Source organism: Pandoraea sp. SD6-2 (genome assembly GCF_000389825.1).
In the GTDB taxonomy this organism is placed as follows: Bacteria; Pseudomonadota; Gammaproteobacteria; order Burkholderiales; family Burkholderiaceae; genus Pandoraea; species Pandoraea communis.
Map to the genome: position 1 here is coordinate 57,672 of NZ_KB944425.1, position 112,264 is coordinate 169,935.

108 protein-coding genes, 1 tRNA gene and 2 pseudogenes (2 of these 111 only partly in view) are annotated in these 112,264 nt (G+C 63.2%); 59 read left to right on the forward strand and 52 right to left on the reverse strand.

All coding sequences use genetic code 11. From position 1 onward, the window contains the following. Positions 1-726 carry the 3' portion of an NAD(P)-dependent oxidoreductase gene (locus C266_RS03825; RefSeq protein ID WP_036661395.1) on the forward strand. It extends 159 nt beyond the left edge of the window, so the window shows 726 of its 885 coding nt (coding positions 160-885); its start codon lies beyond the left edge, outside the window; it ends in the stop codon at positions 724-726. Between the two features lie 120 nt (positions 727-846). After that, positions 847-931: transfer RNA gene (locus C266_RS03830), tRNA-Leu, on the forward strand. A 77-nt stretch (positions 932-1,008) separates the two neighbouring features. On the opposite strand, the gene C266_RS03835 is transcribed toward C266_RS03830, so the two are convergent. The 3 genes from C266_RS03835 to C266_RS28340 form a co-directional block, all read right to left on the reverse strand. Further along, on the reverse strand, positions 1,009-1,695 hold the full coding sequence (locus tag C266_RS03835) for a tyrosine-type recombinase/integrase (RefSeq protein ID WP_010804382.1): 687 nt from the start codon (positions 1,693-1,695) through the stop codon (positions 1,009-1,011). 141 nt (positions 1,696-1,836) lie between these two features. Further along, positions 1,837-2,133 (reverse strand): hypothetical protein, encoded by a 297-nt coding sequence (locus C266_RS03840; protein ID WP_010804383.1) that lies wholly within the window; start codon positions 2,131-2,133, stop codon positions 1,837-1,839. A gap of 117 nt (positions 2,134-2,250) precedes the next feature. Continuing rightward, complete coding sequence (locus C266_RS28340; protein WP_010804384.1) at positions 2,251-2,877, reverse strand: hypothetical protein; 627 nt, start codon at positions 2,875-2,877, stop codon at positions 2,251-2,253. A gap of 335 nt (positions 2,878-3,212) precedes the next feature. Here C266_RS28340 and C266_RS26570 point away from each other — a divergent pair, with 335 nt between their 5' ends. Next, positions 3,213-3,575, forward strand: a complete 363-nt coding sequence (locus C266_RS26570; RefSeq protein ID WP_010804385.1) for a helix-turn-helix domain-containing protein — start codon at positions 3,213-3,215, stop codon at positions 3,573-3,575. Positions 3,576-3,704: 129 nt separating this feature from the next. Here the strand turns inward: C266_RS26570 and C266_RS03855 are convergent, their stop codons facing one another. Both C266_RS03855 and C266_RS03860 read right to left on the reverse strand, forming a co-directional pair. Further along, positions 3,705-4,412: a phospholipase D family protein gene (locus C266_RS03855; RefSeq protein ID WP_010804386.1), complete on the reverse strand. Its 708-nt coding sequence runs from the start codon at positions 4,410-4,412 to the stop codon at positions 3,705-3,707. Positions 4,413-4,762: 350 nt separating this feature from the next. After that, entirely contained in the window at positions 4,763-5,071 is a 309-nt protein-coding gene (locus C266_RS03860) for a hypothetical protein (protein ID WP_010804387.1), read from the reverse strand. A gap of 295 nt (positions 5,072-5,366) precedes the next feature. On the opposite strand from C266_RS03860, the gene C266_RS03865 reads away from it, so the two are divergent. Both C266_RS03865 and C266_RS03870 read left to right on the forward strand, forming a co-directional pair. Beyond that, positions 5,367-5,564 (forward strand): type II toxin-antitoxin system VapB family antitoxin, encoded by a 198-nt coding sequence (locus C266_RS03865; protein ID WP_010804388.1) that lies wholly within the window; start codon positions 5,367-5,369, stop codon positions 5,562-5,564. Beyond that, positions 5,561-5,932 (forward strand): type II toxin-antitoxin system VapC family toxin, encoded by a 372-nt coding sequence (locus C266_RS03870; protein WP_010804389.1) that lies wholly within the window; start codon positions 5,561-5,563, stop codon positions 5,930-5,932. The genes C266_RS03865 and C266_RS03870 overlap by 4 nt, the downstream gene beginning before the upstream one ends. A 162-nt stretch (positions 5,933-6,094) precedes the next feature. Here the strand turns inward: C266_RS03870 and C266_RS26575 are convergent, their stop codons facing one another. The 4 genes from C266_RS26575 to C266_RS03890 form a co-directional block, all read right to left on the reverse strand. Then, entirely contained in the window at positions 6,095-6,439 is a 345-nt protein-coding gene (locus C266_RS26575) for a transposase domain-containing protein (protein ID WP_081636142.1), read from the reverse strand. A 606-nt stretch (positions 6,440-7,045) separates the two neighbouring features. Continuing rightward, a complete protein-coding gene (locus C266_RS03880; protein WP_081636143.1) occupies positions 7,046-8,275 on the reverse strand; it encodes a pectin acetylesterase-family hydrolase in 1,230 nt (409 codons plus the stop codon). A 415-nt stretch (positions 8,276-8,690) separates the two neighbouring features. After that, a complete protein-coding gene (locus C266_RS03885; RefSeq protein WP_144265699.1) occupies positions 8,691-8,975 on the reverse strand; it encodes a hypothetical protein in 285 nt (94 codons plus the stop codon). Positions 8,976-8,991: 16 nt separating this feature from the next. After that, the gene (locus C266_RS03890; protein ID WP_010804393.1) at positions 8,992-9,282 is read right to left on the reverse strand and encodes a hypothetical protein; all 291 of its coding nucleotides are present in this window, start codon (positions 9,280-9,282) and stop codon (positions 8,992-8,994) included. Between the two features lie 53 nt (positions 9,283-9,335). Between C266_RS03890 and C266_RS27865 the strand changes: the two genes are divergently transcribed. Beyond that, complete coding sequence (locus tag C266_RS27865) at positions 9,336-9,776, forward strand: DUF4224 domain-containing protein (protein ID WP_256380691.1); 441 nt, start codon at positions 9,336-9,338, stop codon at positions 9,774-9,776. A 77-nt stretch (positions 9,777-9,853) separates the two neighbouring features. Here C266_RS27865 and C266_RS03895 read toward each other — a convergent pair whose 3' ends face one another. Together C266_RS03895 and C266_RS03900 are read right to left on the reverse strand one after the other, a co-directional pair. Beyond that, entirely contained in the window at positions 9,854-10,975 is a 1,122-nt protein-coding gene (locus tag C266_RS03895) for an ArsO family NAD(P)H-dependent flavin-containing monooxygenase (RefSeq protein ID WP_010804394.1), read from the reverse strand. Continuing rightward, entirely contained in the window at positions 10,972-11,877 is a 906-nt protein-coding gene (locus C266_RS03900) for a helix-turn-helix domain-containing protein (protein WP_010804395.1), read from the reverse strand. The genes C266_RS03895 and C266_RS03900 overlap by 4 nt, the downstream gene beginning before the upstream one ends. A gap of 117 nt (positions 11,878-11,994) precedes the next feature. On the opposite strand from C266_RS03900, the gene C266_RS03905 reads away from it, so the two are divergent. Both C266_RS03905 and C266_RS03910 read left to right on the forward strand, forming a co-directional pair. Next, on the forward strand, positions 11,995-13,332 hold the full coding sequence (locus tag C266_RS03905; RefSeq protein WP_010804396.1) for an NAD(P)/FAD-dependent oxidoreductase: 1,338 nt from the start codon (positions 11,995-11,997) through the stop codon (positions 13,330-13,332). Positions 13,333-13,389: 57 nt separating this feature from the next. After that, positions 13,390-14,253, forward strand: a complete 864-nt coding sequence (locus tag C266_RS03910; protein ID WP_036661396.1) for an NmrA family NAD(P)-binding protein — start codon at positions 13,390-13,392, stop codon at positions 14,251-14,253. Between the two features lie 57 nt (positions 14,254-14,310). On the opposite strand, the gene C266_RS03915 is transcribed toward C266_RS03910, so the two are convergent. The 4 genes and pseudogenes from C266_RS03915 to C266_RS26020 form a co-directional block, all read right to left on the reverse strand. After that, positions 14,311-15,192: an alpha/beta hydrolase gene (locus tag C266_RS03915; RefSeq protein WP_010804398.1), complete on the reverse strand. Its 882-nt coding sequence runs from the start codon at positions 15,190-15,192 to the stop codon at positions 14,311-14,313. Continuing rightward, positions 15,179-16,357: a glycosyl transferase family 8 gene (locus tag C266_RS28345; RefSeq protein WP_036661460.1), complete on the reverse strand. Its 1,179-nt coding sequence runs from the start codon at positions 16,355-16,357 to the stop codon at positions 15,179-15,181. The genes C266_RS03915 and C266_RS28345 overlap by 14 nt, the downstream gene beginning before the upstream one ends. Positions 16,358-16,618: 261 nt before the next feature. Further along, positions 16,619-17,311: pseudogene (locus tag C266_RS28350) on the reverse strand (tetratricopeptide repeat protein); the annotation flags it as partial. A gap of 112 nt (positions 17,312-17,423) precedes the next feature. Then, positions 17,424-21,914: an autotransporter domain-containing protein gene (locus C266_RS26020; protein ID WP_010804400.1), complete on the reverse strand. Its 4,491-nt coding sequence runs from the start codon at positions 21,912-21,914 to the stop codon at positions 17,424-17,426. A gap of 663 nt (positions 21,915-22,577) precedes the next feature. Here C266_RS26020 and C266_RS03935 point away from each other — a divergent pair. Further along, positions 22,578-23,123 (forward strand): glutathione peroxidase, encoded by a 546-nt coding sequence (locus C266_RS03935; RefSeq protein WP_010804401.1) that lies wholly within the window; start codon positions 22,578-22,580, stop codon positions 23,121-23,123. 64 nt (positions 23,124-23,187) lie between these two features. Here the strand turns inward: C266_RS03935 and C266_RS03940 are convergent, their stop codons facing one another. Then, positions 23,188-23,823 carry a helix-turn-helix transcriptional regulator gene (locus tag C266_RS03940; RefSeq protein ID WP_051126133.1) on the reverse strand — a complete coding sequence of 212 codons (636 nt, stop codon included), beginning with the start codon at positions 23,821-23,823 and terminating at the stop codon, positions 23,188-23,190. Between the two features lie 207 nt (positions 23,824-24,030). On the opposite strand from C266_RS03940, the gene C266_RS03945 reads away from it, so the two are divergent. The 3 genes from C266_RS03945 (at position 24,031) to C266_RS03955 (ending at position 28,201) form a co-directional block, all read left to right on the forward strand. Continuing rightward, positions 24,031-25,257: a cytochrome p450 oxidoreductase gene (locus tag C266_RS03945; RefSeq protein WP_010804403.1), complete on the forward strand. Its 1,227-nt coding sequence runs from the start codon at positions 24,031-24,033 to the stop codon at positions 25,255-25,257. Between the two features lie 213 nt (positions 25,258-25,470). Continuing rightward, positions 25,471-26,859: an MFS transporter gene (locus tag C266_RS03950; protein ID WP_010804404.1), complete on the forward strand. Its 1,389-nt coding sequence runs from the start codon at positions 25,471-25,473 to the stop codon at positions 26,857-26,859. A gap of 88 nt (positions 26,860-26,947) precedes the next feature. Next, positions 26,948-28,201, forward strand: coding sequence for an Hsp70 family protein (locus tag C266_RS03955; RefSeq protein WP_010804405.1), 1,254 nt, complete (start codon positions 26,948-26,950; stop codon positions 28,199-28,201). Positions 28,202-28,310: 109 nt separating this feature from the next. On the opposite strand, the gene C266_RS03960 is transcribed toward C266_RS03955, so the two are convergent. The 7 genes from C266_RS03960 to zwf all read right to left on the reverse strand — a co-directional run bounded on the left by C266_RS03960 (position 28,311) and on the right by zwf (position 36,604). After that, positions 28,311-29,687, reverse strand: coding sequence for a gluconate:H+ symporter (locus tag C266_RS03960; protein WP_010804406.1), 1,377 nt, complete (start codon positions 29,685-29,687; stop codon positions 28,311-28,313). A 179-nt stretch (positions 29,688-29,866) separates the two neighbouring features. Further along, positions 29,867-31,366 carry an AMP nucleosidase gene (locus tag C266_RS03965; RefSeq protein WP_010804407.1) on the reverse strand — a complete coding sequence of 500 codons (1,500 nt, stop codon included), beginning with the start codon at positions 31,364-31,366 and terminating at the stop codon, positions 29,867-29,869. Between the two features lie 163 nt (positions 31,367-31,529). Continuing rightward, positions 31,530-31,739, reverse strand: a complete 210-nt coding sequence (locus C266_RS03970) for a dodecin (RefSeq protein WP_010804408.1) — start codon at positions 31,737-31,739, stop codon at positions 31,530-31,532. A 46-nt stretch (positions 31,740-31,785) separates the two neighbouring features. Then, a complete protein-coding gene (locus C266_RS03975; protein WP_010804409.1) occupies positions 31,786-32,367 on the reverse strand; it encodes a MarR family winged helix-turn-helix transcriptional regulator in 582 nt (193 codons plus the stop codon). A gap of 149 nt (positions 32,368-32,516) precedes the next feature. Further along, positions 32,517-34,397: a bifunctional transcriptional regulator/glucokinase gene (locus C266_RS03980; RefSeq protein WP_036661403.1), complete on the reverse strand. Its 1,881-nt coding sequence runs from the start codon at positions 34,395-34,397 to the stop codon at positions 32,517-32,519. Continuing rightward, on the reverse strand, positions 34,375-35,052 hold the full coding sequence (gene pgl, locus C266_RS03985; protein ID WP_010804411.1) for a 6-phosphogluconolactonase: 678 nt from the start codon (positions 35,050-35,052) through the stop codon (positions 34,375-34,377). The genes C266_RS03980 and pgl overlap by 23 nt, the downstream gene beginning before the upstream one ends. A gap of 76 nt (positions 35,053-35,128) precedes the next feature. Then, positions 35,129-36,604 carry a glucose-6-phosphate dehydrogenase gene (zwf, locus tag C266_RS03990; protein WP_010804412.1) on the reverse strand — a complete coding sequence of 492 codons (1,476 nt, stop codon included), beginning with the start codon at positions 36,602-36,604 and terminating at the stop codon, positions 35,129-35,131. 259 nt (positions 36,605-36,863) lie between these two features. Between zwf and edd the strand changes: the two genes are divergently transcribed. From edd to C266_RS04025, 8 genes and pseudogenes are all read left to right on the forward strand, one after another. After that, a complete protein-coding gene (gene edd, locus C266_RS03995; protein WP_010804413.1) occupies positions 36,864-38,711 on the forward strand; it encodes a phosphogluconate dehydratase in 1,848 nt (615 codons plus the stop codon). Positions 38,712-38,835: 124 nt separating this feature from the next. Then, on the forward strand, positions 38,836-39,300 hold the full coding sequence (locus tag C266_RS27655; protein ID WP_010804414.1) for a hypothetical protein: 465 nt from the start codon (positions 38,836-38,838) through the stop codon (positions 39,298-39,300). 65 nt (positions 39,301-39,365) lie between these two features. Further along, entirely contained in the window at positions 39,366-40,247 is an 882-nt protein-coding gene (gene dapA / locus C266_RS04005; RefSeq protein WP_010804415.1) for a 4-hydroxy-tetrahydrodipicolinate synthase, read from the forward strand. 68 nt (positions 40,248-40,315) lie between these two features. Continuing rightward, positions 40,316-40,843, forward strand: a complete 528-nt coding sequence (locus C266_RS04010) for a hypothetical protein (RefSeq protein WP_010804416.1) — start codon at positions 40,316-40,318, stop codon at positions 40,841-40,843. A gap of 72 nt (positions 40,844-40,915) precedes the next feature. After that, complete coding sequence (locus C266_RS04015; protein ID WP_010804417.1) at positions 40,916-41,419, forward strand: oxidoreductase; 504 nt, start codon at positions 40,916-40,918, stop codon at positions 41,417-41,419. 437 nt (positions 41,420-41,856) lie between these two features. After that, positions 41,857-41,925: pseudogene (locus C266_RS28240) on the forward strand (hypothetical protein); the annotation flags it as partial. A gap of 81 nt (positions 41,926-42,006) precedes the next feature. Continuing rightward, on the forward strand, positions 42,007-42,603 hold the full coding sequence (locus tag C266_RS26590; RefSeq protein ID WP_246831138.1) for a carbamoyltransferase C-terminal domain-containing protein: 597 nt from the start codon (positions 42,007-42,009) through the stop codon (positions 42,601-42,603). Next, a complete protein-coding gene (locus tag C266_RS04025; RefSeq protein ID WP_010804419.1) occupies positions 42,600-43,811 on the forward strand; it encodes an MFS transporter in 1,212 nt (403 codons plus the stop codon). The genes C266_RS26590 and C266_RS04025 overlap by 4 nt, the downstream gene beginning before the upstream one ends. Positions 43,812-43,822: 11 nt before the next feature. Here C266_RS04025 and mgtA read toward each other — a convergent pair whose 3' ends face one another. Together mgtA and C266_RS27245 are read right to left on the reverse strand one after the other, a co-directional pair. After that, on the reverse strand, positions 43,823-46,564 hold the full coding sequence (gene mgtA, locus C266_RS04030) for a magnesium-translocating P-type ATPase (RefSeq protein ID WP_036661472.1): 2,742 nt from the start codon (positions 46,562-46,564) through the stop codon (positions 43,823-43,825). A gap of 68 nt (positions 46,565-46,632) precedes the next feature. Beyond that, positions 46,633-46,818, reverse strand: a complete 186-nt coding sequence (locus C266_RS27245) for a hypothetical protein (protein WP_144265700.1) — start codon at positions 46,816-46,818, stop codon at positions 46,633-46,635. 596 nt (positions 46,819-47,414) lie between these two features. Here C266_RS27245 and C266_RS04035 point away from each other — a divergent pair. After that, positions 47,415-48,017 (forward strand): phosphatase PAP2 family protein, encoded by a 603-nt coding sequence (locus C266_RS04035; RefSeq protein WP_010804421.1) that lies wholly within the window; start codon positions 47,415-47,417, stop codon positions 48,015-48,017. Positions 48,018-48,128: 111 nt separating this feature from the next. On the opposite strand, the gene rnk is transcribed toward C266_RS04035, so the two are convergent. Further along, positions 48,129-48,554: a nucleoside diphosphate kinase regulator gene (gene rnk / locus C266_RS04040; protein WP_010804422.1), complete on the reverse strand. Its 426-nt coding sequence runs from the start codon at positions 48,552-48,554 to the stop codon at positions 48,129-48,131. Between the two features lie 135 nt (positions 48,555-48,689). Here rnk and hemL point away from each other — a divergent pair, with 135 nt between their 5' ends. The 5 genes from hemL (at position 48,690) to ribD (ending at position 53,359) form a co-directional block, all read left to right on the forward strand. Continuing rightward, the gene (gene hemL / locus C266_RS04045) at positions 48,690-49,994 is read left to right on the forward strand and encodes a glutamate-1-semialdehyde 2,1-aminomutase (protein WP_010804423.1); all 1,305 of its coding nucleotides are present in this window, start codon (positions 48,690-48,692) and stop codon (positions 49,992-49,994) included. A gap of 110 nt (positions 49,995-50,104) precedes the next feature. Continuing rightward, a complete protein-coding gene (locus C266_RS04050) occupies positions 50,105-50,719 on the forward strand; it encodes a LemA family protein (RefSeq protein WP_010804424.1) in 615 nt (204 codons plus the stop codon). 10 nt (positions 50,720-50,729) lie between these two features. Next, a complete protein-coding gene (locus C266_RS04055) occupies positions 50,730-51,710 on the forward strand; it encodes a YgcG family protein (RefSeq protein WP_010804425.1) in 981 nt (326 codons plus the stop codon). 5 nt (positions 51,711-51,715) lie between these two features. Further along, on the forward strand, positions 51,716-52,255 hold the full coding sequence (locus tag C266_RS04060; protein ID WP_168162862.1) for a TPM domain-containing protein: 540 nt from the start codon (positions 51,716-51,718) through the stop codon (positions 52,253-52,255). Positions 52,256-52,261: 6 nt separating this feature from the next. Further along, positions 52,262-53,359 (forward strand): bifunctional diaminohydroxyphosphoribosylaminopyrimidine deaminase/5-amino-6-(5-phosphoribosylamino)uracil reductase RibD, encoded by a 1,098-nt coding sequence (ribD, locus tag C266_RS04065; protein ID WP_010804427.1) that lies wholly within the window; start codon positions 52,262-52,264, stop codon positions 53,357-53,359. 111 nt (positions 53,360-53,470) lie between these two features. Here the strand turns inward: ribD and C266_RS04070 are convergent, their stop codons facing one another. From C266_RS04070 to C266_RS04080, 3 genes are read right to left on the reverse strand one after another with little or no spacing between them, the layout of a single operon-like run. Next, positions 53,471-54,232: a 2-keto-4-pentenoate hydratase gene (locus C266_RS04070; RefSeq protein ID WP_010804428.1), complete on the reverse strand. Its 762-nt coding sequence runs from the start codon at positions 54,230-54,232 to the stop codon at positions 53,471-53,473. Beyond that, positions 54,229-55,059, reverse strand: coding sequence for a 2-keto-4-pentenoate hydratase (locus C266_RS04075; RefSeq protein ID WP_010804429.1), 831 nt, complete (start codon positions 55,057-55,059; stop codon positions 54,229-54,231). Before C266_RS04075 ends, C266_RS04070 begins: the two co-directional genes overlap by 4 nt. Further along, positions 55,059-55,268: a tautomerase family protein gene (locus tag C266_RS04080; protein WP_010804430.1), complete on the reverse strand. Its 210-nt coding sequence runs from the start codon at positions 55,266-55,268 to the stop codon at positions 55,059-55,061. Before C266_RS04080 ends, C266_RS04075 begins: the two co-directional genes overlap by 1 nt. Before the next feature lie 150 nt (positions 55,269-55,418). On the opposite strand from C266_RS04080, the gene C266_RS04085 reads away from it, so the two are divergent. From C266_RS04085 to C266_RS04110, 6 genes are all read left to right on the forward strand, one after another. Continuing rightward, on the forward strand, positions 55,419-56,324 hold the full coding sequence (locus tag C266_RS04085) for a LysR substrate-binding domain-containing protein (RefSeq protein ID WP_010804431.1): 906 nt from the start codon (positions 55,419-55,421) through the stop codon (positions 56,322-56,324). 415 nt (positions 56,325-56,739) lie between these two features. Further along, on the forward strand, positions 56,740-57,852 hold the full coding sequence (locus tag C266_RS04090; RefSeq protein WP_010804432.1) for a branched-chain amino acid ABC transporter substrate-binding protein: 1,113 nt from the start codon (positions 56,740-56,742) through the stop codon (positions 57,850-57,852). 101 nt (positions 57,853-57,953) lie between these two features. Further along, positions 57,954-58,877, forward strand: a complete 924-nt coding sequence (livH, locus tag C266_RS04095) for a high-affinity branched-chain amino acid ABC transporter permease LivH (protein WP_010804433.1) — start codon at positions 57,954-57,956, stop codon at positions 58,875-58,877. A gap of 8 nt (positions 58,878-58,885) precedes the next feature. Continuing rightward, positions 58,886-60,160, forward strand: a complete 1,275-nt coding sequence (locus C266_RS04100) for a high-affinity branched-chain amino acid ABC transporter permease LivM (RefSeq protein ID WP_010804434.1) — start codon at positions 58,886-58,888, stop codon at positions 60,158-60,160. Continuing rightward, positions 60,157-60,924 (forward strand): high-affinity branched-chain amino acid ABC transporter ATP-binding protein LivG, encoded by a 768-nt coding sequence (gene livG / locus C266_RS04105; protein WP_010804435.1) that lies wholly within the window; start codon positions 60,157-60,159, stop codon positions 60,922-60,924. Before C266_RS04100 ends, livG begins: the two co-directional genes overlap by 4 nt. Further along, positions 60,924-61,625, forward strand: coding sequence for an ABC transporter ATP-binding protein (locus tag C266_RS04110; protein WP_010804436.1), 702 nt, complete (start codon positions 60,924-60,926; stop codon positions 61,623-61,625). Before livG ends, C266_RS04110 begins: the two co-directional genes overlap by 1 nt. A gap of 123 nt (positions 61,626-61,748) precedes the next feature. Here C266_RS04110 and C266_RS04115 read toward each other — a convergent pair whose 3' ends face one another. Together C266_RS04115 and C266_RS04120 are read right to left on the reverse strand one after the other, a co-directional pair. Further along, positions 61,749-62,246 carry an SRPBCC family protein gene (locus C266_RS04115; RefSeq protein ID WP_036661408.1) on the reverse strand — a complete coding sequence of 166 codons (498 nt, stop codon included), beginning with the start codon at positions 62,244-62,246 and terminating at the stop codon, positions 61,749-61,751. A 2-nt stretch (positions 62,247-62,248) separates the two neighbouring features. After that, on the reverse strand, positions 62,249-62,581 hold the full coding sequence (locus C266_RS04120; RefSeq protein WP_010804438.1) for a helix-turn-helix transcriptional regulator: 333 nt from the start codon (positions 62,579-62,581) through the stop codon (positions 62,249-62,251). 241 nt (positions 62,582-62,822) lie between these two features. On the opposite strand from C266_RS04120, the gene ribBA reads away from it, so the two are divergent. From ribBA to C266_RS04140, 4 genes are all read left to right on the forward strand, one after another. Then, complete coding sequence (ribBA, locus tag C266_RS04125; protein ID WP_010804439.1) at positions 62,823-63,944, forward strand: bifunctional 3,4-dihydroxy-2-butanone-4-phosphate synthase/GTP cyclohydrolase II; 1,122 nt, start codon at positions 62,823-62,825, stop codon at positions 63,942-63,944. Positions 63,945-64,072: 128 nt separating this feature from the next. Then, positions 64,073-64,588: a 6,7-dimethyl-8-ribityllumazine synthase gene (gene ribH / locus C266_RS04130; RefSeq protein WP_010804440.1), complete on the forward strand. Its 516-nt coding sequence runs from the start codon at positions 64,073-64,075 to the stop codon at positions 64,586-64,588. Next, entirely contained in the window at positions 64,588-65,040 is a 453-nt protein-coding gene (gene nusB, locus C266_RS04135) for a transcription antitermination factor NusB (RefSeq protein WP_010804441.1), read from the forward strand. The genes ribH and nusB overlap by 1 nt, the downstream gene beginning before the upstream one ends. A gap of 160 nt (positions 65,041-65,200) precedes the next feature. Beyond that, the gene (locus C266_RS04140) at positions 65,201-66,406 is read left to right on the forward strand and encodes a pyridoxal phosphate-dependent aminotransferase (protein ID WP_010804442.1); all 1,206 of its coding nucleotides are present in this window, start codon (positions 65,201-65,203) and stop codon (positions 66,404-66,406) included. A gap of 210 nt (positions 66,407-66,616) precedes the next feature. On the opposite strand, the gene C266_RS04145 is transcribed toward C266_RS04140, so the two are convergent. After that, positions 66,617-67,669: a lytic transglycosylase domain-containing protein gene (locus C266_RS04145; RefSeq protein WP_010804443.1), complete on the reverse strand. Its 1,053-nt coding sequence runs from the start codon at positions 67,667-67,669 to the stop codon at positions 66,617-66,619. A 569-nt stretch (positions 67,670-68,238) separates the two neighbouring features. Here C266_RS04145 and C266_RS04150 point away from each other — a divergent pair. The 3 genes from C266_RS04150 to C266_RS04160 all read left to right on the forward strand — a co-directional run bounded on the left by C266_RS04150 (position 68,239) and on the right by C266_RS04160 (position 73,572). Beyond that, the gene (locus C266_RS04150; protein ID WP_010804444.1) at positions 68,239-69,789 is read left to right on the forward strand and encodes a UbiD family decarboxylase; all 1,551 of its coding nucleotides are present in this window, start codon (positions 68,239-68,241) and stop codon (positions 69,787-69,789) included. A 242-nt stretch (positions 69,790-70,031) separates the two neighbouring features. Continuing rightward, the gene (locus C266_RS04155) at positions 70,032-71,540 is read left to right on the forward strand and encodes an NAD-dependent succinate-semialdehyde dehydrogenase (RefSeq protein WP_010804445.1); all 1,509 of its coding nucleotides are present in this window, start codon (positions 70,032-70,034) and stop codon (positions 71,538-71,540) included. 415 nt (positions 71,541-71,955) lie between these two features. Beyond that, a complete protein-coding gene (locus C266_RS04160) occupies positions 71,956-73,572 on the forward strand; it encodes an APC family permease (RefSeq protein WP_010804446.1) in 1,617 nt (538 codons plus the stop codon). A gap of 279 nt (positions 73,573-73,851) precedes the next feature. On the opposite strand, the gene C266_RS04165 is transcribed toward C266_RS04160, so the two are convergent. From C266_RS04165 to C266_RS04190, 6 genes are all read right to left on the reverse strand, one after another. Beyond that, positions 73,852-75,744 carry a GGDEF domain-containing protein gene (locus tag C266_RS04165; protein ID WP_036661411.1) on the reverse strand — a complete coding sequence of 631 codons (1,893 nt, stop codon included), beginning with the start codon at positions 75,742-75,744 and terminating at the stop codon, positions 73,852-73,854. A gap of 422 nt (positions 75,745-76,166) precedes the next feature. Continuing rightward, on the reverse strand, positions 76,167-76,979 hold the full coding sequence (locus tag C266_RS04170) for a MetQ/NlpA family ABC transporter substrate-binding protein (RefSeq protein ID WP_010804448.1): 813 nt from the start codon (positions 76,977-76,979) through the stop codon (positions 76,167-76,169). Between the two features lie 61 nt (positions 76,980-77,040). Beyond that, a complete protein-coding gene (locus C266_RS04175) occupies positions 77,041-77,694 on the reverse strand; it encodes a methionine ABC transporter permease (RefSeq protein WP_010804449.1) in 654 nt (217 codons plus the stop codon). Further along, the gene (locus tag C266_RS04180) at positions 77,684-78,718 is read right to left on the reverse strand and encodes a methionine ABC transporter ATP-binding protein (RefSeq protein ID WP_010804450.1); all 1,035 of its coding nucleotides are present in this window, start codon (positions 78,716-78,718) and stop codon (positions 77,684-77,686) included. Before C266_RS04180 ends, C266_RS04175 begins: the two co-directional genes overlap by 11 nt. A gap of 375 nt (positions 78,719-79,093) precedes the next feature. Continuing rightward, positions 79,094-79,516, reverse strand: a complete 423-nt coding sequence (locus C266_RS04185) for a response regulator (protein ID WP_010804451.1) — start codon at positions 79,514-79,516, stop codon at positions 79,094-79,096. Between the two features lie 19 nt (positions 79,517-79,535). After that, complete coding sequence (locus tag C266_RS04190; protein ID WP_010804452.1) at positions 79,536-80,177, reverse strand: response regulator transcription factor; 642 nt, start codon at positions 80,175-80,177, stop codon at positions 79,536-79,538. 64 nt (positions 80,178-80,241) lie between these two features. Here C266_RS04190 and C266_RS27660 point away from each other — a divergent pair, with 64 nt between their 5' ends. Next, positions 80,242-80,415, forward strand: a complete 174-nt coding sequence (locus tag C266_RS27660) for a hypothetical protein (protein WP_168162863.1) — start codon at positions 80,242-80,244, stop codon at positions 80,413-80,415. 6 nt (positions 80,416-80,421) lie between these two features. On the opposite strand, the gene C266_RS26595 is transcribed toward C266_RS27660, so the two are convergent. After that, complete coding sequence (locus C266_RS26595; protein WP_010804453.1) at positions 80,422-80,583, reverse strand: DUF1328 domain-containing protein; 162 nt, start codon at positions 80,581-80,583, stop codon at positions 80,422-80,424. 98 nt (positions 80,584-80,681) lie between these two features. After that, positions 80,682-80,858 carry a DUF1328 family protein gene (locus C266_RS26600; RefSeq protein WP_010804454.1) on the reverse strand — a complete coding sequence of 59 codons (177 nt, stop codon included), beginning with the start codon at positions 80,856-80,858 and terminating at the stop codon, positions 80,682-80,684. Positions 80,859-81,128: 270 nt separating this feature from the next. Here C266_RS26600 and C266_RS04205 point away from each other — a divergent pair, with 270 nt between their 5' ends. The 3 genes from C266_RS04205 to C266_RS04215 all read left to right on the forward strand — a co-directional run bounded on the left by C266_RS04205 (position 81,129) and on the right by C266_RS04215 (position 83,825). After that, a complete protein-coding gene (locus C266_RS04205; RefSeq protein ID WP_010804455.1) occupies positions 81,129-82,676 on the forward strand; it encodes a histidine kinase in 1,548 nt (515 codons plus the stop codon). Between the two features lie 170 nt (positions 82,677-82,846). Further along, positions 82,847-83,053, forward strand: a complete 207-nt coding sequence (locus C266_RS04210; protein ID WP_010804456.1) for a CsbD family protein — start codon at positions 82,847-82,849, stop codon at positions 83,051-83,053. Between the two features lie 457 nt (positions 83,054-83,510). Further along, positions 83,511-83,825 carry a hypothetical protein gene (locus C266_RS04215; RefSeq protein ID WP_010804457.1) on the forward strand — a complete coding sequence of 105 codons (315 nt, stop codon included), beginning with the start codon at positions 83,511-83,513 and terminating at the stop codon, positions 83,823-83,825. A 97-nt stretch (positions 83,826-83,922) separates the two neighbouring features. On the opposite strand, the gene C266_RS04220 is transcribed toward C266_RS04215, so the two are convergent. Both C266_RS04220 and C266_RS04225 read right to left on the reverse strand, forming a co-directional pair. Next, positions 83,923-85,335 (reverse strand): methyl-accepting chemotaxis protein, encoded by a 1,413-nt coding sequence (locus tag C266_RS04220; RefSeq protein ID WP_010804458.1) that lies wholly within the window; start codon positions 85,333-85,335, stop codon positions 83,923-83,925. A gap of 216 nt (positions 85,336-85,551) precedes the next feature. Next, complete coding sequence (locus C266_RS04225; protein ID WP_010804459.1) at positions 85,552-86,481, reverse strand: LysR family transcriptional regulator; 930 nt, start codon at positions 86,479-86,481, stop codon at positions 85,552-85,554. Positions 86,482-86,624: 143 nt separating this feature from the next. Between C266_RS04225 and C266_RS04230 the strand changes: the two genes are divergently transcribed. From C266_RS04230 to C266_RS04240, 3 genes are read left to right on the forward strand one after another with little or no spacing between them, the layout of a single operon-like run. Then, complete coding sequence (locus tag C266_RS04230) at positions 86,625-87,407, forward strand: sulfite exporter TauE/SafE family protein (protein WP_010804460.1); 783 nt, start codon at positions 86,625-86,627, stop codon at positions 87,405-87,407. Positions 87,408-87,455: 48 nt separating this feature from the next. Then, positions 87,456-88,451 carry a carbohydrate kinase gene (locus tag C266_RS04235; RefSeq protein WP_010804461.1) on the forward strand — a complete coding sequence of 332 codons (996 nt, stop codon included), beginning with the start codon at positions 87,456-87,458 and terminating at the stop codon, positions 88,449-88,451. Between the two features lie 45 nt (positions 88,452-88,496). Then, positions 88,497-89,405: a LysR family transcriptional regulator gene (locus C266_RS04240; RefSeq protein ID WP_010804462.1), complete on the forward strand. Its 909-nt coding sequence runs from the start codon at positions 88,497-88,499 to the stop codon at positions 89,403-89,405. An 84-nt stretch (positions 89,406-89,489) separates the two neighbouring features. On the opposite strand, the gene C266_RS04245 is transcribed toward C266_RS04240, so the two are convergent. Together C266_RS04245 and C266_RS04250 are read right to left on the reverse strand one after the other, a co-directional pair. Further along, entirely contained in the window at positions 89,490-90,596 is a 1,107-nt protein-coding gene (locus C266_RS04245; protein WP_010804463.1) for an SDR family oxidoreductase, read from the reverse strand. A 40-nt stretch (positions 90,597-90,636) separates the two neighbouring features. Next, positions 90,637-91,512 (reverse strand): MipA/OmpV family protein, encoded by an 876-nt coding sequence (locus tag C266_RS04250; RefSeq protein ID WP_010804464.1) that lies wholly within the window; start codon positions 91,510-91,512, stop codon positions 90,637-90,639. Positions 91,513-91,764: 252 nt separating this feature from the next. Between C266_RS04250 and C266_RS04255 the strand changes: the two genes are divergently transcribed. The 6 genes from C266_RS04255 (at position 91,765) to C266_RS04280 (ending at position 98,406) form a co-directional block, all read left to right on the forward strand. After that, positions 91,765-92,469 (forward strand): response regulator transcription factor, encoded by a 705-nt coding sequence (locus C266_RS04255; protein WP_010804465.1) that lies wholly within the window; start codon positions 91,765-91,767, stop codon positions 92,467-92,469. A 3-nt stretch (positions 92,470-92,472) separates the two neighbouring features. Beyond that, complete coding sequence (locus tag C266_RS04260) at positions 92,473-93,774, forward strand: ATP-binding protein (RefSeq protein ID WP_010804466.1); 1,302 nt, start codon at positions 92,473-92,475, stop codon at positions 93,772-93,774. Positions 93,775-93,941: 167 nt separating this feature from the next. Continuing rightward, positions 93,942-95,072 carry a porin gene (locus tag C266_RS04265; RefSeq protein WP_010804467.1) on the forward strand — a complete coding sequence of 377 codons (1,131 nt, stop codon included), beginning with the start codon at positions 93,942-93,944 and terminating at the stop codon, positions 95,070-95,072. Then, the gene (locus tag C266_RS04270) at positions 95,072-95,767 is read left to right on the forward strand and encodes an ABC transporter ATP-binding protein (RefSeq protein ID WP_010804468.1); all 696 of its coding nucleotides are present in this window, start codon (positions 95,072-95,074) and stop codon (positions 95,765-95,767) included. The genes C266_RS04265 and C266_RS04270 overlap by 1 nt, the downstream gene beginning before the upstream one ends. Positions 95,768-95,806: 39 nt before the next feature. After that, positions 95,807-96,745, forward strand: coding sequence for an ABC transporter substrate-binding protein (locus C266_RS04275; protein ID WP_246189970.1), 939 nt, complete (start codon positions 95,807-95,809; stop codon positions 96,743-96,745). 2 nt (positions 96,746-96,747) lie between these two features. Further along, the gene (locus C266_RS04280) at positions 96,748-98,406 is read left to right on the forward strand and encodes an iron ABC transporter permease (protein WP_036661414.1); all 1,659 of its coding nucleotides are present in this window, start codon (positions 96,748-96,750) and stop codon (positions 98,404-98,406) included. Between the two features lie 73 nt (positions 98,407-98,479). Here the strand turns inward: C266_RS04280 and C266_RS04285 are convergent, their stop codons facing one another. Next, on the reverse strand, positions 98,480-98,812 hold the full coding sequence (locus C266_RS04285; protein WP_010804471.1) for a flagellar hook-basal body complex protein FliE: 333 nt from the start codon (positions 98,810-98,812) through the stop codon (positions 98,480-98,482). A gap of 214 nt (positions 98,813-99,026) precedes the next feature. Here C266_RS04285 and C266_RS04290 point away from each other — a divergent pair, with 214 nt between their 5' ends. Genes C266_RS04290 through C266_RS04320 form a run of 7 tightly spaced genes read left to right on the forward strand, consistent with a single transcriptional unit; the run spans position 99,027 to position 105,547 of the window. Continuing rightward, positions 99,027-99,884 (forward strand): hypothetical protein, encoded by an 858-nt coding sequence (locus tag C266_RS04290; protein ID WP_144265701.1) that lies wholly within the window; start codon positions 99,027-99,029, stop codon positions 99,882-99,884. A gap of 7 nt (positions 99,885-99,891) precedes the next feature. Then, a complete protein-coding gene (locus C266_RS04295) occupies positions 99,892-100,356 on the forward strand; it encodes a FliM/FliN family flagellar motor switch protein (RefSeq protein WP_010804473.1) in 465 nt (154 codons plus the stop codon). A gap of 29 nt (positions 100,357-100,385) precedes the next feature. Then, positions 100,386-101,174: an EscR/YscR/HrcR family type III secretion system export apparatus protein gene (locus C266_RS04300; protein WP_036661504.1), complete on the forward strand. Its 789-nt coding sequence runs from the start codon at positions 100,386-100,388 to the stop codon at positions 101,172-101,174. Between the two features lie 10 nt (positions 101,175-101,184). Continuing rightward, the gene (locus tag C266_RS04305) at positions 101,185-101,457 is read left to right on the forward strand and encodes a flagellar biosynthetic protein FliQ (RefSeq protein WP_010804475.1); all 273 of its coding nucleotides are present in this window, start codon (positions 101,185-101,187) and stop codon (positions 101,455-101,457) included. 38 nt (positions 101,458-101,495) lie between these two features. Then, complete coding sequence (locus tag C266_RS04310; RefSeq protein ID WP_010804476.1) at positions 101,496-102,311, forward strand: flagellar biosynthetic protein FliR; 816 nt, start codon at positions 101,496-101,498, stop codon at positions 102,309-102,311. A gap of 4 nt (positions 102,312-102,315) precedes the next feature. Further along, complete coding sequence (gene flhB / locus C266_RS04315) at positions 102,316-103,464, forward strand: flagellar type III secretion system protein FlhB (RefSeq protein ID WP_010804477.1); 1,149 nt, start codon at positions 102,316-102,318, stop codon at positions 103,462-103,464. Positions 103,465-103,468: 4 nt separating this feature from the next. Continuing rightward, entirely contained in the window at positions 103,469-105,547 is a 2,079-nt protein-coding gene (locus C266_RS04320) for a flagellar biosynthesis protein FlhA (protein ID WP_010804478.1), read from the forward strand. Between the two features lie 171 nt (positions 105,548-105,718). Here the strand turns inward: C266_RS04320 and C266_RS04325 are convergent, their stop codons facing one another. The 7 genes from C266_RS04325 to flgH all read right to left on the reverse strand — a co-directional run. Continuing rightward, positions 105,719-106,954, reverse strand: a complete 1,236-nt coding sequence (locus C266_RS04325) for a flagellin (RefSeq protein WP_010804479.1) — start codon at positions 106,952-106,954, stop codon at positions 105,719-105,721. Between the two features lie 161 nt (positions 106,955-107,115). Next, entirely contained in the window at positions 107,116-108,261 is a 1,146-nt protein-coding gene (locus C266_RS04330; protein WP_010804480.1) for a hypothetical protein, read from the reverse strand. A gap of 47 nt (positions 108,262-108,308) precedes the next feature. After that, positions 108,309-109,217, reverse strand: a complete 909-nt coding sequence (locus C266_RS04335) for a flagellar hook-associated protein 3 (protein ID WP_010804481.1) — start codon at positions 109,215-109,217, stop codon at positions 108,309-108,311. A gap of 30 nt (positions 109,218-109,247) precedes the next feature. Continuing rightward, on the reverse strand, positions 109,248-110,582 hold the full coding sequence (locus tag C266_RS04340) for a flagellar hook protein FlgK (protein ID WP_010804482.1): 1,335 nt from the start codon (positions 110,580-110,582) through the stop codon (positions 109,248-109,250). A 62-nt stretch (positions 110,583-110,644) separates the two neighbouring features. Then, positions 110,645-110,923, reverse strand: a complete 279-nt coding sequence (locus tag C266_RS04345; RefSeq protein ID WP_010804483.1) for a rod-binding protein — start codon at positions 110,921-110,923, stop codon at positions 110,645-110,647. Positions 110,924-110,982: 59 nt separating this feature from the next. Continuing rightward, positions 110,983-112,143: a flagellar basal body P-ring protein FlgI gene (locus tag C266_RS04350; protein ID WP_010804484.1), complete on the reverse strand. Its 1,161-nt coding sequence runs from the start codon at positions 112,141-112,143 to the stop codon at positions 110,983-110,985. A gap of 13 nt (positions 112,144-112,156) precedes the next feature. After that, positions 112,157-112,264 carry the 3' end of a flagellar basal body L-ring protein FlgH gene (flgH, locus tag C266_RS04355; RefSeq protein ID WP_010804485.1) on the reverse strand. It continues 600 nt past the right edge of the window, so the window shows 108 of its 708 coding nt (coding positions 601-708); its start codon lies off the right edge, out of view; it ends in the stop codon at positions 112,157-112,159.

Consider the following 112,264-nt stretch of genomic DNA (forward strand, 5'->3'; position numbering starts at 1 on the left):
GCGCAGGCGGCAGCACAGGCCGACTTTGTCGTCACCAACGTGACGACAACGCAAGACGTGGAAGAGGTACTGCTCGGCGCGCAGGGCGTGGTGCATGAGGCGCGTCCGGGCACGATCTGCATTGATCACAGCACGATTTCGGCGGAGGCGACGCGGCGCATGGCGGCGCGTCTGGCGCGCCACGAGATCCAGTTCGTGGATGCGCCCGTGTCAGGCGGGCCGTCCCGCGCGGCAGACGCATCGCTGTCGATCATGGTCGGGGCATCGGGCGACGTCTTCGACAAGGTCAAGCCGCTGCTGTTGGTCCTGGGCACGACGATCACGCATGTGGGAGACGTTGGGGCGGGCCAGGTGGCAAAGGCCTGCAACCAAATCGTTCAGGTGATCAATATCCAGGGCATTGCGGAAGCGATGCTGTTCGCAGCGCGTAATGGCGTGGATCAGGACAAGGTCATCGAGGCGATTTCGAACGGACTGGCGGGCAGTCGAATGCTCGACATGATGGGCCCCAAGATGGCGCATCGGGATTTTGTGGCGGGGATCGAGGCACGTCTGCACGACAAGGATTTCTCGATGATTCTGGATGCAGTGGCTGACGCGGGGCTATCGCTGCCCGCGCTGACGCTGGTGAAGGGGCAGTTGTCCGTGTTGATGGAGAACGGCTGGGGCCGTGACGACACCTCGTCGCTGCTGCGCGTTCTGGAGGGGCAGCAGCAAGTTCACTAAATCCCGGCGAGGCGGGCTTGTGGCTGGGAGAAATTTCGGTCATAATCTCGCCTTCGTCCGGTGAGCCCTCGGGTTCCTCGTACGAATCACGCTGCGACACTATTCGGTGAACGCACACCCGCCCAGGTGGTGAAATTGGTAGACGCAGGGGACTCAAAATCCCCCGCCGCAAGGCGTGCCGGTTCGATTCCGGCCCTGGGCACCACTGATATTCCAAGGCATTCGGCGATCCCGCCCTTTTCTGCCCTGCTCCGCAATTCGTATTTTGCTCCGCAAAACCGGTTATTTCGTCGGTTCGACCTTGTCGCCTAGCCGGTCCCGCACATAGTGTTCCGTCATCGCCAGCGACCTGTGCCCCAACTGCTTTTGCGCTTTGCGAATGTCCCCGGTCGCCTCTGCTTTGTCGGTACCGGCCTTGGCTCGAAGGTCTCGAAACTGGAACACATCTTTCGAAATACCGGCAGCTTCGCGCGCAGCATCAAATCGACCTCGTAATCCCCTTTGCGTTAGTCTTCTGCCAGATGCGTCGAAAATTAGCGCAGATGTTGTGACGGGCTGCAAACGCCGCCGAGCGCGGATTCGTTCAAGGACTTCAGCCAACTTTCCTTGAATCGAGATCCGGAGACGCTTTCCCGTTTTTCCTTGTTGGATACAGAGCATTCCGTCGCGAATGTTCTTCTCATCGAATCTCAGCGCATCGGCCGGCCGCTGGCCTGTGAGATATGCTAAGTCCATCGCGTCCCGCAATGCTTCGTCTGCCGCGCTCCAAACAGCGTCATACATTCCATCCTCGATATAGACATCGCGCCCCTTCTCTCTGTACTTCGAGACGCCCGCACACGGGTTCGCGTGATCCGTCATCCCCCACTCTCGCGCCTTATTGAAGATGTGTGAGAACAGCGCCAATTCACGATTTGCTCTCGTTTGCCCTCCGGCGACCGGTAACGCCTGCTCCTTTGCGATTGCCATGCGCTTAGACTCCTCCACGCGCCACGTTAGATACTGCCGAATATTCAACGGCTTGATTTCGGCGAGCGGTGCAGGCGGGTCACGGTGCGGTTGATAAGGTCAGTGGGGGCTGTCATATCGGGACCTATACGGTTGCGGATGTCATTGACGCTTGAGCGACTGGCTCATAGCCGAGCGCATGCACGCGGGGAGCAGGTGGCCGTCGTAATCCATGATTCGGGCGATGAGCGCGCGCATGGTTTTGCACACGAATTGAATGCCGTCGGGACGCGTCCAGATGAAGCCCTTACCGGCTTTGATGAGGCGACGCAGTGGCAGCTTGAGGCGCAGTTGACGCCACGGCCGGTAGGTAATCGGGAGAGGTCGCGGCGCACGCCGCTGTTTGATTCGAGCGGGACAAAAGCCGCCGAATAGGTCGAGAGATAGTTGGTGAAGCATCGCAACCCCCAATTCCATCACGGCCGGTCAGCAGTGACGGTGCAAAGAATCTGGCGGGGGGCCGGATATGACTACAGGTTGTCGTCTTTTAGATAGACGACGTGAGGCTAGGCAAAGCTATGCGGCGGCAGTGGCGGTAGCCTTCGCAGCGGCGGTAGCTTTGGGATTAGCGGTCGGGCGTGCGTCATTTGCGTAGGGATGCAACGCTACAATGCGCGGGACAAGGTGACAATCCATCGATTGCGTCATGGCGAACTCTGCGAAGTACTCGCCCTTCGGGGTTTCTTTGGCGAACTCGGGAAGAGTGATTGTGCCAACGATGCGCCGAGGGCCATCGCTCGAGTTTGGCCACAGGATGCATTGCGCAGTACGCATGTCGTAAGGACGGCCGGTTTTGCTGGATATGCCTTCGCGTCGTACGACGTTGATGATGGAGACCCTCTGCTTTTCGATTGGAGAGGTAGGGTTGGCACCATCTCCGAAGGGCTGCAACGCGACAATGCGCGGGACAAGCTGGCCTTCAAATGATCGTCCGAAAGCGAATTCCGCGAGGTATTCGCCTTCGTGCGAATCTTTGAGCACGTCGGGAAGTGTGATCAAGCCAACAACGGAGTCGTCTCCCTCGCTCGTCGTTTGCCAGAGGATGCAATCCGCGATGCGCATGTCGTAAGGACGGCCAGTCTTGCTGGATATGCCTTGACGTCGGGTGACTTCGAGGATGGTGAGCTTTTGTTTACTGATCATAGCGTGGCCCTTGGGTAGGTGAAACGTCAGTGGAGGACGGCTGAAGGCGGGGCGATTTCGAGAGCATCGGCGTCAGATTTCACGCCGTACTTGCGGACAACTGCATCCCATGCACAACGCACTAGTTCAAGCTCCGCCCCCCGACGAACGAGTCCGGGATGGGTCACGAATGGTCACTGTTACGAGGAATTTTCCGTTTCCTAGGTCCTCGCGGCTGATGACGAATTTTGGGTTGTTGATCATTTTTAACTCCGAAGCAAATTCGTACGTTGACAGGTCGAACAACTTCGCGATGCACGTCAAATGTTAGTGCAGATTTATGCACTAGTGAGAATATGCGCACTGATATCGGAATTCGCCTAAGGGAGGAACGCCTTCGTCTCGGTTATTCGCAGACGGAGTTTGCCGCGCTCGGAGGAGCATCTAAGCGCTCGCAAATCGATTGGGAGTCGGGTAAGACGTCACCAACGGCGGAGGTTCTTGCCGTTCTGACGGAGGTCGGGGTTGATGCTCTGTATGTGCTAACGGGAACGCGATCAGTACAAGTCAAGAGCGCACTGACTTGGGAGGAGCAGGCATTGCTGGAAAATTATCGTCACAGTTCGCCTGGCGATCAGGCCGTCATTCGGAGGATGGGCCTTGCGCTCTCGAAACCGGCCGTGGCCAAGCGGCGAAACGGAACAACAGATAGCGAATAAACACTCTGCGGAGATACTTCCATTCCTCAGGGATTCGACACTTCCGATATGTGACAAATAGCGCGAAGTACCGTGGAGGGAAGACGACGAAGCCGAGGTAAAACCTCGTCGTCATTTGCTGTCAGGTTGTCAGAGTGAGATGTTCTCAGGCCACAGATAATAAGCGCCATGCCGGGACTTCGCGACAAACTCGATGCCCGCACTTGCCCCATGAGTCGAGAGGACATGTTCGCCGTGTTGCAACTCTAGGTACCCGGCAGCGACAGCACGTTCCAGAAGTTCGTTCGTTCGCATACCAAGACGTCTACCAAGCTTTGACGACGTGAGCTTTTCAATTGTCGGGCTAGCAGCGCGATCCTCCTTCGCCACCACTTCTGCACAACTTTCGACAGGACGTTCCAACGAAATGCGGACTTCTTCGCTGATACGAATAATGCGTTGGGCTTCTTCGTAGACATCTCGATACAACTCCGCATCCTCAGATCTTTGGACGAGCATCCCCATCTCGTTGTTATTAACCTGACTAAACTCATAAAGATTCAGGCTTGTAACCACGCACAACTCCTCGCTCATATAACACTTGGCGTGCAAGTTCTTGCAGTAGCTGGTACGAACGTAGGTCAGACCTCGAAGCCATTCGATTTCCTGCGGTTGCAACTCACTCTTTCCGTATATCAGCCTGACGTCAATTTTCAGACGATTCTTGTCCGATAGAAGCTCCTTGATACGGTCATTCAGCTTCAAGAATGGACTTATCAAAATGAGGCGGTCAACCGCTCCTTTGATCAACTCTTCGAGAAAGTAGTTCGTCGCGCTGGTATTTAAGAATTTTGCCACGTTGTGCCCTCCTTGCTGTAGGTAAGCGGGGGGCCTCCTCTGAGGCAAAGAATACGCGCTAGAGAGGCGCGTAAGCCCTTGAAAGCAGAGTTGAGATTTCCTGTGATAGCCGACGCCAACGCCAGCTACGTCCGAGCAGGCATTGCGCGACGGGAAGAATGCGGTGATGAAGGCCAACAGCGTGCGTCTCATCCGTTTTGACGCCAATCGCTGTCTATCCGAATTTGAAGTGCAAGCAACTGCCGAAAACGAACATAAGAATATTAGCCGGTAGTGGTTTGACGAAATGCGGGGGTGGGGCCGGAGATAGCGGATAACGGCCCACCGCATTGGATGGGCCGCAACAGCGGTTACCGCACCAACCTCGGTTTCCCACCCCGCTTTGCCGCGTGAAGAATGACGTGAGGTCCCATCAACCTATCCGTCGCCACCATTGCTTCCGCGAACGTCTCGAAGTAAATCGCATGCTCAGGGTCGGACACATGCGCTCGCCTGATTTCTCCGGCTATCTCGTCCCAAGCGTAACCGAGGTACTTCTTGTATTCGTGGAACCAGACAACATGCCCTTCACGCGTCAACGACTTGGGGAGGTCGAAGCCGCCATCGCCTTGACCACCGTTTCCTTCGTCCTTCCCGCCGCTCCCCTTTGAATCACTCATCAAAGTCTCCTGAGATGTTGATGGATTTAGCCGCGCTAACGACTGAATCCATCATCGCAGGAGTGCTGAGCCTTGCGTTTCAGCAACTTCCGAATATCCCAGCCTATGCGTCGACACTCGAAACGTTTCGACGCGCGGCGAAAACGTTTGTGACGTATAACAGGCGAAGAGAATGCGGGCTGAAAGTTTGTCGACGGCGGCTGACGAAGTGCACGGTGAACCAACAAACTGAAGGCACAAATATAATCATCATTCGATGCTATAATTGTGCCTACCACATCGATGGAGGTAGCATATGCGCACTACTTTGGCACTGGACGACGAGCTTCTCGCGAAAGCTCAGGCATTCACGGGCTTGCAGGAGAAGTCAGCATTGATCCGTGAAGCTCTCAAGGCTTTGATCGAGCGCGAAAGCGCCCGCCGTTTGGCTCGTCTGGGCGGAACAGAGGCAGATCTCTCCGACATCCCGCGCCGCCAAACGGAGCCCGCATGATTCTGGTCGACACCTCGGTTTGGATTGACCATCTAAGGGCCGGTGACGCCACACTTGTCCGGTTGCTAGAGACTGGGCGAGTGTTGGCTCATCCCTACGTGATTGGCGAACTTGCGCTCGGTAGCCTGAAGAATCGAGATGTCGTCATTTCAACGCTACGCGATCTTCCACGCGTTGCCGTTGCAACGGATGACGAGGTCTTGCGTTTCATTGGGGAGCAAACGCTTTTCGGGTTGGGCATCGGCTACGTTGATGCCCATCTACTTGCGGCAACACGCCTCACGCCGGGGGCTGCCATTTGGACACGAGATAAGCGTCTAGCCGCAACGGCCGAGCGACTATCTCTCGCTGCAAAGATTCTTCACTAAGAGACATCGGCGTTCGTCGAAACTCACGAACACCAGCCCTCACACGCTCCGCAACGCACGTTGCCGCCCCGGTAATCACGCGATTTTCCACGATTACCTTTTTTGCTTTGCGGAGCGCGGCCGAACCCTAAGTATTTGATTTCATCATCGACAGCCGCACCCTCAAAATCCCCCGCCGCAAGGCGTGCCGGTTCGATTCCGGCCCTGGGCACCACAAGATCTATATCCCGTAAGGCTTTCCCGGTTGTTTGGCGTAATTTTGGCGTAATGCCGCCCCATCAGTCCGCGCAAGGTTTCGCGTCTTGCATGGATTTCATGACATGCAGACTTATATCGCGCCAAATGCGTCACAGTCGGCACAGCGCCCCCCTTCATGCTCGTATGGCCGCAACGCTGGCGTGCTTGCGTGACAGCGCTCTTGCTCAAACATGCCGAGTCGGAAGGTGACAGGACCAGCCCTAGGTCATGCACAACCTCATCGATTGAAGTCGACCGATAGATGGCCATAGTCGGCCGGTTCAGACATTCCAACGAGACTGGTGAGGTGTTCTCCAAGCATGGAGCGTCACCTTACCGACGATGCCCCAGCGCCGCTTTCGACCATTAGCCCTCAGATATAAAAATGCCGTTCAGCGGCTAAATTGAACGGCATTAATCCCTTGCGGGGAGCCCTTTAAACATCTGTGGCGGAGACGTCGAGGTGAGATCTCCCCAGGTAAGAGCGCGCTCCTTCATCGCACAACCGCCGCATTTACGCCGCTTCGCCTTGGTCACCTGAGCTTCGCGGTTGCATGCCCGCTCGCCCCACTCAGCAGCGCCTTCTATACGGTTCTTGTCCATCAGTTCGCGATTTACGCTCCGCGCTTCCTCCCCACACTCGGTCGCCCTCATGCAGTTGCACTTCGCTTCATTCGCCGTGACCAACTTATGGCGGGACTTCCGCCCGCAGGAGTGCGCCCATGCTGGGCGCACTCACAAAGGCCGGTTTCCCGGCCTCAACATGCAGTATCACGTGTAATAACCACCAGTGACGCATGTGCTTTGCGGGTAGCCAGCCGGGCACTGCGGAAGAAATGTTGCCAGAGTTACAGTCTTGTCCGAACCAGAAGAGTCCTATTTCGGTTCCTTGTCGCAGGACTCCGGTTTGCCGCAAGTGACGCTTTTGACCTTGCGGCCTTCCGTCACGTCGCGGAACCAGTCCACTACGCGGACGCCTTCCTCTTCATTGGTATAGAAACGGTCGAAAAGGAGCTGCGTGTGCTCCTTGCCCCGGCTCGTAAAGCCCGCGAAGCCGGGGATCCCTTTGGCCTGTTCCGCACGGTTCTGCAGCAGCAGCGGGTAAAGCCTGGAGGGAGTGCCGAAGGCCTTCTGGAACCTTTCCTGCGCCTGGTCATAGGCGGTGTCGAGTTCGACGACGCGTAGACGCGGCGCGTGTCTCACCGCCGCACGGCCGAGGTCTTCGAACGTCGCGCTCCCGCGATCGACGCCGCCCGTCCATTCGGGCGCGCCATCCCAGAAGCCCCAGTTCTGGATCAATTCCGCAATCTTCGGGGACCGATAGCCGCCCGCGCCGTCCGAGACGGCGGTAATCTCAACGTCCGGATATTGATCCGCGACTTCCGCCGCATAGATCGGCGCGCCAATGGCGCCCGCGCTCGACCCGGCGACGACGATGCGCTCGGGTTTCTTCACGTTCTTATAGACCCAACTGAGCACCGATTCCACATTTGCACGGCCCCGGTGGCGCATCGCCACCTCCCGGCCGTCCGCCGTCTTGTAGGTCACATCGCGATTGCCGAGGTATACGTCGCCCGTGCAATAGGAGGCATAGACCTGCGTCCATTTGGCAACCGGGTTTTTCGGGTTGCCGAGGTCGAAGACGCCCCGCCAGTCGCGCGGGTCGCTTGGATCAACCCGTTCAGAGAGTCCAAGGCGACCCATGTATTCGCTCCGCCAGCGCGGTTCGTTTGGCTGAGGACGCGCGAAGGGAATGTAAACCGCCGAGCTGGGGTCGCATTGCTCGCCCGTCCAGCAGGCGCCGCCGCCACTGAGAAAGATCATGAGCTTTGCGGCGTCCGCGCCTTCGCCCGGCTTCACATGGAAGGCATAAGGCGTTCCTGTCGCGCAGGAGGTTTCGCCACCCGGCTCAATGGTCGTCCAGGGGGTCTTCGCTACCTGGCCTTGTGCCTGCGCCATGACGCCGACCGGAGCGAGCAAGAAGGCAAGGGTGACGGCGTGGCGGATCTGCATAGGGTTCCGCCCTCCCGGAGTAGTTCTTTGATTGGCGGCGAGTTTTTCCCGCCCGATGATGCAGAGGACTTTGCGGAACCGATTCTTATTCATGAGTGACCTACCCTATAAATTGAGAGAAATATATGAGCAGTCTCTCGTGCCCCGGCGCATTGTCGCCCAGCACACACCTGCCCACTCATGCCGCCAAAATATGAGGAAGGCGAACAACGATCCTTTGAAGAAGAGGGGCTTTTGTTTGAATACCCGCCGAAACTCGACATCTGTCGGCAATCTCCCACACTCCGCCAAAGGCCGACGAGCTAAAAAGTGGAGTTTTCTTGATACTGAAGCCTTTGCGGGCCGGCAGGCTTCACGGCGAAAGCGAACGCGTTGGCGATGGCTGCGGAGATGCTCGACACGACGGCACCACCTGCGGCAAACTCAGGCAAGCCATGTCCCCCTCACATCAAAACAGCCGCTCGTGGCGGCCGTTGTTGTCGTGTTTCGGTCGTTACGTTCCGTTTGCCTATGTGGACGGCCACACCACCGCCTGCACTTCATCCGTACTGGTCGCCGCCTCGATCTGCGCCGTTAGCGAGATGCGCGTGCCAATCACCTCGCCTGCTGCCGCCTCCCAGGCGCTCGCGCGCTGCTGCACCATCGCAGCCAACGCCGCTACCGTCCGTCCGGCTGCCTGCGCGATCACGATGAGCAACGGTGTCGGCGCAGACGCCTCATCGGCGAAGGCCCGTGCTTCTTGACGTTGCCGCTCCCACGTGTCCACCTCGCTGGGTGGGTATGGCGCTTTCAACGTGGCTAGCACCGCCTCACACGCGGCGTTGATGCGTTCCCGTTTGCAGCGATTTCGCCGTTGCCAAGTCAACCGGCTGCGCCTGCACCGTGTACACCGCACCGTCGATGAGCTGAGGCGCCGTACTCACCTGCACGGTGAAAGCGTCCGTTGGCACAACATCGACGACCGGATAGGCCGTATTCGCCTCAAGAAACGTCGAAGATGGCCCGTCCTGCGAAAACATCCTGTTCGGCCACAGTGCCGCTGCCGTGCCGATCCTGAATGTCCCATCGGCGTTCTGAATTGCGTATCCCATGTGAAGCATGTGAAGTCCTTGTTCATTCACGCCGCACCAGCGTTGTAGTGATTGAGTACGCTATGTGGGTACTCCTGCATCCTATCTTTCTGACGCAAGACGAAATTCGGCAGATGACTGGCCGCGTGCGATATAAGTCGCAGTCTCACGTTCTCTCGACTCTCGGCATCAAACACAAGGTGCGGCCGGACGGCAGCATGCTCGTGCTGCGAGCTCACGTGGAAAAATCCCTCGGTGGCAGACCGAGACCCGGACGCGCCAGCGCGTCTATGACATTGACAGGAGCGCGCTCTAATGCCTCGCAAACGAACCCCGGAAAACATGCCGCGCGGCGGAGCCGTCTCAAGCTCGGCCCATTTCTGGACTGCCGCGACGAAATCCGATCCGAGCGGTATTTCTCGCCTAGGCTTCCGCCCAAGAGAAATCGGTGTTCATCGAAACTCACGAACACCAGCCCTCACACGCTCCGCAACGCACGCTGCCACCTCGGTACTTCGTACTGAATTCCGCAGCCAAGTAAGCACCGACGTCGCCCTACGATACAAGGGCTCGTCTCGTAACAAGACCGTATAAGCCCGTTCTATCCCGCCTCCCCACCCTTTCGATTCTGCGTAGTCTCCGCCTCTCGCTCGCCGAGGAACGCCACGACTTCCTGGGCTGTCGCGCGGGCGCTGCGTGTCACGCCGATCAGCGTCGCCGAGGCGTATCCCGTCCACTCCCCGTATCCGACGAGCCACAACCGGGGCTGCGCGACGGCACGCGTGCCCGACACGCGAATCCGTCCGTCGGCTTCCTTGATCCGCAGCGCATCCAAATGTGCCAGCGCCGGACGAAAACCCGTGCACCAGATGACGACATCGACCCGCGACTGCGTGCCGTCCGGCCACATCACGCCGTCTTCGACGAACCGCGCGAACGGACGTACCGCATGCAAGTCACCTCGCGCGCGGGCCGCCAACACCGGCGGCACCATCACGATATGCCCGAGCCCGTTGTCCGGATACGGATCGGGCAAGCCTCGCTGAGCGGCCTGCCAGCGCGCCGTAGCTCGCTCGAAAAGTATGCGGCCGTCTACGTCGTCTGGTAAGTAGGACGGCGGCGTGAGCGTAACCCAGGTTGCCTCGCTCACGCGCGACACCTCTGCGTAAATCTGCGCCCGTGAATTCCCTCCGCCAACCACCAGCACTCGCAACCCCTGCAACTCATGCGCGCCGCGATAGTCGGCTGAGTGCATCTGACGGCCGCGGAACGATGCATGTCCCTCATATGCCGGCACATACGGCGATCGCCACGATCCCGTCGCGCTGATCACCGTGCGCGCCAGCCAATCGCCGCTGTCGGTCTGCACCCTCAGCCCGTCGCTTTGCGCGAGAACCGCTGTGACCTTCACAGGGCGTTGCACCGGCACCCCATAACGCGCCTCGTACGCGCGCAGGTACGTCACGACTTCGTCGCGCGTCGGATAGTGCCGCTCACCACCCGGCATCGGCCACCCCGGCAGCGAACTCCATTGCGCGGGGGAAAAGAGTTGCAGCGACGGCCACGCGCGCTGCCACGCGCCCCCGGCAGAGGTCTGATCGTCCAGAACCACGTAGTCGACCTGCCAGCGACGCAGGAAATATGCCGTCGCCAACGCTGACTGCCCGCCGCCGATAACCAGCGTGTCAACGCTTCGCGGCGAACCCGTATGCGGCGCGCTCATGCCATCTCCGCCCGATCCGCCTCATCCGCCTCGTGCAGATGTTTGAGCGGCCCCACCTGCCGAAAATAACGTCCCGGCGACTTGCCGAACGCGCGACGGAACATGGCGATAAAGTTGCTGGGCGTGGAGTACCCGAGCGAATCGGCAATCGTGCCGACCGGTTCCCCCTTGGCCAGCCGGTCAAGGGCGCTCACCAGTCTCGCCTGCTGCCGCCACTGGGTGAAACCCATTCCCGTCTCCGCGACGAAAAGCCTTCTGGCGGTGCGCGACGAAACGCCTGCGCGCTGCGCCATCGCCTCGAGCGACGTATGTCCGCCCAGATCGTCGAGCACAGCGCGAGCCACGCGCAGCACACGTGCGTCGGTCGGCATTGGCAAACCGAGCGGCTCTGCCGGCGCGCGCTGAATCTCGTCGACCAGCACCTGCGCGAGCCGCATCTCGTCTTCCGTCAATACGTCGCGCAACGCCCACGACACCGCCCGCTTGACCAGCGCCTCCAGCAACTCCGATACCCCCACCACACAAGGTGCCGACGGCAACGCCGTCGCCGCGTAGGGCGCGACGAGCACGATCCATCCACTGACCACGCCGGTGAGCGACACACGATGCGTGACTTCCGGCGGAATCCACCCCGCTCGATAAGGGGGCAACACCCACGCGCCAAACGGCGTATGGACATGCACCAGACCCGAGTGGATGCAAAACAGCTGACCGCGCACATGGGAATGCCAGTCCAGCTCGCGCGTCCCGATCCGGAACAGACTGCGATCGTGTTCGTGCCCGCCAAACGCCCACACCGGCGGGCCGTCGGGCCGGTCATTTGGCCGATATTTGGCGAACGGCGACTCGGCAAGCGACATCAGAGGCGCATCGGGTTGGGGCTTCCGCGTATCGAGGCTCATCGCTTTGTCCGATTTACATTGTTTTATGACCAAACAATGTTATCAGGTCAACAAACAGCGCGCAGACAATGAGCGAAGTACCACTGCCAGCTGCCTCCGGGCGGCTCATTCGAAATCATGTCTGCCTTGCATGTCACCATCATCGGCGCGGGTCTGGGTGGCCTGTGCCTCGCTCAGGGGCTCCGCCGCGCGGGGATTTCGTTCGACGTCTACGAACGCGACGACGCGCCCGCAGCCCGTTTCCAGGGCTATCGCCTGCGCATCGACGCCGACGGCCTCGACGCCCTCACCCAATGCCTGCCCGATGGCCAAGTCGAACGGGTGCGCCAGCGTGCCGCCGTGGCACGTACCGGCGGGCGCTTCGTCACGCCGCAACTCGACGACGCCAACGTCGTCCTGCCACCGAGCTGGCACGATGCGCACACCGATACCGACGCCACTACGCGTCTGCGCAGCGCCCCCTCTGCCGCCGCTCGCCGAACGGCGCCGCCGGAGGGTATCCCCGGCGACCTCAGTCTGCATCGGCAGACGCTTCGCGAGATTCTGCTGGACGGCATTCTCGATCGCGTGCACTTCGGCAAGTCGTTTTCGCGTACGACGACCACGGACGACGGCTGTCGCATCGCCCACTTCGAAGACGGATCGTGCAGCGCACCGGGCCTCGTCGTTGCGGCCGATGGAAGCCACTCCCGCGTGCGCGAATACGTGCTGCCGGGCATGACACCGCGCGACACCGGCAATGTCTGCTGCTACGGCCTGACACCGCTATCCACGGCCCTGCTCGTACTGATGGACGGCCACGGCGAAGCCACGGTGATGGAAGGCAGCACCGTGGTATTTGCAGACGGCTTCGCCGTCGTCATCGAAGCCATGCTGTTTCGCCGCCAACCCGGTGGCAACACCCCCTCCGCATCCGCCATCGCCCCCGACCGGATGCCACTGTCTCCGGTATCCGATTACCTCTACTGGGCATTCATCGGCCCGTCGCAAAAGCTGCTGAGCACCCCGAGCGCAAACGACGAGTTGCACGGCCCCGCCCCGCTCGCCCGCATCGAGGCGCTTACCGAGTCCTGGCATCCGCACCTGCGTTCACTGTTTGCGCACGCGGTTCCCGACACCATCCGTACGATGTCCGTGCGCAGCACCACCACCCCACTGCCATGGCAGGTCGACGGGATCACCGGCCTGGGAGATGCCGTGCACACGATGAGTCCCGCGGGCGGACTCGGCGCGAACACGGCACTGCGCGACGCCGTGCGACTGGCCGAACATCTGCACGCCGTGGTGCAAGGACGCAGCACGTTGGCGCAAGCCATCGCCGCGTACGAGCGCGACATGTGCGAGCGCGCGCGCGAAGCCGTTCGGCTGGCCGACGCAGGGGCCGCGCTACTCAATGCCCGTCGCCCCCTGCCGAACGCGCCTGTGCAACCCGATGTCGACGCCATCCATTTATGAGACGGCGCCTCTCCCGTGTTACTTTTACGGCAACGTTACTGCGCGCGAGGAGTGACCATGTACACCGTAATGGGCATCACGGGGCGAGTTGGCGGCGTCATCGGGCACGATCTGCTCACGGCAGGTCTGCCACTGCGGGCTGTCGTTCAGGACCCGGTCAAATCCAGTCGATGGGCAACACTCGGCAGTGAAATCGCGGTTGCCGAAAACGGCGACGTCGGTGCGCTCATGAATGCCTTTCGCAACAGCGAAGCGGTATTCGTCATGCTTCCACCGAACGCCGACCCCGAGCCGGACTTCTCGCACGCGCGGCATCTGATCGACGCCATCCGCCAAGCGCTGGCGACTACGCGACCAAAGCGCGTGGTCTGCCTCTCGAGCATCGGCGCGGATTGCGAATCTCCCAGCCTGCTCACGGCACTGCACATGTTCGAGACGGCGATGGTGTCGCTCTCGTTGCCGGTAACGTTCCTGCGCCCCGCCTGGCTAATGGAGAACTTCGCATGGGACATCGCGCCCGCACGCGAGCGCGGCGAGTTACCGAGTTATCTGCAACCGGTGGATCGGACAATTCCGATGGTCTCGACGAGCGACGTCGGTCATTTCGCCGCGCGCGCCATGCAGGAGCATTTCACCGACGAACGCATCTGGGAAATCGAAGGACCGGATCGCTACTCGCCCGACGACATTGCGGCAGCACTCGCCCGTGCGCTGGCTCGAGACGTTCGTGCCGAGGCCGTGCCGCGGGCCGGTTGGGACCCGCTGTTCCGTGCGCAGGGCATGCGCAACCCGGCGGCGCGCATTCAAATGCTGGACGGCTTTAATAACGATGACTTCCGGTTTCGCGACGGTGGCCAACATACGCTACGCGGCGAGGTCACGCTCGTGCAAGCGATTGCCGCATTGGTGCGGGAAAGCTGACGAGGTCCCTCTCGTCCCTCTCGTCCCTCTCGCCACCCTCGCCACCTCATCGCGCCGTTACCGATGGCCGTCGCAGACCGGCGTTTGCGCGAGCAACTCGCGCCATCGCTGCGCCCAATCGCCGTCGTGGGCCAGGCCGCTCACAACGCGCGTCTTCACGCACGTCCCGCCTGCGGCCGACGCAAAGCGGCGCGCAACCTCCGGCGGCACGACCGTATCCTGCGTGCCGCTGTAATGGATCTGCGCAATGCCGGCAACCTGCCGCGCGACATCGATGGGATTGCGCGACGCGGGCATCGGCGAGACCCGGTGCAATCGATTGACATACTCGACGTCGAGATTGCCCGCCACCGTGCGCAGGGTGGCGATGTCGTGCCGGCGGGCCGCCACTAGCACGGCAATGGCGCCGCCGCCCGAATAGCCGACAAGCTCCACAGGCTGCCCCGGCACACGCGCCGCCAACTGCCCTATGGCGGCGTCCATCGCATCGACAACTTCGGGCGCGAAGCGCTTGCCGGTCCAGTACGCGACCTGGCAACGGGGATTGTCCGGCATCGGAGTGAACTGGCAGGGCCGTGCCAGATAGGCGACATTGGCCGATGGGTCAGCCGCAGCAAGCGCCAAACCGGTCGCGGCGACTGGTGTCGGATCGAGCGACGGCTCCGAGCGCGAGACCCAGGCAAGACCGTCGCCTTCGATGTAGATGCGCAGTGGTTTATCGGTGCGGTTGATGCGCGAGAACACGGTAAGGCGGAAGTCGCCGGCCGCGAGCACTTCCCGTTGCAGTCCGGCGGGGTTGGCAAGCGACTCGGCGTGCGCGTCGCGATCCAGACTGGCGCAGCCTGAAGCCAGCAACGCCAGCCCCAGCACGCTCCCGCAGAGCAGAACGTGCCACGATCCGGCGCCTCGCCCGTCACCGCCTCGATCAAGCCGCGTCATCGCGCCACTCGGCCACGAACTGCTTGAGCGCCTGCGCCATGCGCTCGACGACAGGCGCCCATTGCGCACGCGCCTCCTGACGGAACAAGCGCATGCCGGGGTACCAAGGCGTATCGTCCCGATCGAGCAGCCAGCGCCAATCGGGCACGAACGGCAGCAGCACCCACACCGCACGCCCCATCCCTCCCGCCAGATGTACCGGCGAGGAATCGACCGAAATCAGCAAATCGGCGAGATGCAGAATCGCGGCGGTGTCCTCAAAATCACGAATTTCATCGCTCAACGGCATTATCGACATGCCGTCGGGCGGCGTATTTGCCTGCGCCGATGCCGGCCCCTTCTGAATCGACAGGAACGTCGCCCCGCTCGCGCCCAGCGGGGCGAGTTGCTCGAGCGGCATGGAACGATTGCTGTCGTTGGCGTGCTCCGGGCGTCCGGCCCACACCATGGCGACCCACGGTCTCGGCACGTCTGCGAGCCTTTCGCGCCAATGGGCAACGCGCTGTGCATCGGGGCTGAGATAAGCCACGTCGCCGGGCAGATCGGCAAGCGTCAGGCCCATTGCCATTGGCAAGCTCATCAGCTCGCAATGCTGATCGAACGTCACCGGCAACGTCCCGCGAGCAACAATATCGTCATCGCCCCACATACGTTTTGCAATCGACAACGTCTCGGGATTGACCTCGAAGATCACGCGCGCCTGACTGCGCTCACGTGCCCAACGGGCCATACGCATGAACTGGAATGTGTCGCCAAAGCCCTGCTCGTCGTGAATGAGGAGCGTCTGGCCGGGAATCGGACGACCGTCCCATCGCGGGCGTTGGACCTTGCGCTCGATGGACTGGGTATGTTCAAGGCTGTAGCGATAGCGATACTCACGCCAGCCGCGCTCGAAGTCTCCCAGCAAGAGCAACGCTTCGGCGAGGTCGAAGCGGTTCGACAGATCACCGGGCACCTGACGTGCGAGCCTATCGAGCAAGTCTCGCCCTTCCCGTGCCTTTCCCTGCGCACGCAGCACGACCGCGAGCAGTCGCCACAGGGACATGGGAGCGGCGTCCGTCGCCACGACGTCACGGAGCATCGCCTCGGCCCGCTCGTAATCTTGTGCCTGCACGCGCGCCACGACCGCTTCATAAATGGCGGTGAAGTCCGGCGACTCGGGCACATTGTTCGGCGGGAGGCTGGCGATGGAGGGCTGAGCGGCGCCCGTTGCCTCGCGCGCCGCGATGTCCGCCTCGACAATGCTGAGCGCTGCCCGCGCATCGGCGCTCTCAGGCAGGAGCACGAGTGCTTCACGGGCATTCGCCAGCGCTTCGTCCAGTCGCCCGACGAGACGCAGAATTCGCGCACGCGCCACGAGCGTCGAAGGATGCTTCGGCGCAAACGCCGACATTACCTCAACGGTCTGCAATGCCGCCGCCACGTTGCCTCGCGCGAGTTCGACGTTGGCGAGATTGCGGTAGGCGTCGACAAACTGCGGCGCCAGCTCAATGGCGCGGCGCGCCAGCGTCTCCGCCTCGGCAAAGCGCTGTTGCGCACTGAGCAGCGACGCCAGATTACTGTGCGCGTCGGCACGCTCCGGATCGCACTCAAGGGCGCGGCGATAGTGTGTCTCGGCGGCGGCCAGACGCCCCATCAGACGCGCGGTATTGCCGAGATTGTTCTGGGCGTCCGCCGACGCCGGCATCAGTTCGCTCACGCGCGTGAGACATGTCAGACTCTCTTCGAGTTGCCCGGTCTCCTGCAACACGATTCCCAGGTTGTTCCATCCGGCAACGAACGCCGGATCGACCTCGACGGCCCGGCGAGCCGCCGCCAGCGCCTCGTCGAGACGCCCCGCCTGTCGGCACATCTCGGCGAGATCCGACCAACTGGACGCAGGCGCATCCGGTGTCCGGCAAGTCACCCGAAGATGGTCGATGGCCATGGCAGGCTTGCCATAGGCATGCGCCATCAGGCCCAGCAGATAGTGCGCGTCGGGATGCTCGGGCGACACTTCCAGCACGCGTCGGCACAACACCTCTGCCTGCGGGGCCTGCCCCGCCTGCCAATGCGATTGCGCCAGCGCAACCGCCTGCGCGAAAGTCAACGTGCCGGGGGACGACGAAGGAGAAGACATCGGACAAGAATTGGGGGGAACGGTGGGCACTGCGCGATACTTTCACGGCGGTCGCAGCCCTGTCAATGACTGCGACCGCCGGCACTGTGCACTGTCCGAACGTGCCAGGCGATCAGAAACGCTGCTGCACGCGCACGATACCCGTGTGCGACACGAAGCCCGAGCCCGCTTGCAGGTCGTAGCGAATCGACGCGCTCAGGTTGTTCGCCTTCATCAGCGTGAGGCCCAGCGACATCTCGGCCAGATCCGACACCGGCGTGGCGCCCACGGTCGTGAAGCCCGTCTGCCCGATCGGATCGGCGGCAAAGCTCGCGCCCGTTGCCTGACGCGTACGGTTGTACTCGTGTATCCAACGCACGCTCAGTTCCGGGACCCACGTGCCCGTCGATGTCTCGAACGGCACCGCAATCTTGGCGCCCAACGCACTGCGCACCGAACTGCTGCCCGCGCTACCCACCGACAATGCCGAGCCGTTGCCGCCCGTTTCCGTATAGCTGTTCTGATTCAGATAGCTATACGTCATGCTGGCGAGCGGTGTGACGACGGCGCGGCCAACGGCGAGCGGCCAACCGAATTCGGCACTCGTCACGTACTGTTGACCGTTGAAGTTGCCGTTAGCCACGCCGTTGAAGCCCTGCATGGTGACGAAGCGCTTCGAGTCATAGCGTTGCAGCACCACTGAGCCCGTCAGGTTCACGTACCACGGCTCGCCGGTATAGGCGGTATAACCGATCAACCCGTACCCATTTACGCTGCTCGTGTTGCCGGCCGTGCTGCCGTCATTGTTGATGACGGTGCGCGAGAACTGGAACGCGCCACCGGCTCGCACGCGATCGCCGAATGCCCGGTCGGCCCCGACAAGCAGCCCCCCGTAGTTGGCGCTGTAGCCATCGACACCGTCACGCGCAGACTGACTGGCGTGACCACCGAACGCCTGTCCCCAGACACCCCAGTTGGCCGCGCTGTCGCCCGTGGCGACCCCGGTGCCGCCCGCCTGAGCCACGCGCAGGCCGTTGACGTGCGAATTGACTACCCCCAGCGAGTCGAACGTGGCCGCCCCGGCGGCACGCGCGTTCTGTGCGGGCGCCAGTTGCTTGCCGATGCGATTGGCCGAGTCCGCCGAACGGTCGCTGAGCGAGCCGAGCGTGGCGTTGAACAGATTCAGCAGTTGCGGATCGCTCACGCCGGTATAGCCCAACAACCCATGTAGCGCCGACGAAGCATTCGGTGTCGACGCGATGGTGGCGTTGGTGCGCGGATCGAACGCGGGCAAGCCGCCGTTATTGCTGCCGTTGCCGGCCTCCAGGTTACTGCCGGCGCTACCGCCACCCGCGCCGCCCGTCCCCCCCGTGTTGCCACCGGTGTTGATACCGCCATTGCCGCTGCCGTTGTTCGCCCCGGTTCCGTTGGCGAGCGTGACCACCAGATTCTTGTGCGTACCGTTCGCCACTTCAGCACCGCTTGCGTCAAGCGTCGTCGAACCGTTCACCCGGTAGACGAGCGAGCTGGCGTTATAGGTGGCAGTGCCCGCCGTGTCGATCACCACAAAGCGCTGACCGGCGGCGAATTGATAGCCGAGCGACTGCAGGCCAATGCTGGACCCGGCCGCAAGCGAGGTATTGCCGCTCACGACAAGCCTGCCGTAGCCGCTATCGGTCACCGCGTCGCCCGTCGTGACCGCATTGGCTGCCACGCCTACCTGAAGCGTCGCGCCGGCGGCCTGAGCATAGTTGCCCGAGACCCGAATCGCCTTGTTGACCTGCAACACCGATGCGTCGTTGAAGGCTGTGCGCGTGCCCGCCAGATCGAAATGGTTGCCGACGACGAGGTTGCCGCCGTTGAAACGAACATCGGCATTGGTGCTGACGATCGTGCCGCTGTAGTTCGGACCGAAGCTGGTGATCGTGCCGAACGTGCCGTCCGTGGGCCCGCTGATCCGAAGATCGTTCGGCGAGCGGTTGATGATCCAGCCGGCAATCACGCCCGCGTTGCGGATCTGGCCGATGGACGACGTCGCACTCTGATTCGAAATCGCGCCCCCCAAGCCGGTAATGACGCCACTCGCAAGGTTGTTGATGGTACCGATCGCACTATCGTTGTAGATACCGTAGTAGCCGCCGGAGATCGTGCCTGCGTTATTGATGGCGCCAATCGTCCCGTCGTAGATCGTGCCGTTGGCAGTCGAGCGGAAGTTGTTGATACCCGACGAGTAGAACGTATCGGTGCCCGTGAATCGGCCACCGGCGAGGTTTTCGATGGTCGAAATCGTACTGCCGTAGTTCGACAGCCCGGCGGACGTACCGACGATCTGACCGCTGTTGGTTAATGTCCCCAACGACGAGAGCGGCGACATGTTGCCCGACGGGGCCAATGCCACGCCCGTGTAGCCCGTGATCAGGCCGCTGTTGTTGATGGAGCCGACCTGCCCGGAGTTCGCCACGCCCGAGCCTATCGACTGCGTCGTGGTGGCCAAGATCGTGCCCGTGTTGACCGCCGTGGTCAGTACTCCGGTGTTGACTACGCCAAACCGGTCGCCCGTGATCTGTGCGCTGTTCTCAAGCCGGGTCAGCACATTCACCGTGTTCACGCCGGCCATGTTGTCCGAGAGCAGCGTGCTCCGATTGACAAGCGTGCCGACCACACCGCCGTTGTAGATCGCCGAGTCGGTCGCGCCGGTTGCGTGAATCTGACCGTTGTTCTCGATGCGGCCGATCCCGCCGCCGTTACCCCCGACGGACAGCGCCGAAGTGCCGGTCAACGTGCCGTTGTTCGTAAGGGTACCGAGCGAGCCGTTGATCGAGCCGAACGTCGTTCCCGAGATGGTGACGTTCGCGCCGTCGAACTTCCACACAGGCGACGCGTCGATGGGGGTGCCGGGCACGAGCGCCGTCGTGCCGCCAATCGTGCCGAGGAACTGCGGCGCGAAGATCGTCACAACCAGATCCAGGTTGTTGCCGTTACCGACCCTGGCGCCGCTGGCGGCAAGTGCAGGATTACCGTTCACCACGTAGCGCAGCGATCCTTCGTTGTAGACGGCCGAGCCAGCGGTGTCGATCACCACGTAGCGCTGGCCCGCCGCGAAGTTATAGCCCAGCGATTGCAGCGCAATGGTCGAGCCCGGCGCGACGTAGCTGTTGCCCGAGACGAGCAGCCGGCCATACCCTGCATCGGTGGCGAAATTGCCCGTGGTGAGTGCGCCATTCGCCACACCGATCTGCAACGTACCGTCGACACCCTGCGAGTAATTACCCGCCACCTGGAGCGCCCTGTTGATCTGCAATACCGACGAGTCGTTATAGGCCGTGCGGACGTTTTGCAGATCGAAGTGATCGTCGAGCAGCAGTTTGCCACCATTGAAGTGCACGTCGGCGATCGTGCTCACGATGGTACTGGGATACGTCGGACCGTAGCCGGTGAGCGTGCCGAAGGTGCCGTCGGTGGCGCCGCTGATGTACAGGTTGTTCGGCGAACGGTTGATGATCCAGCCGGCAATCGTGCCCGCGTTGACGATCTGCCCGATGGACGACGTACTCGCCTGATTCGAGATGGCGCCGCCCAGCCCCGTGATCAACCCGCCGGCGAGGTTGTTGATGGTGCCGATGCCGGCATCGTTGTAGATCCCGTAGTACCCCCCGGAGATCACGCCCGCGTTCTTGATGGTGCCGATCGTCCCTGAATAGTTGGTACCGTTAACGCTCGCGTTGACGTTGCTGATGGCGGAGGTCTCCGGAGAAGTCACATCGCCCGTAGCGAGAATCTGCCCGTTGGCCTGATTCTCGATCGTGCCGATGCTGGTGCCGGCGTTCCGAACCCCGTTCCACATCCCCGATATCTGGCCGCTGTTCGTCACGACGCCCATTTGCGGGTTCGGCGCACCTGTGTTGGCAGACCCCAGACCATAGTAGTAGCCGTTGATCAACCCAGTATTGGTCAACTGACCAAACTGCCCCGAGTTCAGCGCGCCATAACCGGACTGCGCGCGAATCGTCCCTGAATTGAGCGCCGACGTCAGCCTGCCACTGTTATTCAGCCCTTGCGACGCCCCCGTAATGGTGCCGGAATTCTCGAAACGGGTCAGGGTTCCACCGTTACTGACTCCACCGTACATCCCCGTCGTGACCCAGCCACGATTGACCAGCGTGCCGACCGTGCCGCCGTTATAGATCCCCGAGCTGTTGCCCGTTGCAGTGATCTGGCCGTCGTTCTCGACACTTGTCACGTTCGCTGCGGCCGAAAACGCCAGCGCGTAAGCACCGCTCAACGTGCCCACGCTGGAGATCGACCCCAACCCGCCTGTGATCGTGGCAAAGGTGGTGCCCGTAATGATCAGGTACGTACCGTTGAAGTTCCAATCCGGCGACGACATATCCTGAACGCCCGAGAAGAGCGCCGTCGTGCCGCCTATCGTGGCGACGGGCGAAGATACGGCGTACGCCGTTGCAGCATTGAGCGAAACCACGGCGATAGCAGCCGCTGCAGCGGTTTTGCGCGTACGGCGGCGGTCGACCGAGCGCGACTTTCCGCCGCGGCCGCTCGCCACTTCCGACGCCACCTGATACATGCCGAGGCTGGCGCTCCACACGACACGATAGATGTGATTCATTCGATTCCCCTGGTGGCTGTGTTCTTCTGATGCGATGAATAGAGATTCGGTACAGGCCCTTGCACGACGTCAAACGCACGAACGCAAGAACTTCGCTATCGAAGCGAAGTCCGGTGGTATCGGTCTAACGGGTATTCGGGCGGGAGACGCGCAGTAACGCTACTGCGCTGGAACGCGAGATAAGTCCGGTCGTCGGAGGGACACGGCAATAAGATCGCCTGCGCGCAACGCAGGTTCACCGGTTTTGCGAGAAGCGACACGAAACATTCGGACTACCCCGTTATTATTTGACAGCACGTTGTGCTTGTTATTTTTGGTAATTTTTCAGATCACGCGAATCCTTCCACACGATTACACGACTGTCAATCGCGATTTGATGATTGAAAATAAGCCATTGATTTATTTAAATTAAAATAAACAACGAGAGAATTTTTATCGTCCCCCAAACGTCCCATTTCCGGTAACAATGATGTAAAAAATGGTGTCATTGAGAAACCTTGATTACCATTTTTCTTTACCGTTTAATTTGCACGCCGACATAACATTGCTTATTTCTTTACTTCTCTCATCAATTGACTGATTCGCATCGACGCGTTGCCGCCCTCGGCGCGCGTCACGGGCTTGCGCTACACTCGCCTGACCTATCAAAGACAGGAAATTCCCATGAGCACGAACATCGAAACCATTGCCGTCAATCGCAATGACGGCGCCACCGCAACGCTGGGCGATTACGCCGGCAAAGTGCGTCTGGTCGTCAACGTTGCGTCGAAGTGCGGCCTGACGCCGCAATACGAAGGCCTCGAGCGTCTGTACGAAGAGAAACGCGCCGCCGGCCTCGAAGTACTGGCCTTCCCCGCGAACAATTTCAAAGGTCAGGAGCCGGGTACCGACGCCGAAATCCTCGATTTCTGCACGACGCAATACAACGTCACGTTCCCGCTGTTCGCGAAGCTCTCAGCGTTGGGCGACGATCGCCACCCGCTCTACACGGCGCTCGTCGCGGCACAACCCGAGGCCATTGGCGAAGGCCCGTTCCGTGAGCGTCTGAAAGGATTTGGTGTCGAGCGGGAGAACCCCGCCGATGTGCTGTGGAACTTCGAGAAGTTCCTGATCGGCCGTAACGGTCAGGTCGTGGCCCGCTTCTCGCCGGACGTAAAGGCCGACGATCCGCGTCTCGTGGCTGCCATCGACGCCGAATTGGCCAAGTAAGCCCCGCACAGGGGACTCATCATCCCCTGAGTCGCACGCGCGTCTGGATTCGTGTCGTGACGGGTCAAGACCGCGCGATGGCCGATAGCTGGCGTTCACCCAGCGGCGTGACACGCAATACGCGCGGCTCACGCGTAGGTTCGAGCCACTTGGCTTGAAGGCATGTGCCGAGCAATGCCGCGCCCAGTGCGCCGCCGAGATGCGGTTTGCGCTCGCTCCAATCGGGGCAGGTGCAGGCGAAACGCCGGCGGCGGGCACGGGCGGAAGTCACGTCGACGCCAAGGGCCGTAAGGCCCGTGGTGCCCGCATCGGTCAGCGCAACATCGCTGCCGTCGATTCGAAGCCAGCGGTGCGCTCGCATCCGCTCGAAGAGCGCTACGGCGATCTCTCCGGCAAGATGGTCGTAACAAGTGCGCGCGTGACGTAGCGGGACGGGTGTGGCACGGCTGACCGGCACCGCACGCGGGCGCAGCTCTCTCGTTGCCAACACGGCGCTGGCCAGGGCTTCGATGGCGGCCGCCGTCTCCGGCGTAGCGATCCGGAAATATCGGTGCCGTCCGCGCGCTTCTTGCGCAAGCACGCCGCCATCCACAAGACGCGCCAGATGCCCGCTGGCGCTGGAGGGGGAAAGCCCGGCGATCAACGCCAGTTCTCCCGCCGGGCGAGCCGAACCATCCATCAACGCCCAGAGCATGGTCATGCGGCCCGCGTCCGCGAGCAGCGCCGCCAGCGAACTGACGCCGGGGGCATGATCTCTTGCGATGTCCACAGACAGACTCCCGTAAAGCACATGAGCCGCAGTATAGGCCCGCGAATGCGATCGACACTTCAGTGCGTCATGAAGCATGTCGGACCGATCACGCCTGAAGATAGGCGCCGTCGAGACCTTCCGTAGAGACGCCCTGCCATGTTCGCTGCCAACGTCGATGTCGCTACCGTACCGCCTCCGGCCAATGCGTTGGCTGCGGTCGTCCACCCGAATCCGTACCCATACTACGAGTCGCTCGCGCAGCAGCGTCCGTTCGACTTCGACGCCTCGCTGGGCATGTGGGTCGCCGCCGGGCCGCAAGCATTGGCGGCAGTGCTCGGTCACCCCGCCTGCGGCGTTCGGCCTGACGGAGCCACGGTGCCCGCAGCCTTGGCCGACGGTGCCGCCGGCGACTGGTTCGGTGCGCTCGTCCGCATGAACGACGGGGTCGCGCATGCCGCAATGAAACCGTGGTTGAAGACGCGCCTCGCCGCGCTACACGCCGATCACGCCACGCTCTCCGCACTGCGAGAGGCGAGCCAGGCCGCCTGCTCGGACGCCTACCTCGTGTGCGGCGAAGCCCTCCCCGCCCGCCTCGACGACTTCGTCTTTCGTCAGCCGATTTACGCACTCGCCGCCTGGCTCGGTGTTCCTTCCCCGCAGTGGGCGGACGTTTATGACGACGTCCGAAAGCTGGTCGCCGCCATGGCCGAATCAGCGAAGCCCTCGCCGCGTGCCGACGTGTTGGCGCGCGGACATAGCGCCGCCACAACGATGCGAGGTCGTGCGATACGCTGGCTCGAGCACCACGCCGGCTCGAACACCTGGTTGCAACACACCGCCCGGCATGCCGCACGCGACGACGCCGTCGACTATGGCGTTCTCACGGCGAATATCGCCGGCCTCTTCACGCAAACGCACGACGCCTGCGCGGGACTCGTGGCCAACAGTTTGCGCAGGCTTGCGCGGCACACGTTGCCAATGCCGCCGGCCGACGCCGCCCGCATAGCGCTTCCGGCCAATCTGCGTGTCGCCATCGCGGCTGTCGGCGAAGTCATCCGGCTCGATCCACCGGTGCAGAACACCCGGCGTTTCCTGCACGCGAGCGCCATCGTCGGTGAGCGGACGCTGGCGCGCGACGACTCGATACTCGTCGTGCTTGCCGCAGGATCTGCCGTTGCCTCGCCTGAAAGCCCCGCGTGGACCTTCGGACACGGCACGCACACATGCCCCGGACGCTCGCCTGCCAGTACGATCGCAGCCGTCGGCGTACAAACGATGCTCGACAGCGATGTCGATCTCGTGTCGATCGCCAACGGCATCGCCTATCACCCGCTCGGCAATGTTCGCATCGCGCGTTTTCACGAGGACGGCCCGTCGTCGTGACACACGCCTTTCGCCTGATCGGCTTTAGTTTTATTTGATGGAACATAAATTCCATCAGACAAAACAAGCTTGACCGCCTGAAGCCCCTGTAAACACAAGGCTTTGCGCGACGATACGGCTCCATTCCGGGATTTCGGGCAGGATGGCGGTTTCCTTTCGCGCATCGGCGTCACGACGTCCGGACGCGCGACCGTTTCGACTTCCGCAGATCTCATGTCCGACACACTCACTGACGGCATGCCCATGCCCGCCCGGCTCTGGGCCATTGCAACCGTCATGCTCGCCATCTCGCTCTCGGTGCTCGACAGCGCCATTGCGAACGTCGCGCTGCCCACCATCGCACGCGATCTGAACGCGAGTCCGGCCACGTCGATCTGGATCGTCAACGCCTACCAGCTCGCCATTACCATCTCACTGCTGCCGCTTGCCGCGTTGGGCGAGATCGTGGGCTATCGCCGCGTCTACACCGTCGGCCTGGCACTCTTCACGCTCGCCTCGCTGGCCTGCGCCCTCTCGGACTCACTCGTCACGCTCACGTTCGCACGCGTGGCGCAAGGCTTCGGTGCGGCCGGCATCATGAGCGTGAACACCGCACTCGTGAAAGCCATCTACCCGGCGCGCTGGCTCGGGCGCGGGGTCGCGCTCAACTCGCTCATCGTGGCGGTGTCGTCCGCCGCGGGTCCGACGATTGCCGCCGGGGTGCTGTCCATCGCGCACTGGCCGTGGCTCTTCGCCATCAATGTGCCGCTCGGCATCATCGCCTTAGCCATCGCCGTGCGCTCGCTGCCCGACACCGCCCGCGCCTCGCATCCGTTCGATTGGGCCGGCGCCGTGTTGAGCGCGCTCACCTTCGGGTTGCTCATCTCCGGCATCGACGCTTTCGGGCACGGGCAAGAATATTGGCTCGTGGCCGTCGAACTGGTTGCCGCCATCGCCATCGGCACGGTCTTCGTGCGACGCCAACGCACCCAACCCGTCCCGCTGCTCCCCGTCGACCTGCTGCGCATCCCGATTTTCGGGCTGTCGATCTGCACCTCGATGGCGTCGTTCTGCGCGCAAATGCTCGCATTCGTCTCACTGCCCTTTTTCCTTCAGGACACCCTCGGCTTCGATCACGTTCAGACCGGCTTGCTGATGACCGCGTGGCCGCTCACCATCGTTGTCGTCGCGCCGCTGGCCGGACGTCTGCTCGAGTACTACAAGCCAGGCCTGCTGGGCGGAATCGGTCTGGCCGCGCTCGCACTCGGCCTGCTCGCGCTCGCCCTGTTACCCGCACATCCGCATCCGATCGATATCGTCTGGCGCATGGCGCTGTGCGGTTTCGGCTTCGGCCTCTTCCAGTCGCCCAACAATTACGCGATGATCATGTCCGCCCCGCCCCATCGCAGCGGCGGCGCCAGCGGCATGCTGGGCACGGCACGCCTGACCGGACAGACGACCGGTGCCGCGCTCGTCGCCCTCGTTTTCAGCGTTTCGCCGGAAGGCTTCGGCACCCGGGCGTCGCTGTACCTCGCCGCCGCGTTCGCGGCGGTAGCCGCCGTGGTGAGCAGCCTGCGCACATTGCCGTCCGCCCAGCCGGACGCAAAATCGACCCGCGGATGACCGCCGCGCACGGGCGGTCCCGACAGGTTCACCCGGCCGTGCTACACTGCCGACCTTTTACGGCTCGCCTGCGTGGGCCGCAAACGCCATGAGTTTTTGCGCCATCGATTTCGGCACTTCGAATTCCGCCGTCGCCGTGCAAGACGGCGCGACCATGCGTCTGGTCGAACTGGAAGCCGGCTACGGCACGCTGCCGACCGCCGTATTTTTCAACGCCGACGAAGGCGGCCGTGCCTCATTCGGCCGTCAAGCCGTCTCCGATTATGTCGATGGCTACGACGGGCGCCTGATGCGCTCGCTCAAAAGCCTGCTGGGTTCATCCCTGATCGAAAGCACCACCGATCTCGGCAACGGCTCGGCGATGCGCTACATCGATATCATCGCCACATTCCTGCGCCATCTGCGCACACACGCGCTCAAGACCGACGGCGGCGATCTGCGTCAGGTGGTCATGGGCCGCCCGGTGTTCTTCGTCGACGACGACCCGCGCGCCGACGCCGCAGCGCAGCGCTCGCTCGAACAAAGCGCGCGCGACGTGGGATTCCAGGACGTCCAGTTCCAGTTCGAGCCGATTGCGGCCGCATTCGATTACGAGTCGCGCCTGACCAGCGAGCAGCAAGTCCTTGTCGTCGACATCGGCGGCGGGACGTCGGACTTCTCGCTCGTTCGCGTCGGACCGGAGCGCGCTCGCCATCTGGAGCGCAAGGGCGACGTGCTCGCTCACCACGGCGTACACATCGCCGGCACCGACTTCGACCGGCGCATCGAGCTGGCCACGATCCTGCGCGAACTCGGCTACAAAGCACTCGGCCCGGACGGCAAGGAAGTGCCCAACCGGATCTATTTCGATCTGGCGACGTGGCATCTCATCAATACCGTCTACACGCCCAAGCGCGTTGGCGAACTCGCGCTTACGGCGCATCTGTACGCCGATCCGGCGCATCACCGACGCCTCATGCGAACGGTGGAGCAACGCCTCGGGCATGCGCTCGTCGGTCATGCCGAAGACGCGAAGATCGAGGTGTCGTCGGGCGGTGAGACGTGCATCGACCTGTCCCTGATCGAACGCGAGTTGGCCATTGCGTTCTCGGAAGCGGGACTGATCGAAGCGGTCAGCGACGAAATCGCGAGCATCGCCGCAGGCGCCGTGCACACGGCTGCGCTGGCGGGATTGCGCGCCGAGGATGTCGATGCCCTCTATTTCACGGGCGGCTCCACCGGGCTTCGCTGCCTGTCCAGCGCGATGTGCGCGGCCTTCCCGAAAGCCACGCCGGTCTTCGGCGATCGTCTCGCCAGCGTGGCGCTGGGTCTGGGCATTCACGCCAAGCGCGTGTTTTCCTGAGCCTCTCCCCCCGCTGGCTCCAGCGCCGTCTGGCGATGGTGAAAAAAAGCGCGCGACCGAAAGGTCTGCGCGCTTTTTTCATGCCATGCGGCAAATCAGGTCGATCCGGTCAGACGAAGACCTGCCAAAGCAACAGCGTCATCGCCAACCCCACGACAGACACGATGGTCTGCAATACCGACCAGACCCACAGCGTCTCCTTCAGCTTGAGTCCGAAGTATTCGCGCACCATCCAGAAGCCGGCGTCGTTGACGTGGCAGAAGAACACCGATCCCGCCCCGATCGCCAGCGCGATGAGCGAGCCTTGCACCGGCGGCAGATGCATCACCAACGGCGCGACGATACCCGCCGTGGTAGTGGTGGCCACCGTTGCCGATCCCGTCGCCTGACGCAACGCCACGGCAATCAGCCAGGCCAGCAGAATGAGTGGCATATGCGTGCCGACGGCCACCTTGCCGATGGTCGTGGCAATGCCCGCTGTCACCAGCGCCTGCTTCAAGCCGCCACCTGCCCCGATCGTGAGCAGCAGCCCGGCAATCGGCGGCAGGGCGCGGCGCAGCGTCTCGCCCACCCGGGCGCGTGGCAATCCACGGCTCCAACCCAGCACGACGATAGCGACGACAACCGTCAGTGCCAGCGCAATGATCGGCTCGCCCAGAAAATTGAGCGCGTCGAACAACGGTGTCTCAGGCGTCAGCGCGATCTTCGCCAGCGTGCGCCCCAGCATCAGCACGACCGGCAACAGAATCACCAACAGCGCCGCCGCAAAGGGCGGTGGCGCTACATCGTCATCGCGCTTGGTGAACAGCTCGCCCAGTTGCTGTGGCGCTTCGACATGCAAACGCGGCGCGAGCCACATGCCATACAGCGGACCCGCCAGAATCACCGCAGGAATGGCGATGAGCAGGCCGAGTCCCATCGTCATGCCCAGATCCGCGTGCAACGCCGAGACGGCAATCAGCGGCCCTGGGTGCGGCGGCACCAGCGCGTGCAGCGTGGTCATGCCCGCGAGTGCCGGAATCGCCACGCGAAGGATTGGCGTATTGGCCCGGCGCGCCATCACGAAGATGATCGGGACCATCATCACCAGACCCACTTCGAAGAACAGCGGCAAGCCGATGATCATCGCGACCAGCGCCATCATCCACGGTAGCGCCGATCCCTTCGCGAACGTGAGCAGAACCGTCACGATCCGGTCGGCCGCCCCGGTGTCGGCCATCAACGCCCCGAGCATGGCCCCCAGCGCGATGATCATGCCGGCGTCACCCAGCAGGCCACCCGCCCCCTTGCTGAACGCGCCGGCCACCGCGTCGAGCGGCAATCCCGCGCCGAGACCGGCGATGAACGTGCCGATCAGGATCGACAGAAACGGCGACAGCTTGAGAGCGCTGATGAAGACGATGATGGCCACTAGGCCGACGAGACAGGACAGCAGAAGGCGAGTGTCGTGCGCTGCCCAGGGCACGACGTGGTTGACTAGCTCCACGATGATCCTTGGTGACGGGAAACGAGAACACCGGCGCGCAACTTGCGGCCGGTGTGTGCGGGCATTGTGCTACCGGAGGCAACCGCGTGCACGCACGGGCTGCAAGGCCCCGTGACACGGGGCGCGAGGGGGATTGCGGCAAGTTTCGGTCGTCGAAACGTCGCGGCCGCCGGGCCGCGTTACTGGAACGCGACCTCGTTGAAACTGCGCAGCTTGCGACTGTGCAGACGATCCAGACCGTTATCGCGCAACAGTTCCATCGCCTTCACACCGATCTTCAAATGCTGATCGACGCGCTCGCGATAGAAACGGTCCGCCATGCCGGGCAACTTCAGCTCGCCATGCAGCGGCTTGTCGCTCACGCACAGCAGCGTGCCATACGGCACCCGGAAACGAAAACCGTTCGCCGCAATGGTCGCGCTTTCCATGTCGAGCGCAATCGCACGGCTCTGGCTCATGCGCTGCACCGGCTCGCGGTGATCGCGCAACTCCCAGTTGCGATTGTCGACAGTGACCACCGTGCCCGTGCGCATCACGCGCTTGAGTTCGAAGTCGTCAAGTTGCGTGACGTCGGCCACCGCACGCTCGAGCGCGACCTGCACCTCTGCCAGCGGCGGCACCGGCACCCACAGCGGCAGATCGTCGTCGAGCACGTGATCCTCACGCACGTAGCCGTGCGCGAGGCAGTAGTCGCCCAGACGCTGCGAGTTACGCAGCCCGGCGCAGTGCCCCAGCATGACCCACGCATGCGGACGCAGCACGGCAATGTGATCGGTGATGGTCTTCGCGTTGGACGGTCCCACGCCGATGTTCACCATCGTGATACCGGTGTTGTCCGGGCGCACGAGGTGATACGCCGGCATTTGCGGCAAACGCGGCGGCGGCGTGCCCTGCGAGTCGCGCGCGTCGATATTCTGATTCCAGTGCGTGACGTTGCCCGGCTCCACGAATGCCGTGTACTGGCTGCGGTACTCGCGCTTTGCAGCATCGTCCGTTGCGCTCATCAGTTCCCGGCCCAGTTCGACGAACTCGTCGATATAGAACTGGTAATTCGTGAAGAGCACGTAGTTCTGGAAATGCTCGGGCGACGTCGCCGTGTAATGACGCAGACGATGCAGCGAATAGTCGACGCGCGGCGCAGTGAACAACGCAAGCGGCAGTATCTCGTCAGGCAGCGGATCGCGCGTGCCGTTCACGATACTGTCATCCATCGTGGCGAGGTCGGGCACGTCGAAGACCGTGCGCATGGCACGCAAGTGCGTCTGATCGAGATCGCCTTCGAGGTACACGCCGTCCTGATAGGCGAAGTGCACGGGAATCGGCTCGTCTGAGACGCCAACTTCAAACGCCACGCCGTGATTGTGGGCCAGACGCCGGAGTTGCTCGATGTAGTAGCTCTCGAACAGATCCGGCCGCGTGACCGTCGTCTGATAACTGCCGGGGCCGGACACAAAGCCATAGGACAAGCGCTTGTCCAGTTGGGTGATGTCTTCCGTGGTGATGCGAATGAACGGGTAATGCGCGCTCACCCGCCGCGCCTGATCTTTCTGCGTGGAAAAACGCTCGAAAGCGGCGCGAAGATACGCCGTGTTGGCATCGTAAATCGTCTTCAGGTAGGCGACGGCTTCCACCGGATCTGCGATCGATCGGGTGGCATGAACCGGTTCTTGTTCGGACATGCGCAAACCTCTTCTGTCTTTTTCATGATGTCGAGTATGCGCCTATTGTGACACGACTGTATGACGTCCGCGGGGCCCCTGCGTCATGCGGAGCCTCAGGGATGAGGCGCCACACGACGCGGGTAGCAAGGGACGTCGACAGTCGCTGGAAACGATGCCTGCGTCAGTCTTCGAGCCGCACGCCGACCTTGAGCGTGACCTGCCAGTGAGCGACCTTGCCGTCCTCGATATGGCCGCGTGTCTCGATGATTTCGAACCAGTTCAGATTGCGCAGCGTCTTGCTCGCGCGCTCGATGGCGCATTTGACGGCATCGTCGATGGACTTCGGCGACGAGCCGGTCAGCTCGATCTGCTTGTACACGTGATTCGTCATGACAGTCTCCGGGGTTGGTTTGGAGACTTCCCATGCTAGGCGTGTGCTACTGCGGGTGCAAGTCGGCGCATTCCGACGGACGGCCGCCCGGGCCTTCGATGGGATCGGACTCCGTGCTACCGTCATCGCGCTCGCACGCGGTCTGGTCGTGACGCAGCGTCGCCGGCACCACGGTATCGAGCGGCGTCGGCACGACGTTCATGAGATTGCGGCGCACCTTTTGCAGCAATTGCGTGAGCTGCACCGTCTCGAAGGCCGTCAGGCCATGAAGCGCCTCATTGCGCACTTTGTCGGAGAGTGCGCGGGCAACCTGCAACTGCTCGACAGCCGCGCGTGTGATAAACAGACGTTCGATACGAGGGTCTCGCGCGTCAGGACGGCGGCGTACCCAGCCCGCCTCTTCCATGCGATCGAGCATGCGGGCGAGCATCTGCGGCGGGGTTTCGAGAATGTCGCCCAACACTGTCCGACTCACGCCGCGATTGTCGGCGAGGTAGATAAGCAGGCGGCATTGGGCACGCGTCATCGGTAGCGTGCGTCGCGCAAACTGTTCTAAGCGGCGCCCGAACAGACGCTGGACGTCTGCCACGAGAAAGCCGAAACGTTGGGCGGAATCGGACACTTTCATACGCCAGCATTATGCTGAACATGTTAATTAATATCAAGCCGCCAAGGCTGCGGTACGGTGTTTCGCAAGCCGCTTCATGCACGAATGGCCACGGTGTCCGCCGTGGCCATTCGATTTGCCGCCTGGATCGCCCGAAACCCGAACGGCGTTCAGGCAACCGCCGGCGTGTCCGAATCCTGAGCGCTGCCATGCCTCAGCCAGTCGAGCGCGCCCTCGCCCGCCGTCTCCGCCCCCGGCCCGGCGCGGCGTATCGCAACGCCGACCGCCAGCACGTCGATGGCTGCGAGATGCAGAATCCGCGCGATCATCGTCACATGCGCCCCCATCGTCTCGACGTGGTCGTTTGGCAGGACAAGTGTCGCCTTGCGCGCGAGCGGCGAGTTGCGCGCGGTGAGCGCAATCACCTTCGCGCCGCGTGCCACGGCGATGTCGACGGCACGGTTCAGGTCCGCCGAGCGCCCCGATGCGGAAATCGCGACCACCACGTCACCGTCTCCGAGCAACCCCGCCGACGCCTGCAACAGATATGGATCGCCATAAGCGATGGTCGGCATGCCGAAACGGAAGAACTTGTAGTGGGCGTCCTGCGCAATCACGCCGGAATTGCCGAGCCCATAGAACTCGATGCGGTGCGCGCCGTCGAGCAGCGTGACGGCTGCCTCGACCGTGCGCGCGTCCAGATGCTCGCGCATCTGGAGAATCGACGACACGGTGTTGTCGAGCACCTTTGCACTGAACTCCGCCGCCGAGTCGCCCACATGCACCTGTCCGTGACGCACCGGCAGCGTGCCGGTCAACGCACTCGCGAGTTTGAGCTTGAAGTCAGACAGGCCCTGGCAGCCGAGCTTGCGGCAAAAGCGGATGACCGTGGGCTGACTCACTCGTGCCAGACGGGCGATTTCGGATACCGGCTCCGCGAGCAATGCGCGCGGCTGCCTGAGCGTGAGTTCCGCGACACGCTGTTCGGCCGGACTCAGCCGGTCGCGCAACCGATGCAAACGGTCGATCAACCCACCCGCCCCCGCCGCATGCGTGCCGAGTTGCTCGGCAAGCATGGCGGAAGTGCCGAGAAACGCCGGGTGATCGGCCGTAATGACGTACGTCGGAATCTTCTTCAAATAGCCTTCGAAACGGCCCTTCGCCTCGAAGCGCTGGCGAAACGGCGAGTTCTCGAACAGCTTGCCGAGCTTCGGGATCACGCCGCCGCCCAGATACACGCCGCCAACCGCGCCTAACGTAACGGCGACGTTGCCTGCGAGCGTGCCGAGCATCGCACAGAAGCAGTCGACCGTCTCACGCGCGAGCGCATCGCCTCCTTGCGCGAGCTTCACGATGGCGGGTGTCTCCAGCGGCTCCACCTCACGCCCTTCACGCCCTTCACGCCGGGCCAACGCCTGATAGACGAGCGCCATGCCGGGCCCGGCAACCAGCCGTTCGAACGAGACATGCGGGAAGTGCTGCCATGCGTAGCGCAACACATCGATTTCGCGCTCGTCCGCCGGGGCGAAGGTCGTGTGGCCGCCCTCACTGCCGAGCGCGATCCAGCGATCGCCCGCCGGAATAAGGCCGGACACGCCAACGCCGGTCCCCGGGCCGAGCAGGCCAATGACGCCGTTGGGCTGCGGCTCGCCCCCGCCCACCTGCCGCTTCTGCGTATCTGACAGGTAAGGCAGCGCCATGGCGAGCGCAGTGAAATCGTTGACGACCAGCAATGTCTCGAAGCCCAGCACGCGGCGCGTCGCCTCGATCGAGAAGTGCCAGTCGCGATTTGTCATGCGAATCTCATCGCCTTCGATGGGATTGGCAATGGCAATCGCCGCGTGCAGCACCGGTTCGGCGTGATCGGCCTCGTCGAGATAGGCGCGGATGACTTCGGGAACACCGGGATAGTCGTCGCAGGCATAGTCCCGGATCTCGACGAGATCGCCGGGTGCAATTTCCAGTGCGAAACGGGCGTTGGTGCCGCCGATGTCGGCCAGCAGTCGCGGACCGCTCATGTGCGGCGAATTATTCCTCACTCCAGAAGACATCGATCTTGACTCCTTCTCTGTGAATCAGCCGGGAGATGGCGTTGTCCTGTTCCTCGGTTTGCGCGGCTTCTAGCACTTCACGTTTGGCGGCGCCCTGAATCTGCAGAATGAGGCGCTCGCAAGCCGCCAGTGCCGTGAGCGACCACGACACGCGCAGATGCGGCGCGTGCTGCGGCTGTACGAGGACGAACTTGCGGTGAGTGGTAATCGCCTCGCGCCATTGCGGTGCGTCGGCGAAAAGCGATGCCGTATGCCCGTCCTCGCCCATGCCGAGCACGCACACTTGCGGCACGCCATGCGTCCAGGTGTCGTTGAGGGTTTGCACTTGCAGCGCGGCGTCGGTCGCCGTGTCGACAAGCGGCAACCATTGCGCGCCCGTTACGCCGGGCAGCAGTGTCTCGGCGACCAGACGCGCATTGCTGTCGGCATGCGCAGGCGGCACCCAGCGGTCGTCGACGAGGGTGATGGCAATGTCTCGCCACGCCACGGGCAACCGCGCCAATTGCGAGAGAAATGCCTTGGGACTTGTGCCGCCCGACACGGCCAGCAGCGCGCGCGGACGAATGGTCAGCGCTTCGTCGAGCCGCGCGGCAACGGCATTGGCCAGAGCCAGCGCCTGGGCTTCACGTGTAGGGAATATGCGCCAGTGAATCATGTGTGTCTGCCTCCGGTGTCCTTGGCTGCGGACTGGCCGCGCCGAACGATGACCGTGCCCCGCCCGGCGATCCGTCTCAAATATCTTCCTCGACCCAGCTCGCGCCGTATTGCGCCAGTAGCGCACTCGCGGCCGGCGGCCCCCACGTTCCGGCGGCGTAGCGCTTCGGCCCCTTGTGCTGACGCGACCAATATGCCTGGATCGGCGCGACCCAGCGCCACGCCTGCTCCTGCTCGTCTCGCCGGACGAAGAGCGCGAGACGGCCGTTGATGACGTCGAGCAGCAAACGCTCGTAGGCATCCATCCTGTGTCCCTTGAAGAACTGGTCGAAGGCCAGATCGAGGTGGACCGATTGCAGATTCATCCCCTCGCCCGGTTGCTTCGCCAGACAGTAAAGGCGGATGGATTCGTTTGGCTGAAGGCGGATCACGAGACGATTGGCGCCAGGGTGCGCCGTGGCCTCGCCCAACAGCGGATACGGCGTCGCGCGATAGTTGACGACGATCTCGGCCACGCGCTCGCCGAGTCGCTTGCCGGTGCGCAGGAAGAACGGCACGCCCGCCCAGCGCCAGTTGTCGATCTCGGCTTTCAGGGCGACAAACGTCTCGGTCTGGCTGTCGGCCGGCACCCCCGGCTCGTCGGCATAGGCCGGCACCGCAGACTTGTCGATGGCACCGCCACCGTACTGGCCGCGCACCACATTGCGGGCGACCGTTTCGTCGTTAAGCGGGCGCAGCGAACGCAATACGCGCAGCTTCTCGTCACGCACGGCATCGGCATCCATCGACAGCGGCGGCTCCATCGCCACGATGGCCAGCAGTTGCAGCAAGTGGTTCTGCACCATATCGCGCAGCGCGCCGGTCTGTTCGTAGAACTCACCGCGCCCCTCGACACCGATGGCCTCGGCAATCGTGATCTGAATGCTCTCGATCAACTCACGCCGCCACAAGGGCTCGAAGATGGCATTGCCGAAGCGCAGCGCCAGCAGGTTCTGCACGGCCTCTTTCCCAAGGTAGTGGTCGATACGATAGATCTGGTCTTCACGGAAGATGGCGCCCACGGCGTCGTTGATCGCCACCGACGAGGCCAGGTCATGCCCCAGCGGTTTCTCCAGCACGATGCGGCTGTTTTCGTTGAGCCCGGCGCTACGCAGCCCTTCGCAAATAGGGATGAATAACGAGGGACCGGTCGCCAGATAGAAGATGCGCACGCCCCTGCGCTGCGTCAGACGCTCGGCCAGCGCACCGAACTTCTCCTCGCGGCCCAGATCGAGCGGCATATAGTCGATGGTGGCGAGAAAGCGCTTCCAGGCATCCTCGTCCCAGACGTCGGGCTTGATGTGTTCGCGCGCATGTTCCTCACACCACGCACGGTACGAAGCGGCGTCCATCGGCTTGCGGGAAATGGCCAGAATGTGGCCGGTATCGGTGGCGGCGTCCGAGCCCAACTGGCCCGTCCGGAACGCCCGGAACAGGGCGGGCAGAACCTTGCGCAGCGACAAATCGCCGGTGGCGCCGAACAACACAAAGGTATAGGGTGAAGGCGTGTTCATAGCGAGCGTGGACTCCGTGCGACCTGACGACGACCGAACTTGGCAGACGCTCGGATGTCACTGAAGAAGCGCAACTTTGACACTGCATTGTAGTTTAACTACACTTCGAATCAACAAAATCTCGTGCTTTGACTACATCATCCGCCGATGATTTAGGCCAGGGCATCACGTCGAGCCGGCATGCGAACGGTGTCGCAGGCGTCTAACGCGCCGGTTGCGCCACCCCGCATCGGGCGCCCCACAACGTCACGGAATCACCATGACTCAGTCTTCGCACAACGTGTCGCTGCATCCGGTGGTAGAACGCGTGACCGAGCGCCTCATCGAGCGCAGCCGGTCGTCTCGTCAGGCTTATCTGGAAGGCGTCGCCCGCGCCACGCAGGGGCAACCCGGGCGCGAGACACTGGGGTGTGCCAACCTCGCGCACGCGCTGGCAGCCGCCCCCGCCGACGACCGTCTCAAGATCCGCGCCGAGCGCACACCCAACATCGGCATCGTCACCGCTTACAACGATATGCTTTCGGCGCATGCACCGTTCGTCGAGTTCCCCGACATCATCAAGTCCGCTGCACGGGCCCACGGCGCGAGCGCGCAGGTGGCCGGCGGCGTGCCCGCGATGTGCGATGGCGTGACGCAGGGGTACGCCGGGATGGAGCTATCGCTGTTCTCGCGCGACGTGATCGCCATGGCCTCGGTCATTGCGCTCTCGCACCAGATGTTCGATGCCGCGATGTTCCTCGGTGTGTGTGACAAGATCGTGCCGGGGCTCGTGATCGCCGCGCAGGCGTTCGGTCATCTGCCGGCCGTGTTCGCCCCGGCCGGCCCGATGCCCTCGGGGTTGCCCAACGACGAGAAGTCGCGCATCCGGCAGGAATACGCCGCCGGCCGCATCACGCGCGCGGCGTTGCTCGACGCCGAACTGGCCGCGTATCACACGGAAGGCACCTGCACGTTCTACGGCACGGCCAACAGCAATCAGATGCTCATGGAGTTCATGGGGCTTCATCTGCCGGGCACGTCGTTCGTCAATCCGCACACGCCGCTGCGTCATGCGCTCACACAGGCGGCCACCGCACGCGCCGTGGCGCTGGCGAAGTCGGGCATCAATACGTCTCACATTCTCGATGAACGCGCGTTCATCAACGGCGTTGTCGGTTTGCTCGCCACGGGCGGTTCGACCAACCATACGCTGCACCTTGTCGCCATGGCCCATGCGGGCGGCATTCTGCTCGACTGGCAGGACTTCGCCGATTTGTCGGACGTCACGCCGTTGCTCGCTCATGTCTATCCGAGCGGCAAGGCCGATGTGAATCAGTTCCACGCCGCCGGCGGCCTGAATTTCCTCATTCGCGAACTGCTCGACGCCGGCTTCCTGCACAACGACGTGACCACGGTCATGGGACACGGTCTGCGCGCGTATACGCAGGAAGCGCTTCTGCACGACGACGTGCTCTCGTGGCACGACGCCCCCAGCGACAGCCTCGACGAGACCATCGTGCGTCCGGCATCCCGGCCCTTCGCCCGCGAAGGCGGGTTGCGCATGCTCGAGGGCAATCTGGGACGCGCGGTCATCAAGTCGTCTGCCGTCAAACCGGAACATCAGACGGTGCGCGCCCCGGCGCGCGTGTTCTCCGATCAGGAATCGGCACAGGCCGCGTTCAAGGCGGGCGAATTGACGCGCGACGTCATTGTCGTGGTGCGCTTCCAGGGGCCGCGCGCGAACGGTATGCCCGAGTTGCACAAGCTCATGCCGATGCTCGGTCTGCTTCAGGACGAAGGCCACCATGTGGCGCTTGTGACTGACGGGCGAATGTCGGGAGCATCGGGCAAAGTGCCGGCGGCCATCCATCTCTCGCCCGAAGCGGAGCAAGGTGGCATGCTCGCGCGCGTGCAGGACGGCGACATCATCACCATCGACTGTGAAAAGAACCTGCTGCATTGCGAAGTCGACGACGCCACACTCGCCGCTCGCGCGCCGGAGCCCATGCCGCAGCGGCCATTCGACCCGTGGCGCAATGTGTTCCAGCGCTTCCGCGACAATGTCGGCACCGCACCGCACGGCGCATGCGTGCTGTTCAACGACGCGCAATATCCATCGCGGCGCTGAGGCTAGCGCCGCCGCGCGCGCCTCTGCCCCTTGTCTGTACGGCGTCAAAATCTTGACGCCGTTTTTATTTGCGCGTCCCTAGACTGGCCTCGTTGTCACTCTTGTCGTGAATCGACACGTTGCCATGCCTACCATCGCTCAGCGCGCCAGACTCGAACCTCCTGGTGCGAACGCCACGCCGGCCGACGCTTTCCACGCCTACGGCACAACGCCCGCCCCTGCGGCGCGCGCGTCGGCCACCGCCACCGGCACTGCCATCGCCGCCACGCCGGCGAGCACGCAAACCCTCCCCCCGACCGACGTTTTCGCAACACCGCGGCAACGCAATCGACACACCCCTCGCGTTCGCCTCGACGCAACGCTCGACATCACGCTCAGCCGCGCAGCCGTCTCGACGCTTGCCATCACGTTGGCGATGAGTCTGCCGCTGCCATGGCGCGTCGAGACGATTCGTCCGATCCGGCGCGATACCGCGGCCGTGGTGTCGATTGCGTTGCCGCGTATCGAAGCCTCACGGGCCATGCACGTCGTCATGCAATCGTTACCGGAAGCCGAGTTCGGCGCGTTGCGTCTGCGCGCTGCGGCCTAAGCCACCGACATTCCGGCGTCGCTTCGATGCGTCTCTCGCTCTGCGCACAACCCTGCTCCCCTGATATGAACACAGCCATCTTCGAAGGCGTGTGGATTCCACTCGTCACGCCCATGACCGGCGCCAATGGCGCTCAGATCGATCGCAACGCCTTCGCGCGTCTGGTCGACTACTACCTTGCTGCAGGAGTGAACGGCCTGGTCGTGGCCGGCACGACGGGCGAAGGCACATTGCTGGACGACGACGAGCGCCGCTGGCTCGTCGAGACGGCTTGCCATCTCGCGCACGGACATGCGCCGGTGGTGGCCGGTGTCGGCGCGGCCGATACGGCCAACGCCGCGCAGCAAATTCGCAACATCGAAGACCTGCCGCTTGCCGGATATCTCGTGCCTCCGCCGTACTATCTGCGCCCGTCGCAGGAGGGCATTCTCTGGCACTACCGAACGCTGGCGGCGGGCACGCGCAAACCGCTCGTGCTCTATAACGTGCCGCTGCGCACGGGGGTGACACTTGGGGTGGAGACGATCCGTGAGCTGGCGTCGCACGACGCGTTCGCGGCAATCAAGGAATGCGACGCGCATCCGCTCCTGCATTTGCCGTCGCAGGTCACCATGCGCGTGCTGTGCGGCGACGACATGCAGTTGCTGCCCGCCCTGCAAGCGGGCGCCGTCGGATGCATCTCGGCGGCGGCTCACATTCGACCCGACCTCTATCTGAAGCTGTTCCGCTACGTGCGTGAGGGCGACATGACCCACGCGACGACACTCTTCAACGGGATGAAGCCGCTCATTCGCCGGCTGTTTTCCGAGCCAAATCCGGTGGCGATCAAAGCCGCACTCGCTTCACTGGGGCTGTGTCCGGAAACGGTTCGCCGGCCGCTCATGCCTTGCACGCCCGCGCTTCGCAGAGAGATCGACACCCAACTCGAAGTGACGATGGCGTTCTGACTCCGGACACGCTCCGTCACCGCGCGCCAAGCACGTCGCCTGAATGCCCTTACGACAGGACACCCGTTATGGATGACATCGAACAGCGTCACCGCACCGTCGCCCGTCTGCTCATCAAGCTCTCGGGAATCACGTTGGCCCGGCTCGCTTACGCGACCGGCATCACCGGCAACACGATTTCGCGCTGGGTACATGGCGATCACTGTGCGCTGGGACCGCAAGGCCGGGAAAAACTGTTCGCGGCGCTCGGGGCCTACAGCGACGGCACTCACGTACGGCTCGCGCCGCGCGCCACCGGTGCCGCGCAGCCGGTGTTCCAGATCAACGGCCTGGTGCAGGCGGAGCGCTTCGCCACGCTCGCCGCGCTGACGTCGACGCAGTTCGTCGCGGCGCGCGAGACGTGTCAGGGAAAGACGCTCGTGAGCGTTGTCACCGACATCAGCGGGCAAACCACAGCATTGCTCGTCGGCACGCGCGAGGCCCTCGACGAGTTGTATGCGGAGTTGGGCATCGCCGTCTCGCCGAAACGCCGTTTGGAGGCGGGACTCCGCAGTTACGCTTCAGGCAGCGAAGCGGGGCGTCTACACTCGAACTGACTGCACTTTGCGTAACGAAGCACCAGCACCCGCCAATCCGTTCTCGGCCCCCCGTCAACGATGGAGCGTGTCATGACGACAGATCGCATCAACAAGCGCATGAAGGTGTACGCCTCGGAAGGCTGGCAGGACACGGGATACAAGATCGGCGCACAGTCTGCGCCGAAAGTGATCCTAAGGGCGTCGGGCGAATGGTGCACGCGCACGGACGACCGCAAGTTCGGACGCCGCGACGCCGACGGGCGCACGCCGAATTCCGGCGCAACGTATCTGCACAATGTCTCGGGCGATGACGGGTATCCGTATCACGGCCCCGACGCACTGATGGGGCAATTGATTGGGCGATTCGGCAAGGACGGGCAGCCGTTTCTCATCGGCAAACACAAGTCATTCCGCGTCGATGGGATGCCCTCGGACGTGTCGCTGTGGCTATGCTGCAACGATCCGTTGGGAAGCGCTAAACGCGACAACGATGGTGCGCTCGACGTGACACTCGAACTGGACGATGCCAGCGACGTCTTCGCGCCCCGCAGCCAGCACTTCGACCGGCCGTCAGGGACCTGGGTTGATGATTGACAGGCTAGGTAAATCATTGATGTCATGGCGACCGGTGGCGGCACGCTCGCCGCCGTGATCCACGTGGTGGAGTCCCGTCTCGCACGTAATCAAAAGCCATCCCCGGCGACGCGACGTCCGATTTTCGCGATCCATACAAGCCCCGGCGAAATGAACACTTCCTTGAAGCTCAGGGGTTCAAGGCATCGCCAGCGAAGTCCGTGACCCCGTATGAAAGCTCCCCTCTGTCTGGTTGTGGGCCACGCCTTCTAGCGTGTGAGTAACACCGAGCGTCGCTCGCGCTTTGCCGCGCGCCAAAGGTCAGACTATCCCGAAACCACTTCAGATCATTCACCACGGACCTCGCGCCCGACTGAATTTTCCCAAATAGCCGAATATATTCATTCATCGCACTTTAGTTATATCGTAGTCCAAATACTACTGACAAATGGAACTCGTCCCTCTCCGCCACGGGGCTTTTTTCTGACGTTTTTGTTCCGCCTTGCGCCAACGATAGTGGCTCCGCCATAGGCACCGCAGCAGATGCTCAATTTGTGCTCACTGGCTCAGCGAAACTCAATTGGTCCGTGTACTCAGGCCAGCCGTTTGTGGTTGACGAAATTGAGTATCGAGATTTTGTCTGCACAAAAGCGACACCAGCAGATATAGCAAAGTACCTTCACGACGGAGCAATTCTGGGTTGGGCGAGAGGAAACGCGGAAATCGGACCGCGCGCACTTGGTAATCGCTCAATTTTGGCGAGCCCATTTAGCAAACAGACACTTCTTCGATTGAATCAACTAAAGCGGCGAGAGTCATTTCGACCAATCGCCCCAGTTTGCAGTGCAGAGGAGGTCGGTGAGCATTTTTCCCCGGCCAAATCTAGCCCCTACATGCTCTTCTTCCATCAGGTTCTAAACCCGCATCTCCAAGCTATCACTCATGTGGATGGATCTGCGCGAGTTCAGACAGTGACTTATGAGCAAAATGCTGCGCTTCATTCAGTTCTTTCCGAATTTCGAAAACTCTGCGGCGTTGGCGTGCTTTGTAATACGTCGTTGAATTTCAACGGTACGGGCTTCATCAACCGAGGTTCCGATCTGGCCAACTATGCGCGCGAGGTCCATCTGGATGGATTTGTCATTGAGGATAGGCTCTATATGCGAAAAAACAGCCCCGCCGAAATACTTGGAGAGACGTCGTGACCCCATCCCCCCACATCGGAAACTACCCACGCCTTCTCGCCTCCCGTTCCGTGGGGGCCGCCATCTTGTGGATCGACTTCACGTTGATCTTCGAGAATCTGGCATTCCGCTGGAACGCAGACGCTGTTTCGGTCGGTTTAGCCATGATGCTGTATGGCTTACCCGGCGTACTATTCGGGCCATGGCTGGGCGCCTATGCAGATAGAGTCTGCCCATGGCGTCTCTTGCGTTGGAGCTATGTCGTGAGAGTGCTCTCCGCCATCGCGCTCTGGCAAGCACCGACGCTCGACATATTCCTAGCATGCGTCGCGCTCAAGGGGCTCTCCAACATCGCGCCAGCCCCTGCCGAACAACAACTCTTCCGGCATCTTCTCGACGACAACGCACTTTCCGCGAACGCAGGGCGAGTAACGCTCATTGATCAAATCACCAAACTCGTTGCGCCTCTCGTTGCAGCCTTCACCGCTTATGCCGGCTTTTCCGGCTTCACTATTTCCGCAGCGCTTGGTGTAGCTGGTTTCTTGCTCGTGTCGGGATCGAGAACACCTATCAACACCGGCGTCCATCACTCCACCCAACGAACCCGCCCGCTCTGGACGGTATTCCACTCGATATTACGTGATCACGCCGTGTTAAGGCGCGTGTTTATCGTGACGCTTTGCCAAGCGTTCATCCTTGGTTTTTACGATGCACTGTTATCCCTCTTCCTGAAGGCGCGCGGTTATCCGGACGGTACCTTCGGCAGCATCGTCGGCTGTACGGCGGCGGGTGCGATGATCGGTGCCTTTGTCTTCCGGCACGCCGTCAGGCTATGCAAATCAACGACATTGCTCGCAACATCCTGTTCACTGTTCGGGCTAACGATTTTGATACCGGCCGTCATGGTGTACGCGGATGTCACCGTACCGTTGCCCCTCATGCTCTGCCTATGGATCGGCAACGGGCTCGGGTATGGACTCGGTGTCATGTTGATGATGGTGACGTTTCAACGCGAGTGCCCTCGCGAAACGCTAGGCACAGTGACCTCGACCGGCAGAAGCCTTCAACTGCTGGTTTTGATCACCGCACCATTGGCCGGTGGAGCGCTCTCAAGCGTCACAAGCATCGAACTCGTGTTCCTGGTTGCGGGCGTGTCGGCAGTGGGACTTGGCGTCTTCGCCCGAAGCCCACTGCGCTCAACCACCTCTCGCCTGCCCCGTTCGCAATAGTAATAGCAACCTCACTGCCACCCAAACCGCCGTGCAAACATGCCTTTCATCATCTGCGTCAACACGGCGTAGGCGAGGAGGATGGCGGCGAGCATCGGGAAGTACGCGAGCGGCAGCGCCTGCATCTTGAACGTGTCCGCAAACGGCGACATCGGCAGCATCAGGCCGATCAGCATCACCGCGCCCGTCATCAGCAGCAATGGCCACGCGGCGCGGCTCTGCACGAACGGAATACGGCGCGTGCGGATCAGGTGCACGATCAGCGTCTGCGACAACAGCCCTTCGACGAACCAGCCGGACTGGAACAGCGTCTGGTGCTCGGCGCTGTTCGCGCCGAACAGGTGCCACATCGCCAGGAACGTCAGCACGTCGAAAATCGAGCTGATCGGGCCGAAGAACACCATAAAGCGCGACAGATCCGCCGGGTTCCAGCGCTGCGGCCGCGTCAGTTGCTCGTCGTCGACGTTGTCGAACGGAATCGTCGTTTGCGACAGGTCGTAAAGCAGATTCTGCGTGAGCAGCTGCAACGGCAGCATCGGCAGGAACGGCAAGAACGCACTCGCAATCAGCACCGAGAAGACATTGCCGAAGTTCGAGCTGGCCGTCATCTTGATGTACTTGAGCATGTTCGCAAACGTGCGACGCCCTTCGATCACCCCCTGCTCAAGCACCATCAGGCTCTTCTCGAGCAGGATCATATCGGCCGCCTCCTTGGCGATGTCCACCGCCGTATCCACCGAGATGCCGATATCTGCGGCACGCAACGCCGGCGCATCGTTGATGCCGTCGCCCATGAAGCCCACCACGTGACCGTTCGCACGCAGCATCCGCACGAGCCGTTCCTTGTGCGCCGGCGTGAGCTTCGCGAACACGTTGGCACGCTCGACGGTCTGCGCCAGTTCCGCATCGCTCATCGCCTCGATGTCATCGCCCAGCACGCAGCCGTTCACCTTCAGGCCAACCTCGCGGCAGACCTTCGCCGTCACGAGATCGTTATCGCCCGTGAGCACCTTGACGTCGACGCCTGCCGCCGCGAGCGCCGTCAACGCGGGCGCCGTCGACTCCTTGGGCGGATCGAGAAACGCAATGTAGCCGACGAGCACGAGTTCGCTTTCGTCCGCAACCCCGTAGCGCTCGCGCACGGGCGGCAAATGACGCGTCGCCACCGCCACCACGCGCAGCCCTTCGGCGTTCAGATCGGCCGTCACGCGACGCAGGCGAGCCAGCACGTCGGGCGTCAGCGGTTCGACATTCGCGCCGTGCTGCACACGGTCGCACACCGCCATCACCTCTTCCACCGCGCCCTTGCAGATCAACTCGTGATGCGCACCGTTCTCGCTGACCACCACCGACATGCGACGGCGCTGGAAGTCGAACGGAATCTCATCGATCTTGCGGTAGCGGTTCACCACGTCCAGACGCTGATGCAACTCCGCATGATCGAGCACCGCCACATCGAGCAGGTTCTTCAGGCCGGTCTGGTAGAAGCTGTTGAGATAGGCGTACTCGAGCACGTCTTCGGAGCCATGGCCCCAGACATCGGTGTGACGCTCAAGACAAATCTTGTCCTGCGTGAGCGTGCCGGTCTTGTCCGTGCACAGCACATCCATCGCGCCGAAGTTCTGAATCGCATCGAGCCGCTTGACGATCACCTTCTTGCGCGAGAGCACGACCGCACCCTTCGCCAGCGTAGCCGTCACGATCATCGGCAGCATTTCAGGTGTCAGACCGACCGCCACCGACAGCGCAAACAACGAGGCTTCGAGCCAGTCGTGCTTGGTAAAGCCGTTGATGAGCAACACGATGGGGGTCATGACCATCATGAAGCGGATCAGCACCCACGACACGCGATTCACGCCTTGCTGGAACGACGTGACCGTCGGTTGCAGCGCCGTGACGCGCTGCGCGAGCGAGCCGAAGAAGGTGCGCGCACCGGTTGCCACGACCACCGCCGTGGCCGAGCCGCTAACAACGTTCGTGCCCATGAACGCGAGATTGTCGTAAGCGAGCGGATGGCTCCCGCCGGACTCGCACGCGTGCGCAAATTTCTCGACAGGCAGCGCCTCGCCGGTGAGGGCCGATTGCGAGACGAACAAGTCCTTGGCCGCGAGAATGCGTACATCCGCCGGAATCATGTCACCGGCCGCGAGCAACACGATGTCGCCCGGCACGAGTTCCGCCAACGGAATTTCGCAGCCCATGCGGCCCAGACGGCGCACATTGTCGGGCTCTGCGCCACCGTCGCCCAGCGCCTCGCGGCGCAGCACCGTGGCCGTGGTGCTCACCATCGCTTTGAGCTTCTCCGCAGCCTTGTTCGAACGCGCTTCCTGCACAAATCGCAACACCGTGGAAATGATCACCATCGACGCGATGATGATCGTTCCCTCGGTGTCGTCGGTCGCAAATGACACAGCGGCCAGTGCCGAGAGCAGCAGATTGAACGGATTGCGGTAGCAGTTGAACAGGTGCCGCCACCAGGGCAACGGCTTTTCGTGCTCGACTTCGTTGGCGCCGACATGTGCCCGCACGGTGGCGGCTTCGTCGTCGGACAGCCCGTCGCGGGTGGTGCTCAGCCGTGCGAGCAGATCCGGGCCGGCGTCGCGGGCGGCGTCGACGAGACCCGGCGGTGCCTCATGGCCGTGCGCTGGTGCGTCGAGGGTTTCGAGCATGTCGCGGCGACGGAAGAAGCGCAGCCCAAGGCGCGCGCCAAGCACCGCAATCAGTCGCTCGCTGAGCGTGAGAGCTTGTTGCATCGGATACATCCTGAAAATGTCCGGGGCACCGGTGAACCGCCTGCGCCCCCGAAAGTCGTGAGGCAGGCTCAGCCCGCCGTTTTTTCGCGGCGCACGAACGCCCGCAGCCACTGCCCGAGACGCGCCCCTGCGCCCGGACGCACCGTTTCAGTGGCTTCCGGATGCGGATCGACGTGATAGTGATGCAGGCACTCGCTCGGCAGCATCAGGGCTTGCGGATTACCGCTGCGAAGGGTCATTGAGTAACGGAACACGATGAATCTCCCGGCCGCGCGGCAATCCGCCCGGCGCAGGCGATGAGATCGAGTCCGGCGACCGGTGCACAACGGCAAATGGTCCGAAAACGAACACACGCGCACGGCGGGACAGCCCGAACGGCAGATGTAAAGCTAATTAGGGAGCGTGCTACGAAAGACGGACGCTATCGGTATGACCCAATAAAACCCTTTGGCCTGTGGGCCAAGGGGACAGGGCAATCGAGACGTACATCAGAGGTGCGCGCCAACCCGGCTATGCGAGTCAGCGGCGGGGAAGATCCCGGGGACTAACTCGCGGTGATGGTGTCGACCTGTGTCGACCGGCAACTACCACTAGAACCACTGTCCACGGAAGGACCTCCTGAAAGCTATAACGGCGCAATCTTACCCCCAAGTGCGTCGAAAGAAAAGTGACAATTCAACGCGTTACAAAATGATGACAAATGCAACTTTCCAACGGAAAGCGGCTCAGTCAGAATTCGTCATGTTTTCGTCACAAACCGCCTGCCGGCGGCCGTCGATGCGCCGGCGCTGCGTGTGCAGCCTGGTAGCGCCGCTGACCACCGGCAGTCACCTCTGGCCTCCCGGACTTCATGGATTCACTCAACCGCGCCCTCTTTCTGGCCATCAACGCCTCGCCCAATGTGAGCGAAGGTGAATTGGCCGTCGCCGTCTTCCTCGCCAAGTATCTGATCGTCCTGCTCCCGGTGGGGCTGGTCACCCTGTGGCTTGCAGGCGGACGTGACCGCGAAGGTGCCGTTCACGGTCTGCTGGGCGTGGGGCTCGTGCTGCTGATCAACTTCATCATCGGGCTGGCCTGGGCCGAGCCGCGGCCGTTCGTCGCCGGTGTCGGCACGAACCTGCTCCCCCATGCCCCCACCAGCGCATTTCCCAGCAACCACGCGTCGCTCATGTTCACGTCGGCATTCGTCCTGATGGGGATGGCCGCACGCACGCCGCGCCTGCTCGGCCGCTTGCTGTTGATTTGCGCGCTGCCGGTGTGCTGGGCACGCATTTATCTCGGCGTTCACTGGCCGGTCGACATGCTTGGCGGACTGGTCGTGTCGATTGCGGCCGCACTCATCATGCGCACGGCGAGCGCACGGGAAACGAGCCGTATCGTCTCGGCCATCCTCGAAGGCATCTATCGCCGCCTGATGGCATGGCCAATCGCGCGCGGCTGGCTGCGTCGCTGAAATAAGAAAACGTGGGAACTGCCGGAGGGACTGCGAGGAACTTCGGAGATGCGGGGAGGGTTGGGAGACTCGGGAGATCCGAATCTCCCAGTGATGATGCGCAGAGGGAAATCAGCGGTGGTATTCGCCAGCGGCTTCGGGCTGGTAATCGATGCCGAGCAATTCCAGCTCGATCAGGTGGCCACCCGGCACTTGCCAGTGAATCGACTGGCCGACGCGCAGACCAAGCAGCGCACTGCCCACGGGCGCCAGTACCGAAATGCCGCTTTGCGTGCTCGCCAGATGCTGCGGGTACACGAGCGTCGCACGGTGCTCCTGCTGCGTGGCGAGATCACGATAGCGCACCACCGAATTCATCGTGGCGACATCGGCCGGGATTTGCTCCGGTTCGACGACGCTCGCCCGGGCAAGCTCTGTTTCGAGTGCCTCCACATACGGCAATGCCGCACGCGGCGCCTGCGCCATAAGCGCTTCCAGGCGTTCGAGGTCGAGAGTCGAGACAGTGATCGAGGGACGTTGGGAGTGAACGGTGGACATGTCGACGGGCCTGTTTTTCCTTGACGTTGAGAGAGTGGCCTTCAATCTAACAGAAGCCCCGCGCGGCGAGAAGTCCCGGACTTGACCGCCATCCGCTAGAATCGACGCATCAAGACGTCTCCAAAAGCCGAATTCATGTCCGAAACTACGACGAACGCCGCTCTCTTCGAGCGTGCCCAGCAAACCATTCCCGGCGGCGTGAACTCGCCGGTCCGCGCCTTCCGCTCGGTCGGCGGTACCCCCCGCTTCATTGCCCGTGCACAAGGCCCCTACATGTGGGACGCCGAAGGCACCCGTTATATCGACTACATCGGCTCGTGGGGTCCGATGATCGTCGGCCACCTGCATCCGGACGTCGTCGCTGCCGTGCAAACTGCCATGTCGCAAGGCTTCAGCTTCGGTGCCCCCACCGAGGCCGAAGTGGTGATGGCCGAGGAAATCTGCCGTCTCGTGCCGTCCATCGAACAGGTGCGTCTGGTGTCCTCCGGCACCGAGGCCACGATGAGCGCGCTGCGCCTGGCGCGCGGCTTTACGGGTCGCAACAAGATCGTCAAATTCGAAGGCTGCTATCACGGTCACGCGGACAGCCTGCTGGTCAAGGCCGGTTCGGGTCTGCTGACGTTCGCCGATTCGACGCGCAACGCGCCGTCGTCGGCCGGCGTGCCGCCCGAAGTCACGCGCGACACGCTCGTGCTCGAGTACAACAACGTCGAGCAGCTTCGCGAGCTGTTCGCCGGGCAAGGCGGTGAGATTGCCGCCGTGATCGTCGAGCCGGTGGCCGGCAACATGAATCTCGTGCGCGGCTCACGCCACTTCCTGCAAACGCTGCGCGAGCTGTGCACTGCGCACGGCACCGTGCTGATCTTCGACGAAGTGATGTGCGGGTTCCGCGTCGGTCTGGGCGGTGCGCAAGCGCTCTACGGCATTGCGGCCGACCTCACCTGCCTTGGCAAGGTCATCGGCGGCGGCATGCCCGCTGCGGCGTTCGGCGGCCGGCGCGACATCATGTCGCACCTCGCGCCGCTGGGCGGCGTCTATCAGGCAGGCACGCTCTCCGGAAACCCGCTGGCGGTCGCCGCCGGCCTCGCCACGCTCAAGCTGATTCAGGCGCCGGGCTTCTACGAGGATCTGGCCAAGCGCACGTCCAAGCTCGTCACCGGGCTCGTCGACGCAGCACAGGCAGCCGGTGTGCCGTTCTCGGGCGACAGCGTCGGCGGCATGTTCGGCCTGTACTTCCGCGCCAACGTGCCGCAGAGCTTTGCCGAAGTCACGACGTCCGACGTTGCCCGTTTCAACAAGTTTTTCCACGCGATGCTCGATCGCGGCGTCTATCTCGCGCCGAGCGCCTTCGAAGCCGGCTTTGTCTCGGCAACGCACGACGACACGATCATCGACGCCACGCTCGACGCCGCCCGCGATGCCTTCCGGGCCGTCGCCTGAACGTCTCGCATCCCGCGCGCGTCACCGGCACCGAGTCACCGACTTTATTCGCTCACATATCGAACCGGGGCTGCGGGCAGGTCCCGCCCGCCCCAACAGGGAGAAACACCATGCAAATGCTGCTGCCGACCAAGCTCCGTCAGTCGTTTGTTCGCTGGCTCGCACTGGGACTGCTCACGTCCTTGCTGTCTGCCTGCGGATACAACCAGATTCAGGTCAAGGATGAAGCCGTCAAGGCCGCCTGGAGCGAGGTCGTCAACCAGTACCAGCGCCGCGCCGATCTGGTGCCGAACCTGGTGAATACGGTCAAGGGCTACGCCTCGCACGAGCAATCGACGCTCACCGAAGTGATCAATGCCCGTGCCAAGGCCACAAGCATCACCGTCACGCCCGAGACGCTGAACGACCCGGAGGCGTTCAAGCGATTCCAGCAAGCACAAGGGGAACTGTCCGGCGCACTTTCGCGACTGATGGCCGTCTCGGAGAACTATCCGAATCTGAAGGCCGACGGCCTGTTCCGCGACTTGCAGTCGCAACTCGAAGGCACGGAAAACCGCATCACCGTGGCGCGCAATCGCTACATTCAGGCGGTTCAGGACTACAACGTGTATGTGCGTCAGTTCCCGAACAACCTGACGGCCAAGATGTTCGGCTACGCGGCGAAGCCGAACTTCACGGTGGAAAACGAGAAGGCCATTTCGACCGCGCCGACCGTCAAGTTCTGAGGATCACGTCATGGCTGCCGTCTCTGCTGTCTTCTCCCCGGTCATGCCGGACGGCGGCGGGTTGCCTGCGCGCCATCCGGTGACGAACGCCGCACACGGCAACGCCGCCGGCGCTCGACGACACTCGGCACCGGCGCGCCTGCTTTGGGGCCTCTGGGCACTGGCGCTGGCCTGTCTGTGCTGGCTGGCGTTGCCGGCCGGCGCAGAAACGCTGGTGGCCGTGCCCGCACTCACCGCGCGCGTGACCGACCTGACGGGAACGCTCACGCCTGAGCAACGCAACGCTCTCGAGACACAACTCGCGCAATACGAGCAAGAGCGCGGCAGTCAGATCTTTATTCTGATGGTGCCGAGCACGGCGCCCGAGACCATCGACCAGTACAGTATCCGCGTGGCGGATGCCTGGAAAGCCGGCCGCAAGGGAGTGGACGACGGCGTCATCATGCTCATCGCGAAGAACAATCCGAACGATCTGCGCAAGATGCGCATCGAAGTCGGACGCGGTGTGCAAGGCTCACTCACCGACGCGGTCTCCGGGCGTATCCTGCGCGACGTGATGGCGCCGTATTTCCGCAACGGCGACTTCTTCGGCGGGCTGGCGGCGGGCGTCGCGGCGGTACAGGCCGCCATGAACAACGAGGCGCTGCCCGCGCCGAATCTCCCCTCGACACGCGCTCCGCACTCAGATCTATCCGATTTCCTGCCGCTGCTCTTCATCGTCTTCATCATTGCGATGGTCGTCATCATGGAGAGCCGCCGGCGCTTCCGCGGTCCGGGACTGCCGGGTGGAGATCCCAACGACCCGCGCTCACGCGTATTCACCGGCCAACGCGGACGCATCGGTACGGGCGGGTTCGGCGCCGGCCTCGGTGGCGGACTGGGGGGCGGCTGGGGACGTAACGACGGCGGTGGCTTCGGCGGCGGTGGTGGCGGCTTCGGCGGTGGCGGGGGTGGCGGATTTGACGGCGGCGGCTCGTCGGGGAACTGGTAATGGCGATGACACACGAACCGATCACGGCGCAACAAAGGCCGCACGACATCTCACGCTGGCTGCGGCATCTCGGCACTTGGCGCGCGCACGCCCGATGGATTTTTCCCGACAAGGCGCTGGATACGCTCGAAGCCACCATCCGGGAATCGGAAACCGAACACCGCTGCGAGATCCGTCTGGTCATCGAAGCGGCCATGCCGCTGGCTGCGGTGTGGCACGGCCACACGTGCCGTCAACGCGCCGTTCAACTGTTTCACCAACTCGGCATCGCCCATACGGGCGAGCGCACGGGCATACTGCTGTACATCAACATCGCCGATCACGATATCGAGCTGATCGCCGACAAAGGCGTCCATGCGCGGGTGCCTGCCCATACATGGGACACCGTGGTTAGCGAAATGAGTGCGGGATTCCATGACGAACGTTATGTCCAGAGCGTGCTCGACGCGCTGAACACCCTGCGCGGCATTGCGCGCGAATCCCTGCCGGCCCACGCCGGCGCAGCGCCGGACAATGCGTTGACCGACCGGCCGCTGATGATCTGACGTCTCATGTTTTCCGAACAGGATTTTGCTTACATGCGCCGCGCGCTGGCGCTTGCCGAGCGCGGAATGTTCACCACGGCGCCGAATCCGCGCGTCGGCTGCGTGATCGTGCAGGACGGCCGCGTCATCGGTGAAGGTTTCACGCAACCCGCCGGTCAGGATCACGCCGAAGTGCAGGCCATGAAAGACGCACGCACGCGCGGCGAGTCGTTGCGCGGCGCGACGGCCTACGTCACGCTCGAGCCGTGCAGCCACTACGGCCGCACGCCGCCCTGTGCGAAGGGGCTTATCGAAGCCGGTGTGAAACGCGTGATCGCCGCGATGGAAGATCCGAACCCGCTCGTGGCGGGGCGCGGCCTGGCGATGCTGCGCGACGCGGGCATTGAAGTTCGTTGCGGACTGCTGGAGCAGGAAGCGCGCGAAATGAACATCGGCTTCGTCGCGCGCATGGTGCGCGGCACGCCGTGGGTACGTCTGAAGGTGGCCGCGAGCCTCGATGGCAAGACTGCGCTGAACAACGGCGTGAGCCAGTGGCTCACCGGCCCGGCGGCGCGCGCCGATGGGCACGCGTGGCGCGCTCGGGCATGCGCCATTCTCACCGGTATCGGCACCGTGCGCGAAGACGATCCGGCACTCACCGTGCGCGAGGTCGAGACCACGCGTGCACCGCTGCGCATCGTGGTCGACTCCCGTCTGGAGATTTCCCCAACCGCCAAGGTCCTTGCGAACGGCAACGCACTCGTGGTCTGTGCGAACGGCGATCCGGGCCGGGCGTCGCGTCTGCGCGATCTGGGTGTGGAGGTGCTCGACCTGCCCAATCCGAACGGCAAGGTCGAGTTGTCTGCACTGCTGCGCACGCTAGGGGAGCGTCAGCTCAACGAAATTCACGTGGAAGCCGGCTACAAGCTTAATGGCTCGTTGCTGCGCGAACGCTGTGTGGATGAGTTGCTGACGTATCTCGCGCCTTGCATCGTCGGCGATGCGCAGGGCATGTTCAATCTGCCCGCGCTCACGTCGCTCGACGACAAGCTCGCCCTCAGCTTCACGGACGTGCGCATGATCGAAAGCGATCTGCGCATCATGGCTCGCTTCAAACGCGACTGAGCCGGCCTTTCGATCACAGCAAGAAGCCAGAAAACGCGGGGTGTACCGGCTGGTGCACCCCGTTCTTCTTTGCGGGCCCGGAAGGGCTCGTGCTGCCTGCCGCGCGCTCGCTCAGACGTGGAAGCCCACGCGACCGAGCGACTCCATTTCGACCGACACGTACTGCCCCGGCTGAATGTATTCGGCCGGCGTAGCGCCGCCCGCCATCACGATCCAGCCCGCCTGCAGCGGCTCACCGGCGGCCGCCGACAGACGCGCCGCAGCCACCAGCGAGCGCAGCGGATGGCCTAGCAGCGCCGCCGTCGAGCCCACCTGCACGGTACGGCCGTTGATCGTCATGGCCAACCCCAGATTCGAGAAGTCGACATGCGGATCGTGCCAGGCACCGATCACGAAGCCGCTCGACGATGCGTTGTCCGCAATCACTTCCGGCAGCGTGAACTTGAAGTCCTTGTAGCGCGAATCGATGATCTCGATGGCCGGTGCAATCGCTTCGACTGCCGCGAGCGCCTGCGGACCCGTGACGTTGCCCTCAAGCGGTTTCTTCAGAATGAAGGCGATCTCCGGTTCGACACGCGGATGCACGTAGCGCTTGAAGTCGATGGACGTGCCCTCTTCGACCTGCATGCCGGACGTGAGACGTCCCCAGATCACGTCGGACAGCCCCATCTGAATCATCTTCGCGCGGCTGGTGAAGCCCATCTTCACACCAACGCGCGTCTCACCGCGCTGTGCGCGCCGGGCGAGCGATGCGGCCTGAATGGCGTAGGCGTCGTCGAGCGACAGACGATTGTCGGTATCGAACTGCTCGACCTCGTGCGCGAAATGCGCCGCGTCGTCGAGCAACTTGGCGTAGTCGTGAATGTGGCTCATCGCGCAGCCTCGCTGGCAGGGTCGAACACGGCGCGGACCGAGCCCAGGCCGTTGATACGGGTTTCGAAAATGTCACCGGGCGTCACTGCGGCCATCGGGCCGAGGGCGCCGGAGAGCACCAGGTCGCCGGCCTTGAGCGGCGTGCCTACGGCCGCCATCGTCCGAGCCAGCCACACCACGGCGTTGATCGGACTCCCCAGACAGGCCGCGCCGGCCCCCACGGACACCGGCTCGCCGCGCCGCTCCATCACCATGCCGCACATGCGCACATCGAATTCGGAGAGCCGCTTCGGCGTATTGCCGATCACGTACGCCGACGACGACGCATTATCGGCAATCGTGTCGGTAATGCGGATGTTCCAGTCGGCCACACGGCTACCGACGATCTCCAGCGCAGGCAGCGCATATTCGATGGCGTTGATGACATCGAGCTGGCCCGGGTGATCGACGCGCAGATCCCGGCCGATGACGAAGGCGATCTCGGCTTCGATCTTCGGTTGCGTGAGGATCGATGCGGGGATCGGTTCACCGTCGCCGTAGCCCATGTCGTCGAACAGCATGCCGAAATCGGGCTGGTCAACGCCAAGCTGCTTCTGCACGGCAACCGACGTCAGGCCGATCTTGCAGCCGACGATACGGCGCCCGGCAGCCAGACGCCGCTCGGTGTTGATGCGCTGAATGGCATAGGCGTCGTCGATGCTCAGCGGCGCATACGTGTCGCGCAAAGGCGCGATGAAGCGATGCGAGCGTTCGGCTTCGAGAAGCGCGTCGGCCACCTGCTGCAGGCGCGCCTGCGTAGCGGCGTCGCGTTGCGTGCTCACCGTCATCACGCGCCTGCCTTGGCCGGCGCCGCCGGCTCGTCCTTGGTGCGCTCGCCCACGGCCCAGTGCGCGGCCGGCACCTGTGTGGCATAGACGCGGATCGATTCGAGCGGTGCGCCGAGCGTTTCATGCACGGTGCGGGCCACGGCCTTCACGCAAGCCTTCACGGTGGCTTCGTCGCGGCCTTCTATCAGATTGATATGTACGATTGGCATGATGCTGTCTCCTGAAAATGCGGCATAGAGAGCGTTCTGGCCCAATGATGCGCGCCCCGGAAGGATACCGTCCAATACCAAATTTCCGGATTCCGATACCATTTCGGTATTGAGCAATGGCACCGGTCGTTGCACCGGGACGGGATTTCCATGGACATCAAGCAGATGCGGTACTTTCTTGCCGTCGCGCAGGAAGGCCATTTCGGGCGGGCGGCAGCGCGGTTGAACATGGCGCAGCCGCCGCTCACCCGTCACATTCACGCGCTCGAAGCCCAGTTGGGCACCGCGCTTTTCGTGCGCACCCCCAAGGGCGCCACACTGACCGCCGCCGGGCAGACGCTGCTCGCCGAGGTGCCGAATATCCTGTCGCTGGCGCGCCGTGCGGAAGAGCAGACTCGCCTTGCGGGCGAAGGCTATATCGGACGCCTCGATGTCGGCATCTTCAGTTCGGGCATTCTCGATGTCATTCCGCGGTTGCTGGCGGGCTTTCATACCGAGCGTCCCGAAGTGAAGATCGGTCTGCACAACCTGTCGAAGACAGAGCAGATCGCGGCGTTGCGCGAGCGGCGCATCGCCATCGGCTTCAATCGCCTGATACCCGACGAACCGGACCTCGTCGTCGACTGGATTCATCGGGAGCCGTTTCTGGTGGCGCTCTACGAAGGCCATCCGCTATGCGAGCGTGCCTCGTTAACGCTGGCCGATCTCGACAACGAGCGGATGATTCTTTATCCGAACGCGCCGGTGCCCGGCCTCGCCGAGGAAGTCGCAGCCGCGTTCCGTGCCGAGGGCGTCACGCTGCGGGTCGAGCAGGAAGTGGAGGACGTCGTAACGTCGATTGCGCTGGTGGCAAGCCGCTTCGGCGTTTGCGTGACGACGGAGTCGGCGGCGAACCTGCGCCTGCCCGGCGTGGTGTACCGGCCGTTGACATCCCGGCACCTGCGGGATATCGAGCTGAACTGCATGTACCGGCGAGACGACGATTCTCCGATTCTCGCGGCCTTTCTCGCGCTCATCCGGCGCTCGCGCAATCAACGTCACACGCTGACCATGTAGCCGGCGCGCATATCCATCGATATACGGCATCGGATGCAAAACTTCACGATTGGATTCCAATGAATCGCGGATTGTATCCAAAATGTCCTTTTCAATAATCCGCGCAGTCGATTCAACATGGCCCCGATTTATCGATTTGAATCGGTTTCAATGGATTTCCTATCTGCGTAGTACTACGGAGTATCGCTGTGAGGACTCTTATTTTTCTCTTCCGACCCTTTTGAAAGCCTTTATTCATGCGGGTTTCGAGGGCACCCCGGATACCTGTTTCAATTGGGCTGCGTATTACGCTACTATGGCGCATCGTTCGTGCCGCCAACGGCGCGAATGATCCAAATACCGACAGGTTCAGCAGTCGATCAAGACCACCGCATGCCTGGGTAGTCAAAAAATACAAATCAAGGAGATGTCCACAATGCAGTTCCGTCACAAATCCCTGTTCGTCGCCGCTGCTCTCGCCTTCATTGGAACGGCCGCCAATGCCGAGACCGTCAAAATCGCCATCGCCGGCCCGTTCAGTGGCTCGGTTGCCCAATACGGCGACATGGTCAAGGCCGGCGCGCTGACCGCCATCGAAGAAATCAATGCGGCAGGCGGTGCTAACGGTAACAAGCTGGAAGCCGTGATGATGGACGATGCATGCGAGCCGAAGCAGGCCGTCGCCGTCGCCAACAAGATCGTCAGCCAGAAGATCAAGTACGTGATCGGTCACGTGTGCTCGGGTTCGACGATCCCGGCATCGGACATCTATGAAAACGAAGGCGTGGTGATGATTACGCCGTCGGCGACTGCCCCGCAGCTGACCGAAGGCAAGAAGCGCCACTTCATCTTCCGCACCATCGGCCGTGACGACCAGCAAGGCCCGGCGGCTGCCCAGTACATCATCAACAAGGTCAAGCCGAAGAAGGTTGCCGTGCTGCACGACAAGCAGTCGTACGGCCAGGGCATCGCCACCTCGGTGAAGAAGGACCTCGACGCCGCCAAGATCCCGGTGGTGCTGTTCGAAGGGATCAACGCCGGCGACTCGGACTACTCGGCTGTCATCACCAAGCTCAAGTCGCAAGGCGTGGACTTCGTGTACTTCGGCGGCTATCACCCGGAAATGGGTCTGCTGCTGCGTCAGGCGCGTGAACAAGGTGTGAAGGCCACGTTCATGGGCCCGGAAGGAGTGGGTAACAAGGACGTGACGGCCATCGCCGGCCCGTCCTCGGAAGGCATGCTCGTGACGCTGCCGGCCGACTTCGCCGCCGATCCGGCCAACGCCAAACTGGTGAAGGCTTTCGCCAACGCCAAGCGCGATCCGAATGGTCCGTTCCAGATGCCGGCCTACACGGGCGTGCAACTGATCGCCAAGAGCATCGCCGGCGCGAAGAGCACCGACTCGGAAAAGGTGGCCAAGTACCTCCACGCCAACACGTTCGACACGCCGATCGGCAAGGTTGCGTATGACGCGGCCGGCGATCTGAAGTCGTTCAAGTTCGTGGTGTTCACCTGGCACAAAGACGCCACCAAGACCGCCGCTAACTGATTCCCTGACGCTTTACCCGCCAGCGAATCACCCCTGCCGCCCGCCGACTCCGGCGGGCGGCGCGCATTCGCGCTCGGCCCCCTCGTCGCGAGGCTTCCCGCATGAACGATTTTTTCCCACAGTTCGCCCAGCAACTGGTCAATGGCCTGACGCTGGGTGCGATCTACGCGCTGATTGCCATTGGCTACACAATGGTCTACGGCATCATCGGCATGATCAACTTTGCCCACGGCGAGATCTACATGATCGGCGCCTATGTCGGGCTTGTCACACTGACTGCCATCGGTACAGCGGCGGGTTACCCCTTGCCTCTCGTGCTGGGGGCAGCACTGCTGGTATCGGTGCTGATCACGGGCCTGTACGGCTTCGCGATCGAGCGGGTGGCGTATCGTCCGCTGCGCGGCGGACCTCGTCTTGGACCGCTGATCTCCGCGATCGGCATGTCCATCTTCCTGCAGAACTACGTGCAGATCGGTCAGGGCGCGCGTGATGTATCCGTGCCGATGCTGATCTCGGGCGCCATCGATATTCCGATGGGCGACTTCACCGTGACCATTCCCTACGCTCGTATGCTGATCGTGGGTGTGACGGTCGCGCTGATGATCCTGCTCACGCTGTTCATCGCCAACTCGCGCATGGGCCGCGCCTGCCGCGCCTGCGCCGAGGACATGCGCATGGCCAACCTGCTCGGCATCGACACGAACCGTGTGATCTCGTTCACGTTCGTGCTCGGCGCCATGCTCGCTGCCGTTGGCGGTGTGCTGATCGGCCTGACCATCGGCAAGCTCAATCCATACATCGGCTTCATCGCCGGCATCAAGGCCTTCACGGCGGCAGTGCTGGGCGGTATCGGCAGCGTTCCCGGCGCCATGCTGGGCGGCGTGCTGCTGGGGCTGGCGGAGACGCTCGCCTCGGGCTATATGCCCTCCGAGTACAAGGACATCGTGGCGTTCTGCCTGCTGGTGCTGGTGCTGTTGTTCCGCCCGACCGGCCTGCTGGGCAAGCCCGACGTCGAGAAAGTCTGAGGTCGACCATGACACAACAACTCACACTCAAGTCCGGCGCCGCCAACCGCGCGCCGGCAGGCGACACGCTCAAGGGTGCGGTCATCGCCGCGCTCGTGACGATCGTCCTCACGGCCCCCATCCTGGGCCTGCAACTGAAGCTCGAAGGCTATCAGGTCGTGCTTGAGCAGCACTGGCGCCCGGTCTGGATCGCCACGGCCATCGTCTTCGTGTTCCAGTTGATCAAGCCCCTGTTGCTTCGCTCGAAGCGTGCGGTGAAGCTGCCGGCCATGCCTGCCATGGGGCGTCGTCAACAACTGACTGCGATGTGGGTGCTGCTCGCCGTCGGGCTCGTGTGGCCCTTCATCGGCTCGCGCGGCGCGGTGGACGTGGCCACGCTTGCGCTCATCTACTGCGTGCTCGGCCTCGGCCTGAACATCGTTGTCGGCTTCGCCGGTCTGCTCGATCTGGGCTACGTCGGCTTCTACGCGGTTGGCGGCTATACGTATGCCCTGCTCAACCAGTACTTCGGCCTGACCTTCTGGGAATGCCTGCCGCTCGCCGCCCTCATGTCGGCCACGTTCGGCTTCCTGCTCGGCTTCCCGGTGTTGCGTCTGCGTGGCGACTATCTCGCTATCGTGACGCTGGGCTTCGGTGAGATCATCCGTCTGCTGCTGAACAACCTGACGAGCCTCACCGGCGGTCCGGACGGCGTGTCGGGCATTCCGAAACCCAGCGTGTTCGGCTTCGAAATGGTGCGTTCGTCGAGTGTCGAAGGCGCGAAGACATTCCATGAGCTGATCGGCCTGCCCTACAGCGGCTCGCACATGGTGATCTTTTTGTACCTGCTCGCGTTTGCACTGGTGGGCTTCACGCTGTTCGTCACGAGCCGCCTGATTCGCATGCCGATCGGCCGGGCGTGGGAAGCCCTGCGTGAAGATGAAATCGCGTGCCGCTCGCTTGGTCTGAACCCGACGCGCATCAAGCTCTCCGCATTCACGCTGGGGGCGTCGTTTGCGGGTCTCGCCGGGGCGTTCTTTGCGGCGCGTCAGGGGCTGGTCACGCCCGAATCGTTCACGTTCATCGAATCGGCACTCATCCTCGCCGTGGTGGTGCTCGGCGGCATGGGCTCGCAGATCGGCGTGATTCTCGCGGCCATCCTGCTCACGATCCTGCCCGAAGTCGCCCGCGACTTTGCGGAATACCGCATGCTGATTTTCGGTCTGGTGATGGTGCTGATGATGATGTGGCGTCCGCAGGGTCTGCTGCCCGCCACCCGCCCGCATGTGGAGTTGCCGCAATGAGTGCAGAACTGTTGAAACTCTCCGGCCTGCAGATGCGCTTCGGCGGTCTGCTCGCCGTCGACGGCGTCGAATTCGACGTCCGCAAGAACGAAGTCTTCGCGATCATCGGCCCGAACGGCGCAGGCAAGACAACCGTCTTCAATTGCGTCGGCGGTTTCTATCGCCCCACGGGCGGTTCGATCATGCTCGACGGCGACAACATCACCGGTCTGCCGAGCCACATGGTGGCCCGGCGCGGTCTGGTCCGCACATTCCAGAACATTCGCCTGTTCCGTCAATTGACGGTCGTGGAGAACCTGCTCGTCGCCCAGCACATGCGTGTGCACAGCGGCTTCCTGCAAGGGTTGCTCTCGACGGGGGCGTTCCGTCGTGCCGAGCGCACAGCGCTCGAGCGCGCCAAGTGGTGGCTCGACCGCCTGGGCCTGACCGCCGTCGCCAATCGCGAAGCGGGCACGCTGTCTTACGGACATCAGCGACGTCTCGAAATCGCACGTTGCATGATTACCGAGCCGCGTCTGCTCATGCTCGACGAACCGGCCGCCGGCCTGAACCCGCAGGAGAAAGTCGAGTTGCAACAACTCGTCGACAACCTGCGTCACGAATTCGGCATCTCGGTGCTGCTCATCGAACACGACATGAGTCTGGTGATGGGCGTTTCGGACCGGATTCTCGTGATGGAACACGGCAAGCCGATCATGACCGGCAAGCCCGACGAGGTGCGCAACGACCCGCGCGTCATCAAGGCCTACCTCGGGGAGGAATAATGCTGAAGCTGGAAAAGATCCATACCCACTACGGGGCCGTCGAAGCACTCTGCGGCGTGTCGATCGAAGTGAAGAAGGGCGAGATCGTCACGCTCATCGGCAGTAACGGCGCAGGCAAGACCACGCTGATGATGACGGTGTGCGGCACCCCGCGCGCATCGAGCGGACGAGTGATGTTCGAAGGCAACGACATCACCGCGTGTCCCACCCATGAAATCATGCGTATGGGACTCGCGATTTCACCGGAAGGGCGCCGGGTGTTTCCGAGTCTGACCGTGATCGAGAACCTGAAGATGGGCGGCTTCTTCGCGTCCAAGAATGAAATCGAGGCCGGCATGGACCACGTTTTCAAGTTGTTTCCGAGACTCGCACAGCGCGGCAAGCAACGCGCCGGCACGATGTCGGGCGGCGAACAGCAGATGCTGGCCATTGGGCGGGCACTGATGAGCCGTCCGCGCCTGCTGTTGCTCGACGAGCCGACGCTCGGTCTGGCCCCGCTCGTGATCGCGCAGATCTTCGACATCATTCGTGCGATCCGCGAAGAAGGTGTCACGGTGTTTCTGGTCGAGCAAAACGCGAACAAGGCACTGCATGTGGCCGATCGTGGCTATGTGCTCGAAACCGGTCGCGTCGTGCTCGCCGACTCAGCTGCCAACCTGCTCGCGAACGACGACATCAAGCGCGCTTATCTCGGGGCGTGATGTTGCTGCCTGCGACATGAGCCGCCGACGGTGAATGTCGAAAGCAAAAAGGGACGCGTCGTCGGGCGCGTCCCTTTTTTCATGCGGCGGCGTGGAGGTCATGTGCCTCGCATCGCCCGCACGTCACTTCATCAGGTCGACCAACTGATCGAGCGCCTTGCCCCAGCCGTCATGGAAGCCCATGGCCTCGTGCTGCGCACGCGTGGCTTCGTCACCATGAATGGCAATGGCGGTATAGCGCGTGCCCTTGCCTTGCGCCTCCATCAATACGGCCGCAGTGAAATGAAAGCCACCGTGTTCCTTCACGGGCGCAGGAGCCGGGCGAAAGCCCGGCAGGACGGCATTCGTCCAGACCAGCCGCGAGTTCTCGACGACCTCCAGATAGCACCCGTCATTGGGGAACTGCTGCCCCTCGGGCGAGCGCATCACCGTGCGGAACAGTCCGCCCGGACGCAGATCGATTTCGCATTCCACGGTCTGCCACGGTGCGGGCGTGAACCACTTCTTGATGTGCTCGGGCTGTGTCCACGCCGCCCAAACACGCTCGCACGGCACGTCGACGTAACGCTCAAGCACCAGATCCAGCTTCGGGTCGATCGAGAAAAGATTCGCACGGCTCATGCTCATGTCTCCGTCATCTGTAGCAGATAGCTATCGAGTTGGTCGAGGCGGCGCGTCCACTTGTCGCGCTGCAATTGGAGCCAATCCTGCGCACCGGCCAGCGTCTCGGTTTCCAACGCATAGGTGCGCACACGCCCGCTTTTCCGGGACACGACCAGACCGCTCTCCTCCAGCACATTCAAGTGCTGCGAAAACGACGGCAACGCCATCGAAAACGGGCGCGCCAGTTCGCTCACCGAGGCGGGGCCGAGCGTCAGACGCTCGACGACCGCTCGTCGCGTGGGGTCGGACAACGCCTGAAAGATCCGGTCGAGAGGGATGGATTGGTTAGCCATGCGCCTAACTATATTGACGCCACTTACTTAGGTCAATACCTTTGTATCCGGAATTTGCCGACCGGCAACAAGCTGGCCATCGATTCCTTGAGGCGATTCTTCCGAGATCCGATTCGGATGCTACCGAAATTGCCTGCGTCGGCCGATTTTCCGAGGGGGACAGCACGAGATTCGGCCGCAGCCGTGCACCGGCTTGGCGTAGAATAGAGCCTTTCCAAATTCAGCTCCCGCGTTGTCCGCTATGCCGTTGGCCACTACAGAAGAAATTATTGCCGAGCTGAAGGCCGGCCGCATGGTTGTCCTCGTTGACGAGGAAGATCGTGAAAACGAGGGCGATCTGGTCATGGCGGCCGAGTTCGCGACGCCTGAAGCCATCAACTTCATGGCCAAGTACGGCCGTGGGCTGATTTGCCTCACCCTCACACAGGCGCGCTGCAAGCAGCTCAACCTGCCGCTCATGACGTACCGCAACGGCACGCAGTACGGCACCGCGTTCACGCTGTCGATCGAAGCGGCCGAGGGTGTCACCACCGGCATCTCCGCAGCAGATCGTGCACATACCGTGAAGACGGCCATTGCGCATGAGGCGCGTCCCGAAGATATCGTGCAGCCGGGCCATGTGTTCCCGATCATGGCGCAGCCCGGCGGCGTGCTGGTGCGCGCGGGTCACACGGAAGCCGGTTGCGATCTGACGGCAATGGCGGGTCTCACACCTGCGGCCGTGATCTGCGAGATCATGAACGACGACGGCACGATGGCGCGCCTGCCGCAGTTGCTGGAGTTCGCGGAGCAGCACAACATCAAGATCGGCACGATCGTCGATCTGATTCATTACCGCAGCCGCACCGAATCGATGATCGAGACGGTCGCCACGCGCGAAATGCAGACGGCCTGGGGCACCTTCCAGGCAACCCTGTACCGTGACAAGCCGAGCGGCAATCCGCATCTGGCACTGGTGCGCGGTACGCCCACGCCGGCTGACGAGACACTTGTGCGCGTCCACGAGCCGCTTTCCGTGCTCGACTTGCTCGAAACCGGCGTGTCGACCCACTCCTGGACGCTTGCTGGCGCCATGCAAGCGATTGCCGAGGCAGGCAAGGGCGTGGTCGTGCTGCTCAATTGCGTGGAAACGCCGGATCACCTGTTCAACCAGTTCGAAGCGCTGGACGAGTCCGAGAAGGCTGCGCGCGCCAAGCGCCGCCCGGTGGACTTCCGTACCCACGGCGTGGGGGCGCAAATCCTGCGCGAGCTGGGCGTCGGTAAAATGCGCGTGCTCTCGAGCCCGCGCAAGATCCCCAACATGGCAGGTTATGGCCTCGAGGTCACCGGTTTCCAACCGATGCCCGGCGCCAGCACCGCCTGAGCATTTCCGTATCGATTCTCCGCCGGCAAACGGCAGAGAATCATCTCGCCGAGCATTGCCCGTCTCGGGCATGCCGGCACAACGTTGGCTGCACCGCCTGGACGGTACTTTTTTAGAGGAAGCCCATTATGGACATCGGACAATACCAGCCGGAACTCGACGGTGAAGGCCTGCGCGTGGGCATCGTGCAAGCACGATTCAACGACGCCGTTTGCACGGCACTGCGCACTGCCGCTGTGGCTGAACTCGATCGCCTCGGCGTTGACGGCGAAGACGTGCTGCTCGTGACGGTGCCCGGCGCACTGGAAATTCCACTGGCATTGCAGAAGATGGCCGAGAGCGGCCAGTTCGACGCACTCATCGCGCTCGGCGCGGTGATCCGCGGCGAGACGTATCACTTTGAGCTTGTCTCGAACGAAAGCGGTGCCGGTATTACGCGCATCGGTCTCGATTTCGGTATCCCCATCGCCAACGCGGTGCTCACGACCGAAAATGACGAACAGGCCGAAGTGCGTGCCGCCGAAAAGGGCCGCGATGCGGCCCGCGTGGCGGTGGAAATGGCCAATCTGCTCGAAGCTATCGACATGCTCAGTGGCGACGACGGATCGGATGAAGACGAAGACGAAGAAGAGGAAGACCGGTAATGAAGAGTGCTCGCCGCCGCGCGCGCGAATTTGCGCTGCAAGGGTTGTATCAATGGCTGCTCTCGCGCGACCACGCGGGTGAGATCGATGCGCATCTGCGCACCACCCCCGGCTACGACAAGGCTGACCGTACTCACCTGGATGCGCTGCTGCACGGCAGCATCCGGGAAGCGGACGCCTTGTCGCAGCAACTCCAGCCGTACCTGGACCGCCCGGCCGCCGAATTGTCGCCGGTCGAACATGCCGTGCTCGTCATTGGTGCCTACGAACTGATTCACCACCTGGACATTCCGTACCGCGTGGTCATCAACGAGGCCGTCGAGCTGGCCAAGACCTTCGGCGGTGTCGAAGGCTTCCGCTACGTGAACGGTGTCCTCGACAAGTTCTCGGCAGAAGTGCGTCCGGATGAAGTTGCCGCCAATCGCAACGGCGGTCGCGGTAAAAGCGCCTGACGCCCGGCAAGGCATTTCGGGCCAGAGGCCCGAAGCGGCCTGCCGCCGGATGAGCCAGACGGTGGGGCGCCTGCCCCGAGGTGCCCCACCCGGCCTTTCCCGCCAGCCCCCTTCAGCCTCGCCTGCCCTTACCCACTCGCTCCTGCCCCCCCCCGACATCATGGACCGCACGCTCGACCTCTCCCCAGCCTCGTTCAAACTCGCGCAACGTGTCGACAACATCGCCCCGTTCCACGTGATGGAGCTAGCCAAGCAAGCCGCACTGCGGGAAAAGGCGGGACATCGTGTGATTCACATGGGCATCGGCGAACCGGATTTCACGGCACCCGACGCAGTGATCGAGGCGGCGGCGAAGGCCATGCGCGATGGACGGACACAGTACACGGGCGCCATGGGCATTCCCGCCCTGCGCGAAGCCATCGCCGCGTATTACCGTAGTTACTACGGTGTTGACGTCGATCCGTCGCGCATTGTCGTGACAGCCGGTGCCTCGGCTGCTCTGGTGCTGGCCTGCGCAGCGCTCGTTGGTGTGGACGATGAAGTCCTGATGCCGGACCCCTGCTATCCGTGCAATCGCCATTTCGTGTCGACGTTCGACGGCAAACCGGTCTTGATCCCCTCGGGCCCGGAAGACCGCTTCCAGCTCACGGCCGAGCACATTGAATCGCATTGGGGGCCGGCAACGAAGGGGGTGCTGCTTGCCTCACCGTCGAACCCGACAGGCACATCCATCGAGACGGAAGCGTTGTCCCGCATCGTGAAGACGGTACGCGCGCGCGGCGGCTTCACGCTGGTCGACGAGATCTATCAGGGCCTCACCTACGATGGCAAGCCGACCACCGCGCTGTCCTTCGGCGACGATGTCCTGGTCGTGAGCAGCTTCTCGAAGTACTTCAACATGACGGGATGGCGCCTCGGCTGGCTGGTCGTGCCGACGTCGATGGTGCCGACGTTCGAAAAGCTCGCGCAGAATCTGTTCATCTGCCCGTCTGCCGTGGCGCAACATGCCGCGACGGCCTGCTTCCTTCCGGAAACCCTGGCGATTTACGAATCCCGCAAGGAAGCGTTCCGCGAACGCCGCGATTACATCGTGCCGGCGCTCGAACGCCTTGGCTTCAAGGTGCCCGTAATGCCTGACGGTGCGTTTTACGTCTACGCAGACTGCACCGGCGTATCGCATCCGCACGCCGCCGACAGCGATCGCCTCACGCAGTCGCTGCTTCAGCAGGCAGACGTCGTGCTCGTGCCAGGACTGGACTTCGGTTTCGCCGAACCACACCGATACATCCGTTTGTCGTATGCCACGTCGCTCGAGCAGTTGCACGAGGCCATGGACCGGATCGGAAAGGTCTTTACCGCAGGTTGATGATGCGCGCAGATGCCCGTCGTTACGGCGCCCCGCCCTCAGGGAAACAAAAAACCCATCGAAGCGATTCGATGGGTTTTTTGTTTGCTGCGCATCGCCTCTCTATATAGATAGGCATCGCACTTGCCGAAGGTGACTTTCCCGGACGGCGATACGCCGGCCATGGCGCATCATCCGAGGTCATCCGAGAGGTCGATCAGGCCGATCCGATCAGGCAGCGGTGCTGTCGTCCGCTTCGAGCGGCTTGGCCGCCGCAGCGGCCTTGCCCGTCGATGTCGACGCGGCCGGCGTAGGTGCCGATTCGTCCGACTTGCCCGCCGAGACCGGCTTCACGGCCGGCTTGGCCGAAGCCGAACTGACGATCACCGGCGCTTGCGGCGCATTCGGCGAGACCTTGTGGCCCATGGTCACACCACGCAGACGATCGCGCTCGGCAAGCACCTTGGCGCCATAACCGCCGTCACCTGCGCTGGTCGAACCAACGTAGAGGCGCAAACCACCGGCAAGCGAACCGCCGCGCGCAATGCATTCCTTCAGGATCAACGCACCCACCTTGATATTCGCGAGCGGATGCAGTGCTGCCTCGGGACCGCCGAAGTATTCGAGCTTGTCCTGATGCACCTTCGACATGACCTGCATGAGGCCCTGTGCGCCGACGGTGCTCTCGGCATACGGGTTGAAGCCCGATTCGATTGCCATCACCGCAAGCAGCAGCAGCGGATCGAGGCCGACTTCCTTGCCCGTCGAATAGGCTGCGCGCACGAGATTGCCCGTCACGTCACCTGCCACGCGATAGCGTCGTGCCAGATAGTCGGCCACGGCGATCTGCTCACGCGTGTCCAGCGCCTTGGGGGCACGCGCATCGGCGGCCACACGCTGGTTCGGAATATAAGCGGCGAGAACGGCGGCCGACGGCACGTGTTGTGCCGCTTGCGCCATCAACGACGAGTCGGACGGGGAACCCTGAACGACGATGCTGCCGTTGGTGCCCTGGCTGGCCGCATTGGCCGTACCGGTGGCCGCCTCGAGCAGCGGACCCACGCGCGACGCCAGATCGGCGCGCCACGTCGGTTGGGCCCACAACGCCAGCGTGCCGACCACGGCAACCAGACCAACCGCGCTAGACGTATACAGTCCAACACGACCGCCGTGCCAGGCAAGACGACGCCAATCGCGGCGAGCCGCGGCTACCGTTGCCGCACCGCGTGCGCCAAACGCACGGACAGCGGCCAGTAGCCAGGGTGATAAACCAGACTTCTTCATACTACGTACTCCGGTTACGCCGTCACCACGGGGTGGCCCCGGGGCGTAAGGAAACGAGCCAGCATGCCCGCCAGGCATCCCGTTAATTGCTCATCTACGGCATATGGAACGAGGCGGTGCATCGCGGTTGTCATTGACGATGCCGCTACCGCCGCAGCGCGCCGACCTGTTCAGGTCCCCGGCGCTGACGAGCTATCGCTCGCGCTGCTTCCTAAAACACTGGTTTCCCGACCTCGGTGAGAAAACCAGCCACTGAAAATCCACGTCGATGTTGTAGTTGTCGCTAAGCTCGAGCGGGTTGGCCTACCCGTCTTCGAAGCCGCCTTTCTGGATTCAACGGGCGGATTGTAGCAGCCACATATAAACCGTCAATACTATTATTATCAAAAATCATTACTAAAAGTAATTTGTAACAGCTGTTTTGCCGTGACGTTCGGGAGCCTTGACCGGTAAAATGCCCTGCCTCACCCCGCGTTTACAAGGGTGCCACCCCGACATTCTTCGAATTCAAACGACCGTTTACACCGGGCGTAGGAAATTCGTAAAAATTTTTGGTAACGGTTTGTTTCATGAAATATCTCGATCTTCGTGACTTCACCGCGCAACTGGAGCGATCCGGCCAGCTTCGTCGCGTAGACGTGCCGGTTTCGCCGGTGCTGGAGATGACGGCACTCGCCGACCGTGTACTCAAGGCGGCAGGTCCTGCGCTGTGGTTTGAGCGGCCGACAGGCTACGCCATGCCGGTGCTTGCCAACTTATTTGGCACCCCTGAACGAGTGGCGCTCGGCATGGGCATCGACAATGGCGAAAACGCCTTGGGTTCGCTGCGCGACATCGGCCGCCTTCTCTCGGCACTCAAGGAACCCGAACCCCCTCGCGGACTCAAGGATGCGGGCAAACTGCTCGGCATGGCCAAGGCGGTTTGGGACATGGCGCCCAAGGAAGTCAGCAGCCCGGTGTGTCAGGAGATCGTCTGGGAAGGCGATGACGTCGACCTCGCGCGCCTGCCGATTCAGACTTGCTGGCCCGGCGACGCCGCCCCGCTCATCACATGGGGCCTCGTGATTACCAAGGGCCCCCATCGCAAACGTCAGAACCTGGGCATCTACCGCCAGCAGGTCATCAGCCGCAATCAGGTCATCATGCGCTGGCTCGCCCACCGGGGCGGCGCGCTCGATTTCCGCGAGTTCGCGCTGGCGAACCCCGGCAAGCCGTTCCCGATTGCTGTCGCGCTCGGCGCCGATCCGGCCACCATGCTTGGCGCCGTGACGCCCGTACCCGATACGTTGTCCGAGTATCAGTTTGCCGGTTTGCTGCGCGGCAGTCGCACCGAGTTGGCCAAATGCGTGACGCCGGGACTGGAATCGTTGCGTGTTCCTGCACGCGCCGAGATCGTGCTCGAGGGCTTCATTTATCCGTCCGGGCAAGCGCGGGCCATCCCCGATGGCGCCCCGCCGCCGCCGTCGCGCGGTGCGACGGCAGGTTACGATCACGCGCTGGAAGGCCCTTACGGCGACCACACCGGCTACTACAACGAGCAGGAGTGGTTCCCGGTGTTCACGATCGAGCGCATCACCCTGCGCCGCAACACCGTCTACCACTCGACGTACACGGGCAAACCGCCCGATGAGCCGGCCGTGCTCGGCGTGGCGCTCAACGAAGTGTTCGTCCCGCTGCTGCAGAAGCAATTCCCCGAGATCACCGATTTCTATCTGCCGCCGGAAGGTTGCAGCTATCGGATGGCCATCGTGCAGATGAAGAAGGCCTATCCGGGGCATGCCAAGCGCGTGATGTTCGGCGTGTGGAGTTTTCTGCGCCAGTTCATGTATACGAAGTTCATCGTCGTGGTGGACGAGGACGTCGATATCCGCGACTGGAAGGAAGTCATCTGGGCGATCACCACGCGCGTCGATCCGATCCGCGACACCACGCTCGTCGACCAGACCCCCATCGACTATCTTGACTTCGCCTCGCCCAAAGCGGGACTGGGCTCCAAGATGGGCATCGACGCGACCAACAAGTGGGCCGGGGAGACTTCGCGCGAGTGGGGGCGCCCCATCGAAATGAGCGCCGACGTCGAGGCTCGCATGGCGGTTCTGTATAAGGATCTCGGCTTGTAAAACCGGCCACGCCAGCCGAATCGCGAGACGCCGGCGGCCACCGGGCTGCCGGTATCGCGCGCGCAGCGCCGTTCGACACCGCATCCCTCCATCCGATGCGCACGCGTCACAAACGGCGCACGGCATTGGAGTAAGCTGACACCCGACGCACGACACACCGACAAGCCGTATCCGTTTCCGCCCCCGAGCGGCGCGCAGCCCCCGCCGACCGCGCCGCCCGGTCATCGAGAGGAGAGCTGATCGTGTCATCCCCCCGCCAATCCGCGCATTCGCGCACAACGGCCAGCGTCCATCCGGCACTGGCCCGTCTGAAAGATCCGGACCTGCTCAAGTCCGACGCCTATATTGACGGCGACTGGACGCCCGCCGATTCCCACGCGACGTTCGTCGTCAACGACCCGGCCACCGGCGCGCAGATCGCCCATGTCGCCGATCTGGGCGCCAAAGAAACCGAGCGCGCCCTGATTGCCGCCGAAATCGCGCTGCCCGAGTGGCGCCGCAAGACCGGCAAAGAGCGCGCCCGCATCATGCGTCACTGGTTCGACCTCATCATGCAGGCACAGGACGACCTCGGCGCCATCATGACCGCCGAGCAAGGCAAGCCCCTGGCCGAAGCCAAAGGGGAAGTCGCCTACGGGGCATCGTTCATCGAGTGGTTCGCCGAAGAGGCCAAACGCATCGACGGCGACGTGCTCAGCTCCCCGGAAAACGGCAAGCGCCTGCTGGTGCTCAAGCAGCCCATCGGGGTATGCGCGTCGATCACGCCCTGGAACTTCCCCATCGCGATGATCACCCGCAAGATCGCCCCGGCAATTGCGGCAGGCTGCACGATCGTGGTCAAACCCGCTCGCCTCACCCCACTCTCGGCCCTGGCGCTCGCCGAACTCGCTCACCGCGCCGGGTTACCCAAGGGCGTCTTCAATGTCGTGACGTCGAAAAACTCGTCGGACGTGGGTAACGTGCTCACGTCGAGCCCGCGCGTGCGTCACCTGTCCTTCACCGGATCGACACCGGTCGGCGCGAAACTCATGGAGCAATGCGCGCCGACGATCAAGAAAGTGGCACTCGAACTGGGCGGCCTCGCGCCATTCCTCGTCTTCGACGATGCCGACGTGGACGCCGCCGTTGAAGGCTGCATCGCGTCCAAATTCCGCAATGCCGGGCAGACGTGCGTCTGCGCGAACCGCATCTACGCGCAAGACGGCATCTACGACACGTTCGTCGAGAAACTCACCGCCGCCGTGAGCAAGCTGCGCGTGGGCAACGGCTTCGAGCCGGGCGTCGCGATCGGCCCGCTCATCGAGGACGCCGCTGTCGCGAAGGTCGAGCGCCACGTCGAAGACGCCCTCGCCAAGGGCGGCCGTGTCACGGTCGGCGGCAAGGTGCTGCATGGCCGCTTCTTCGAGCCGACCGTCGTCGCCGATGCCAGCGCCGACATGCTCGTCGCGCAGGAGGAAACGTTTGGCCCCTTGGCACCGGTCTTCCGCTTCAAGGACGAAGCAGACGGCATTCGTCTGGCCAACGCCACCGACTTCGGCCTCGCCTCATATTTCTTCGCCCGTGACGTCGGACGTGTCTGGCGCGTTGCCGAAGGCATCGAAGCCGGCATGGTCGGCATCAACACCGGCCTGATCTCGAACGAGGTGGCTCCCTTCGGCGGGGTCAAGCAGTCGGGTCTGGGTCGGGAAGGGTCTAAATACGGCATCGACGAGTACCTTGAAATGAAGTATCTCTGTCTTGCCGGGATGTGATTTTTATCTGACCCTTTAACAATTTGTAATAGGCACATTCCCACTCCGAGATCCGCGCCCCGACTGGCTTGCACGCATTTTGCCTTAACGTCGCCGAACCGGATGCCATTGGGAATGTGTTACAAAGTCCCACAGATGCGGGTCGCCTCGGGTAGAATCGCGCTTTTTTTCGCGAACGGCGACCCCGACCCCAATTCTGGCAGTGCACGCTTCCCCGTGCGCCACGACACGGGAACGGTCGATATTCGCGAAGCCGATCAACAGAAGTCGCGTCCGTCAGCGCCGTCCCCCCCGCCGTCATTCCCCTTGTGACTGCGACCGGCCTGGCCGGCAGTTTGTCCGCCCCTCGCGCAGCGTGCCGCCCCGCCCTCACCGGGTCAGGTGCCTGCTCCCCCGGGCGTGGAGAAGACATCGAATGGATAACAATCAATCCCTCATGCGCAACATCGGGCCGTTCGCCCTGATGTTGACCGGTCTTGGCTCGATCATCGGCTCCGGCTGGCTGTTTGGTGCCTGGAAGGCTGCCAAGATCGCCGGCCCTGCCGCCCTTTTCGCCTGGATTATCGGCGCTGTGGTCATTCTGGCCATTGCGCTCACCTACGCCGAACTGGGTGCGATGTTCCCCGAGTCGGGCGGCATGGTGCGCTATTCCCGCTATTCGCACGGCAGTCTGGTCGGCTTCATCGCCGCCTGGGCCAACTGGATCGCCATCGTGTCGGTGATTCCGATCGAGGCCGAAGCATCGATTCAGTACATGAGCACGTGGCCGTACGACTGGGCACATAACCTGTTCGTGGACGGCACGCTCACCGCTGGCGGCCTTGCCCTCTCCGCACTGCTCGTCATCGTCTACTTCATGCTGAACTATTGGGGCGTGAAGCTCTTTGCGCGCGCCAATACGGCGATCACACTGTTCAAGTTCGCGATTCCGGCCCTGACGATTGCGGGTCTGACGATGGCGGGCTTCCATCCGGGCAACTTCACTCTGGCAGAGCACGGCGGTTTCGCGCCGAACGGTATGTCGGCCGTGCTGACGGCGGTCGCCACGTCGGGCATCGTATTTGCGTTCAACGGCTTTCAGAGTCCGGTGAACCTCGCGGGCGAAGCGCGCGATCCGGGCCGCAGCATCCCGTTTGCGGTGGTCGGCTCGATTCTGCTCGCGACCGTCATCTATTTGCTGCTGGAAGTGGCCTTCGTCGGTGCGCTCTCGCCCGAGCAACTGACGGGGGGCTGGCAAATGGTGAGCTTCAGCTCGCCGTTCGCCGAACTAGCGATTGCGCTCGGCCTGAACTGGCTCGCGATCGTGCTGTACTTCGACGCGTTCCTGAGCCCGAGTGGCACCGGCACCACTTATATGGCCACCACGAGCCGCATGATCTACGCCATGGAGCGAAATCGCACCTTGCCCGAGATCTTCGGCCGCGTGCATCCGCTGTACGGCGTGCCGCGTCAGGCAATGTGGTTCAACCTGGCGATCTCGTTCGTCTTCATGTTCTTCTTCCGTGGCTGGGACTCGCTGGCCGCCGTGATCTCGGTAGCCACCGTGATCTCGTACCTGACGGGCCCGATCAGCGTGATGGCTCTGCGTCACTCGGTGCCCGAAATGCATCGCCCGTTGCGCCTGCCCGGCCTGTCTCTGATTGCACCGTTCGCCTTCGTGTGCGCGTCGCTGATTCTGTACTGGGCGCGCTGGCCGCTTACCGGCCAGATCATCGTGCTGGTGGTCGTGGCGCTGCCGGTCTACTTCTACTATCAGGCGAAAGACCAGTGGCAGGGTTTCCGCCGCGACCTCAAGGCATCGTGGTGGCTGATCGGTTACCTGCCGATAATGGCACTGTGCTCGTATGCCGGCAGCAAGGAATTCGGCGGTATCGGCCTGCTGCCGTATGGCTGGGACATGCTGATCGTGGCGTCGTTGGCGCTCGCCTTCTATCACTGGGGCGTAAAGGCCGGCTGGCGCACCCCGTACCTCGCCCAGGAACGTGAGCGTGATGCAGCCGACATGGAGGGCATGCCTGCGCTCGCGCATTAAGCGCCCCGGCGTCACACCATCTTCCAACGAAGAATTCGCGTCGGGAGGGATGCCCTCAACCACCTCCCCCCCGATGGACCGGGGCCCCTTTCCGCCTCTCAGACATAAACCCAACTCGCTGCAGAAAGGGGCCCCGGTCCATCCCCCTCCACGCTCTCAGCACTTCCACCGACACCTTCCCCGCTTCTCAACTCTCCACTCATACTCCGCGCCGCGCTAATCGCGAGATCGTCCGGCGGCTCGTTTTCATTTTGTTTTTTTCAGGGCTCAGTCCTGCGCTCACCGGTGCGCTCGCCGGCGCTCGATGAACAGGCTGTTGCCAAGCGCGCGCTTGGCCATCTTCTTGGCATCGGCCGCCGCTGCCGAAACCTCCACATGCGAGGGAAAGCTCTCGGGCGTGACAGCCACCACGCCAATCGACAAGCTCGTGATCGGGTGGAAGATGACCATGCCCCGGCGATCCTCCGCCTCGAACCCGCCGGCCGCAATCTGGTCCGGATGGAAATACTCCGTCACCGCCTCGCCGAAACGCGTGAGCGCTTCGCGGCAACGCGCCTCCCAGTCAGGACTGCGGAACAGAATCAGGAAGTCGTCGCCCCCAATGTGCCCGAGGAAGTCGCGCTCGGGATTGCGCACGGCCATGAGCACGCGCGCGACGAGTTGAATCAGATCGTCGCCGCGACGGTAGCCGAACATGTCGTTAAAGGGCTTGAAGTTGTCAAGATCGACATAGCAGGCGTGAAACGATTGGCGCTCACCGATCATTCGATCCATGTAGTCGTCGATCGGCACATTGCCCGGCAACAGCGTGAGCGGGTTCGCATAACGCGCCGCATCGAGCTGCATATCGGTAATGTGACGCATGAGGGCATGCCCCTGCGCCACGCCGAAATAGCGCCCCTGATCCGTCACGATGAAACCAGCCGTAATCTGTCGGCTCGCCCCTTCGGCAATCATGCGGCTCAGGTCTTCCATGCGCGCACTCTTGTCGAACGTGAGGGGGCGCGGCTCCATGACGGCCGAGCACGGCTTGCGACCATAAAGCTCGCGCGTGAAGGGCCGGGCAAACCGGCCGATGAGCGAGGCCCGTCCGATCAATCCCACCGCGCGATCACGCTCGACTACCGGCAATACCTCCAACGCCGGGTCGCTCTCGAAGCGCGCCACCACGTCTTCGCTACGGGTATCGGGCGAAACAGGTTCGACATGGGCAGCGATGCGCTCAAGCGTCACGTTTCCCGAGCCTAGTTGACTCGGCTGCTGATGGACGTAGGCACGGCGCTCGTTCACAACGTCTTGCACGTTGGCCGTGATCGCGCGTTGCGGCTGCGCTTCGGGGCGTGCAATAAAGTACCCCTGCCCCAGGAAGATGCCGAGATCGCGCACCACCTGCAGTTCTTCGGCATGCTCGATGCCTTCTGCAATAACCCGCGTGCCGCTGGTTTCCGCAATCTGACGCATCGAGCGCACGAACTGGAGCTTGAGGGTATCGGTGTCGATACCGTCCACGAAATGCCGGTCGATCTTGATGTAATCGGGCCGCAGCTCGGACCACAGTCTCAGGCTGGCGTACCCTTCGCCCATGTCGTCGAGGGCGACTTCGAAACCCAGCGCGCGATAGGCCGTGAGCGATGCCCGCGTGCTCGCAAGATCGAGGGTGGGGGCATGCTCCGTGAGTTCGAGCACCACGCGCTCAGGCGCGAGGCGCAACGACTGGAGCATGGCAAACGTCTCGTCGAGCCCCAGCGATTCGATCACACCGCCACCAGGTTGCGCACGGGTGACAGGACCGATGTTCAGGAACAGACGCTCCGGCAGATTCTGCTCGACGAACCCCCGCAGCACCGCACGGCGGCAGGCCAGTTCGAGCGGACCGATGAGGCCGTGACGGCGCCCGGCGGCAAACAGCGCCATCGGCGAATGAATCGACGTGCCGGCAGGCCCTCGCACCAGCCCCTCATAACCGGCGATTTCCGAAGTCCGGAAATCGAGAATCGGCTGAAACACGCAGGTCAGACCGATACCCTCGCACAGCTCGGCGAGCAATACGCTCTCGTCGGGCTCGGCATAAGGCGCGGAAGAATTGGCAGACGGGGATTTCGCATCGCGTGAAGCGCCGGGGATGTCAAAGCGCTCCGACGGACGTATCGCGACAGGCGGGGGAGGGTTCAACTGAGACTCCGTAAGTCGGTGCGGTGCGCCGCCATCATGCAAACCGCAATGCGTTGTGCGGGCATATGTCGGGCGCGAATAGGCGCGCCGAAGGCAAGTGCGCTCCGATGAAGTGTCTCACCCGTGTTCCCCGTGCTTCGCGTGCGGCAGCTGCTCTGTGGCCCATATCCGCGTCTTGTGACGGTGCCCGCAGGCACCCTCTTTTAGTTGACACTCAGGCTATCGCCGTTATTTGACAGAACCGTGACAGTGCTGGAATTGCCACACTCCTCGCCCCCACACGTCCTCCGGCATCTCACCAGACGAGAATGCTCGCACCAGCGAGATGCACCGCTGGCTTGGGGACGAAAAAAAACGGCAACGCCGCAAAGCGTTGCCGTTTTTTGAGGACGACTCCATTGGCTGGAGCGACCGCCTGAAACTTACCAGGCCGTGACGACCGAGCCGCCGAACTTCTGCTCGATGAACGCCTTCACTTCCGGCGAGTGGTAAGCCTTGATCAGCTTGGCCACCCAGGGCTTGTTCTTGTCGGCCGTGCGAATGACCAGCACATTGGCGTACGGGCCGTTGGCGTCTTCGATCGCAAGCGAATCACGCTTCGGTTTCAGACCGGCTTCCATCGCGAAGTTGGTGTTGATGACGGCCACGGCCACGTCATCGAGCGAGCGCGGCAGTTGTGCGGCGTCCAACTCCACGAACTTCAGCTTCTTCGGGTTCTCCACCACGTCCAGCGGCGTTGCCTTCAGACCGGCGTCGGCGCGCAGCTTGAGCAGGCCCTGCTTTTGCAGCAACAGCAGCGCACGGCCGCCATTGGTCGGGTCGTTCGGCAGCGATACCTTGTCGCCCGACTTCAGATCGGCCAGCGACTTGAGCTTCTTCGAGTAGATGCCCATCGGGAAGATCACCGTCTTCGCGATCGACTCGAGCTTGTAGCCACGGTCCTTCACTTGAGCATCGAGGTACGGCTGATGCTGGTAGCTGTTCACGTCCAGATCGCCCGACGACAATGCGGCGTTCGGCTGCACGTAATCGCTGAATTCGATGACCTTGATGTTCAGGCCGTCCTTCGCTGCCACTTTCTTCACTTCATCGAAGATCTGGGCATGCGGACCGCCCGTGACGCCAACCTTCAGGTTGATGGCGTCGGCTGCGGCGGCGGGCGCTGCGAATTGCGTGGCGAAAACCGTGGCGGCACCCACACCAGCCAGCAGCTTGAAAATCGTACGACGTTGCATAGAAAACCTCGCGTGTAAGTGAAGTGCCGGCTCGCCGGCGACGTTGTTATATGGGGCGTGATTACTTATGGCTCAGACGGCGCACCAGCCAGTCGCCGAACGTCTGCACCAGTTGTACGAAGACGATCAGGATCAGCACGACGGTAATCATGACTTCCGGCAGGAAGCGCTGATAACCGTAGCGGATGCCGAGATCGCCCAAACCGCCGCCGCCGATGGCGCCGGCCATTGCGGAGTAGCCGACCAGGCTGACGAACGTGATCGTCAGGCCCGCCACGATGCCGGGCAGCGCCTCGGGCAGCAGCACCTTCATGACGATCTGACCGGTCGTCGCGCCCATCGACTGGGCCGCTTCGATCAAACCGCGATCGACCTCGCGCAGTGCGGTCTCCACCAGACGTGCCACGAACGGCGCGGCGGCGATGGTGAGCGGCACCACGGCGGCCATCGTGCCGATGGACGAGCCGACGATGAGCCGGGTGAACGGAATCACGGCGACGAGCAGGATGATGAACGGCGTCGAGCGCACGGCGTTGACGATGATGCCGACGATGCGGTTGGTCGGCAGGTTCTGCAACACGCCGTTGCGATCCGTCAGGTAGAGCAGCACGCCAAGCGGCACGCCGACGACGGCACCAATCAGGCCGGAAATCCCGACCATGATGAGCGTCTCCCAGAACGAAGAGACGAACAGATCGAACATTTCACTCCACATGGCTCAGCTCCTCAACGACAACGCCCTGACTGGCGAGGAACGCCATGGCTTCGGCCACACGGGCCGGGGTGCCGCCCGCCATCACGGCGAGCGATCCGAATGCCTGCCCCTGGATCTCGTCGATCTGGCCATGCAGGATATTGAAATCGAGTTCGTAGCGGCGAATCGCCTCGGAGAGCAGCGGCTGATCCACGCCTGCGCCGGAGAACGCCAGACGATACAGATGGTCGTGGCCGTTACCGATGCGCGACGCGACACGCTCGCGAACGCCTGCGGGCAATTCCTGTGCAATCACATCGCCGATGAGCGCGCGCGTGACTTCGTGGTGCGGGCGCAGAAACACGTCGATCACGCGGCCCTGTTCGACCACGCGGCCGGCGTCGAGTACGGCAACTCGGTCGCACACCTGCTTGATGACTTCCATCTGGTGCGTAATCAGCACGATGGTCAGCCCCAGCTCGCGGTTGATACGCTTGAGCAATTCGAGAATCGAGCGCGTCGTCTCGGGATCGAGCGCCGACGTGGCTTCGTCTGACAGCAGCACCTGCGGCTCGCTCGCCAGCGCGCGGGCGATACCCACACGCTGCTTCTGACCACCGGAAATCTGCGCCGGATAGCGATCCTTCTGCGCCGTCAGGCCCACGAGTTCGAGCAGCGGCAGCACCTTCGCCTGAATCTCGGCGGCCGACATGCCCGCCAGCTCCAGCGGCAGCGCCACGTTATCGTAGACTGTGCGCGAGCTGAGCAAATTGAAATGCTGAAAGATCATGCCGATGCGACGGCGCGCCTGACGCAGGTCGTCCGACGACAACGATGTCAGGTCCTGTCCGTCAACGCGCACGGTTCCATCGCTCGGACGATTGAGCAGGTTGATCACGCGCACGAGCGTGCTCTTGCCGGCGCCGCTTCGGCCAATGATGCCGAAAACTTCGCCACGCTCGATCGACAGGCTAATTTTGGAAAGCGCGTCGATCGGCCCCTTGGGTCCAGCGAAACGCTGGGTAATGTTCTGGAGTTCGATCATGCAAAAAAATGGCAGCCCCACTGCCGGAACTGCCCGCAGTGCCGCCGCCCTGACCCGGTATATAGCGCAAAGGCGACATTCTAGCCCATGCATCTAAATAGTTGAAAATAATAAAATTTGATCTCTTTATACTAAATTTCAACTGAAGTTCGCATCACGTCGCAACGCGAAAATGAAGGCCATTGCTTCGTGCCGCAATGCAGCAAAAATTGGGTGCACGGCAGGACACCGGCCCTCTTAAACGGGAAAAAGTGAGGTGATTTCGCTAATGGCGAACGGCATTCTTGCCCGGCGGGAATGGGTGACTAAAGGGAGCGCAGATGCCGGCTCGAACCGGCAAATCGGGAAATGGGAAAATGGGAAAATGGGAAAATGTCAGACTTGCCGGCTGGACGCAAAGTCGTCCAGCACTTCAATCACGCGGTCGAATTCCAGCGATTTGTCGAAGAAATGCTGCACGCCCAGTTGTTGGCAGCGTTTGCGATACGTTGCCAAAGCGTAGTTCGTCAGCACGATGGCCATAAGGTGCGGCAACATGCCCGCGTCGTGCAGATACGAGAGCACGTCCATGCCCGAGCCGCGCCGCAACTGAATATCGACGATCACGGCATCGAACGAATCTTCCTTGAGCGTGCGAACCGCGTCGTCGGCAGTCTCCGCCACACCTGCCACCTGGAGCATCCCGGTCGAGCCGAGCGCTTCGGACAGGCTCTCGCGAATCACCGCCGAGTCTTCGATCAACAGCACCTTGAGGGGCAAACGGGACCCCGTATGCGTTGCCGCGTTCCCGGTCGACATCACAAGCCTCTCTTTTCTATCAACTGATCAGACCGTTCTTGAGCGCGTAGAGCGTCAGGTCGGCATTGGTTTTCAAATGCATCTTTTCCAGCACCCGCGCGCGATACGTGCTGACTGTCTTCACCGAGAGATGTAATTCGTCGGCGATTTCCGTTGGCGTGCGTCCTTGCGCGAGCTTGCAGAACACCTGGAACTCGCGCTCCGAGAGTTGTTCGTGCATCGGCTCGTCGATCGGCTGCTCCAACTTCTGCGCGAGCAGATCGGCCGTCCCTTCGCTGACGTAGCGGTGACCGCGCGCCACCGTGCGAATCGCCCGGATGATCTCCTCGGGCGGCGCGTCCTTCATCAGATAACCGTTCGCCCCGGCACGCAGCAGATTGACGGCGTACTGCGCTTCGGGATACGTCGACAGGAACAGCACGGCCTGCTCCGGACGCAATTGCTTGATCACCCGCAGGGTATCGATGCCGTTCTTGTCGGGCATGGCGATATCCAACAGCACGACATCGAACGGCGCCTCGCGAACGGCACGAATCACTTCGTCTCCGCTCGCAGCCTCGCCCAGCACCTCCATGTCCGACTCGTCGACGATGAACTGCTTGAAGCCAGTACGAACGATCGCGTGGTCGTCGGCAATCAGGATTTTTATTGTCGATGACATCTAAGCTCCAGAGACTGTCCTCATCGGTCAGATGGCCTCACCCACATGTCGGGACACGCAGATCATGGCCGTCGTCGCCCGTTATTCGCGCTCGGCGCAGATCGCGCATCGCATCGGCATGCGTTTGCCCGACCGTCAGCATTCCCCCAAGCCTGCGCCGCGTAGTGGTATCCCGGTCGCCCAAATAATGAATCATCTCGCGGTAACTCTCAATCGCAATATGCGCCGCGCGAAATAGGCACGTCTATCGCCGGACGACCCCGAAGAGCAGCGTGACCAGAAAGATCACCAGGAAGACAAAGAACAGAATCTTCGCGATCTCGGCCGCACCGGCCGCAATTCCCGTGAAGCCGAAAACGGCGGCAATCAACGCGATCACGAAAAACACGACAGCATAGTGAAGCATCGCAACCTCCTTGAATGGGATCGGCCCGCAAGCCGCATAACCGGCGCATCGCGGAATCGCTTCGGCGCAAGACCACAGCCTGCGCCGCAGCGCGCCGTCTAATCAACCATCTTCTTGGCGATGGTCAGTCCAAGCAGCAGGAAGATCACGAATAGCACCAAGAACAGCACAAATAGAATCTTCGCGATCCCGGCAGCACCGGCGGCGATCCCGGTGAAGCCCAACAGGCCGGCCACAATCGAGATCAGTGCAAATAGCAAAGCCCATTTCAACATAGCACTCTCCCTGGTTAATACGTCATCTCCCGGAGATATCCCTCGCACCCGATGGCCTGACAACGTGTTGCATAGTGCGGCGCAACCCATCGAGCACTAAGTGCATGGTAGGAAAAGCGCGCTGGCGGGACTGCCCGGCCGGCGCTGGTTTTTGCGTAGGAATTCGCTGACATTTCCCAAAACGACGGGAATTTCGACTTATGATCAAAGCGCGTCTCGTCCACCGCATTCCTTGCAGGATTACCCCAAAACCACCCCGACGAGCCCCTCATGCCCCGATTGTTTTCGTCCTGGCTGCGCCGCCGAAGCTGGATCATCGCCATGATTGCCGCGATCGTCATCACGGTCGGGAGCCTGATCGGTCTCGAATCGGCGCACCGCCGTCTCGCCTCCACCTATGAGACAGCGCTGCAAGCCATGATCGCAGCCAACGAACTCAACGAGATCATGGCGCACACCTCAACCGTGGTGTCGAGCCAGCGCGGGTACCTGCTCACGAACAACGCGAGCTATCTCGATCCGTACCTGTCGGCCGTGCGGCGCATTCGCGCGCTCGCGATGCTCGTCATCCAGCATTACGAAAACGTGGGCGATGCACAGGCGACGCGGGAGTTTGCCGACGTGATGACGTTGTTCTCGCAGCGCATCGCGGCGATGGAAGCAGCGCGCGCGGCGGTCAGACAAGGGGAAATGAGTCTCGAAGAGGCGCTCTCGCCTGCCAACCTCGGCATGGGCACCCTGGAGCCCGTGCAAAACGGCATCACCGATCTGTACAACCGTGAGCTGGCGCGCGCGCGTGCCGCGCAGGCCAACGGGCGCTTCGATCAGGCGATCTCGGCGGTGAGCGCCGGCGCGCTCTCCGTGCTCACCATCCTGCTGTTCATCCTGCTGTTCCGCACGCTCGGCCGGCAGATGCGGCAGGAGGAATTGGCGCGCGACCAGTTGCGCGAACAGCAGGCACACCTGGACCGGCTCGTGCGCGAACGCACCGAACAACTCGACGAACTGGCCACCCACTTGCAAAACGTCAGCGAAGACGAGAAGACGCGCCTGTCGCGCGAGTTGCACGACGAACTCGGCTCGATTCTGACGGCCTGCAAGATGGATGTCACATGGGCGCACCACAAGCTGCGGAGCACCGATCCGGTGATCGCAGAGAAGCTGGCGCGTGCACAGCGCAATCTCGACTCCGGCATTCAGACCAAGCGCCGCATCATTGAGAACCTGCGCCCGACGGTGCTGATCAACTTCGGCCTTGTCACCGCGTTGCGCTCGCTTGCCGAGGAAGCCGCCGACCAGCAACACTGGCAACTCGATCTCGATCTGCCGGAAGAAGACTTCGCACTGCCTGAGTCGACCGCCATCGCGCTTTTCCGCGTTGCGCAGGAATCGCTCACCAATGCGGGCAAGTATGCGCGGGCGACGGCCGTGCGCGTCGCGCTGGCGTGCGACGATCAGCGTGTGCGTCTGGAAGTCATCGATAACGGCATCGGCCTCACGCCGGACCAATTCAACAAACCCAAGACACACGGCCTGTTCGGCATGCGCCAGCGCGTCTCGGCCAAAGGCGGACGCATCGATATCCACTCGTTGCCGCAACGCCTCGGTACCGAGATTCAGGTCGTGCTGCCGCTGTGCAGTCCGGCGGATGCGCTGGACATTGCCACGGAAGTGACCGAAAGCACCGCACCGCAGGTGCCCGCCATTGCGAATCGCGACAGCGATGCCGGCAACTCGCCCGAAACGTCCGAAACGTCCGAAACACCCGAAACACCCGAAACACCCCAGCCCCCCTCCCCGCCCGTCGGAATGCACTGACAGCGCAACCCGACTCCGCCTACGTCGCGAGGCTGGCGCAGCTGACAGCGCGAACGTTTCGCACTCCCTATCATGGAATCACTTGCCGCCCCAACAGTGCGGTAATCGCGCGGTAACGATGCGCGAAGTTGTCGTATGGAAACACCTGAACCCAACCTCAAGGAGTTGCCATGAACTCGGATCTGATCAAGGGCAAGTGGAGTCAACTGAAGGGCGAAGCCAAGAAGCAGTGGGGCAACCTGACCGACGACGATCTGCTCAAGATCGAGGGAAACCGCGACAAGTTCGTGGGCGCGATTCAGGAGCGTTATGGCAAGGCGAAGGCCGATGCCGAGCGCGAGGTCGACACCTGGAACAACCGGCACAAGCTCTGGTAAGCGAGTGTCGCCATGCCCACCGGGAGGCGGCCTCCCTTCTTCCTCGCACCTCGGACGACATCATGTCGCGAACGCGGCATCTGCCGCTGTTTTTGCGCCACACGCCGCCCGCCCCTTGTAAATGAATGTAACAAGTGTCGCCCGAGGCGGCGCGCCTGCTTGCGGCCGCCACCTTCTGGCGCGCCAGTCGGAACGAGCGCAAACCATTGATTCTGAATAGAATAGGCGCCTAACTCACACGTTCGACGGCTGCTTTTCTACGCCCGAACGTTCCCCATGCCGTGTCAATGCGCATACTTTGCAACAATTGCGCCACGCCTGCGTTTCGGAACTTCAGTAGAGTTAAGTCAGGGAAATGTGACGAACCAGGGTGTCGGCGGGCACCAGGCGCGTCGAACGGCATGGTGCCGTTCGGGCGCTGTCATCAGTACGCTGCCAAGTCCGCAGGAGAAATATCATGAAAACCAAGTTTGCCGCCCTTGCCATCGCCGGTATCGCGCTCGCCGCGGGTGCGATCGGAACGGCGCAGGCTCACGTCTCGGTCGGTATCGGCATTGGCATACCTCTGGTCGTCCCCGGCCCGGTGTATGCCCCGGCCCCGGTATACGTGGCGCCGCCTCCGCCGGTCTATTACGCGCCGCCCCCCGTCTATGTCGCGCCTGCGCCGGTCTACTATGGCGCGCCGCCGCCGGCCTATTACGGTCGCCCCTACTACGGCCGTCCCTACTACGGCCACGGTTACTGGCGCCACGGCCGCTGGTATGGCTATTGATCGACGGCCGGCATGACCGGCCGCCGAACGTACAACGCGCCGCCGACTGCGAGGTCGGTGGCGCGTTCGCTTTCAGGGGACGAACGGTGATGTGTGCTTAGCGCTCAACCCGGTAGCCAATCCGGAAGCCGCCCCAGTGACGTCCGTTCACATAGATGGGTGCCGACGCGTCTTTCATCACCACAAACTCCCCGCCCCCCATGTCGCGCCGATAGGTTTGCAGGAGTAGCGGTTTAGTGTTGCGTCCCGCCGCAGCCCCCGTGCGATCGTTGAAGAGACGGCGGTTACGACAGTGGGCGGCGTTCCAGACGGGATCGTTGGTCGGCGACTGTGAGAACTTGCGGTTGTGCGTCGGCAGATAGCCGTTCTCGTCAACAACGGCGCAGAAGGTGATGCGCTCGTTGAGTCCGAGCAAGGGCTCCTGAATGGCTGGCAGCGTCTCGTCGGTAAAACGTGTGAAGCGCGCCATCAACTGCGGCGGGTTCGATCCCGGAATCGGCTCGTAGCGACGGTCGAACAGCTCCTGCTCGCTGATCTTGCCCTTGGCCAGCGCCGCCTCGAAACTCTCCCCCACCTGCTTGGCCGCCCGGCGCACGGCGCGAATGAACGGCGTGTCCTGCGTTTCGACGTCGGCTTCGGCAATCAGCCCGATCAGATGCTCCGAGACGGACAGCAGCCCATTGATGCGCTCGCGCGCACTTTCGACGTGTTCCGCCGAATGCGATACCCCGTCGGCCATTTCGTCGACGTGCGCAGCGAGTGTCGTGCACTCGTTTTCGATGGCTTCGCTGACCTCGGCAATCTGCCCGGCTTGACGATCGAACGTGTCGAGCGCCGTCCCGGCCGTCTCGATCACACTCGCAATGGCGCGGGTGCCTTCGCGGGCATCGTTGGCGCGGGCGACGTTGGCGTTGCTCTCGCGCATCAGACGCTCGGTGCGCTCCCCCAACGCGGCGAGCGTGCGCTCGATCTGCTGGGTCGCCTCCGCCGTCTTGCTGGCGAGCAATTTGACTTCCGAGGCAACGACGGCGAAGCTGCGCCCGGCCACCCCCGCACGAGCCGCTTCGATCGCCGCATTGAGCGCCAGCAGATTGGTTTGGCGGGCGATGACCGAAATGCCCTCCGCTACCTTCCCCACATGGTCGAGCGCTTCGCGTAGCCCTGTGATTTCGCCGGCCATGCCGGATACGCCTTCCACGAGGCCGTGGATGGAGGCAAGCGACGCGTCTGCCGTGTTGCGTGACGCCGAGATTTCCGCGCTTGCACGATCGGCCACATCGCGCGCCTCACGCGCGGCGCTGGCGATGCGTTGGTTGCCTGCGCTGGTGTCTGTCGCGGCGCGGCGAAGCGCCTGAAACACTTCGGCCTGACGCTTGATTCGAACGGCGATTTCGTCGACGTTACCGGCGACGTCGCACAATTCAATGCCGAGGGTGCCGGCGTTGGCGGCCACCTCGTTCATGATATCGACGGTCTGCGCCGCTCCCCTTGTGCGCGTGAATAGCCCCATCGTCAGTCTCCTCGCATCGCTGATCTGCTTGTTATGACGAGGGCACGACATCCGCCGGAACTGCCAAAAACGCCGGAAAGACGTTCGCGCCACACGCTGATGTGTCGAAAATTATAACGGGAGAAAAAACGGCCGACTTGAGGGTTTCGTCGCTTGTCGCGGCCCCGCACTTCCGACTTTGTGAAGCCACCCTCTCATGCACGGCTTACGCAGGACTTACTGCCCGGCAGGCAGGCCGGGAGACGCCGCAGCGCCTATCGCGGCACGCATCGCCTCGCCCACGGCCACGACCAGCCCCCCCGCGTCGCGGCGATGCAGCAACGCGATTTCGCTGTCGGCGTTCGCGTCGTCGAGCGCCACGCGGCGCACGCCCGGCCCGGCCATGGCAGCGAGACTTTGCGGCACGATGGCCACACCGAATCCCGCCGCGACCAGATTGACCAGCGTCGCCTTTCGCGACGTCGCCACGGCGGCCTTCGGGAAGAAGCCGTGCTGCTGGCACAACTGCGCAACACGGTAGCTCAATCCGCCACGCTCCCGGTGCGGCAGCGAGACAAACGGCTCGGCGGCCAGCGCCGCCACACTCACCGACGCCTGGTGTGCGAGCGCGTGGCCCGGCGGCACGAGCAGCAGCAAACGCTCCTGCGAAATGATTTCGCACACGAGCGAAGCCGCCGGGCGCAGTACCGGCAGCCGCACCAGCCCCAGATCGATACGGCCGGCCTCGATGTCGTCCTGCTGCTGTTCGGAGGACAGTGTCGAGACGTCGACGCTCACGCCGGGATTGGCCTGAAGATGTGCATACAGCGCGGCGGGCAATGCCCCGGCGAACGGCACCGAACTCGAGTGCGCCAGCCGTACGGTGCCCTGCTCGCCGCGCGCCACGCTGCGCGTAAGCGCCACCGAGCCTTCGAGTTCGGTCAGTACACGCCGCGCCTCGTTCAGAAACGTGCGGCCGGCAGGCGTGAGCGTCACACCTTTTGACGAGCGCTCGAGCAACACCGCCTGCAATTCCCGTTCGAGTTCCGAGATCTGGCGGCTCAGCGCCGATTGCGCGACGAACAACCGTTCGGCCGCCGCACTAAATCCACCGGCGTCGACCACTTCGAGGAAATACCGTAACTGCCGCAGCGACACCATGATCATGCCGTTTCGAGATCGAATATCGCCACATTCTATATTGGCGCCGCCCCGACACGCGGCCCTATGCTGACGGAAAACCTGCGCACACCCTGCTTGCTTCGTCAGGCTGCGCCTCTCTCATCTCATTTCGTCACTTCGTCCGCGCCATGCTTTCGACGTTCTCCCGGCCCCTGTTCGACACCCTTGTCGCCGCACTTCCCACACCGGGTCACTGGTTGCTGATGAGCGCCGCGCTCGTTGTGGCCTATGTCATCTTCGGCATTGCGGGCTTCGGCACTGCGCTCGTCGCGAGCCCCGCGCTGGCCTATGCGATGCCCGTTGCCCAGATCATCCCAATGCTCGCCTTGCTCGACTTCGGTGCGGCATCGGGCAACGTCGTGCGCAACGCGCGCGCGGCAGACGTCGATGAACTACGCCGCCTCGTGCCCGCGATTATCGCCGGGAGTCTCGCGGGCGCGGTGCTCCTGCTGACATTGCAGCCCGAGGTTCTGTTACGTTCGTTGGCGTGGTTCATCTGCTGCTATGCCGTGTTCTCGCTGTTCGGGCCGCGCGCAAAATCGCGTCTATCGCAGGCGTGGGCGGTGCCGTTCGGTGCGTTAGGCGGCATGTTCGGCGCGATGTTCGGCAGCGGCGGCTTTCTCTTCGCGATCTATCTGACGAGTCGTCTCGACCGTGTGGAAGCCATGCGGGTGACGCAGGCGACGCTCATCGGCTTCAGTACCCTGGCACGCGCAGCACTCTTCCTGTTTGCCGGCGTCTACGCCAACCTGTCGATGCTTGTGACGGCGGCATCGCTGATACCGGCGATGATCGCCGGCATGTGGATTGGCAAGCACATTACGCTGCGGCTCTCGCGCCAACAGTTCGTGAAGGCAGTGAATCTCGCTGTGCTGGCGGCGGGCGTCGCGCTCCTGATACGCAGCCAATAGCACTGGCGCGTCGATTCGCCGGACGCCCGAAGCACGCAGGCAGCGGGTATGCTGACGGCCTTGCTCATCACACACGGCCCTCATCTCATGTCGCTGCCCGCCTTGCTCGTCTTCGGCGAAGCCCTCACCGATCTGATTCGTCAACCCGGCGGCGACGCTCGCCAGTGGGTGAGTCGTGCGGGGGGGGCGTGCTGGAATGTCGCGCGCGTGAGCGCCGCGATGGGCGTGGCAACCGGATACGGCGGCGCGATCAGCACTCATGCGCCGTTCGGCACCGAACTGCTCGCGCTCTCCCGCGCTGCCGGATTGGACGACCGATACTTGCAGCCGGTCGATGCGCCGCCGCTCGTGGCCGTCGTGCACCGTCACGATCCGCCCGCGTACTTCTTTCTTGGCGAGGGCGCCGCCGATCTCGCCTTCGATCCCGGCGCGCTGCCGTCCGGCTGGCAAGACGCCGCTCACGTCGCGCATTTCGGCTGCATCAGCCTTGTGCGAGAGCCATTGGCGTGCACGCTCGTGTCGCTGGCCGCGCAGTTGCATGCGCGAGGTACCGCCATCAGCTTCGATCCCAACCTGCGCAATCTGATGGGCCCCGGATACCTCGCCACATTCACGCAGATGGCAAAGCTCGCGACGTGGCTCAAGCTCTCGATGGAAGACCTGCGCGGACTTTACCCCGGTCGTCCGGATGACGATGCGTTGGCGGAAGTCCGTCGTATTGCACCGCAGGCATCGATATTGCTGACGGATGGCGAACGCGGCATGCGATTGCTTCTGCCCGACGGCACAGCGCTCGTCCAACCGGCATACCCTGTCGACGTGGCAGACACCGTGGGCGCGGGCGACGCCACCATCGGCGGCTGGCTGGCCAGTCTGTCGCGCGAACCCAACGCGCCGCTTGGCCGTCACTTGCGCCGCGCGGCCGCCGCCGCAGCCCTCGCCTGCACGCGCACAGGCGCCCATGCGCCAGATTGGCAGGCGGTAGAAGCCCTCATCGCCGCGCAACGCGTTCGCGACACGTCGTCGAGTCAATCATCCAAATAATGGCTATGATGAAAGCCAATCATCACCATAGCCGATGAATTCGACATGACGCCGGACCAATTGCTGACCTTCGCGACGGTCGCCGAACTGGGCAACATCAGCCACGCGGCGCAGGCGTTGCATCTGTCGCAGCCCGCAGTCTCCGGACAATTGCGGCTGTTGCAGGAATCGTTTGGCGAGCCGCTGTATCGGCGCGACGGACGCGGTATCCGGCTGACGGCCGTGGGTGAGCAGGTCGCGGTGTACGCCAACAAATTACGGCAAGACTACCGTCAGGCGCTCGCGTTGCGTGACAGCCTGCGCGGCATGGAAACGGGGGCATTGCGCATCGGCGCGAGCACGACGCCGGCCAGTTACCTGCTGCCCTACGTGATCGCGGAATTCCATCAACGCTACCCCGCCGTGGCCCTGCACATCGTCGACGGCAACACCAGCGAAATCGTGGCGCAGCTCGACCGTCTCGACGTGGCCTTCATCGAGGGTGCGGTGCCGCCGGGCTTGTCGCCGGAGATTGCGGTGCGCCCGTGGCGCGACGACGAAGTCGTTGCGATTGCGCGCGTCGATCATCCGCTGGCGCAACAACCGGAAGGGGCGTCGTTACAGGCCATCGCCGAATATCCGCTGATCCTTCGCGAACCGGGTTCGGGGGTGCGGGCGCTAGTGGCCCGCGCGTTCTCGGTGGCCGGGCTCACACCGCGCGTGGCGCTGGAATTGGCGGGGGTGGAGAGTATCAAGGAGGCGGTACGGGCGGGCATGGGGGTGGGCTTCGTCTCGGCGATGTCGATGCGACATGAAGATGCCGCCCTCGCTTCGGTACGCATCGATCCGCCGCACGGTCTCAAGCGTTTGCTCACTGCGCTCGTGCCGCACGCCGATGCCCTGTCGCGTCCCACGGAGCGCTTTCTCGCTCAGTGCTTTGCGGGGGACGCTCCCGGTCCGGCCGCGCTGCGGTGACACGCGACAGCGACCCCATCGTACGCTGCACGGCACTCGTCGCATCGCCCGCCGGACCGGCGCGTCAGACCGTCTCCTACGGCCTTATTTGAAATCCCAAGCCATTTGCTCGGCCACCGACGTCGCTTCCGACGAGCGCACGCATACCTCCAGATAATCGGTGACGGGCGTCGGGGGACGCGTCCCTTCGGACAGCAGACGACGGTTGTCGAACACGTAATCGAGCGCCGCAAACGCGCCATATCGACGCAGCGCCTTCGCCATCAGACGGCTGTTTCCATGCCCCAGTTGACGGGCCAACGCAGGCGTCAGGCGCGCAATCTCGGCGTCGCCGATGTGCCGGAAACGCTCGCCCAGGGGCGCCACGCCGCGCGCCCTCGCCAGCGCCGCTTCGATCTGGCGAATCGTGCGCGTGCTGCCCTCGCCGGCCGAGACGTGATACAGGTCGTGACGCAAATGCGGCAGGAATGCGAGATCGATCAGCGCGTTGGCGCAGAAATCGACAGGCACCACGTCGAGCCGGTCGTCGAGACCGCAGGTGAATGCACCGAGCAACTGCACCATGCGGAACATCCAGAAAATGCTGCCGGACGGCTCACACCCGAGGCGCGTATGGCCCACGACGACGGAGGGCCGAGCAATCACCAGCGGCAGGCTCGGCCACGCACGGCGCAGGCGACGCTCGGCTTCGGCCTTCGATGCGGTGTAGGGCACGACCTGATGATCCGCGAGCGCCAGATCGTGCGACTCTCGAACCAGCCCCGAGAGCGAATCGCCACACGCCATGGCGGTGCCGACATGCACAAAGCGCTCGAGCACCGGCGACGCCGCGACCGCACGGGCAAGCGCCAGGGTGCCGGTGACGTTGACGGCGTCGAGTTGCGGGTGCGCTGAAAAGGACGCAATCGCCCCGGCGTGAACGACATGCGTGACGCTGCGCATGCGCGGGTCGTCTTCGAACGAGACCGGCTGTGCAAGGTCGCCGCACACAATGTTCGCTTCGCCGAGCGCGAGCCGATGCACGGCTGCAACGCGAAAACGATCCATCGCGGCGCGCACGCGCGCCAGACCATCGCTGCGGGTGCGCGCGCGCACGAGAAGCAACAGCGACGGACCGAATCCGTCATTGAGAAGCTGGGCGACAACGGCGCCGCCCACAAAACCGGTACTGCCGGTGACGAGAATTCGCATGGCTTTGGCCTCGCAGAAAAACGGAACCGCGACGTGTTCGTCAGAACGTGTAGTCGAGCGTTGCGGCGACCTGATAGTTGGTCTTGTTGAATACGATGGGACTCTTCGACGCGTTGCCCGTGTAGCGCATGACGCCGCCGGCTACCGTGGTGCTCCAGTGCTTCGTGAATTTGTGTGTCCAGTTCGCCGTGAGGCTCACGCCGTAAAGCCCGCCGCCCACCGCGTGCTGGCGATAGCCCGAATTGAGGCTCTGGTTCGCGCTCACGCCGAAATAGGTCTGCGCATACTTGCCGCTGGCAAAGTGCGCCGTGGCCCCGACACCGACCGAGTCCGTGGGCGACTTGAAAAGCACGCTGTCCACGGCAAAGCGGTAGACATTGCCGCGATCGCGATGGGTCAGCGGGACATCCGTCGCCACGCTCACGACGGCCAGATCGCCAATCGCATAACCGGCTTGCAGCGTGGTAAAGACCGAACCCTTGATGTCGCCCATGCCGCGCAGCTTGTCCGAGCCGGCGTCGCCCCCCTTGGCTCTGTCCTTGCGCCCGCCGTCATACGAGAGCGCCGCAGACACGAAGAAGCCCGCCGGCAGCGAGAGTCGATAGCCGATGCCGCCCAGCCCCACGAACACGCCGTAAGGCGTTTGCAGCGCAAGGTTGAGGGCCGGCGTGGCGCGATACTCGTCGCTGCCCATGTAGCGAGGGGAGTAGCCCACACCGCCGCCAATCGTGAATTCGTAGCCGCTTTCCGGTGCCTGCGTCGGCAGGCTCTGGTCAGGCTGAATGCCGCTGTATCGCGCGGGTTCGACCGAAAAGGCCTGCGACGCAACGCCCGCCAGCAGCAGCCCCACGGCGCTTGCCGCAAGACGGGGGAGATGGCGATTGCGGCGGGTGTGACTGGGATAGCGACCTTTCATGGCACTCCTACAAGTTCGATGCGTTTCTGGCGTTGGGAAATTGCGATCTGCGCACGGATCGCAAGGTGAGCGCATGGTAGGCGTGAAGCGACTCCCTGGCTGTTACCTGATTTAGGAGAGTTGTGAACAAATGTTTTCATTTGTTCGCAGGTTTGAAACGCCCGCCCGGCGGGGCTCCGGGGCAGTAGAATGCACATCACGGGAGTGCCGCCGAGCGTGTGCGGCACGGCACAACACGAAAGGAATACGGCCATGTACCGTGTCTTGCTTGTCGAAGACGATGCGCGGCTGGCCGCGCTTGTCACGGAATATCTGCATGCCTATCGCTTCGAAGTCATGGTCGTTGCCAATGGGGCGCGCGCTTTGGAGCGCTTTCGCGCGTTTTCACCGGATATCGTGGTGCTCGATCTGATGCTGCCCGGCATGGATGGCATGGAAATCTGCCGCCAGATGCGCGCGGTGAGTACCACACCGATCCTCATCCTCACGGCGCGTGAAGACACTTACGATCAGGTGGCCGGTCTGGAGGTCGGCGCCGACGATTACGTCGTGAAGCCGGTTGAGCCGCGGCTGTTGCTCGCCCGGTTGCGGGCGCTGTTACGGCGTGCCGTGCCGAGCGCCGAGGTGGAAGTCGCGAGCGACGACGGGCTGGCGTTCGGGCTGTTGCGCATCGTGCCGCGCGACCGCATGGTGTTCTGGCGCGGCGTACCCGTGGAATTGAAGTCCAACGAATTCAGCCTGCTGCTGATTCTGGCGCGCAGCGCCGGGCGTGTGGTCACGCGCGACGAGATCCTGCAACAGTTGCGCGGCATTGAATTCGACGGCATCGACCGCACGGTCGACGTAGGCATCTACCGGTTGCGCAAACGCTTCGAGGACACCGACGGTGAGCCGCAACGCATTAAAACCGTCTGGGGACGCGGCTATCTGTTCAGCCCGTCTGCCTGGGAGAGCTGAGCCATGTTTCGCGTACTTTTGAAGGTGTACCTGCTGGCCGGCATCTCGCTTGTGGTCGCGATTCTGCTGATCCAGAACACCTTCGTTTATCTGTTCTACGACCTCATGAACCGCTCCGCGCAAACGCAGTTGGGCTCGTACGTGTGGATCATCAACAAGTCTCTCTCGCAGATTCCCGAGTCGAAGTGGCCGGAGTTCATTGCCGAATTCGAGAGCAAGGGCAAAGACAAGATGGAGATCGTGCCGCTCAAGGGCTTCAAGCTCGCACGCGAGTACGTGCGGCCGCAACTCGAAGCCGGCCTGCCGGTCGTGAACGATACCCAGGGCGATCACATCGCGCTTCGATTGCGCGACTCCGACTGGGTGCTCTCCTACAAGAGCGGCACCGACCTGAATATGAAGCAGACCAACTATCTTGCCTACGCGTTGCTCGCGCTGCTCCTGCTGATGGCCGTGCTGACCTGGGTTCGATGGTATTGGAGCGATTTGCAGTCGCTCAATCGCGCCGCGATCCGCTTCGGGGAAGGTGACTTCAACTCGCGGGCGAAAGTGTCGCGCTTCTCGAATCTCGGCTCGCTCGTCCACGTCTTCAACACCATGGCCGAGCGTATCGATCGTTCCGTCAAGGCACAGAAAGACATGATCAACGCGGTGTCGCATGAATTGCGCACACCGATCGCACGCCTCGATTTCGGGCTGGAAATTCTTCAGCAGCGCCGCCATGACGGCGACGCCCGCGAGCGCATCAACGCGCTCAAAGGCGACATCCGCGAACTCGACGAACTGGTCACCGAACTGCTCTCTCTCGCGCGGCTGGACCAGATCACGGTGCCGCCCACGCGTCACGCCGTCTCGCTACGCCTGATGTTCGACAGTCTCGCGGCGAATTGCACCGAAGTGCTGGCGGCGCGTTCGATTGCGCTCGACATTGCCGCCGAACCCGGTGCGGATTGCGTCGAAGTCGAACCCAAGCTGCTCGCGCGCGCGGTACAGAACCTGCTCAACAATGCGATGCGTCATACATCGCGGCGCATCGTTTGCGGCGCGAAGACCTGCGAAGGCGGCGGCGTCATCATCTACGTCGACGACGACGGCGAGGGCGTGCCCGTAGCTGAGCGCGCCCGCATCTTCGAGCCCTTCCACAGGCTCGACAGCAGTCGCAACCGCGCGACGGGTGGCTTCGGTCTGGGGCTCGCCATCGTGCGACGCATCGCGCTGCTGCATGGCGGCCACGTTGGCGTCGACACGTCGCCGCTGGGCGGCGCGCGATTCACCATCACGCTCCCGGGCACCTCCACAGGCTGACATCGAGCCCCCTCCGGGCATACCTCGATCCCAAACCTTGCGGCCGGCGAACCATTCGCCGGCCGTTTTCATTGCAGCGTCCTTTCGGATAACGATGAATTGTCATGTTCACGACATGTTGACCGCCTACATTGGCGGCTCAATCTAATCCCAAAGAGGACCTTGTCATGAAACCCAACTTCCGCATTGCGGCGGCGGGGTGCTGTCTGGCGTTCGCCAGCAGCCTGCCCATGCCCGCGCTGGCCCAGTCTAACGTTCAGCTCTACGGGCTGATCGACTCGGGCGTCGAATTCCTCACCAACGCCGACAAGAACGCCGCCGGCAACACCGTCAACCTGACACGCATCACCTCGGGCAACCTCGCCGGTTCGCGCTGGGGCATCAAGGGCACCGAAGACCTCGGCGGTGGCAACAAGGCCCTGTTCCTGATCGAGAACGGCTTCAACCTCGGCAACGGCCAGTCGCTCCAGGGCGGCCGCGAGTTCGGTCGTCTGGCCTACGTCGGCCTGTCGAACAGCTCGCTCGGCACCGTCACGATCGGCCGTCAGGGCGGCGTGTTCCTCGACTGGGTGAGCAAATTCAACCCGCTCAACAACGCCGTGTACGCCATCAAGATGCAGGACACGGCGTTCTCCGACCGTCTGGACAATAGCCTTCGCTATACGGCCAAGCTCGGCGCGTTCGACGCCATGGTCCAGTACTCGAAGGGTTACGACGACGTGAGCTTCGGCAGCGCCACGCCGGGCGACAACCGCCGGGCGCAAGTCGTCGACGCCGGTGTGCGCTATGCCAACGGCCCGCTGTCGTTCGTGCTCGCTTACGATCAGAAGAACGGCGGCTCGACGCTGCCCAAAGCGGCCATGACCCCGAAGGTCGGCGGCTATGAAGGCAACATCGATCGCCGTATCGCCGCCGCCGTGCAGTACTCGCTGCAAAGCGTCGATCTGTACGTGGGTTATCGCTACCTGAACGCCAAGGCGATCCATCTCTCGGCCCTGAACAAGAGCCCGGTGGAAGCGTCGAGTTACTACTGGCTGGGTACGACGTGGCACGCCATGCCGGCGCTCGACCTGTCGGCCACGGCCATGTATCAGGACTTCTACGGAACGAACCGCGACCCGTTGTCGTTCCAGGTCAGCGCCGACTACAACTTCTCGAAGCGCACCGACGTCTACGTCAATCTCGGCTACGTCGTGAACCGCAACGGGTCCGACCTCGGTCTGAACGGTTTCGGCAACAACGTGGTCGCCGGCAAGAACCAGTTCGGTACGATGGCCGGTATCAAGCACACGTTCTGATGACGAGCGACACTCGCGCTTCGCAAGGCGTGTCCGTGTCGCTGCGCGCGCTGCACCAGACGTTTGGTGCAACGCGCGTACTCGAGGGCATCGACCTCGATGTCCCGGCCGGCACCACGACTGCCCTGCTCGGCCCCTCGGGCTGCGGCAAGAGCACCCTGCTCAAGCTGCTCGCCGGCCTGCTCGCCCCCACCGGGGGCGAAATCCGTTTCGACGATACGGTCGTCGCCAGCGACAGCATTTGCCACGCCCCCGAGCGGCGCTCGCTCGGCATGGTGTTTCAGGACTACGCGCTGTGGCCGCACATGAGCGTGGCCGCCAACGTGGCGTTCCCGCTCGAGATGCGCGGAGTTAAACGCGCCGAGCGCAGCGACCGTGTGGAAGAGGCGCTTTCGCTCGTCGGTCTGGCCGGGCTGGGCCCGCGCAGACCGCAGGCGCTCTCGGGCGGGCAGCAACAACGCGTTGCGCTCGCGCGCGCCATCGTCTCGGCCCCGCGCCTGTTGCTGTTCGACGAACCCCTATCCAACCTCGACCGCGATCTGCGCACACGTTTGTGCGCCGATATCGGGGCGCTGCTCTCGCGTCTTGGCACCACCGCCGTCTACGTCACACACGACCGCGACGAAGCCGAGGCGCTGGCGGACCAGATCGTGATCCTCGCCCACGGGCGCGTTGACAAACGTATTACGAGGTAGCCCATAATGTTTCACCGCAAAATTATCGCGACACTCACCATGGCCTTTGCTGCAAGCGTCGGCGTACAACACGCGCATGCGCTGACCGTCTATACCGCCGGCCCCGGCAACCTCAGCAAGAAGCTCGCTACAGGTTTCGAGAAGAAAACCGGCATCAAAGTCGATGTGTTTCAAGCCACTACCGGCAAGGTGATGGCGCGCATCGAGGCCGAACAGGCCAACCCGCGTGCCGATGTTCTCATCTCCGCCTCGTGGGACACCGCGCAGGATCTCGAGAAACGCGGCTGGCTCGCGCCCTACCAGAGCGCTAACGCCGCACGCGTGCCCGCTCCGTTCAAGACGCCGCACTACGTCGCCCAGGGCCTCTCGGCGCTTGGCATCGTCTGGAACGCCAAGTCGGGCACGCCCGAACCGCGTGACTGGCGCGATCTGACCAAGCCGGCCTACCGCAATCTCGTGACGATGCCGGACCCGGCGCTGTCGGGCGCATCGGCCGATCTGTTGCTGGGTCTGCAAGCGCGTCTGGGCGGCGAAGCCTGGAAGCTCTTCGAGGATCTCAAGCACAACGGCATGGTCGTCTCCGGCCCGAACGCGCAGGCGCTCAACCCGGTGCTGCAAGGTGCGAAGGCTGCCGTGTTCGGCGCGGTCGATTACGTTGCCTACGCGGCGGCGGCGAACGGCGAAGCGGTGAAGGTCATCTTTCCGACGAGCGGCACGGTCATCGCACCGCGTCCGATGATGATCCTGAACACGTCGAAGCAGCAGAGCGAAGCGCGTCAGTTCATCGACTATGTGCTCTCGGAAGAAGGTCAGCAGATGGTTGCCGAGGCGTGGCTGATTCCCGCGCGCGAGGACATCGCGATCAAGCGCGCCTCGTTCAAGGATCTGCGCCTGCTGCCGCAGGGTGACGCGCAATCGTCGAGCGCTTCGCGCGCCGATGTCCTGGCACGTTTCGCCAAACTCAACGGCCAGCACTGACGGTGAAATCGTTCCGACTACTCCCCGCAGCGACGGTTGCAGCCCTCGCCGTCGTGGTGGCGTTGCCGGTTGCGTTCGTGCTGTTGCAGGCGGTCTTTCCGCACCTCGCGCAAGGCTCGTTCGCCAAGCCCTTCTCCGCCGTCTGGCCCACGCTGTCGCATGACAACACTTTGCCGTTGCTGACCAACACCTTGCGGTTGGGACTCTCGGTGGCGTTGGGCACGGCACTGGTCGGCGGCGCGCTGGGGGCGGTGCGCGGCCTGTTTCATGTACCGGGCGCCCGGCTCTGGGATCTGTGCTTCCTGCTGCCGTTTCTCGTGCCGCCGTATCTCGCGGCACTCGGCTGGATGCTGTTGCTGCAAACGGGGGGGTATGCCCAGCAGCTTACCGGGCTGGATGCCGGACAGTTCCTGTTCTCGCTGCCGGGCCTCGTCTTCGTGATGACGCTCAACATCTTCCCGGTCGTGTACTTCGCCGTCTCGCGCGCACTGGCCACGACGGGGTCGCGTCTGGCCGACGTCGCGCGGGTGCACGGCGCATCGGCATGGCGGGCGTTCGCCCGTGTGACGTTGCCGCTCGCGCTGCCCGCGTTCGCGGCCAGTCTGCTGTTGGCCTTCACGATGGCCATCGAGGAATTCGGTGCGCCCGCCGCATTGGGAGCGCGTGCAGGCTTCTCTGTGCTGGTAACGTCCATCGAGGGGCGCTTCGCCGACTGGCCCATCGATCTGCCGGGCGCGTCGATCCTGTCGGTCGTGCTGGCAGTCATCGCGCTGTTCGCCTTCGTGTTGCAGCACCGGCTCGCGGCGGGCAAGGACTTCGAGACGCAAACGGGCAAGCCGATCGCCTCGCCGCCGCGTGCGTTGGGGCGTGGGCGGGTGCCGGTGCTGTTCGGGTTCGGTCTGGTTGCGCTGCTCGCCACGGTCGCGCCACTGTTCTCGATTCTGGCCACGGCGTTCTCGGGCACGCTCTCGGGCGGCTTGTCGCTCGCCAACCTGACGACCGCGCACTTCGCGGCGCTGCTGGGTCAGGGCGCAGAGGGCGTCGAAGCGCTGGCGACGAGTCTGTCGCTGGCGCTGGGCACGTCGCTCGTGACCGGGGTATTGGGGTTCCTGTGTGCGTGGTGCGTCGTGAAGTCGACGATGCGCGCCCGTGTGCTGATCGACGGGCTCTCGCTGCTGCCGCATGCACTGCCGGGCATCGTTGTCGGCGTGGGGTTGATCCTTGCCTGGAACCTGCCGTTCTGGCCGGTGACGCCTTACAACACATGGGGCATTCTGCTGCTGTCGTATAGCTGCCTGCTGCTGCCTTACCCGGTGCGTTACACCAGCGCCGCCTTGCGTCAGACGGCCGCCTCGCTCGAAGCGGCCGCCCGCGTGCACGGCGCACCGGCCGGTGTGGCGCTGCGGCGCATCACGTTGCCACTGGTCATGCCTGCGCTCGGCGCGTCGCTGATGATCGTGTTCGCTATCGCGTCGCGCGAGTTGGTGACATCGTTGCTGCTGGCCCCCAGCGGGGTTCAGACGGTCTCGATCTTCGTATGGCGTCAGTTCGAGCAAGGCTCCATCGGGCAGGGGATGGCGATGGGTGTCGTGTCGATGACGGTAAGCGGCACGTTGCTCGCGCTCGCATCGAAGCTCAACGCAAAACCAGCGAACGGCTGAAGCCATCGGGTCGCGCCCGGCGTAGAGGCCGGGTGCGACCCTCACGCCACGCTCGCCACACAGTGCGTGCGACTCAGAACGGCATGCGCACCAACTCTTCCACCGCCCCTACTACCTTGTCGCGCGTTCGCATCAGCATGGAAAACGACAGGTCGGCCTGAGTGCTCGCCAGCATCGCGCCGGTCAGATCGTCGCTATGGCCCAGATCGACCGCCTTCATCCGGTCGCCCGCGTCGCGTTGGGCGGCGTCCACCCCCCGCAGCATCGCACCGAAATCGGGCTTGCCCGAGGCCCCCGCCAGTGCAGGCGCCGCCTCGCGCACGCCAGCGGCCATATCCAGTTCGCGTTGTGCCGCTTGCATGCGACGCATTTCAGTCATCAGCGACTGTTCCATCGAGACGGGCATTCGAATCTCCGTAAGGCGTTTAAACGTGTGCCCCCGCGCGATGCGCAGCGGCACTGACTAGACTCCGCACTCTACGCACACCCGACGCCACCGTGATTGGGCAATCCCCTAAAGCGCGCGCGGTTGAGTCTTTCCCCATCAACAAGGACGAGCGACGCCTTTAGGATGCGAACTCCCCTGCGCGCTGAAGCGCTGCGAACCGTCTATCAACCAAATGAACACTATGCACGCGCCTACGCCGCCCGGCGCGATCCGGGCACTCGATCCGTGCCGGCTCGGACAGCCGACGCAGCTCCTCGATCCTCTGACCGAGCGGCTGCGCTCACGCCTCGATGTTCAATTACCGCAGCACGTCCGTCATCGCCATGCTATGGCGTGGCGCGTCGCCGCCATGTCGGTGAGTGCCAGCGCCCCGGCTACCGCCGACGTCATCGTGCAACGCTTTCGCGTCGACGGGCATTGTATCGACGTGACGCTCGACGCCGGCCTGTTGCACGACGCGTTCCGGTTGCGCTACGACGCGGATGAATTCGTCGGCCCCCCGGCCTTGCATGCCGCGCTGCCGGCGGCAACGTACGAGCGCTTTGTCACACGCTTTGCGAGGCAAATGCTCGATGCGCTGCGCCAGGCTGTCTCGTCCGAGATGGCACCGGTGCCGTCGGATGTCGAGACGATGGACCTCGATCCCCAATCGACACCCCCGTCCCTATGGATCGGTGCGCGCATTGCGGATCGCGCCGGCGACACGCCACTGGGCACCGTCACATTCCGGCTCGCGGCCGAAGACGCCCGCCGGTGGCTCACGATGCTGGGCCCCGATGCAAGCGAACGCGCAGCACAACACACCCGGCCGGCATGCGACATCGCCACGATTCCGGTGCGTCTGAGCGCACATTGGCTTGACATCGACCTGTCGCTCGGCGCGTTGCTCGACGCACAGCCGGGCGACGTGTTGCCCGTGCGCTTCGTGCAGCGCGCCCTCGTTTGCGTGGACAACGACCCGCTGATGAGCGCCGACATCATCGAGCGCGATGCGCATCTGTGTCTCACGCACTTCCAAACTCTTGAGTAAGGTTCCCATGTCTACCCAATTCCCTCACGATCCCTCCGGTCTGGTCTCCGGCGCCGCCGATGCGAGCGACCTGCGCCCGGACGCGCACATCGACGATCTGCCTTCCCTGGACGATCTCTCTCAAGACCTTTCGGGCGACTGGCTCGGCGACGCAGGTGCGCCATCAACGTCGACGCCGCCCCTGTCGCAAGCCGGCGGTCCGGCACAGGCGCCGCTCGCCATGCGCGAGACACTGCGCCGCGTGCCTGTGAAACTCACACTTGAGGTCGGGGCGACCCGCCTCACGCTGGGTGAGCTGGCGGCCCTGCGCGCCGACGACGTTCTGAGCCTTGATCGCGCAGCGGGTGCGCCGCTTGCGGTGCTGGTCAATGGCGTACCGGTGGGACTCGCGGAAGTCGTCGCCTCGGGCGCGCAGTACGGGCTGAAGATCCTCACGCTCGACGCAATCGAGCTGGACCGGCTAGCCCGATGAACGCCGCCCTACAGGTCGTGCGTCAGCGGGTGCTGCGCCCGCTCAGGGCGCGCGGCTTCCCGCTGGGCGCCTCGGAGACCTTCATTCTCGCGATTCTGGCGATCGGGTTCGCCCTGTTCGCCACCGGTGCCCGCGCCGACGAGACGGGCGACCTGATGCGCCTGCGCTCGCAGGGCGGCACCACCGACTTCACCGTCAAGACGCAGTTGCTCATTCTCATGACGCTGCTGGGCCTGCTGCCCATGATGCTGATGGTGATGACCACGTTCGTGCGTTTCGCCATCATTCTTGCGCTGCTGCGTCAGGCGCTGGGGCTTCAGCAGGGGCTCCCCGCGCGTGTGCTGACCGGCATGGCGCTACTGCTCAGCCTGCTTGTCATGCGCCCGGTCGGCGAGGCGATCTGGACTCAAGCCGTGGTGCCTTACGACGAAAACCAGATCACGCTGACCGAAGCGATCCGTGCCGGCGAGGCACCGCTCTCACGCTTCATGCTCGCGCAAACCCGTCAGTCGTCGCTCGACCTGATGGCCCGTCTGACCGGTGAGACCGGCATTGCCGATCCGCAGGCCCACAGCTTTCTGGTCAAGGCATCGGCCTTCCTGTTAAGCGAACTCAAAACAGCGTTTCAAGTCGGCGCCATGCTCTTCGTGCCGTTTCTCGTCATCGATCTGGTGGTGGCCTCGGTGCTCATGGCAATGGGCATGATGATGCTTTCGCCGCTGGTCGTCTCTCTGCCGCTCAAGCTCTTGCTGTTCGTGCTCATCGACGGCTGGACGCTCACCGTCAGCACGCTCGTCACCAGCGTGCAGGCAGTTTGAGGAGAACGCCATGCTCACCAGCGATATTGCCATCGACATCGGACTCGACGCCCTGCGGCTCGTGATCGTCATCGTGCTCGTGTTGATCGTCCCGAGCCTCGTCATGGGACTGGTGGTGGCGTTATTTCAGGCGGCCACGCAGATCAACGAACAGACACTGTCGTTCCTGCCTCGCCTGATCGTCACGCTGCTCACGCTCGGGTTTGCCGCGCCGTGGCTCGCCGGCACGCTCACCGATTTCGCCGCCGAAACCTTCGCCCGCGCGGCCTCACTGGCCGGTTAGCGCTGCGCGCCCCGACGCCCGCAGCCGGACGAACGATCATGCCGTTTCCCCTGCCCTTTACCGCGTTCCCCGGCCTCGAAGGCTGGCTCGCCCAGTGGCCCGCACAGCTCGTGATGCTGTGGTGGCCGTTCTGCCGCTTCGTTGCGGCACTGAGCATGCTGCCGCTCGTTGGCGAAGGCGTGGTGCCGATGCGCTGGCGTGTGCTCATGTCGCTGGTGCTCAGCCTGGCGCTGTGGCCGGTGTTCGCCCAGACCGGTGTGCCGCCGACCGATCCGTTCTCGCTCGCGGGCATTGCGCTCGCCGCCGAACAAGCGATCATCGGCGCGTGCCTCGGTCTGGCGTTCTTCATCGTGCGCAGTCTGCTCACGCTCGTGGGGTATCTCTGCGCGTCGCAGATGGGATTAGCCATGGCGGCCATGAACGATCCGATGAACGGCGAGGCCAGCGAACCGGTGTCGCTGCTGATGGTCTGCCTCGGCACGTTGCTCTTCTTCATCGCCGATGCCCACCTGATCGCGGTATCCGTCGTCGCTCGCAGCTTCGAGGTGTGGCCCATCGGCGCCGGCCTGCCGCTCGCCGATCTGAGCGGACTGTTGCGCGCCCTCGGCTGGACGCTGGCTGCTGCGATGACGCTGGCGTTGCCCGTCGTGCTGACGACCTTCATCGTGCAATTCGGTCTCGGGTTGCTCAATCGCGCCGCGCCGGCCCTGAATCTGTTTTCGCTGGGTTTCGCCGTCACGACGCTCGTCGGGCTGGTCGTGCTCTCTGCGATCGTGCCGGCCCTGCCCGCCCATTACCTGACGTTGACCGAGCGCGTACTCGACTCGCTCGGCCCCGTCGCACGACCGGGGTGAGCGCATGACGACCCAAGACACCGGCGACAAGTCCGAAGCCGCCTCCTTCCAGAAGCTGCGCCGCGCGCGTGAGCAAGGGCAGGTAGCGCGCTCGCGCGATACCGCCACTGCGGTGGGCATCATGGCCAGTGTGGCCGTGCTCGCGGTCGCCGCGCCTGCGCAGCTCGACGATTTCCACTCGCTCTACGCTGCGGCGTTCGCCGACCTCGCGGGCATCGGCTTCGACGACGCCTGGACGGCCCTGCTGCCCGCCGCGATGTGGCTGCTCGTCAAACTCGTCGCGCCGCTGGCCGCCATTCCGCTATGCATCAGCGTGGCCGCCATGCTGCCCGGCGGCTACGTCTTCAGCACCACGCTGCTCAAACCAAAATGGCAGCGTCTCTCGCCCAAGGCGAACCTCGGCCGGTTGGTCTCGATGAAACACTACGCGCAGGTCGGCACCGCCGTCTTCAAGGTCGCATTGGTCGTGACGGTGCTGGTCCTTGTCGTAAGCGCACGCTGGAACGACTTGCTTGTGTTGCAGGCGAGCGCACCGGGTGAGGCGATCACCGTGGGCTTATGGCTGTTGCGCGATGCCGTGCTCGTGCTGGGCGGCGCCTTCGTCGCCTTCGCGCTGCTCGATCTGCCCTTGCAGCGTTTCCTGTTCATGCGCGATCAACGCATGACCAAGCAGGAAGTGAAGAACGAGCACAAGCAGACCGAGGGACGCCCCGAAGTGAAGCAGCGCATTCGCCAGATCCAGCGCCGCATGGCCGAGCGCAGCTTGCGGCGCACGGTGCCCACGGCCGACGTGGTGATCGTGAACCCGACGCACTACGCCATTGCTCTGAAGTACGACACCGGCCGGGCACAAGCGCCCTATGTGGTGGCGCGCGGCCTCGACGAAATGGCCGCCGTACTGCGACAGATTGCCCGCGAACACAAGATCGACGTCGTGAGCGCTCCGCCGCTCGCGCGAGCGCTGTACCACACCAGTCAGGTCAACCAGCAAATTCCCGCCGCCCTTTACGACGCGGTCGCCGTGATTCTGGCCTATGTCCTGCAATTGCGCGCCTGGCGTGCAGGCGAGCGCACTACCCAACCCGACCGTCCGGACACGCCCGCCGTGCCCGCGACGCTCTCCGATCCACCCGTCACGCGACCGAATCCCTGAACTTATGAGCCGACTACTGACCGACCTTCGGCGTCACAAATTTCTGACGCCGCTTATCGTCTTCGCCATCCTCGCGATGGTGATCCTGCCGTTGCCGCCGCTGCTGCTCGACACGCTTTTCACGTTCAACATCGTGCTCTCGATGGTTGTGATTCTCGTGAGTCTGTCGGTGCGGCGTCCGCTCGATTTCTCCGTCTTCCCGACGGTCATTCTCGCCACGACGCTCATGCGTCTGACGCTGAACGTGGCCTCTACGCGCGTGGTGCTGCTCAAGGGCAACGAAGGCACGCACGCGGCGGGTAGCGTCATCGAATCGTTCGGCAATGTGGTCATCGGCGGTAACTTCGTCGTGGGTCTCGTGGTGTTCGTGATCCTGATGATCATCAACTTCGTGGTGGTCACCAAGGGGGCGGAGCGCATCTCGGAAGTCTCGGCGCGCTTCACGCTCGACGCACTGCCCGGCAAGCAGATGGCCATCGATGCCGACCTGAACGCGGGTCTCATCAATCAGGAAGCCGCGCAGACGCGCCGCCGCGAGGTGGGCTCGGAAGCCGACTTCTATGGCGCGATGGATGGCGCATCGAAGTTCGTTCGCGGCGATGCCATTGCCAGCATCCTGATCCTGCTCATCAACCTGATCGGCGGTGCTGCCATCGGCGTGACGATGCACGACATGAGCGCCGGCGACGCCTTCCGTCAGTATTCCCTGCTGACCATCGGCGACGGGCTGGTCGCACAGATTCCGGCGCTGCTGCTGTCGTCGGCTGCGGCCATCATCGTGACCCGCGTGTCCGACGCGGGCGACTTCGAGAAGCAGGTGGGCAACCAGTTGCTCGCGTCGCCCTCGGTGCTCGCGAGCGTGGCGGTGTTGATGTTCATCCTCGCGGTGATCCCGGGTATGCCAACGGTGCCGTTTCTGGCTTTTGCCGGCGTCACGGGGTTCGTGGCATGGCGCGTGAGCCAGCGGCGTGCGCCCGACGCCGCCGACGACACCGAAGCTCTGGAAGCCGCACTGACGGCGCATGAACCTCCGGCGCTCACCTGGCAGCAACTGCCGTTCGTCTCACCGGTAACGGTCAGCCTCGGCTACCAGATCGTGGGGCTTGTGGACAAACGCGAAGGCGCCCCGCTCGTGCAACGGCTCTATGGCATGCGGCAAACGCTTTCGCAGGCGATGGGCTTCGTGGTGCCTGCGGTCAGGCTCGACACCGGCCTCGGACTCGGCGCCAGCGAATATGCCATCGACGTTGGCGGCGTACGCGTTGCAAGCGCGTCGGTACCGCACGATCGTCTCATGGCGATTGCCGCGCCCGATTGCTACGGCGAACTCGACGGCATGCCGGCCATCGATCCGTCATTCGGCATGCCCGTGGTGTGGATCGAGCCCGAGCAACGCGCGCATGCGCTAGGGCTGGGCTACCAGATCGTCGATCCTGCGGGGGTGATCGCCACGCACGTTCAGGAGGCGATGAAGGCGCATCTGGCCGATTTGTTCACCTATCAGGATGTGACGTCGCTCGGCGAACGGCTGCGGGAACTGTCGCCATCGCTGGCCGATGCGCTGGACAAGGCGCTGACGCATCAGCAGCAGTTGGCGGTTATCCGTCTGCTGCTCGCGGAGGCCGTGTCGTTGCAGGATATCGACGTGTTGGCGACGGCGCTGGTCAACGCCTCCGCGGTGAGCAAGGAGCCGCTGATGCTGGCTGCCGAGGCGCGCAGCGCGCTCAAGCGGCGGCTGGTGCACGGGCTGATCGGCGACGAGCCGACGCTTCACGTCTACCAGCTCACGACGGATCTGGAGAACTTGCTGCTGGGCGCCTATACGGCCGCGCAGCAAGCGGGCAAGTCAACCGCCGATGCCTTCCCGCTCGACCCGCAATTGCTTGAGCAATTGCAGTCGCACATGCCGCAGGCCCGCGAGAACATGACGCAAACAGGCCGCGCGCCGGTGCTGCTTGTCATGCCGCAACTGCGTCCATTGCTCTCGCGTTATGCACGGATGTTCGCGAGCGGCCTGCATGTGCTCTCGTATAACGAAGTGCCGCAGACCAAAGAGATCGAAGTGGCGGGAACGTTGGGGTAAGGAAAGGGTTTATCAACGCGTAGGTGGGTTCGCAGTGACAAAGCGCCAACGGCATGAGGTCGTTGGCGTTTTTTCCATGCTGCATAAGAAAAAAGAGCCAATGGCACGAAGCCGTTAGCTCTTTTGTCAGACTTGCCGGCCGGAAGACATCACCCGGCCGGTGCGGCGCAATTAACGCAGCAGCATCTGGATCATGCCCGGCATTTCGCCGGCCTTTTGCAGCATTTGCAGATTCACGTTCATCTGCGTTTGCAGCTTGGTCAGTTCCGACACCGATTCCGCGAAATCCACTTCGTTCAGACGCGAGTTCGCTTCACGCGTATTTTGCAGCAGCGTCGATTGGACTTCTTCACGACCGTCCAGATCCATCATGGCAGCGCCGATGCTGGCTTGCACGGTGGCGAGTTGACCGATGGCCGCTTCGAGGTTGGTCAAAACGCTGCCTGCGCTCGCAGAATCAGCGAGTTGATCCTGCGCCGTCAGCTTCGATTGGAACAGCTTATCGATTTCCGCGACGAGCTGGGCCTTTTCACTCACGCTAGCCGAACCGGGACCAGACGCATTCAGTGCTGTTTGCAGGCTACCCAGGGCAGTGTTCAGAAGCGCGTTGAAATCCGTAGCATTAGTGGCAGAATCAAGTGCCAACAATGTTGTCAGCGACGCCTCCACAGTGGCATCCACAGTGGCAGGCGCTGTTGTGCCCGTCTTGGCCAGAATTTGGGCCATCGCAGGATTCGATTTGAGTTCCGAAAGCAGCGAGACAGCGCCGTCGGCCGCGGAGGTGTAGCCGAGCACCGTGGCCGCGGCGGTACCGTTGGAGAATTGGGCCGTTGCTACGGTCCCGAAATTGCCGGTCGCACTGCCAATGCTGTTGAAAAGCGTCCCGAGGTCCGCGCTGAGGTTCAGCGTCTTCGTTTCGGCGGCGCCAGCGCCGACTTGCAGATCGATCGCGCCCGCTGCCAGAATACCCGTTGCCTGCTGACCAAACTCCATCTTCAACAGGTTCTTACCGGCGAACGTGGTGTTCTCGAAGATGGCTTGCAGCGCTTGTGCATTGTTCGTGTATTGCTGTTGCAGCGCGGCCTTTTCAGCGTCGCCCTTCAGGCCGTCTTTCGCTTGCGTGGCCAGATCCTTCATGGTCACGAGCAGTTCGTTGGCCTTGTCCAGCGCGCCTTGCGCAACGCGGGTGCTCGACTGAGCGTACTTCATGTTGCTGATCGCCGACTTCGTGCCGCTGGCGTGCATGTTCAGCATGGCGGAGATACGAGCGGCGGCCGGATCGTTCTTGTACAGGTCGTTCTTCTTGCCGGTCGAGAGATCGCGCATGATGGCGTTCAGCTTGCCGCCGGTGCTGCGTTGCGAGTTCAGCGACGACATTTGCGCCACGTTGGTATGCAGAGTCAACATTGCTAGGGCTCCTTGTTCTGGTGAGCTATTCGGCAGACCGGATTGCCTGCCTCACCGTGTTAAGGCGTCCCTCCGCGAATTTTGTTAACCCTTTCCCCCGGAGATTTTTCCCATCTGCACCCGCCACTCGACAGGGCGTTGGCCAAATCCGCGACGCTTACCTAGATCGCGCCAAGCAACGCCCGCACGTTTGCACGCGTCACGGGGATACCCTTCGGCATCGCGAGCGTCAGCGCAACGAACGGCGGCTGTTTGCCCAGTCGTGACGTCCACGCCTTTGCCGATGCCAATGCAATGTCAAATGCTTCGTCGTCGATAGCGGCGCGGTCATTCACCAACGCCGCACTGCCGACAGCCTGCGTCGAAGCTCGCGCCGTGTTCTGCGCCAACACATGAGATGCCCGAATGGCCCGCACCATCGATGCGAGTGCGCGGCGCGTCTGTGCAACGGCATCCGCGCCATCGAGACGCCATGTCTGCGGCGCGATGGCATCAGGTGCCTCCCGAAGCGTTGCACGTTGCGCATGGCCGCTAGCGCCCTTGCTCGTTTGCGCAATGGCCATGCGCGACACCAGCGACGGCCACGCCGTACCCGGCGTGCTCATCACCCATCCGCGCTCGGGCGGGGGCGGTTCCAGTGTGATGCCGTAGGCCGCCAATGCTCGCGTCGCGCGGCGACGCAACCCGGCTTGCGACACCGCGTTCGCCACGTCGATCTCGACACCCGCTTTGTGGGGGCCGGCGGGGAAGAGCGTAATCTGCTCGGCCTTCGACGCGCGCCACTGCGCGGGGGCGACACCATCGACCGTGAACCGTCTCGGCGCGTTTCCCCGTTCGTCGAAATGCAAGCGGTCATCGACCGTGCCCAGGCTACCGCGCTCGCGGTTCTGCCAATGCGCGCCGAGGGCGTCGAGCGCCCGGCGGGCCTGTGCCTGCGATACGGGGTCGCCGTCTTGCCAGCGCGAAAGCGACGTCATTGCCACACTCGCCGAGGCATGAAGCGTCGACAACCATTGCGCACCGGCACTCGCACGGCTGGCCGTCGCATGCCGAGCAATCAGTTCGGTCACTTGCGCGACGCGCTGCTTGTCGAACCACTCAGCGCCCCGCGACGCGGGCCATGCCGGCGCGCCAACGCGCGCGCCCCCGGTCACGCCCGGCGCGGCATTCGTCGAACCGACGCCGGCGGGCGCACGGGCCGAAGCGCCGGCTTCCTGAGCGTCGCCCCTGCGGGGATTCAGACGCGACGGCATCAGTGCGTCGTCGAGCGCGGCACTCCCGGGAATCTCACGGACGATGTCAACCATGGACAAAATCCTCTTGGGTCAGACGGTGCAAGTCCACGACGAGCCTCTTAGATCGCATCGAAGAACGACAACTTACCCACTTCAGCGTGCGCGGTGCGCGCGGCCGAAATGGCACGGTACATGGCCAACAACGCCGGCAACGCCTCGTTGGCACTCTTGCCCTCGATGGCGACACGGGCCTTCACCAACACCTCGCCCTGCAACACATGATCCTTGCGCACGGCTTCAAGACGCTTCACGCTGTGGTCATTCACAAACTCGGCGGCCGAGACCTGGCTGGCCTGATTGCCAACCGGCTCGGCGAGACCGCGCAGCACAGCACTCGACACGGTGCCCTGACCCGCGTTACCCGCATTCGTCAACGACGCGGCTGCCGCCCCGAGACGATTGAGCAGATCCGGCATTCCTTGCCACACCTGCGACGCGTGGGTATGGTGCAACCCGTCGCCGATTTCGACGGCCGCCGGGGCTTGCGCGGCTGCGCTCAGCGCAAAGTTCACTGCCGCAGCGCCCGGCCCGGCAGTGTCGCTGATGGGTGCACCGCTGCTGGCAAAAAGATAGCTGCCGTCCGCGCGGCGGGTGTTGATCGCGCCAACCAGTCCGCTCATCAGTTCTCGAATCTTGTCTGCGGACGCCTGCGCCTCGCCGGCCTGCAACGCATCGGCCTTCAGCGACACTTCGTTCCTGAAGGCGCTGAGCCGGTCGCGAGCATTCTTCAGGCTCACGCTCGCTTGCTTGAGATCGGCCTCAAGGCTGGCAATGACCTTCGTGCGATGCGCGATGGTCTGCTGTTGACGGTCGATGCGGGCGATACGCTCGAAATCGACGGGGTCGTCCGACGCCCGCAGTACGCGCTTTTCTTCGCGGGCATGGTCGGTCATGCGCGCCAGCCGTTCTTTCATGTCGCGCAGCACGTGCTCGCGCTCGAAACGGCTGAAGTGGTGATTGATCTGCATTGTGTTTTCCTTTCCCGGGCGTTACCCGGATCAGCGCACCATCGCCAACGTGGCGTCGAACAGTTCGTTGGCAACCGAGGCCACCCGGGCGTTCGCGCGGTAGAGCTTCATGTAGGACATGAGTGCGCCGCCCGACTCGGTCTCGTCGACACCCGCCTGCTTTTGAAACTGGGTTCGCGCGGACACCAGCACCGCACCGGCAGACGTTCCGCTGGCTTCGATTTCGCTGGCCCGGCGGCCGGTGTCGGCGGCCAGCGCACTCATGGCTTCGACGAGCGTCCCGCTCACACGGCCCGGGAGCGATACCGGCGCGTTGATCGCACCTTTCAGGCGCTGCAACGTCTTGCCGTTGCCGTGGAGGCTATCGGCGTTGAGGTCGAGACCTTGCGCCGTCGCGAGCGTGCGTTCCAGTCGCGGCGCGCCATTCGGGCTCGTCGTCATCGACAGTAGCGGTGTACCGCTGAAGGATGAGGACTGGTCGTCGGCATGCGCCCGATTCAGTTGCTCGACGAGCGTGCGCGCAACTTCCGTCACGTCGGCAATGCGTTGATCCAGCTCGCGTGTGAGAAACCTGTCGTGCCCGCCCAGGCGGCCGCCCAGCCCTTCGGCCGGCACATTCACCCGCGACGCGCCGGCCACAAGCGCGTACCCGCCAGCCGGCAGGGCTTCGAGTTGCGCCGCGCGATTGCCCAGCACGAGCGGGTGCCCGCTGCGCGTGAGTATGTGATACGCCCCACTGCCGTCCTCGCGGACATCCACATCGATAAACGTCGCCAGTTCGCCCAGTGCCTGATCGCGTTGATCCTCGATGGCGAGACGGCCAGCCTCGTCCGGCGCCAGCCGATGCAGACGGTTCAGGTCGGCAAGCGTGGCCGTCAGCCGATTCACCTTTTCCGCATCCCCGGTGCGCACCATGTTGACGTTCTCGCGCATGCGTTCCAACGCAGAGAACATCAGGTTCGTGCGTTCGGCAACACGCCCCAACGCCGCGAAGACTTCATCCGCATGAACGTCGCCACCGACCGTCTGCGCCTCGTGGTCGAGCGCCTTGACGAAGTCACGCAGACCCAGCGGGTCGCTCGCCACGTCGGTCCCGCCCAGTTGCGTGAGCAACGCGTCGGCGTGCGGCTTTTGTACCTCCAGCTCGCTGGCGCCGGCCACAGCGCGCCACAACTGACGCCGCTGCTCCAGCCCGGCCACGCGCGCGACTTCCTGCGCCTGCACCGTGCCATCGGCGCGCGACGTCACGCGCACATTACGGCGCGTGTACGCCGAATTTCCCATCTGCGAAATGTTCAGCGACTCGTTATCGAGCAGCAACTGCGCAGTTTTCACGCCTTGCGTGGCGATGTTCAGCATGTTCATGGTTAAGTGCCTGTCGTGTCCGTGTTGGCGCGGCGTGGGTGCGGGGCGGGTGCGGCGCGCGCTCAGCGGCGCGTCATTTGCCGGATGATCGTGTCGGCAATGCCGAAGGCGCGACGCGATGCCAGCGCCTGCGCGACCTGCGTGTCGGCCCAGTCGTGCAGGCCGTCGGTCGAACGGTCGCGCGTGCCCAGCCCGCCGGCGTCGTCGCGACCGTCGCGCAACGCCTGAGTGGCCCGTCGCATTTCGCCAAGCAGCCGCGCGATGAAGATCGCTTCGAACTGTTCGGCGGCCGCCTCGAGATTCGCGCTCGGCGCAGCCGATGCCGCGCCCGCATTCTGCATAGGCGACCCGGCGGCGGAATTTATCAAATGGTTGTGCGTTATCGGCGTCATCAGATCTCTCAAATCACATGCAGCTCGCCGTTAAGCGCGCCAGCTTCGTCCAAAGCTTGCAGGATCGCAATCACGTCGTCGGGGGTCGCCCCCGAGCGGCGCAGACTGTCGACGATGGTTTGCAGATCGACGCCATCCGGCCAGACCTGAATGTCCATGCCGTCTTCCTGCACGTCGATGCGCGAGCGTTGCGCCTCGGCCGTACGGCCACGCGAGAACGGTGCGGGTTGGGAAATGATGGGCGACTCGGTCACCGTCACGCGCAACGCGCCGTGCGACACGGCCACCGGACGCACGGTCACTCCTTGCGAGATCACCACCGTACCCGAACGGGCATTGATGACCGCACGCGGCACCCGGCTCACCCCCGGCACGGGCAGCGAGTGAACCTCCGCCAGAAAACGCACGCGCGCATCGGCATCTTCGGGCGCGCTCACCTCAACCGTGCTGCCGTTCACGGCCTGCGCCACGCGCTCGCCAAAGCGGTTGCTGATAGCGTCGGCGATGTTGGCCGCCAACTGAAAGTCGGGCCGCTTCAGGCTCAGACGCATGGCGCCGCCCTCGCCCACCGGCACGGGAATCTCTTGCTCGATCGTCGCCCCATTGGGCACGCGTCCGGCGGTGGGGGTGTTTTTCTGAACGCGAGACCCGCTGCGCCCCTCGGCCTGCATGGCGCTCACGACGAGGTTGCCTTGTGCGAGCGCATAGGTCTGTCCGTCGACCGCGCGAAGCTGGGTCAGCAGCAGCGTGCCGCCGCGCAGGCTGCGCGCGTCGCCCATCGACGACACGGTCACGTCGATGGTCTGTCCGCGCAGGAAGCCGGACGGATACGTTGCGCTGACCATGACCGCCGCGACGTTGCGCGAGCGCAGTCGCACGTTATCGGGCATGCTCACGCCAAATTGCTTGAGCAGGTTGGCGAGCGACTGACTGGAGTGGCGCGAGCGCGGACCGTCGCCGCTCCCTGGGAGCCCCACGACCAGACCGTAGCCGACAAGCTGGTTGTCGCGCACGCCTTCCACGTTCACGTAGTTGCGCACGGTTTGTGCATGACCTGCCGGTGCCGCGACCAACGCCGCGATCACAGCGATAGCGGCGATCGTCGTCGACAACGGCAATGCGTTGAGCCAGCGGGGCACACGCGAAAGCGCGCCAGATATTCCGAACATACGAATCTCCCCCTCAGAGCGGCGCGAACTGGCTGTTGAAGAAGCGCGTGAGCCAGCCGGGATTGTTGCTGTCGGCAAGCGCGCCCGTACCGAAATACTGAATGCGGGCATTTGCCACACG

Excerpts from the sequence above, each read along its gene's own strand:
- C266_RS04190 (WP_010804452.1), bottom strand. The coding sequence starts at position 80,177 with ATGTCATCGACAATAAAAATCCTGATTGCCGACGACCACGCGATCGTT.
- C266_RS03840 (WP_010804383.1), bottom strand. The coding sequence starts at position 2,133 with ATGCTTCACCAACTATCTCTCGACCTATTCGGCGGCTTTTGTCCCGCT.
- C266_RS03860 (WP_010804387.1), bottom strand. The coding sequence starts at position 5,071 with ATGAGTGATTCAAAGGGGAGCGGCGGGAAGGACGAAGGAAACGGTGGT.
- C266_RS26600 (WP_010804454.1), bottom strand. The coding sequence starts at position 80,858 with ATGTTGAAATGGGCTTTGCTATTTGCACTGATCTCGATTGTGGCCGGC.
- C266_RS04275 (WP_246189970.1), top strand. The coding sequence starts at position 95,807 with ATGGCCTTTGCTGCAAGCGTCGGCGTACAACACGCGCATGCGCTGACC.
- C266_RS04330 (WP_010804480.1), bottom strand. The coding sequence starts at position 108,261 with ATGGTTGACATCGTCCGTGAGATTCCCGGGAGTGCCGCGCTCGACGAC.
- C266_RS04080 (WP_010804430.1), bottom strand. The coding sequence starts at position 55,268 with ATGCCAATCGTACATATCAATCTGATAGAAGGCCGCGACGAAGCCACC.
- C266_RS04345 (WP_010804483.1), bottom strand. The coding sequence starts at position 110,923 with ATGCAGAATGCGGGCGCGGCATCGGCTGCGCCGAGCGCGAATCTCGAG.
- C266_RS26575 (WP_081636142.1), bottom strand. The coding sequence starts at position 6,439 with ATGGCCATCTATCGGTCGACTTCAATCGATGAGGTTGTGCATGACCTA.
- flhB (WP_010804477.1), top strand. The coding sequence starts at position 102,316 with ATGACGACCCAAGACACCGGCGACAAGTCCGAAGCCGCCTCCTTCCAG.
- C266_RS03880 (WP_081636143.1), bottom strand. The coding sequence starts at position 8,275 with ATGAATAAGAATCGGTTCCGCAAAGTCCTCTGCATCATCGGGCGGGAA.
- C266_RS04295 (WP_010804473.1), top strand. The coding sequence starts at position 99,892 with ATGTCTACCCAATTCCCTCACGATCCCTCCGGTCTGGTCTCCGGCGCC.
- C266_RS04340 (WP_010804482.1), bottom strand. The coding sequence starts at position 110,582 with ATGAACATGCTGAACATCGCCACGCAAGGCGTGAAAACTGCGCAGTTG.
- C266_RS04145 (WP_010804443.1), bottom strand. The coding sequence starts at position 67,669 with ATGAAGAAGTCTGGTTTATCACCCTGGCTACTGGCCGCTGTCCGTGCG.
- rnk (WP_010804422.1), bottom strand. The coding sequence starts at position 48,554 with ATGTCCACCGTTCACTCCCAACGTCCCTCGATCACTGTCTCGACTCTC.
- C266_RS04150 (WP_010804444.1), top strand. The coding sequence starts at position 68,239 with ATGAAATATCTCGATCTTCGTGACTTCACCGCGCAACTGGAGCGATCC.
- C266_RS04290 (WP_144265701.1), top strand. The coding sequence starts at position 99,027 with ATGAACACTATGCACGCGCCTACGCCGCCCGGCGCGATCCGGGCACTC.
- livG (WP_010804435.1), top strand. The coding sequence starts at position 60,157 with ATGAGTGCAGAACTGTTGAAACTCTCCGGCCTGCAGATGCGCTTCGGC.
- C266_RS04335 (WP_010804481.1), bottom strand. The coding sequence starts at position 109,217 with ATGCAGATCAATCACCACTTCAGCCGTTTCGAGCGCGAGCACGTGCTG.
- C266_RS28340 (WP_010804384.1), bottom strand. The coding sequence starts at position 2,877 with ATGATCAGTAAACAAAAGCTCACCATCCTCGAAGTCACCCGACGTCAA.
- C266_RS04255 (WP_010804465.1), top strand. The coding sequence starts at position 91,765 with ATGTACCGTGTCTTGCTTGTCGAAGACGATGCGCGGCTGGCCGCGCTT.
- C266_RS04320 (WP_010804478.1), top strand. The coding sequence starts at position 103,469 with ATGAGCCGACTACTGACCGACCTTCGGCGTCACAAATTTCTGACGCCG.
- C266_RS03970 (WP_010804408.1), bottom strand. The coding sequence starts at position 31,739 with ATGACGAATCACGTGTACAAGCAGATCGAGCTGACCGGCTCGTCGCCG.
- C266_RS03980 (WP_036661403.1), bottom strand. The coding sequence starts at position 34,397 with ATGTCTTCTGGAGTGAGGAATAATTCGCCGCACATGAGCGGTCCGCGA.
- C266_RS03950 (WP_010804404.1), top strand. The coding sequence starts at position 25,471 with ATGTCCGACACACTCACTGACGGCATGCCCATGCCCGCCCGGCTCTGG.
- C266_RS04110 (WP_010804436.1), top strand. The coding sequence starts at position 60,924 with ATGCTGAAGCTGGAAAAGATCCATACCCACTACGGGGCCGTCGAAGCA.
- C266_RS04085 (WP_010804431.1), top strand. The coding sequence starts at position 55,419 with ATGGACATCAAGCAGATGCGGTACTTTCTTGCCGTCGCGCAGGAAGGC.
- C266_RS03945 (WP_010804403.1), top strand. The coding sequence starts at position 24,031 with ATGTTCGCTGCCAACGTCGATGTCGCTACCGTACCGCCTCCGGCCAAT.
- C266_RS04070 (WP_010804428.1), bottom strand. The coding sequence starts at position 54,232 with ATGAGCCACATTCACGACTACGCCAAGTTGCTCGACGACGCGGCGCAT.
- C266_RS03870 (WP_010804389.1), top strand. The coding sequence starts at position 5,561 with ATGATTCTGGTCGACACCTCGGTTTGGATTGACCATCTAAGGGCCGGT.
- C266_RS04055 (WP_010804425.1), top strand. The coding sequence starts at position 50,730 with ATGGCTGCCGTCTCTGCTGTCTTCTCCCCGGTCATGCCGGACGGCGGC.
- C266_RS03955 (WP_010804405.1), top strand. The coding sequence starts at position 26,948 with ATGAGTTTTTGCGCCATCGATTTCGGCACTTCGAATTCCGCCGTCGCC.
- C266_RS26595 (WP_010804453.1), bottom strand. The coding sequence starts at position 80,583 with ATGCTTCACTATGCTGTCGTGTTTTTCGTGATCGCGTTGATTGCCGCC.
- zwf (WP_010804412.1), bottom strand. The coding sequence starts at position 36,604 with ATGAACACGCCTTCACCCTATACCTTTGTGTTGTTCGGCGCCACCGGC.
- C266_RS04240 (WP_010804462.1), top strand. The coding sequence starts at position 88,497 with ATGACGCCGGACCAATTGCTGACCTTCGCGACGGTCGCCGAACTGGGC.
- C266_RS04010 (WP_010804416.1), top strand. The coding sequence starts at position 40,316 with ATGGATGACATCGAACAGCGTCACCGCACCGTCGCCCGTCTGCTCATC.
- C266_RS03975 (WP_010804409.1), bottom strand. The coding sequence starts at position 32,367 with ATGAAAGTGTCCGATTCCGCCCAACGTTTCGGCTTTCTCGTGGCAGAC.
- C266_RS03940 (WP_051126133.1), bottom strand. The coding sequence starts at position 23,823 with ATGACCATGCTCTGGGCGTTGATGGATGGTTCGGCTCGCCCGGCGGGA.
- C266_RS04260 (WP_010804466.1), top strand. The coding sequence starts at position 92,473 with ATGTTTCGCGTACTTTTGAAGGTGTACCTGCTGGCCGGCATCTCGCTT.
- C266_RS03865 (WP_010804388.1), top strand. The coding sequence starts at position 5,367 with ATGCGCACTACTTTGGCACTGGACGACGAGCTTCTCGCGAAAGCTCAG.
- C266_RS27655 (WP_010804414.1), top strand. The coding sequence starts at position 38,836 with ATGCCTACCATCGCTCAGCGCGCCAGACTCGAACCTCCTGGTGCGAAC.
- C266_RS04170 (WP_010804448.1), bottom strand. The coding sequence starts at position 76,979 with ATGCAACGTCGTACGATTTTCAAGCTGCTGGCTGGTGTGGGTGCCGCC.
- C266_RS04270 (WP_010804468.1), top strand. The coding sequence starts at position 95,072 with ATGACGAGCGACACTCGCGCTTCGCAAGGCGTGTCCGTGTCGCTGCGC.
- C266_RS04220 (WP_010804458.1), bottom strand. The coding sequence starts at position 85,335 with ATGGGGCTATTCACGCGCACAAGGGGAGCGGCGCAGACCGTCGATATC.
- C266_RS04245 (WP_010804463.1), bottom strand. The coding sequence starts at position 90,596 with ATGCGAATTCTCGTCACCGGCAGTACCGGTTTTGTGGGCGGCGCCGTT.
- C266_RS04140 (WP_010804442.1), top strand. The coding sequence starts at position 65,201 with ATGGACCGCACGCTCGACCTCTCCCCAGCCTCGTTCAAACTCGCGCAA.
- C266_RS04225 (WP_010804459.1), bottom strand. The coding sequence starts at position 86,481 with ATGATCATGGTGTCGCTGCGGCAGTTACGGTATTTCCTCGAAGTGGTC.
- C266_RS03915 (WP_010804398.1), bottom strand. The coding sequence starts at position 15,192 with ATGACGCGGCTTGATCGAGGCGGTGACGGGCGAGGCGCCGGATCGTGG.
- C266_RS04100 (WP_010804434.1), top strand. The coding sequence starts at position 58,886 with ATGACACAACAACTCACACTCAAGTCCGGCGCCGCCAACCGCGCGCCG.
- C266_RS26570 (WP_010804385.1), top strand. The coding sequence starts at position 3,213 with ATGCGCACTGATATCGGAATTCGCCTAAGGGAGGAACGCCTTCGTCTC.
- C266_RS04310 (WP_010804476.1), top strand. The coding sequence starts at position 101,496 with ATGCCGTTTCCCCTGCCCTTTACCGCGTTCCCCGGCCTCGAAGGCTGG.
- C266_RS03965 (WP_010804407.1), bottom strand. The coding sequence starts at position 31,366 with ATGTCCGAACAAGAACCGGTTCATGCCACCCGATCGATCGCAGATCCG.
- C266_RS04230 (WP_010804460.1), top strand. The coding sequence starts at position 86,625 with ATGCTTTCGACGTTCTCCCGGCCCCTGTTCGACACCCTTGTCGCCGCA.
- pgl (WP_010804411.1), bottom strand. The coding sequence starts at position 35,052 with ATGATTCACTGGCGCATATTCCCTACACGTGAAGCCCAGGCGCTGGCT.
- C266_RS27865 (WP_256380691.1), top strand. The coding sequence starts at position 9,336 with ATGTGGGTACTCCTGCATCCTATCTTTCTGACGCAAGACGAAATTCGG.
- C266_RS04205 (WP_010804455.1), top strand. The coding sequence starts at position 81,129 with ATGCCCCGATTGTTTTCGTCCTGGCTGCGCCGCCGAAGCTGGATCATC.
- C266_RS04060 (WP_168162862.1), top strand. The coding sequence starts at position 51,716 with ATGACACACGAACCGATCACGGCGCAACAAAGGCCGCACGACATCTCA.
- C266_RS04235 (WP_010804461.1), top strand. The coding sequence starts at position 87,456 with ATGCTGACGGCCTTGCTCATCACACACGGCCCTCATCTCATGTCGCTG.
- C266_RS04180 (WP_010804450.1), bottom strand. The coding sequence starts at position 78,718 with ATGATCGAACTCCAGAACATTACCCAGCGTTTCGCTGGACCCAAGGGG.
- C266_RS03900 (WP_010804395.1), bottom strand. The coding sequence starts at position 11,877 with ATGAGCCTCGATACGCGGAAGCCCCAACCCGATGCGCCTCTGATGTCG.
- C266_RS03935 (WP_010804401.1), top strand. The coding sequence starts at position 22,578 with ATGAGCACGAACATCGAAACCATTGCCGTCAATCGCAATGACGGCGCC.
- C266_RS03910 (WP_036661396.1), top strand. The coding sequence starts at position 13,390 with ATGTACACCGTAATGGGCATCACGGGGCGAGTTGGCGGCGTCATCGGG.
- C266_RS03890 (WP_010804393.1), bottom strand. The coding sequence starts at position 9,282 with ATGCTTCACATGGGATACGCAATTCAGAACGCCGATGGGACATTCAGG.
- C266_RS03905 (WP_010804396.1), top strand. The coding sequence starts at position 11,995 with ATGTCTGCCTTGCATGTCACCATCATCGGCGCGGGTCTGGGTGGCCTG.
- C266_RS04250 (WP_010804464.1), bottom strand. The coding sequence starts at position 91,512 with ATGAAAGGTCGCTATCCCAGTCACACCCGCCGCAATCGCCATCTCCCC.
- C266_RS04265 (WP_010804467.1), top strand. The coding sequence starts at position 93,942 with ATGAAACCCAACTTCCGCATTGCGGCGGCGGGGTGCTGTCTGGCGTTC.
- C266_RS27660 (WP_168162863.1), top strand. The coding sequence starts at position 80,242 with ATGGCCGTCGTCGCCCGTTATTCGCGCTCGGCGCAGATCGCGCATCGC.
- edd (WP_010804413.1), top strand. The coding sequence starts at position 36,864 with ATGACTCAGTCTTCGCACAACGTGTCGCTGCATCCGGTGGTAGAACGC.
- C266_RS04115 (WP_036661408.1), bottom strand. The coding sequence starts at position 62,246 with ATGAGCCGTGCGAATCTTTTCTCGATCGACCCGAAGCTGGATCTGGTG.
- C266_RS04285 (WP_010804471.1), bottom strand. The coding sequence starts at position 98,812 with ATGCCCGTCTCGATGGAACAGTCGCTGATGACTGAAATGCGTCGCATG.
- C266_RS03895 (WP_010804394.1), bottom strand. The coding sequence starts at position 10,975 with ATGAGCGCGCCGCATACGGGTTCGCCGCGAAGCGTTGACACGCTGGTT.
- C266_RS04175 (WP_010804449.1), bottom strand. The coding sequence starts at position 77,694 with ATGTGGAGTGAAATGTTCGATCTGTTCGTCTCTTCGTTCTGGGAGACG.
- C266_RS04035 (WP_010804421.1), top strand. The coding sequence starts at position 47,415 with ATGGATTCACTCAACCGCGCCCTCTTTCTGGCCATCAACGCCTCGCCC.
- C266_RS04215 (WP_010804457.1), top strand. The coding sequence starts at position 83,511 with ATGAAAACCAAGTTTGCCGCCCTTGCCATCGCCGGTATCGCGCTCGCC.
- dapA (WP_010804415.1), top strand. The coding sequence starts at position 39,366 with ATGAACACAGCCATCTTCGAAGGCGTGTGGATTCCACTCGTCACGCCC.
- C266_RS04090 (WP_010804432.1), top strand. The coding sequence starts at position 56,740 with ATGCAGTTCCGTCACAAATCCCTGTTCGTCGCCGCTGCTCTCGCCTTC.
- ribH (WP_010804440.1), top strand. The coding sequence starts at position 64,073 with ATGGACATCGGACAATACCAGCCGGAACTCGACGGTGAAGGCCTGCGC.
- C266_RS03835 (WP_010804382.1), bottom strand. The coding sequence starts at position 1,695 with ATGGCAATCGCAAAGGAGCAGGCGTTACCGGTCGCCGGAGGGCAAACG.
- C266_RS04160 (WP_010804446.1), top strand. The coding sequence starts at position 71,956 with ATGGATAACAATCAATCCCTCATGCGCAACATCGGGCCGTTCGCCCTG.
- C266_RS04325 (WP_010804479.1), bottom strand. The coding sequence starts at position 106,954 with ATGTTGACTCTGCATACCAACGTGGCGCAAATGTCGTCGCTGAACTCG.
- livH (WP_010804433.1), top strand. The coding sequence starts at position 57,954 with ATGAACGATTTTTTCCCACAGTTCGCCCAGCAACTGGTCAATGGCCTG.
- C266_RS04350 (WP_010804484.1), bottom strand. The coding sequence starts at position 112,143 with ATGTTCGGAATATCTGGCGCGCTTTCGCGTGTGCCCCGCTGGCTCAAC.
- ribBA (WP_010804439.1), top strand. The coding sequence starts at position 62,823 with ATGCCGTTGGCCACTACAGAAGAAATTATTGCCGAGCTGAAGGCCGGC.
- C266_RS04305 (WP_010804475.1), top strand. The coding sequence starts at position 101,185 with ATGCTCACCAGCGATATTGCCATCGACATCGGACTCGACGCCCTGCGG.
- C266_RS04015 (WP_010804417.1), top strand. The coding sequence starts at position 40,916 with ATGACGACAGATCGCATCAACAAGCGCATGAAGGTGTACGCCTCGGAA.
- C266_RS04050 (WP_010804424.1), top strand. The coding sequence starts at position 50,105 with ATGCAAATGCTGCTGCCGACCAAGCTCCGTCAGTCGTTTGTTCGCTGG.
- C266_RS04075 (WP_010804429.1), bottom strand. The coding sequence starts at position 55,059 with ATGACGGTGAGCACGCAACGCGACGCCGCTACGCAGGCGCGCCTGCAG.
- ribD (WP_010804427.1), top strand. The coding sequence starts at position 52,262 with ATGTTTTCCGAACAGGATTTTGCTTACATGCGCCGCGCGCTGGCGCTT.
- nusB (WP_010804441.1), top strand. The coding sequence starts at position 64,588 with ATGAAGAGTGCTCGCCGCCGCGCGCGCGAATTTGCGCTGCAAGGGTTG.
- mgtA (WP_036661472.1), bottom strand. The coding sequence starts at position 46,564 with ATGCAACAAGCTCTCACGCTCAGCGAGCGACTGATTGCGGTGCTTGGC.
- C266_RS04120 (WP_010804438.1), bottom strand. The coding sequence starts at position 62,581 with ATGGCTAACCAATCCATCCCTCTCGACCGGATCTTTCAGGCGTTGTCC.
- C266_RS26020 (WP_010804400.1), bottom strand. The coding sequence starts at position 21,914 with ATGAATCACATCTATCGTGTCGTGTGGAGCGCCAGCCTCGGCATGTAT.
- hemL (WP_010804423.1), top strand. The coding sequence starts at position 48,690 with ATGTCCGAAACTACGACGAACGCCGCTCTCTTCGAGCGTGCCCAGCAA.
- C266_RS04210 (WP_010804456.1), top strand. The coding sequence starts at position 82,847 with ATGAACTCGGATCTGATCAAGGGCAAGTGGAGTCAACTGAAGGGCGAA.
- C266_RS04185 (WP_010804451.1), bottom strand. The coding sequence starts at position 79,516 with ATGTCGACCGGGAACGCGGCAACGCATACGGGGTCCCGTTTGCCCCTC.